We start from the raw sequence: 115,343 nt of genomic DNA on the forward strand, positions 1-115,343 counted from the left end.
GGCCAGCTTGTACGTTATTTCGAGCAAGGAAAATCTGCATAATTGCCTGCATAGTTAGTCATGTCTTAGGACATTATATTAGGGTCTATTTGAAAAAATCAAATAGACCCTAATAGTGGTATCTTTAATGACTGTGTGAATGACCGCTGTGACTAAACGTAGCGGTTTACTTCGCTTCTTCACCAGCTAAGAAGAACCAAGTATCTAGTACTGAGTCAGGGTTCAATGACACTGAGCTGATACCTTGCTCCATTAGCCAGAAAGCTAGATCTGGATGGTCTGATGGGCCTTGACCACAGATACCGACGTATTTGTTTTGCTTACGGCAAGCTTCGATAGCCATAGACAATAGCTTCTTAACAGCAGGATCACGCTCATCAAATAGATGTGAGACGATACCTGAGTCACGGTCAAGACCAAGCGTCAACTGAGTCAAATCGTTAGAACCGATTGAGAAACCATCGAAATGCTCTAGGAACTCTTCTGCCAATAGGGCGTTGGTTGGTAGCTCACACATCATGATGACGCGTAGACCATTTTCGCCACGTTTTAGACCGTTTTTCTCAAGTAACTCGATGACTTCTTTGGCTTCGCCGACAGTACGTACGAATGGAATCATGATCTCAACGTTGGTCAAGCCCATGTCATCACGTACACGTTTTAGTGCTTTACACTCAAGCTCAAAACAGTCACGGAAGTTATCAGACACATAACGGCTAGCACCGCGGAAACCAAGCATTGGGTTCTCTTCTGATGGCTCGTATAACTTACCACCAAGCAGGTTAGCGTATTCGTTTGATTTGAAATCTGACATACGAACGATCACTGGCTGATCCATAAAGGCAACAGCTAGGGTTGAGATACCTTCAACCAATTTATCAACATAGAAGTCAACAGGTGACGCATAGCCTGCGATACGCTCTTGGATTGCTTGTGAAATTTCACGTGGCAAGCTGTTCATGTTTAGCAAGGCTTTTGGATGGACACCAATCATACGGTTGATAATGAACTCTAAACGTGCAAGACCAATACCTTCGTTTGGCATTTGGGTAAATGAGAATGCGCGATCTGGGTTACCAACGTTCATCATCACTTTGAATGCTAGCTCTGGCATAGACTCAACCGAGTTGGTCTGCACTTCAAAATCAATCTGGCTTTCATAAATGAAACCAGTGTCACCTTCAGCACAAGAAGCAGTTACGTCTTGACCATCAACCAATAGCTCAGTTGCGTTGCCACAACCAACGATAGCTGGCACACCTAGCTCACGCGCGATAATAGCAGCATGACAAGTACGACCACCACGGTTGGTGATGATAGCAGAAGCGCGCTTCATAACTGGTTCCCAATCCGGATCAGTCATGTCTGATACGAGCACATCGCCTTCTTCTACTTTGTCCATCTCGTTTAGGTTGCTAACGATACGCACTTTACCTGAACCGATACGTTGACCGATTGAACGACCTTCACACAATACTTTTGCGCCAGTCGTGTCGATGACATAACGTTCCATTACGTTGCTGTCTTGACGGCTCTTAACAGTCTCAGGACGTGCTTGAACGATAAAGATTTCGTTAGTATCGCCGTCTTTTGCCCACTCGATATCCATCGCTTGGCCATAATGCTGTTCGATCGTTACCGCTTGCTTGGCAAGTGAGGTTAGCTCTTCAGTAGATAACGAGAACTGCATGCGATCTTGTTTTTCAACATCAACGGTTTTAACTGATTTAGCCGTGCTGCCTTCATCACCATAAACCATTTTCTTATGCTTGCTACCTAGGTTGCGACGGATAACTGATGGTTTACCGTTGGCTAGCAATTTCTTAGAGATATAGAACTCATCTGGGTTAACCGCACCCTGTACAACCATTTCACCTAGGCCATAGCTTGAGGTGATGAATACCACTTGATCAAAGCCACTTTCGGTATCTAGCGTGAACATAACACCAGCAGCACCAGTCTCTGAACGTACCATACGCTGTACAGCAGCAGATAGTGCAACGCCTTCGTGCTCAAAACCTTTGTGTACACGGTAAGAGATTGCACGGTCGTTGTATAGAGAGGCAAATACTTCTTTAATAGCAATTAGGACGTTATCAATACCGCGAATGTTCAAGAAGGTTTCTTGTTGACCGGCAAATGACGCATCTGGCAAATCTTCAGCAGTGGCAGAAGAACGTACAGCAACAGCGATGTCTTCGCCGCCACTCATAGTTTCAAATGACTGACGTACTTCTTGCTCAAGATCTTTTGGCAGTTCTTGTTCAATAATCCAAGTACGAATCTTTTTACCAGTAGCCGCAAGCTTATTAACATCATTTACGTCTAGTGTCTTTAGCTCACTATTGATTTTGTCAAGCAAGCCGGTCTCAGTCAAAAAGCGGTTGAATGCATTTGAAGTGGTGGCAAAGCCGCCTGGAACACTAACGCCTAAATCAGAAAGATGGCTGATCATTTCGCCAAGCGAAGCGTTCTTACCACCAACCATTTCGATGTCGTCTTTTCCTAGCTGATCAAGATTGATTACAAGTGCTGTAGATTGCGCTGCCATGATAACTCCAGAAAATAAGGTTATTTAGTAAAGATTATAACGGTGAATTATACCGCCATATTAGGACAATTTCGAGGGTTTTCACCAAAAAACTTGTTAAAAATATACAAATTGTGGGGTTTGCTACATAAATTAGGGCCAGTCTAATCAAGTTTCGTATTTACTCAGATGAAAAACATCATCGTTAGTGACGATGTTATGCGCTTACAGAAGCCAATTACTGCATAAAATAGATACATTCCAATAAGCCACATTTAGAGTATTTCTATAATTTATGTTTCAATCTTATGTATCTGTATAAACAAAGCATAATAGAAGAAGCATAAAAAAATACCTCAATGAAAGGTGAATTAACTATGGTGACAAGATGAAAAACAATGTTGGTGCTAAGTATACGCCTGTAACATTGATTTCTATTAAGAGGCTAATATGCGTATAATGTAGCGCATAGATAGTTGATGCACATTGCATGGTAAATGTGCAGTATAGGTACTGAAAAAGGCTCGTTTTAAGAAGGCAGTTATAAAACTTAGTTATACGAGTTATAAAGGCAACTATAAAAAGCCGAGTAAAAGTCATGCTATTAAGAGTCAATAACTGCTAAACATTTGCTAAGTCTGAATTATTACCCAGAGCTATACCAAAAACTAAATGAAGGTCACTATTGTGTTTTCAACCGAGGTGTCAACGATATGTACTCAAGCAATCCATCTGAACAAGTTAAGTCCACTATCCAAAATCGCCACGCGCTAAACTTGGACAGCTCACAAGCCATTAGAACGGCGTTTTTTATCTCAGATGGCACAGCGATTACAGCTGAGACACTTGGACGCGCTATTTTGAGTCAGTTTGCCTCAGTTCCTTTTGAAACAAGAGTATTGCCATACGTCGATAGCTTAGAGCGTGCGGAAGATGCGGTTGAACAAATCAATATGGCGTATCAGCGCGATGGGTCGTTGCCATTGGTTTTCGATACGATCGTTAATCCTGAGATTCGTGAAAAGATCAACTCGGCACATAGCTGTAACTTAGATATGTATGAAGGTCTGATTGGCCGTGTTGCAGAAGAGACTGGCGTAGAGCCAGATGGTCATTCAGGGCATGCACATGATGATGTCGATTCTGAAACTTATAAAGAGCGTATCGATGCAGTGCATTTTGCGTTAGACAATGACGATGGTGCGCGTACTCGTCACTATAATGCAGCCGATATTATTTTGGTGGGTGTGTCGCGCTCTGGTAAGACGCCGACTTCTTTATACTTAGCATTACAATTCGGTATTCGAGCGGCTAACTATCCTTTAACCGAAGATGACTTGTACGACAATCAGTTGCCGAAAGCTTTACGTGAGCACAAAGACAAGCTGTTTGGTTTGCTTATTGATACTGATCGCTTGGTAAAAATCCGTCAAGAGCGCCGTGCAGGCAGCCGTTATTCTAGCTATCAGCAATGCCAGCAAGAGCAGCGCGCGATTCAGGGTATTTATATCACGCACGGTATCCCAAGCTTAGATGTATCAGAGATGTCTGTTGAAGAGATTGCCACGCGTATTTTGCAGATGACAGGTCTCAAACGCCGTATTGGATAATGAATATCAGCTTAAACAGTATCTGTTCAATCGGTATTAATAAGTGCTCAGGCAGCTTTAATAAAAGCGCAAAAAACACTAATAAACATACATCATTTCATCCTAGATAATTATCATATAGAGAATACTATGATTTCAGCCTATCAATCTATAAAGCCATCGTTGTTGCTGGCAGGTTTAATCAGTGCAGCGACTTTATTGAGTGCTTGTCAAACATCACCATTTGCAAAGGATCCAGTACCTGAGCCGCGCTATATTCCAAGTATTGTATTGGGAGAGGCGCAAACACTGACCGTCATGCCAAACCGTGTAGCTTGTGCTTCAGAATTGCCAATGCAGTGCCTGCTTGCTAAATCTAAAGACGGTAGCGTGTTTCAGATTCCTTACGACTGGATCGATGACTTCAAACCAACCCTTGGTACAGAGTACATTATTAGCGCCCGCCCGCAGATTGATGAAGGGCAACAGAGCGCCACTGGTCATTGGACATTGCAAAACATATTGTCACAACGTATGGTGGGCATGCCTTAGTAGGGCGGTATTCATTTATCTACATGATACTAACTCAGCTACATATTGATTCATTTATATCTCAAACATTTACTCGATAAATAAATATAAAGAGGACATCATGGTAAGTAAAAGTGCAAGCGACGAGACCAACGATACTGGTAAAGATATTCATACCGAAGTATCAAATAAATCTAGCGGACACGTGCCAAGCCCTGAACATACCGAAGGTAAGAACAAAAAAGAAAAAATAGAGCAGACCCACGAGCAAGTGACCGATGATGTCATGCATCATCCAGACCTAGTGAATCCGCTCGATGACACACGAATCGATATTAAATCTGGCTTTACCAAAGACTCTCGTCGTCTAAAAAGTGACGATCATGAGTATGAGTATGATGCCGTTGTTTTAGGGGCAGGCCCTGCTGGTGAAGCCGCCGCCATGAAGCTGACTAAATCTGGTAAAAGAGTGGTGGTCGTCGATCCGCGTGATCAAGTAGGGGGTAACTCTACTCACGTTGGTACGATTCCAAGTAAAGCACTGCGCCAATCTGTATTTAACTTGATTAATTTCCGCCGTGATCCAATGTTTACCAAAGCGATGGAGTATAAGCAAGTACCGCTAAATGAAGTACTCGCCAAAGCGCGTCAAGTTATTCGTCGTCAAGTCAGTACCCATACACGTTTTTATGAGCGCAACCGTATCGAAGTCATCCAAGGTTGGGCAAGTTTCATTGACGCTCATACGCTACGTATTGAAGTCGATGAAAATGTTTATGAAACCATCACTTTCAATAAAGCCATCATCACTGTCGGTAGCCGTCCTTACCGTCCTGAGATTCTAGACTTTAACCATCCACGCGTTTTTGACTCTGACAAAATCTTGCAAATGGATTATGTGGTCAAAAAAATCATCATTTATGGTGCAGGGGTGATTGGTTGTGAGTATGCGTCTATCTTTACTGGTCTTGGCTACAAAGTTGATTTGATCAATAACCAAGATCAGTTGCTCAACTACTTAGACAGCGAAATCAGTGATGCCATCGCGCATGACTTTAGACAGTTCGGTGTGCTTATCCGTAGTAACGAAGAGATTGATCATCTTGAGACTCATGATGATTATGTGGTTTTACACTTAAAGAGCGGCAAGCGCATCAAATCTGATGCCATTCTTTGGTCAAATGGTCGCTCAGGTAATACTGAAGGCTTGAACTTAGAAGCCATTGGGCTAAAAGCAAACGGCCGTGGTCAGCTAAAAGTAGATGATACTTACTGTACGGACGTCGACAATATCTATGCTGCTGGTGACGTCATCGGTTGGCCATCGTTAGCTTCTGCCGCCTACGACCAAGGGCGCTGTGCTGCTGCCTTTATGGTCGGTGATAGCGATGCTGAGCCAGTATCTAGTGTGCCTACGGGTATCTATACGATTCCTGAAATCTCTTGTATCGGTAAGACAGAGCAAGAGCTCACAGATGAAAAAGTCCCTTACGAAGTGGGTCAGGCATTCTTTAAACATCTGGCACGTGCCCAAATCATTGGTGAACGTTCGGGCGTATTAAAGATATTGTTCCATCGTGATACGTTAGAAATTCTAGGCATCCATTGCTACGGTAACCACGCTTCAGAGATTATCCATATCGGTCAAGCAGTGATGAAGTGTAAGAGCAATAACACGCTTGAGTACTTTGTAAATACGACTTTCAACTATCCAACGATGGCAGAAGCGTATCGTGTGGCAGCATTGAATGGTTTGAACCGAGTGTTTTAAACCACCGCTATTAATATCGTATAAATAAAAAAGCGCCTGCTAATAGTAGTAGGCGCTTTTTTATGCTCATAGACTTCATTAGTTTTAAGATTTACAAGTAGGCTTTTGGTTGCGGAATACGCTTGCGTAAAAATAGTAATAAAACAAAATAGAGCAACCATAAGCCAGCCAACGCGTAAAATCCTATAGCGACTTGAGAAACACTGGCACCCATTTGGTTAAGCTGCACAGAGGTATTGATTGCAGGCGTGGTCGGTACCAGCCAACGTATTACTTGTAATACTTGAGGCAATTGGTCTGCTGGCCAAGGGTAGCCGCTTAAGAAGAATATTGGTAAGGAGATAAAGATTAAGATCTGCATACTGCGCTCACGCTGCCGGAACCATAATCCGAGCACGCAGCCGAGCGTTGCGACTGTCGGACAAAATAGTGCCAAAAATAGCAGCGTACCAAGCATGTTTTGTCCGCGTGGATAATGATGTAGCTCAAACGCCCACCCATAATAAAAGCAGCCAACGATAAAACTAAGTGAGCTCAAAGCCCCAATACGTCCCAACCAGCCACGTACACTCGTACTGTGACGGCGCTGCTCATACCATGTGCCAATCAGCATTGCTGTCGCCATCAAAAGTGTCTGCTGTAAGATAATAACAGAGACAGCAGGTACGACATAAGCACCATAGCCTTCAGTTTGGTTATACAGTGGCATAATCCGTAGCGGTACGGCTTGAGTATTCTGTGCTGCGGTAGATGCATAAGCGCCTTTCGCAATGCTTTTCTTTACCTTGATGCCTGCGGATACCGTACCTACTGCTTGAGAGAATCCCAATTGGACGTTTTTATTTAAAATAAAATAACCGCCATTACCCAGTACGCTAACGTGTGCTTGCTCTCCGGACTGAACTTGTTCTTCGAGACCAGCTGGAATCACCATATAGCCTGCAATTTGATCTGACCATATGGCTTCTTTGGCCGCCTGCTCATTGATAAATCGTTCAGTATCTAGGTATGGACTAGCACTCGCATAGCGAACAAGAGTACGCGATAAGTTGCTGTTGTCATGATCAATGATACCCACTGGTACATGGTTGACCACTTCAGTTGAGTAGGGCCAAGGATAGAAAAACCCATAGATAATCGGGGCAATAATCAGCATCAAAAGTACGCCTTTATCGCCAAAAACGTCTTTGAACGTTTGAATAAAGCTTGTCCAAAATGTTTGAGATGCTGGAGCGATGGCTGATTGAAGCTCTTTGCGCTTGAGCTTTGATTGTGCGGACATTAGCGGGCTCCCCAGCGTTCAGGATGCGCCAATGCGCGTTTGGTCAATAGGGCTGTCAGTAGCATGGCGATGATAGTGGCAAGCGCCAGACCGTAGACAATAGGCACAGAGATAGCAATAGGCGCTTGCATTTGCAATTGAGCAATGTGTAGCTTGAGGTAATGTGTCAGTGGCAATGCATTTGACCAGTATTGCGCGCTATCACTAATCGCAATATAAGGAAAAGTAACACCGGCAAAGGCGTAAGAAGGCGCTGAAATAAATCCGGTAGTCGATAGACCCATACGTAATGAAAAAGAATTCAAAGTAAAAATAGCACCCAGCCAAAACGACAATACCATTAGGCACAAAAACCCAGCATAGACTGCCATGAGAGACATGATGTTGATATTCTGATTGGACGTTGCCAACCACAGTATCAACGCTGACCACAAGCTATATGCCAGTATTGGCCAAAAGTACTTACCTAATAAGCCAAATACCAAAACTGATAGGCTGACCGAATGGGGCACTTTTGCGCTTGACGATGATGTTTTGTTATTGCTGCTATCTTGTTTGGTTGATAGCGAAGATGTCGTTTTTAAAGTTTTAGATAAGGTTAAATGAGGCTTTCCTGTATCAATAAAACGGTACCAGCGACCGATATTCTTATCACGTAACTCGCGGCCTATCGTGGTTGCGCCAATGACCATTGCCAATATATGTAATAAGGCAGGTATGACAGTAGATGCCAAAAACTGCTGATAGTTGGTCGCAGCATTGAATAAGCTAATACGCTGCACACTGATAGGCGCATAAGCCGTCATCGCTTGTGATGGCGCTACGCCTTGTTTGACCAATCGCTTGATCTCTACACCTGCGGATAATGTACTAGCGACCGCTTGGACACCTGCCTGAATAATACCAGAGTGCGTACCGTACTGTGCATTGACTTGTAGAGTCAACGTAGCAGGCTGGCTCGATAATATATTACGAGAAAAGTCCTCTGGGATAATGACGACAGCGTAAATATCGCGCTGTAAAATCGCAGCCTCTGCATCCGCTTGGGAGTAATACAGCTGTCTGACCGTCAAAGTAGGACTGGCCTCTAAGTAACGGACGGCAGTATTGGCAACAGCGCTATTGTCTTGATCGATGACTCCGATAGGCAAATCGGTAATTTGAGTCTGTGAAAATATCCACCATATTAGCAGCACCGTTGCCAGTGGTATCCATACCACCATGCTAAAGTCCCAATGGTTTTTTGCCAAAAAACGGCGCTCGTAGGCTGCACTGCGTAAAAAAGCCTCACTTAACTTAGTCAAGTGCATGGCTTACTCTTGGTTCTGATTGACAGAAGTAGGGTTGATACGTACGACCACACTCATACCCGAGCGGATACGAGCATCGGGCTTAGATGGTCGTGCCTTCACCTCAAAAGTACGCACATCAAAACCATCATCGTTATTGGTCGGACGCCACGTGGCAAAGTCTGATAAGGTCGATGTCGCATAGACGGTAAACTGTTTCGTATAAGGCTTATCCGCTGATGACAGCGCTGGGATAGTACCCGTAAATGTTTGACCAATAGCAAATTGATTTAAATAAGACTCAGTGACGTTAAGTACCACCCATTGGTCGTTGGTATCCACCAACGTCAGGAGCGGAACTCCTTGACCGATGACTTCTCCAGTACTCACGATGACATTATCGACGATACCAGCGATAGGACTTCTTAGGTTCGCTTCCTCTTTTGCTACTAGCGCTTCATCGAGTTTTGCATCGACCTGTGCAACTTGTGCAGTGGCCGCTGACTTATCTTCAGTACGTGCGCCTTCTAGTGCCAAATCATACTGCAAGCGGGCTGCTTCGGTTTGGTCTTGAGTAGCAAGATATTGCGCATATGCTTCATCGCGCTTTTGTCGCGCCATCAGTCCTTCTTCGTAAAGGCGATTGACACGCTGATAGGTGTTTTCTGCCAAGTCAGACGCGGCTTTATTGGCTTGCCAAGCGGCTTTTGCTTGGGCGATTTCTTGCGGGCGCGCACCATTTTCTGCTTTGTCTAATTGGCTTTGCGCGATTTGCTTACCAGCACGTGCTTGATTAATCTTGGCATTAATCTCAGGCGAATCCATCTCAACCAGTTGCTGACCTGCCGTTACCGTATCACCCTCTGTTACCATAATTTGGGCAATACGCCCTGGTACTTTTGCAGCGATAGACGTTTGCTGCATTTGCATTTGCCCTTGTAGTGTAATAACTTCTGGCTCGCTATGCGCATTACTTTTGTATAGGCCGTACGCGATCGTACCAAGGACAATCAGTATGAATAGTGCAAGTAATCCTTTTTTCATACGCGCAGATTTGTCAGTTTTAGAGACGTTACGATTATAAGCAGGTGTCGGTTGCTCTGGTTCAATATCAGATACGTCTTCTACAGGATCGACTGAATTTTGTGTGTCTTGAGAGGTCACTGACTCGGTTGCATCAGCTGATTTATTTGAGTCGTCTGATTCGCGTGGTAATTCTGTCATGACAATGAGATTCCTAAAGCAACAAAGTTGAAAATAAAGGGTTTATTACTAGTACACTCGAAACGCATAAGGCTTGGCGTTGTCTATAGTTTCAGAATTAAAAATAGCACCAAGAGCGACGATAAATGCTGAGTAATATAGCCATAGCATAATGACCACAGCAGCTGAAAGCGCGCCAAACTCAGCACTATAGTTATTAAAGTTTTGCACATAAATTGAAAACAAGATGGACAATATAATCCATAAAACCGTTGCTAGTGCAGCGCCCGGCATTAGTTTTTTGAGGGCGACGGCATCGCGATTTGGGGCTAGACGATAAAGACCTAAAAAGCTTAAGAATATGATACCTGTCAATATGGGCCACCTGCTCCAAAGCGCAATTGTCTTTGCTATCTGAGGGAAAGGGAAGTAGGCCGCCCCCAAAGGAATAATCGCGATAGAGGAGACTGCGATAATCAATACGACTACTGCTGCAAAGGTCAGACCAACTGCGCGGATCGTGCTTTGTACAAAACTGCGCTCTTGAGTGATATGAAACGCAAGGTTAATAAGAATAATTAAAGACTTAATACCTTTAGAACCCGCGTAAAGTGCGAGCAAGGACGATATAAGCAGGCTGAAAGTCAGAGCAGACGTAGTTGTAGAAACCAACTCGCTTAGACGGGAGTTGAGCACTTCATATACTGTATCAGGTATAAATTGACTCAAAAGCGAGATTTGCTCTTGCATCTCGGTAGGAGAGAATGCAAGACCATAAAGCAGTACAAACACAGCCATCACTGGAAAAATTGATGAGAATCCAAAGAAACCTACGCTTGCACAATGCGCCCAAACATTAGAATTATTGGCAATACGCCACGTTTCTAGTAACGTCTGTAGCCAGTTTTTTAACGATTTAGAGGTCAATTTTTTCATAAAAGCAGCTGTTCGTAATAGGGTTGGTAATAGTCATTTCGATGTTGGCTTTATGGTAATACAAAGCGTTTATCAGCACGACTTAAGGCTTCTCACGTTACATCATTGCTCAGTATATAAAGTGGGCAATTGAATGTCAGCGGCATTGAGATAAGCATTAAAAGCAAGTGGCGTACCACAGCTCTGCATAAGGGCAGCCAGTGACTGTACATAGTCATTAGCAGCTTGTGCTTGCTCGGTACGTGCTTTAAGCGATTGCGTTTGTGCTTGCACCACATCAACGGTGGTATTTACACCTTCTTGTAATCCTAAGCGTCGTAGTCGTAATACTTCTGCTGCCAAATCAACATTACTTTGCAGTGCCTGATAGCGTGATTGGGCATTATTAACATCGTGCCAGTTTTTTTCTACCAGTAGCAATAAATTGTCACTGACTTCAATCTCAGAGAGGTCGGCCTGACGAATTTTGGCATTACTGGATGCTAGTGATGCTGCTTTATCGAGTCCGCCCCATAGTTTCCAACTGGCAGATATACCAGCGACCCAGCTTGGATCTTTCTCTACCTGACCATAACCGTATAATAATACCGTAGGCTTGTAGCCCGTATCTGATAGCGCATGTAACTGCTGAGCCTGTGCCCGCTTGGCTGCAACTTTTTGCAGTCCGGGATGGTTGTTTAGTGCCAAGTCCTGAAAGTAGCTCACATCTGGCAGGGGACGACTAGAGACAAACAAAGGTGTGGTTGGTTTAATACGGTAGTCGGTACGTAGTAGACGCTGTAACGCAATCATAGCTAAGCGCGCGTCATTATTCGCATTGACGGATTCGCTTTTGGCATCGGCAAGCGCCGACTGTGCTTCTAGTCTATCGACACGTGAGATAAAACCTTCTTCAAACAAACGCTCGGCCATATGGTCGGTTTGCTGCAATGTATCGTAAGCGTCTTCTCGTAAGTAAGCAGCGATAATCGCTAGCTGTGCCTTAAAATAACGCTCAATTAACGTATTATAAAGCTCATTTTTATCCAGTACGCTATCAGCCATCGCTTCCTGCGTACGTGCATCCGAGGCGCCAGTCAGTGCGTCCGTACGTCCAGCAGTATAAATAGGCCAAACGACACCAAGACCTGCACCCGACGTAGAGCCTGATCGCTTGAAGTTATAAGAGTCGGGAATACGCTCACCGACCAGCTCACCAAAGTCTGGTAAGTCTGCTGTAGGAGGGATTATGTTATCTACGCCATTGTTTACTTCGTTGACGATACCGCTTCTGAGAGAAGATAAATCTATATCCTCATCTAAATGATAGGCACTGGCAGATACTCGAGCAAATACGAGCGGATTGTCGATAGTTCTGAGCGCGTCAGTTTGGTATTCGCTAGCAGCAATCGCTGCTTGATTGGCAGCAATTTTAGGTGATACTTGTACCAGCAGCTTTTGCGCTTGCTCTAAGCTCAAAAAGCTTGAGACGTCTAGTGCGTAGCTATTATCGACTGCTTTATGTGTAATAGGGTCAACAAGCGTAGACAGTGCCTGCGACTCAGCGTTTCGAGGGTTTGGTACTGTATGAAAAGGCGCGACAGCTGGTTTATCATTATCAGTTGGACTATCAGCATCTATGATTTGTGTCACAGCCACTGGTGTAACATCATCTGATACTTCTATACTGTCAGCGGCAGTGCTCGCGTAAGTCATGACAGGCACACTCATGACTGCAACTGTCATCATAGCAGTCGGTAGCGCTGATAAAATGAATTTCATAAGTCACATAAGCCATTAATTAGAATGTAAGGTATTATAAAATAAGGAACAGCACCGATAAGTTTCATTGCTCAGGATATAAAGTTGCTGAACCATTATAGACTATTTGCTAGCTAGCGAAAAAATGATGCTTAAATAAATCATTCATATTCTAATATGAAAATACGGCTATATTAAAAGCGCTAACAAGCGGTCATTCGTCATAAGAGGTACACTGTAGAGCCACAATGGTGACGGGTCAATGCTCAGTATTTTGCTGTTTCCTATTGTGTGACCAGTAGCGGTATGATAGAGGTTTGATTTAATTTTTAAATATCTGTTTATAAGTAACAACATAGCCAACAAGGCGTTTTAGATTCGCGCGATTTATTTTTAGTTGGATTTTGTTTTTAATTTTATTGTTAAAGCATTTAGACAGTAATTAGCAAATAAAAAATGCTCAATAAGTAGCAATTAACAAGAATCAGTCAATGAATAGTCACTAAATGGCTATTAAGTAGAATAAATAATATTAGTAGAGGGTGTGTCATGGCAGGGTATATTTTAGCGTTGGATCAAGGGACCACGTCAAGTCGAGCGATATTGTACGATGATCATGCGCGTCCTATCAAAATGGTACAACAGCCAACGACGCTGCAAACACCAAGAGCTGGATTCGTTGAACAAGATGCACAGCAGATCTGGCAAACTCAGATTAGCTGTGCACATGATGTTATTAATCGGGCAGGGCTGCTTGCCACTGACGTTACCAGTATCGCGATTACCAATCAGCGTGAGTCAATTGTGATGTGGGATAAGCAAACTGGTAAGCCACTGGCTCCTGCCATCATTTGGCAAGACAGGCGCACCGCAAATTATTGTAAGACGCTCGCTGCTGAAAGTGCTGGCAATAGTATGAATGACCCTGTGCATCAGGGCATTGATAGCGTCAACATGGCACATGAAGTACAGCGTATTACAGGTTTGCGTTTAGATCCGTATTTTAGTGCCAGTAAGATTGCTTGGTTACTCGAAAACAATCCGAAGCTGAGTGTACGAGCCAGCAGAGGTGAGATAGCGGTCGGCACGATTGATAGTTGGCTGATTTATAAGCTTACAGGTGGTGAACATGTCATTGATGTGACCAATGCTTCTCGTACATTGTTATTTGATATCCATAAGCTGGCATGGTCAGAGACACTTTGTGACCGTTTTGCTATACCTATGAATATATTGCCTAAAGTACTATCGTCCGACGGTGACTTTGGCAAAACCAAAAAAGGTCTGTTTGCAAAGCAAATACCGATTCAAGCAGTATTGGGTGATCAGCAAGCAGCGCTCTTTGGACAAGGTTGCCTTGATGCAGGCATGGCCAAAAATACTTACGGTACAGGCTGCTTTATGCTAATGAATATTGGCCAACAGCCAAAGTTGAGTGAGCATAAGCTACTAACCACCATCGCATGGCAACGTAAAACGTCACCAATTCGTCCAGACAATTTATCATTTGACCAAATCGTACAGTCAGGCAAACGCATGCTACAGCCGCCCAAAAAGGAAGTCACTTATGCCCTAGAGGGCAGTGTATTTATGGCAGGGGCTATCGTTCAATGGCTGCGTGATAATTTGGGTATGATTCAGCAGAGTAGTGACGTCGAAGACTTAGCCCGTCAAGTAAACAGTAGCGAAGATGTCGTTCTATTACCTGCTTTTACTGGATTGGGCGCGCCTTACTGGCGTTCGGATATTAGCGCTAGCATCACTGGTATGAGCCGTGGCACTACTAAGGCACATATTGCACGCGCTGCATTGGAGGCCGTTGCTTATCAAACCTATGATGTGCTTATCGCTATGCAAAAGGACAGCCCTCATCCTTTGACTGAGCTGAGAGTAGATGGCGGCGCTGCAAATAATGATTTACTCATGCAGTTCCAAGCAGATTTGTTAGGTGTTCCAGTATTACGTCCTAGAGATACAGAGATTACGGCAAAGGGCGCAGCACTCCTCGCAGGACTGAAAACTGGGCTATATGACGAATCGACCATGAAAGCTTCATGGCAGGTAGATCGCGTGTTTGAACCAAGCATGTCGGCTGATACTCGTGAGCGACATCTTGCTAAATGGCAACAAGCTATCAAAAGGTCTCTAATGCCGTTATAAGATTGATTTACTTAGTAAATTTATTGTGATCGTACATTTACAATTACTCAAAGTATGAGGCTGCCGTACACAAATGTGATAAAGATACAGGCTGTAACGCAAGACAATCGCAATACGGACACAGTTTACAAAATCGGCCTATCTGTCTTTACCTATAAATTTTTATACTTCAATTGGATTTAGTAAGACCGCTAATAATTAGCAAATAAATAATTCAATAAATAATAAATAATTTAAGGATAATACTATGAGTAACCATGATGCTATCGATCGCAGTGAAGTAAAACATATGTCAAAAGAGACAAAAGAAGATTTAAATGCAGACATCATTACCGGTGAACCAGGCTCACATCCAGTAGGTACAGGAATCGGCGGTGTAGGCGGTGCAGCAGCAGGTGCAGCTATCGGCACAATGGCAGGTCCATTAGGTACGCTAATTGGTGGTGCTATTGGTGCTATTGTTGGTGGTGGCGCAGGCCATGCAGCAGCTGAAGCCATTGATCCAACTCATGAAGAAGCGTATTGGCGTGCAGAGTATGCAAACGCTGACTATCATAGAGAGGAATACGATTTCGACCGTGACTTGCATCCAGCATATGCAGTCGGTTATGCGAACCGGGCTCGTTATCCAGTAGATGCTCGTTTTGAAGATCATGAAGCAGATTTAGAGCGTTCATGGCATGAAGTAAAAGGTGAGTCTCGTATGGAATGGAACGAAGCGCGTCAAGCATCACGTGATGCATGGAACCGCGTATCATAAGAGAGTTTAAGTAACTAATAAGACGTTTAGGCAAACGGCTTGGCAATCAATGCATTTAGTAATTAGCTAATGTCAGAGATTGCTATACCATTACTTAAAATAGATTAATTGTATGTCCAGTTCTATTAGTAAATCTACTTATCAACATTTATGCTATTTTAAAACTTCCAAAGTTTAACTTTGGGAGTTTTTTTAGGCATAAAATTTGTAGCGTATACACATACGTGAATATTATGCACTATAATAATGAGAACGATGGGGAATATATGAGTAATAACACTGAAGGTCATAAACAGTTTTATATCGCAACGGCAAACCTGCTGAACCTTGCGAACCCTAATCGAACTTATTATGAAAATGCGCCAGCTTATAATGATAAAACCTACGAACATAAGCTGCGAGGTCTTACAGATTTATTGGCTAAAGCGCATGCTGACATTATCGCAGTACAAGAGGTTTGGGATAGTGATGCATTAGAGGCACTGGCTATTTCACTAGGTTTCAAGCCCGAGCATGCGGTCATTCCACTTGCAAGTAATGATAGCGCGAGTATATATACCAAAGGCATGGGTGCACAGAATACACCTGCTGTCGGTATTATCAGCAGATTTGAGCAGTTAGAAACCAGTTTGCTAGAAGATATAGCACCAAAAGCCATTATTGATGTACCTGATATCGGCCCTTATCAACGCTTCAACCGTCCTCCATTAGTGTTACGTGTTGACGCATACGGGCAGCCCATTACTATTATTACAGCGCATCTAAAAAGCAAACGTGCTTTTTTCTTACGCGATGAAAATGGTGACCTATTAGAAGACATGGACGATCCAAATATTCGAGTTCGCGCCAAGCTTCGTAGTTTATGTATGCGCGCGGCAGAAGCGGCCTCTATCCGTATGTCTATCATAGAGCGATTGCAACATACCCGTGAACCATTGATCCTACTGGGCGATATGAATGATGTTACAGGTAGCGTGACTACTCAGTTGATGACAGAAACTGGGGAGGTTAATTACGATAAAAGTATGCGTGATGTCGCACTTTTTGATGCTGCTCGGATTCAAGCAAGATATGGCTGGATGAAAGATGTTGCCTATACCCATATATATCAAGGTATGCCAGAAGTTATCGACCAGTTATTTGTCTCAGAAGAGTTTTTGCCCGATAGTAAGTTTTCGCTCGGTTATGTCGAACGGGTCGATTATTTTAATGATCATTTGAAGTGGGACTATGCCGATAGAGTCACTGATCATGGTATTATAAGGGCGAAAATAAAACTCAATGATTAACTTTATAAAATTAGACGGTTAGCTCTATTAAATTGCTGATCGTAGTATTGTTTTTTAACCTATTCATTTCCCTTGCTTGATAATGTGCAAGCGTTTATGATGCCTCTGCATTGAATATAGTGGTGACCATATAGGCTTTATATTTTAGCCAACAGTCATCATCCTTTATTTGAGGATAAATACTATTCAATGAAGATTATATTTATAAAATAGGGCGCAACATTAAGAGATTCACAATGAGTGATAACAAAGACGAAAAGATTGAAGATGTGTTGGTAGATTCGGAATTGGCAAAAAAGCTTGTACCTAATAAGTTTAAGTTTACTAGCCAACAAGGTCGTGCACGTCGTCAAAAACTATTGGCTGGTGCCAAAAAATTGAGCGAAACGCATGCTATTAACGATATTACGTTAGCAGCTGTGTGTGAAGAAGCGGGTATACCAAGAGCGTCTGCTTACCATTTTTTCCCTAATATTGAAGCAATATTTTTAGCATTGCGTTTTTTGAATGCGATTGAAATATTAGAGATGGTAGAGACGGTCGATATTGGCAACTATGATAGATGGCAAGGGTATTTAACGGCGCTTATCGATCATTGTATTACGATATTCCATAATGATGAGACAAAAGCCAAGCTTATCTATGATACTAATACACCTGATTTTGAAGGCGACAGCTTTGGTGAAGATATGGATCATCAAATTGTTGATTTGGTCTATAAACGTTTGTCAGAGCGTTATGAGATGCCAAACTTCCATGATATCCAAGATACTTTGTTGATTGCTTATAGCATCGTAAATGCTATCTTTACGTTGTCTTATCGCCGTCATCAGAGTATTACTGAAGAGTATATCCAAGAAGCAAATACAGCATTTATTGCGTATTTACGTTGTTACCTACCAGAAAAGTTACCACGTAAAAACCGATAATTGAGCTTACTTTAGACGTAAAAAAGCCGACAAATGTGTCGGCTTTTTTACGTCTAATTTTTAGCATAAGATTAAAAGTTATAGAAAGTCATATTTTTAATAAAACAGCAGTTATTCTAACGGTTAGATGTCAAATCTTGTCCACGGCAAGTATCATCGCTCGCGTCTAAAGGCGAGTACTGCTTATGATAACTGACTATTGACTTCTCTAGCGCTACATTGGTCTGTGAGTCATTGGCATTGACGTAAGCTTCGCGGGCTTGTTCAAGCCAGCGATCGGCCATACGAAAATGCATACCAGATTCGCGCCAGCCTCGCGCGCATTGATTGGTTGCTGCCCAAATCAAAGCCACTTCACTAAATGCCATCTCACGTGGTGCTGATGCTATGCCATCGCCGTCTTTAAGTGCGCTTAACGTTGCCCATAGATCAGGACGCATTAGAGCAGAGGTAGACGGAATATCTTGATGCAAGCCCAAGTCTTGTACCGTGTCATTATCTAGCGCTTGCAATATAGGCTCTGCCATTTCTAACGCAACTTGACTAGCAGATGAGCGGCTATTCATACTGTCTTGATGGATGGCATAGTTCAACCACGCTTGCGCTTTATATGCGAAATACTGTTGAGCTGCTGTCTTGTCTTTTTGCTGATAGGGTTTTAACTGCGTGACCATACAATTTAATAGGCGCTGTTGTTCGCTTTGATATCTATAAGAGTGTGCCTGAGTCTGACTATCATCGTGGCAATATTCAGCCATGCTAGTTGAGTTAGCCATTCGGACAGTCTCACCCTTAGCTAAAGCTGGCTGCATAAAGGTTAACGAAAATAAAGCTGATAGTGTAACGCATATTGAGCGCTTGAAAGGTGCTGCATTGATGGATGAATCAAACATGGTGTAAACCTTATGTTAAGGTAATAAACGTTGGTATTATTTACCATTACTAGGGCTGACTTAATTGTTTATTGAATGACAAAATAATTTGCCATAAGACAATCATGATACTGTCTTAAAGATGTACTTACGACAGTATCATTAGTATCAAACAATTAAAATGCAGAATTGCTGCTTAGACGTTGGTTCTTACGTGGGTCTTCACGTTTGAATAAATCTTCATCAAATTTAAAGCGCAATCTAAAGTAAGCACCTTGCTGAGTACTGTCATCATAAGCAATATCTTCATCTTCAAAGCCCATGAAATTATAACCAAGTGATAACCAAAGGTTGGTCATTGGGCTATAACCCACTTCTGCACCAAGCATATAAGCTAAGTCATTTGCCTGATCATTCCAGTAAGTACCTGCTTGTAAACCAATATCCCAGCGCTCACTGATGTCATAAAGACCGCGGCCATAAACAGCGTGAGCCGTGTTATCGCTGGTTAAGCTGTCTGCTTCGTATTCTGTATACTTACCAGCATACCGTCCAGACAACGTCAACGGACGCGTAGGATGGTAATTACCATTCCATGACCAAATCATGGTGTCTTTTTGGTAAGCGTCATCGCCAGTATTATTATCATCCAAACGATATTCGAATTTTGCAAGCATATCTAACTGATTGCTATCGTAGTCACGATATGCAGCACCTAGCTGAAAACGATTGATAGTGCGATCGCCATCACTATAGTCAGTGCGTGAGTAGATGTCTTTAGCTAAGAAAGTAACCTCATCGGTATAGCGATAGGCGATACCAGCGCTACCAAGTAGCGTATCACTTGTTTCGCCCCAACGTTTTTCAATACGTCCTGATGCCTTATAGTTCTCTTTGGCAAGATATTCAACACCGATACCTGCCGCTGTTGCAGTGTTACTTTCTTCACCTTCCAGAGATTCAACACGCTCAAATAAAGTATTTAAAGTTAAACCTTCTTGAACATACCACTTGTTTTTTAGACCGATGGCTGCTTCTGCCTCACGTGCACTAATGGCATCGCGCATGCGGTATTCGCTATAAACCTTACCATCTTTCATGTAAGTCGCGTCAAAACCAACAGTGGTACGTTGACGCTCATCTGTATCATCAAGACCATAAGTACCAGATAGGCTGTTGATCAAATCATGACGAGCGTATAGACGACCCAAGTCCCCAAGTGCTGTCTCACCGCCGATAGAAGTTGCATTACGTGAGCTATTTTCGATATCTTGCTCATATTCTGCAAATACCAAGCTATCATTCAACTTAGGTAGACGAGAGGTAATACGAGCACGAACAGTCGTACCTTCAATATCTTCTTCAGCGTTACTAACGCTGCTTAACGCTGACTGATTGATGATGTCATCATTAAACAGAGTGTCGTCTGTAATATCTACAACGTCTGTCGCCGCTTGAGTATTACGTGAGGCAGCAGTCGCGTCTTGTTTGTAATAACGAACCCCAATTTCACCAACGATGTTTTCACTTAAACGATGCTCAACGCTTGCTTGCACGCCTTCGCGGCTAGCGTCAGTAGTATGCTCTTCTGTGCGTATGCCTTCTAATTTAAGAGCAGTTTTCTTATCATTTAGAGTATGAGTAACCTCTACACCAGATTCAGTACGTCCAGCCGTAAGCGGTGATGCACCAGTGACAAAACCTTCATCAGCATCATTATAATAAGCTTTAGCTCGCGTATTTTTCTTATTATCAAAATCAAGCTCAATACGTAGTGCGTTACCTTCAACATCACTATCAGTCAGTTCTGCCGCGTTGATTTGATTACTTGACTGAAAATTTGGGTTTTCAGCTTTGTTCATCGCATATTCTGCGACTAGCTTTAGCTTATCATTGAATTTAACAACACTATTAACACTAGCCAACTCTTCTTTGTTCAGTGGGTCATCGCTATTCACATAGCTACCACCGATGGCGACTTTATCCGTCAGTTGTTGCTTCGCGGCAATACCACCGACGAAGTAATCTTCACCGCCTTCATCAACTTCGACAGTGACACGGATATAGATAGGATTGCCTTCGATGTCTTGACTAGCAATCGGTGCAGTTAAGAATAAGCTGCGGCTGATAGGGTCGATCTCATAATCAGCAAAGCGAGTAAGCGTCTCACGATTGATAATAAGCCCAGGGTTGTTAGCGTCACGAGTAATAACTTCAACCGTTTCAGAGTTTTCTAATACCGCATCGAAGTTCTCAGCCAATGGATATGGGCCTGAAATACCCAAACCGCGAGTCTCATTTACACGTTGGCTAGTACTGGTTTCTGCTAAAAAGGCAGTAACACGAGTGTTGCTATCTTCAAATTGAGCCTTTAGACCAGTTAATGTACGGTTGTATTGACCAAGCTTGATACCTTCGTCGTCATCAATCTGAGTTTTTAAATCACCATACATAGCGAACGAACGGCCTTTATCAAGGCGCACGTAAAGCTTGCTAGTAGACTGCGCATCGAAGCCTTTAGCTGATGAATCGCCATAGACAGGATAGTATTCGCCAGGCTCGATATCACGGAACAAACGCTCGCCTTTTTTATCACTATCATATGCAAGCGTAAGCAGATAGTCGCCGCGTACTTTTCCTTTTAGGAACATCGCGGCACGACCAGAAGCTGTGTAATCATCGTTACCAGCAAAGTCATTTAGCTCTTGTTCAAATGCACCTTGAGCATCGGTAATGCTGCTACCGTCAAAGTCTTTTAGTGAAATAACACCTTCTACAATACCAACAGCAAGTAGTGGACGTAGTTGAGCAGTAAACTGTAACGGAATGATTTGTTTGCTGCTACCAGTGTCAATTACTAGCTCGCCCTTACCTGGTACGCTAGGTGCAATTACGGGTATTAATAGCTCACCACCAGAAACAGTGATTTGAGTGCCTGCTTTATCTTGACTGTCATCCTTTAGATTGATACGACCGATATTAGTATCAAGCGTAAGAGAAGTAGTACCAATATAAGGACGATTATCGCGATCTTTTAGGCTGATGACGACTTGGTATTCACTAATGCCATCAGCTGGAACTAACTGTGCTTGAGTACGGTAGTCGATAGCTTGTAAGCTATCAGGAGTTAATACCTTAATCGTCTGCTCAGAGATGACCTGACCATTTATATCAGTCGCAACACCACGTAAGGTGTTCTTGCCGCGCTGTAAATCAACAGCATAGTAATCGAAAGCCGTTACATTCTGTTTTTCTTGCTCAGCAGTTTTACCGATCTTCTGTTCTGATACAGCTTTGCCGTTGGCATATAGTGTGAACACAGACCCAAGCGGTGCCTGAACCTGTACCATTTGTTTATAAGTGCTAAGCTGCTGACCTTCGTTCAGGTTAATGAAGGCAACATCGTTACTCGCCACTTCTTTCAAGTATTCTTCGAGCTCTTTTTCTACTGGCGGAGCAACAGTGGTCACTGTCATATCAACACGGCTATCTATTGGATTGACCATTTCATTAACGATAGCCGAATCACAGTTATTACCAAGGTCTAAGTCACCATTGATGTTACAACCACTAGCATCTACATTGTCAGTAGTATCGGTATCATAATCAGGATCTAAAGTCAGCTCGGTTTTTACCGCTTGCTCTAACGTGTCATTTTTAGCTTCTACTAATTTGCTACGAGCAATTAGCTCAGCGTTTAAGCGCTCAGTGCTATCTGCCATGCCACCGACGATTGCAAAATCCGCACGATGTAATTCGCCGTACTTCAAATCAACAAAACGACTACCGGCATCACCAGCATTACGATTGCTTTGGGTAACCAGTTCAGTCTCTCTAGGGATAGTAGTACGATCGACCTTTAGTACGTGTGTTTTGGCACTGATACCATAGAAGTTATATTTACCTTCAGGATCAGTCACGATGAAGTTGCCGTTCTCCATATAGATACGTACACCAGCGACACCAAGCTCGCCGTCTTCTTTTTGCTGAATACCGTCGCGGTTGATATCATGATAGACCTTACCAACGATAATACCATCAGTATTCATAACGCCGCGCTCTACATCAATCTTCCACTGCGCTTCTCTTGAGCTTACGCTTTGACCTTGTTCATTTCTAGCAATTGCGGTGGCGCGGTTAATACCATCGCCGCCTAGCGATGACGCACCGATGAGCACACGATAAGTAACTTTTTTACTTTCGCCAACTGCCATGTTTCCTAAGTTCAATACCTGATATTTACCATCAGCTTTAAACTCAGTGGTCTGCGCTTGGTTGATATCAATATCAGTCGTTGGACTAACACGTACACTGTTCTCAACGTAGTCAAAACCACGTGGTAAAGCGTCTTTTAGTTGTACATCGTAAGCAGTCGATTTGCCGTTATTGGTAATATCGATGGTATAGCTGACATAATTACCAAGCTCTGCAGTTTTGACATCGCTTTCTTTAGTGACAACCAAACTGGCACTATTATCAATTATACTTACTTGAGAACTCAGATCCTCGATAACTACAGTAAAATCGCTATTACTTGGTAGCTGATCAGCATCTGTACCAACAGAAGGAGCAATACACGCTTCTAGACTAGCAGTTAAAGTATCGTTAGCTAATGTCTGAATGAACTTATCATTAATAGCATTGGCGTTGTTTTGTGTCGGTGCAGTTAGACGATATTTGCCTGTATTATTACCAGTTTCAATTCCTTTAAGAGAATAGGTATCACCTGTTGCAGGAGACTTAACGGTAATCCATACTTGATCAGGCTTATCAGATTGTACATTACAGTGCGCGTAACTGGCATCAATATAAACGTTGTCGCCGATTTGTGAGGTAGTTTTAGTACCGTCAAATTGAGGCGTGGTAAAGTTGATTTTAGGTTCAACAATAACCAGTCTGTCAATTGCTTCGACAGCTGCTATTGATGGATCTTCTAGTATGATAGCGCCAATCTTTACATCAGCGGTATCGCCATCTTCACCCTCGGCATCTGATAGAGCCTGTACGATAAGCTGAATACTCTCACTCTGACCAAGTTTGATCTGAGCGCTCAGGTTATCGAGCATGATTTGTCGATCTTCTGAATCGACTTCTCCGTTATTATTAAGATCTTGATAGACCTTTAAATTAGAAACAGTTGGTGATATAGCAAGTGTCAGCTCAACAGTCTGACTACTATAGCCAATATTACTAAGAACATTGACCCAATTCACCAATGTATTGGGTGCGACAGTACGCAAGGGTTGCTGAGTTAAATTAATACCATATTCAGGTAAGGTAGAGGCTTTGACTTGAACTTGGTTTGAAATGCCATTTTGTTCAATAGAATCGACGTCATAAGTTGCATTAGCAATGTTATTGATAGTTTGTACGAGAGTGCTAGGCGCAGCAGACGCCATATTTGATTGCATAAGCAACATTGCAGCTGTCAGCGCAGAGATCTTCGCTGTATGCAACGTAGTACGATTAGACGTTGAGTATGTAGTCATATGTCGCTTATCCAATAAAACATAGAAGAGTAGGTTAGTAACGCTCCAGTTTGGCTAACCAAAAACGATTAGGTCAAGCTGGAGCGTTAGACTATAAGTGTCTTGTGACGCTTATAGTCTTTGAAATATTAAATATAAATTAACGATCGTTTTTGATTTTGATTTTAAAAGTCAAGGTGCCAACGCCGCCAGGAACTATAGTAAAGTTAGTGCCAAGAACAGCAGCACTAGTCGTACTAGGCGTGCCTGCAGTAGATGAAGCAGTCGCAGAAGTAGCAGGTGAACCAGCTACTAAATTTGCACCAGCTGAGAAGTTAGACAACAAATCCGAGATGGTTAAAGCGTTAAGATTAAAACCTAACGCTGTTGAAGAAGTGTTAGTTGCCTGAATACGATAGATGACACATTGATCAGGTTTCGCCTCGAGCGCAGTCTGAACAAAGGTACTTGCAGCAACCGTACCTGAACAAGTCTCATCTAATGCTTGAGACTTCACTAAAGTTAAGCCTCTAACGTTAGTCGTATCAGTCACTGAAGTAACAGCAGGTGGATTAATACCAGCAGGCGTTAGCGTTACAACAGAAGTTTCAGTGCTACCAACAGCTGCAGCATCATCAACAGTTGCAGGAGCAGCTACATTGCCAGACGACACATTGTAGTTGATCGCTAATTTGCCACCAGGTGCAATACCATTTGGAAATTGAGCAGTTGGTAGTGTAGTGCTATTAAGAGTATATGTATTACCACCAGCAACGGTAGGTTGCAGTGTTATAGTAACCGGGGCTCCACCACCAGGCGGCGTATAAGTAGCACTAACAGGACCAGTAACCGGTCTGACACCCACATTATTGCCACCATCGGCAATAGTGAAAGTCAATGGGTTAGCATTGGTACCTTCAGCATCTTGACCGCTGTTAGTAATGAGAGTTGAATGAGTCGCTTGACTAGCAGTACCTGAGGCAGGGGGAACTTCTCTAGTCGTTGGATTGCTCACTACAACCGCTCGTCTGGTAAAGTTAGTCACACCAGCAGTATCTATACCAGCGCCGTTACCTTCACCTGCATCATCAGGTATTCTAGTAACGCCTATAGTGCTATCTGTACTATCCAAAATGTTATAGTCAGTATCAAGTACAGGAGCAGCAATTAACGGACTAACCGGACCGATGAACTTATCGTAGACTTCTGCGTTGTTAGTTACTGAACTATTAGCAGCTGTAAACTGAGTTTTATCGACGTTAACCGTGAAAGTAATCGTGCGACTTGCGCCAACGGCTAAGTTCGCTACGGCAACATTAATAGCTTGTCGAGTACCAACAGTAGAGATCGTCGCGGTACCAGCACCAGTTACGGTCACATCTGATGCTGTGCCACTAGGCAAGCTCAAACCTGCAGGAAGGACATCTCGGATGACAAAATCAGTCGCAGCAGTACTATAGTCAGTAGTCGCGTTAGTGACTACGATACTATAAGCAATCTGTGGGTTAGCGACTGTCAAATCGACAGTACTGGTCGCTGTTTTTGTAATTTTGAAGGTAGGCAATCTCACGATAGTTTGGTTTTCGTTCACCAATGTCGCATTTGCTGGAAGATTAGCAGTAAAGAAAGTACTGGTCGCTGTTAATGTGCCTACACCTTTGTCATTACCGTTACGATCGTCTGGTGTAGCTGCTTCGTAGCTTAAGTTAGCTCTAGTACCTGGCTGTAGTCTAATAGTACCACCATTTGCTAGGGTACCTGTCTGTGCCTGACCATTCAAAGCGGTAACTTGAGCAGGAGTCAAAGCAGTACCGTCTGCTTGTACAATAGTAAACGTAACAGGCGCAGTACCCAGAGCATAGTCTGGCGTAGCTGTTACTAGGGCTGAGTCATTACCTGTGGTATTAACGGTATAAGTATCTGTCACGTTACCCGTATTGGTTAAAGCATGAGTAAAAGTAGTCGTACCACCTGGCGTAGCAGATCTATTAACAGCAGTATCGTTACCAATGCTACCATCATCAACAGTCGATACGAGTGCAAAGTTAGCTGTTTCGCTAACACTTACAGTCACCGTGTTAGAAGTAACGTTCGGCTGAGCAATGCCAGCAACGCTATAGTTTGCGGTTGCGACGTTGGTAATCGGTGCTGCTCCTGCACTAATACCACCAGTAGTATTAGGAGTAGCTGCATTAGCGGCAGTAGAGATGCCCATTGCAGCCACAACACCTACGGCTAATACTGAATATTTGAAAGAATTTGGTTTCATGCAGTAGATCTCCGAAAGATTAAATCAGTAAGGATGAAGGGTTATTTGTTAACGACAGTATTAAGGGCAACAGCTGCTGCCTTTTTTGCGGGTAGTAGTTTGATGTTCCAGCGTAGCGTACGGTATTCGGAGTAGGGTACTTTGACCATTTTGCCATCGACCTTGCGCATTAGCGGCATATCAGCGTAGTTTTTACCATCAGTGCTGGCTTGTGCGCTGGCAGGGTTTGCCTCACCAGTAAAGGTCATGTTTGCAGGGACAGGCAATGTCACCATCAGATCATTAATGTCTTTATTAATGGTATTGGTATAAGTTGCTTTGTATTGAATGACAGTACCAGCTGGTGCTGTACGTACTGGTGAATAGACTGTTTTGCCGTCCGCATTCTTAATGACCTGATTAGCAGTCAGTTCCATTTTTAGAGCGTCGTCAGCATGAGCAGTACCTAGCAAACAAGCAGAGGCAAAAGTTGCTAGCATGACATTATGTAATAGGTTAAAACGTTTCATATAAAATCCTTTCTTAGAACATGACTATCAGTAAAAAGCGAACGTCGTATATCATGATGGAGGAGCTAGTAATCTAATATCATTCGTCGTTTTAAAAGGCATCTACCTCCTTTTCTTGTATTTTCACGTAATTAATACAATTAATCATCACAAAAATGACAACTGGCATTTTGGAGTATACAAACGGTAAAAGCCCTGTCTGGTTAGACAGGGCTTGAGTAAATGTTTAATAAACAGGTGTTTAGTTACTAATGATAGTACCATATTTAGTATTAAAACGAATGGCCTGACGGCGAGTGGCTGTAGTAGCACCTAAAGAAAAAGTATTGGTGGTAACTGTACCGTTGTTACCAATAGATACTGAATTTGTTGCAAATGATGGAGTGCCACTATTTTCACCAATAGGTGTTGGATTGACTAAGGTAGAGGTAATCAATGAATTATTAGAGTCATTTTTACTCTGTAGCGTATCCTTAATAACAATATCTGCTAACGAAATATTACCGCGATTTGTAGCTTCAATTCTATAAGCGATACATTGTCCAGGGATAATGTTAGATATTGGTTTTGTACTATACGCACTACTAGCACTACCGTCATAATTAACACCAATTGTGGCAAGGTTATTTAGGCTACAGTCATGGACATACTGACTTTTGATTAATACCAACGCAGCATTTTCTTGAACAACATCACCAAAATCATTGCTAGGGTAATTGTATTTACTGTTAGTAATGTCTATTTGTAGGAAGTTGCTCGTAGTATCTACAGAATATGTATAGTTGCTAGGCTCATTTTGAGTAACGCAAAGCCTTGTATAACTACCTACTTGTGCTGGCGTCAAGCTAAAACTATAGGTTCCATCATTACCAATGTTTACCGTCTGAGGTGAGAACGTACCACTATCACCTGTACATTTGTTTAGAGTAATGGTATGACCCGTAGTAAAGGGAATACCAGATTCAGTTGGTGAATCGTATTTGCCATTGAAATAAAGACTATTATTTAGGTATTTGCTAGATATATCGTCCTTAGACGGACTTAAGACATTACCATTATCGTTAAATACGGTGCCTGAGAACACATAGTTTGCAGTATTAGTAATAGTACAAGTAATATCATCGCCATAAGTGGCATTACTAAGCGTAAATGAACGAGTCTTGCCTGAGGCGCTATAGCTCATTGCTGAGGTAGGCATGACTGTAGTACTACCTGACGTAGCATTACTACAAATATAAGTCGCATTATAGTTCGCTATATCACCTAAGGTTGTGCCATTCATCACACGCTCAGTAATGGTATAACTTGTGCTATCTGCTAATGTAAGCGTTGCACTGGTTCCGTTAGTGATGGTCGAGCCTGTACCAGTAGTAGTAAAGCTATTAGCAGCTAATGATCCACCACTAACTGCTATTTCAAATTGGTCGTTAGTGTTGACACGTGTACTATTCAACGCTTTTTTTACGATGAGCTTAGGCGGTGCCAGACAGAAATAGAAGTCTGAATAACCTACTAAATGATCACCAGTTGACGTTGTCGTGGAGGCACCAGAGTATGGATTACCATGTGTGGTTACAAATGGCGTATTTGCTGATTGGGCTTCCCATTCAATATTAAAATTACATGGACTACTAGGACTACAGTTTGCCCACTGGTTTGCAGTAATCGTTTTATTCGAATTGGATACAGTAAAGTTGTTAGCGAAATTGCTAAAAGAACCACCTGTAGTAACAATTGATACGGACTCAGTGTATCTTCCAGCAGCATTTGCATCTAAGTCTTGAACGACAAAACCGTATTTTGTAACGGGTTTATTAATAGTGGCCGTCAACCTGTGATTCACATCAATTTTTTCGCTGCTATGACGCATGTTAAGAGCATTGGTAGTAACACCAGCAAAACTGCTAACTTCTGGATAGCCAGTCCTAATAAAGTTAATATCAGAAAAAGATAAGACGAGTTTAAGACCACTGTCAAAGCTATAAGTGGTACTAGAGTTGCCTGCTGCTGACCAACTCAAGGTGGCCTTAGGCGCTGTTGTAGTACTCTTAGAGCCTAAGTAATACATAGCATGTCCACTTGGACATACAGGAGCAGCTTCAGCAAAAGCTACATTGCTAATCAAAAACATAGGAATAGCAGCTAGCAATGTCATTATCTGACATATATATCTATTGAATAAATGCTTTTTTGTTGAATTCAAAAGTCGCTGTACTTGTCGCATCTCAATATTCCTATGTACTAAAGCCTAATGTAAACGTTTATTTACCAAAAAAAATTGTGTTATATATATTTTGTATATTAAGTAATATTTTTGTAAAAATCATATTAAATAGATGAATGGCATTTTTGTCATGACCAGTTACCCTATGTTGCAAGATTAACCAGTCATATTCCACAAAGCTATCAATTAATAATATTTACCTAACAACTAATCATTATTTATTTAAAAAATACTTGTTATTTCATCATTTCTCTACAGCCATAAACAACTAGCGCGTAAACGCTTATAATGGAATGTCATAGTAATTAACATTTGAATAGAATAGTCGTAGCATTATGACGGTTTGGCAGGTGCGTTGATTTGATGCATTTGTCGATATGAGTAATACTATTTTTATAATCTAGCAGTATGTCATCGCACAAAACAATGGAATGCTTGGACGTAGCAAGGATGTCATAAGTAAACCAATCTCTCATCATGCATTTTTCAATGAAGCCCTGCCATTAGGTAGGTATGACTGATATAAAAGGATTAACAAGAATGAATTATTATAAGGATGCTGATAGCACCGAAACTCAGGAATGGCTGGCAGCCTTTGAGTCTGTGGTTAAACACGCAGACAAGGACCGTGCTCAGTTCCTCCTAAAAGCCTTATACAATATGGCAGTTCAAGAAGGGTTGCCGTTCAACAGACTAGACACTGCGTACGTCAATAGTATCGCTGTTGAAGATGAGCCGATGTACCCAGGCGACCTAGGCATGGAGCGTAAGATACGCGCTTTGATTCGTTATAATGCACTTGCTATGGTCATGCGCGCCAATAAAAACGACGATGATCTAGGTGGTCACTTAGCGACATTTGCCTCTAGTGCGACACTTTATGAAACGGGTTTTAACCATTTCTTCCGCGCCGCTAGCGATCACTTCGGTGGCGACATGATCTATTATCAAGGTCACTCAGCACCAGGTATCTATGCACGCTCTTATCTAGAAGGTCGTTTGACCGAAGATCAGCTTGATAACTTCCGCCGTGAAGTAGGCGGCAAAGGCCTATCAAGCTATCCGCATCCATATCTAATGCCGGATTACTGGCAGTTCCCAACGGTATCAATGGGACTGGGCCCAATCATGTCTATCTATCACGCCCATGTACATCGCTATATGGAAAATCGTGGATTGCTAGAAAAAGAAGGTCGTAAGATTTGGACATTCTTAGGTGATGGTGAAACGGATGAGCCAGAAAGCTTGGGTGCTATTTCTCTGGCAGGTCGTGAGAAGCTGGACAACCTAATATGGGTAGTCAACTGTAACTTGCAGCGTCTTGATGGTCCAGTCCGTGGTAACGGTAAAATCATTCAGGAGCTAGAGTCAGTATTTCGCGGCGCAGGCTGGCGAGTCATCAAAGTCATTTGGGGTGGCAACTGGGATTCATTACTTGGTAAAGATCATACGGGTGTGCTTAAACAACGTATGGAAGAAGTGGTGGATGGCGAGTATCAGCTATATGAAGCGCGTACGCCTGAATTTACTCGCAAAGAGTTCTTTGGTAAATATCCAGAGCTAGAAGAGATGGCAGATGCGTTGTCTGACGAAGAAATCTCACGTCTAAACCGTGGCGGCCATGATCCAGTTAAAGTTTATGCTGCATTTAGTGAAGCTATGAAAACCAAAGGCCAACCAACGGTTATTTTGGTTAAGACCGTTAAAGGTTATGGCTTGTCTGCCCAAACACAAGCAGTCAACAAATCGCATCAGGTCAAAAAGCTTGATCAAGAAGCGTTGATGTATTTCCGTGATCGTTTTGATTTGCCATTTACTGATGAGCAGTTAGAGACTCTACCATTTTATCGCCCTGAAGAAGGTTCGGCGGAGATGAAGTATCTCAAAGGTCGTCGCGAGTCGTTAGGTGGTCATCTACCAAACCGCCGTAGTGGTCATATTCCACTGAATATCCCTGAACTATCAATGTTTGATCGGGTGTTAAAAGGCAGCAATGGTAAAGAGCAATCGACGACGATGGTATTTGTACGATTGCTATCTGCGATGCTCAAAAACAAAGACATCCAAGATCGCGTCGTACCAATCGTACCTGACGAAGCACGTACTTTCGGTCTAGAAGGTATGTTCCGTCAATTGGGTATTTATTCGGCTGTTGGTCAAAAATATACGCCAGAAGACAGTGAAGCGCTGATGGGCTATAAAGAAGCTATCGATGGTCACATGTTAGAAGAAGGTATCAACGAAGCAGGCGCAATGAGTACTTGGATTGCATTGGCAACCAGTTATTCTGTGAACGCGCTACCGATGATTCCGATGTATATCTATTACTCTATGTTTGGTTTCCAACGTGTGGGAGATTTGGCTTGGGCAGCAGGCGATTGTCAAGCACAGGGCTTCTTATTGGGTGCAACGGCTGGTCGTACAACGCTTAATGGCGAAGGCTTGCAGCATCAAGATGGTCATTCTCAAATCTTGTTCAATGTCGTGCCAAACTGTGTTAGCTATGATCCTTGCTTTGGTTATGAGCTAGCTGTGGTCATGCATGACGGTCTACGCCGTATGTATGGTGAAGGCGAGCGCGTTTACTATTACTTGACGTTGATGAACGAAAACTACGAGCAACCTGCTATGCCAGAAGGTGCCGAAGAAGGTATCAAACGTGGTATGTACTTGCTTGAAGACAATGGTTCAACACAAGTGCAACTACTAGGTTCTGGTGTTATCTTACGCGAAGTACAGAAGGCATCACAAATACTAAAAGACGAGTTCAATATTACGTCCAACGTTTGGAGCGTAACCAGCTTTAATGAGCTGACTCGAGATGGTATGGTTTGTGATGATTACAACCGTCTACATCCAATGGACGAAGAGAAAGTGCCTTGGGTTACTGAGCAATTAGCACCGCACGAAGGTATTGTGGTTGCAGCGACAGATTATATGCGTAACTACTCAGAGCAAATCCGTGCTTGGTTGCCAGACAACCGTCCTTACACGACTCTAGGTACCGATGGTTATGGCCGTTCTGATACGCGCGAAAACCTACGTAGTTTCTTTAACGTTGATGCGGCGCATATCGTTGTGGCAACGCTTAAACGTCTAGCCGATGAAGGCGAAGTTGAGATGCGTTTGGTTAAAGACGCGATTTCAAGCTTAGGTATCGATGTGGATCATCCACCTGCATGGCAGCAGCAGTCTTACTATGATCAGTCTCCAGATGCACCAGCACCAGGTAACGTAAATCCAAATCCTGTACCTGAGTTTATCGCTGAAGACGATGATGAAATCAGTAATGAAGGCCGTGCTGAAGATCAAGCAGATGCAAATGTACTTGATGATAAAGATGTCAAATAATAATAACCATAAGACGAGGAAATAAATCATGGACATTAAAGCCCCCGATTTAGGTGTGGATAGCGCCGAAGTCAGCGAGATTATGGTAGAAGTTGGCGATGTCATCGCAAAAGATGACAACATCGTATTATTAGAATCTGACAAAGCATCGGTTGAAGTACCAAGCTCTGCTGCTGGTAAAGTGACTAAGATTAGCGTTGCTATCGGTGATCAAGTCAGCGAAGGTATGGTGCTGATTGAGCTTGAAAGCGCAGATGATAGCGCAGAAAGCAACGATGACAATACTGCCGAAGATCAAGATGCGAACAGCACAGACGATGTTAAACCAGAATCAAAACCTGAACCTGCTGCAACTGAATCAAAGCAATCAGAGTCTGCTGCCAAGCCAGCCGCTAATGCTGGTAAAGCAACCACTCATGCATTACCTGACTTAGGTGTTGATGAGGCACAAGTTTCTGAAATCATGGTTAGCGTTGGTGATACTGTTAGCGCTGAGCAGTCCATTTTGCTAATCGAATCAGATAAAGCATCGGTTGAAGTACCAGCGCCAGTTGCCGGCAAGATTGAGAAAATCTTGGTTGAAGCAGGTGATATGGTTGCTAATGGTCAGGACTTTATCGTCATCATGGCAAGTGGTGCAGATGATGCTACTGATAGTGAATATGAAGCTCCTAAGCTACAAGAGTCAGCACCAGCTAAAACAGAAGATAAATCAGCTGCTAAAACTACTGGTGAGCCAAAACAAGCTGCCAAAACGACTAATACTAATACAGCTGCTAGCAAAACAGAGGGTAAATTAACTGAAGCACAAGTCAATGAAAAATTGGTTGATGTGTATGCAGGTCCTGCTGTTCGCAAGCTAGCGCGTCAGTTAGGTGTGGATATCACACAAGTGAATGGTTCAGCTCTAAATGATCGCATTCTAAAAGAAGACTTGTTTGCACATGTTAAAAATAGTCTAACCAAGCAAAAAGCGGCACCTGTGAGCAGTAATCCTGTTAGCTCAGGTCTACCGAAGCTGCCTGACATGAGTAATGCTGAGATCTGGGGTGAAACAGAAACACAAGACCTCAGCCGCTTGCAGAAAGTCTCGATACCACAGCTCAACTACAATACTTTGCTACCGCAAGTAACGCAGTTCGATCTGTCTGATATCACTGAGACTGAAAAATTACGTGGTGAGTTAAAAGGTGGCATGAAAGCTGAAGGTGTTGGCTTTACTATCTTGGCATTTGTGGTTAAAGCAACTGCTTACGCGTTGACCCAGCATCCACGATTCAATAGTCATTTGAGCGATGACAACACTCAGGTTATATTGCGTAAAAGTGTCAATATGGGTATTGCTGTGGCAACAGATGATGGTCTTATCGTACCGGTTATCAAAAACGTACAAGATAAAGGTCTAAAGCAAATCGCAATTGAGATTGGCGAGCTTGCTGTAAAAGCTCGTGATAAGAAGCTCAGCACTAAAGATTTGCAAGGGGCTAGCTTTACCATATCGAGCCAAGGTAACTTGGGTGGTACGGCATTTACGCCATTAGTTAACTGGCCACAAGTTGGTATTTTAGGTGTCTCTGAAGCAAGTATGCAGCCACGTTGGAATGCTAAAAAACAAAGCTTTGAGCCACGTTTGATGCTGCCACTGTCTTTGTCTTATGACCACCGTGTGATCAATGGCGCAGATGCTGCTGTATTCACTCGTTATATCGCAACGCTATTAGCAGACCCACGTCGTATCTTGATCTAAAGCTAACTAGCAATACAAAAAGACTGCCCACGGGTGGTCTTTTTTATGGAGATTATTTGTTATTATAGGATCCTAGCCGTTTTTGCAAATAATTGCTTAGTAGCTAGAGTAACTAGTAATAGCCATCATTAATGGGCACAAAAAAGCCAGCCTGGTAGCTGGCTTTTATTACACATAATATTTTGACTAATTTAGAACTGTTTAACGAATGCTACGCCATATACCCAAGGACTAATGTCAATTTCGCCAAGGTTTGTACCATCTAAAGTAGCGTCCGTTTTGATGTCCATATAACGAGCATCGATACGGAAAGCTTCGGTAGGAGCAAAAGGAATATCAAGACCAACATGACCAGCCACACCAACGCTATCATCAAGGTCTAAGTCACCACCAGTAGAAATTCTTTCTTTGAAAAAGGTTGTGTAATTCACACCAACGCCAATGAAAGGCTTGATATTCATTGGCATACTGTCATTATCGAAGTGATACTGTACAGAAAGAGTAGGTGGTAAATGCTGTGTTTTACCTTTCAAAGCTGGTGTACCATCAGCATTATTTAGATCAAAATCATGATGGAATGGAAGCGCCGCTAGCAGTTCAACACCAACGTTGTTAGCGATAAAGTACTCACCACTGATAGTTGGACGAATGTCGTCGTCAACTTCTACAGCTAAAGTGCCGTTAGCTAATTGACCATTATCACTTTTTGGATCAACCATGTGCGCGCCAGCAGCAACAGACCAAGTACCAGCAGGGACTGCAAAAGCAGTTGTCATTGTAAGTGCAGCAGCAGTAGCTAAAACTAGGGATTGTAGTTTCATCATTTCATTCCTTAACGTAATAAAAAATTATCAGCAGTTTGCTAATGAGGGATGGCATTAGCTACTGATACATAATGTCATGATTAAAGTTTAATCTGTAACATTTAATCTCTATTATAATACGAAAATCATTATTGTTGGTAAGGTTTTAAATATAAATTAGCAATGTTTCTGCAATAAATTACATTTACGTGTAATTCAATTGTCTACAGTCTATAATTAAACACAACAAAAGCTGCTTTTTAAGTAAGTGTCATTGACGTAAGTCGGTATCTCTTATTTACGATTCAACAAGAGGTGCAATATATTATGCTTGGCTATTGCAGTAACTCCCCTCTACGCTGTACGAATGCGCGTACGATGAAAATACTGAATCAGGTAGACTCTTGTTGTCCTGAATGTCACTTGTTTTTGATACCTGCGCAGGATATTAGTCAGAAGCTTCGCGCTGACGAACAGTTCTTGAGGTTCTCTATCCTACTAATTGTGTTTATACTGCTTGTATCAGTCTATATTTATTATCTGCATTTTGTATAGCCGATAGTCATGGCTGATAATGGACAGGTCAGTACCAAATGAAGCGTTTCTGATAAAAATCACGGATGATTGCTGCAAATATCTCCTATGTTCTGTGATGAAAGTTTGGTTTTTATTGTTTGACCGTTGTTTTATTCTACTAATATCAAATCGGTATACCACTATATAGGGCTGGCATGTTATTCCAATCTATACGGCGCTTGCGTCATTTTGTTTATGATATTTTACAAAATGAAGAACATGACACGTTATTTAGCCGTTACGTCGATTACTTTCTCATATTTTTGATCATGACTAACGTAGCCGCTGTGATAGCGGAGTCTGTCGATCAATGGTATTACCCTTATCAAGATTACTTCACCTTATTTGAAAACTTTTCTATCGTTGTTTTTTCTGTTGAGTACTTATTGCGTTTGTGGAGTGTCGCTGAAACCAAGCCTGACAATACGACGTGGAAACAGCGTTGGAATTGGATTAGAAGCCCATCAGCGTTGATTGATTTAGTAGCGATCGTGCCAGCATTTTTGAATTTCTTTGTCAATATTGACTTGCGTTTCTTACGCATTTTACGCTTGTTTCGAATCCTAAAACTGACTCGTTATTTTGCTTCCATGCGTATTTTGCTAGTCGTAATCAGCAAGGAGCGAGGCTCATTTCAGGCTGTTATCTTTATTCTTATCATTATGATTGTGACCGCCTCTAGCGGTATTTATCTAGTGGAGAATCACGCACAGCCAGACGAGTTTGAGTCCATACCTAAAGCGATGTGGTGGGCTGTAGTGACACTGACAACAGTAGGCTATGGAGATGTCACGCCAATTACTAATGCGGGAAAAATATTGGGTGCTGTCATTACGATATTGGGCGTTGGTCTCGCAGCCCTACCGGCTGGTATTCTAGCGACGGGATTGGCGAATGAGTTGGCCCAGCGCCGTGAAGAGCTTGAACAGCATTTTCGTGAGCAGCTCATTGATAGCGACTTTGATCTGGTACAGAATCAGATGATGATTGATAAAATTCGTCGAGAGCTAGGTTTAGATAAAGAGCAGGCACAAAATATCGTCCTACAAGTACTTCGAGAGCAAGAGCTTGAACGGCGTGAAAAAGAAGTTGAAACGCGCCAAAAGAACTTCTGTCCGCATTGCGGTGAAGTTTTATAGGCAAGTGTGAAATGATTTATAACAGATATGTTTTTAGCAATTAATTACAGCTAATGATTTGCCCATAAAAAGAGGTCTTGTGTTTACATAGCACAAGACCTCTTTTATATGCGATTACTAGTTGCTCTTATATTCCCTGAGGAATAGGCAATGCACGCGCTAACTCATGAGCCACTTCTTGTGCTGCATCTGCTAGACCTTCTGCAGTAAGTGGTAAGTTTTGCAATGTTAAATGCCAATCATCAACAGATCGACGCAAATGCGCTACCCATAACGTCGTGCAGTCGCGTGGAAGCTGCTTAAGGTTGACTTCAAAACAACGGTTTCCTTCATCGTCACTCAGATGAATTTCGCCTTTTTTCACCCTAGAAAACGAATGGCCATGGTATGAGTTGGCAATTAAACCAATATGAGTAATATGAGCGGGAATTTTTTCGAGCTCCAATCTGATTTGTTCTTGATCAAGCGGGGCAAGATACATGGCTTGTTCACCGCGATCCTTACCATTTAAGCTGTCACCTTGATGCTTGACCGACTCAGCTTTATCTCGTAATTGCTTAAACCAAACGATGTCACTGATGACGCAATTATCATCGTACAACACGCAAGCTAAATCAATATCCATCGCGCTTTGATTTTTCTTAAAGCGCTTAAACATGCCTTTTGGCTCAATTTTGGTAAATTCATAATTGAGCGCAAAGAACAAAGTCCCTGCGTCTAGTCCCAGTCCTCGTAAACTATCTGACAACAGTGGTGATGGGGCAGTGGTCGACATAACTTTCCTTTTTTATTCTTAGTTTTTAACCGTTATCTAGATTTAGTGACTGCTTACTTAAGGCGTGCGGATATTAGCCTATCTTAGATCAGTGATATCATTCACTGGTTGCTGTCGAAGACTTATCTAATACCGCTTGATAGAGCAGCTCAGGCTTAGCATCTAACAACCCACTACCAAATCCGCGTAGCCACCAGACCAGCTGTGAGGTTAAATTAACAGTGGCCTTTACAGTAAGGGTGTTATCCTCATTTAGCGTCACGGTTTGATCGTCATTAAGCTTACTTTCGGTCAGACTCTTACCAGCTTGCCTAGTGAACCTAAGCTCAACAGCAGTATTTTTGCCACGCTCATCCAATTCGCCAAACAGTGGGTGACTAAAGCCCATGCTGCCTTCATCCAAATACGTATCGAGTTGAAAGTTCTCTGGTGTTTTTGCAGCAGTTTCGAGAATCTCAACACTATCAAAACGATGTAAGGCAAAGGTGCGAATGGTGGCTTCTGGATCGTCGGTACGAGTTGCCAGTAGATAAATAATCACGCCGCGCTGGATAATTGCGATTGGATTTAGGATGTATTCGCTGGCTTGTAATTTGTTGCTACGAGTATAGCAAGCATGAATCTGCAGTTGATAAAATAGCGCGTGGTAAATATTGTCTTTACTGTCCAAATCTATATCTGGTGCGATAAGCGGCTGAGTGGCAGGCTCGATACGCACTCTGTCTATCCAAGAGTGGGTCACTTTGCTGTTTTTGAGCTGTCGCCGTGCTAAGTCAAACCAAGGAAATAATTCATCTAAGATAACAGGTGGCAGCAACTGGGTCAGATTGGCCTCGACCATATTAAAAGCAACCGCTTGTGATAAGTTCATATGCGGCAAACTTTGTAATGGAGCGTCTTCTTTCCAGCGCCAACCTTGAGGATTGGCATTGTTTTTTTCGATAGGGAAGCGTTTGGCAAGGGCGTTCAAATCGCGTTGGACAGTACGTAGGCTGATATCGAAGCCTGCCATCATCAGCTGCTCATAAATATGCGTGGTGCCTACCCAGCGATTGCGCTGTAGTTGTGATAGTACCTGCCATTGCCGAGCAGTCGTTGCCGCACCATGTCGATTGTCACTGATATTGGCAGCATTGGCCTCTTTTGAGGTGCCAGTGTCTACAGCTGCAAGCGCACCTGCCTGCTCACTAGGATTGGACTGAGCTTGGATGTTATCAGCATCAGTAGGATGTACAGTCATTAAGAGATACCCTTTATGAAGTTACAAGTCGGTTTCTGGCACGATATTGCTCGATCAGGAACCGTTAATCATCGCAGAAAAGCAGCGTAGCGTCTAGCGACGTTCATGCATGCGTATGTTTATTTGATGGTTGCTATTCGATGATAGCTGCTCGATCTAGCTGTAGATACAACGATAAATCTAGTCGAACAGCAATGTGCGTGCGTATCGGCAGTACCGTTCAAATTTTAATTGCCATCCTCATCGACAGCTGTTGTCTCGCTATCGTTTAGGGTGTCATCAATAGGCTTAGCATCGCTTTGCTTGTTACTTTCCTCGCTACCTTTCTTATCACTTCTCTCACCTTTTCGCTTTTCTTTTATTCTCTTATCTTCTTTCTTTTGACGTTTTTCTTTACGCTTTTTCTTCGCTTTCTTTTTGGACTTTTCATCATCGATGTCGTCCGTGCTTTCTTGGTTTTCATCCCATAGCATCAGACGACTTAATACTTTGCCAAATAAAGTATCTTTACGATAACGGCCTTTTTTATTCATGGTGTCGATGGGCAAACCAGTCATCAGCGTCAGGGCCTCACTTAGAGTATAGACGCCATAAATATGAAATTTGCCTCTATTTACTGCATCGATAATGTCGTCACGTAGCATCAGTTGTTTGACATTAGCCATTGGAATGACGACGCCTTGATCGCCTGTTAGCTCTTGCTCGCGGCAAGCGTCGAAGAAACCTGCGATTTTAGCATTGATGCCACCAACTGCCTGTACTTCGCCTAGCTGGTTCATTGATCCAGTAATCGCGAGAGACTGATTGATAGGGACGTTTGCTAACGCGGATAGCAATGCACAGCCTTCGCTAACGGTAGCACTATCGCCATCGATTTGTGCGTAGCTTTGCTCGAATGCCAGTGAGGCACTAAAGTTAAGCGCATGATGTTGACTAAATAACGCTCGCAAATAGCTGGTCATAATCAGCATGCCTTTGGCGTGTAAACTACCACCCAAGTCTACATCACGCTCAATATCAAGAATTTCACCTGTGCCAATATTGGGCTGAATGACCGCAGTAAGCCGTGCTGGCATGCCAAACTCACTATCAGCATAACTGACCACAGTAAGCGCATTAACTTGTCCGATAGCATTGCCTTGCGTCTGGATCAGCTGTTGGCCGTTTTTCAGCTCATCCCAGTACAGATCGCGCAAATATCCTGAACGCTCATCCATATCATCGATTGCTTGAGTGACATGATCTGCCGTTACCATATCATCGCTATTTAAACGCGCGTGACGGTTTGATTCATGCAATAGTTTAATCAATAAGTCACTGTGTAGGCTCAAACGGTCTTGCTCTTCGGCTTGCAAGCTTAAATGCTCAAGTAGCGTGGCCTGCGCACTACTATCAAACGGGTAAAGGTTGGCGTAGTCAATGATATCAGCCATTTTTGCGACCAGTGCCAATTCATGCTCAGTAGTACGAGGCACATCATCATGAAAGTCAGCTCGGACTTTGAATACCGCATCAAATTCAGGCTCAAGCTCTAGCAGCTCATAATATAAATCTGCTTCACCTAATAAGATAACTTTGATATCTAAATCAATAGGCGCTGGTGAGAGAGACAAGCTACCGGTTAGCGTCAGCATTTGCTCTAGACTAGACAGTTTGATTTTTCGTGATTGTAATGCGCGCTTTAAGCCCTGCCATGCATAAGGATGTTCAAGTACGTGGCTGGCTTCTAACAATAAATAGCCACCATTGGCGCGGTGTAGCGCACCTGCACGAATCATACTCACGTCAGTGGTTACTGTGCCTAATTGGGTGATTTGCTCGACATGCCCCAATAAATTGAGATGGGTTGGCAAATCTTCAAAAACCACAGGTGCGCCACTGTCAGGTGTATGACTGACAATAACATTGACCGCATAACGACTGGGCGTCGTAGCCAACACTGCTGTCACAAACTCCTCATCATCGCCATTGACGATACGCTCTACGTGAGTGACCATGTCATCAAATACAGCTTTGAGATATGCTACGACAAGTGGATGAGTCGCAAACTGCTCATAAATAGGAGTAAATAATGGCTGTAAAGCACGTTGGGCAATACTACGATGTAGCGACTCTATCTCATCATTGGCTTCGTCTTCTAATTGCTCTAAAGCGATGGTCAATTGACTCAGACGCTTTTGCATATGGTTTTTTTGTACAAAGTTATTCAGCTCAGCTTCATACTCATTATTGCCATATGTAGAATCTTGGTTTTCCTTACGCTCATTATTTTCATCGCTCAAAATGTTAACTTTTTCGCTATCATCGAGCTTTTCTGAATTTTTTTGCTTGTTAGGTTTTTCTACCTGTTTGTTATCACCGCTGTTGCTTTCTGTAGGCAGTTGACTAGGATGAACAAATACGGCTTTATTATCAAACGAGCGAAACGTCAATGCTAGGTCATATTGCTTGCCTTCAGCATTAAGCGCGTCATAGGCATGACTTTCTTTTTGATGAGTACTGTTTTTGATGGCTTCAATTTTGCTCTGGTATTGATCGCTACGAAAGCGTTGGCTTAAACGCTTTTTTGCTTGCTGCCATAAGTTATTAACTTGCTGCTGTAATAGCGAGGCTTGACCAGCTGGTAGACGCAGCGCCAATGGTGTGCGTGGATCGGTAAAGTTATGCACATATACCCAATCATCAGGCGTCGGTGCGTCGGCGGCAATACGTGTTAACAGACGACTAATCACAGTACGTTTGCCCAAACCGTTTTCACCAGCGGCAAACACATGGTAGCCACTGGCTTTAATATCCAGCGCTGTATGCAATGCTTTAAGCGCGCGTTGTTGACCGAAGCCCACATCTAAGTCGGGCGCAGTGCGCGTGTCTGTAGGCAATTCATCAGGGTCGCTATAGCGTTTTAATTGCTCAGCGGAAATGCGACAATTTTGCTGAACTTCTATGAAGATAGGGTTTGGGGTATCAGGTGCTGTTTGCTTAGTATTTTTTGAGTCAGTAGTAGGTACTACCATATTGTTAGCGTCTTTTGATACTTGCGATATAGGGGTGTAGGGTTGTTCTGTCATAGGCGTTTGAAAAATCATCTTAAAAAGTATTAAAGGAATATGAGAAGTGATTGGTTTTATCTGTTCAGGCGTATTCTGAGTTTTTTATAGTCAATCATGACATCTTACAAGATATAGTCACCTATTAGCGAAGTCATTAAGCGCAGTTTTGTATCATATTTAGGCAAATACTTGAGCGTAAACAGTAAAAAACGAATGACTTAATCAGCGAATTGGAGGCAATCAAAGCAGAATAATGCCTCATGATCAGCGTAGATAGTATAAGATGTCCCACATTGGCGCAATCTGCAACTATTCAATGGGCAGACTGCATGATAAAATAAACGGTTCACAAGTCAAAACTGGATAACTCGTTGTATGTCAGCTTCCGCTAAAAACTCTTCATCGTCTGCTAGCATGGGTAATATCAATATTGATCCGACTGGTTTCGTAAAGCTTGGTTCGCAATTGCCAAAGCTGGTCAATATCCTGGCGCAAGCGATAAATGAGCTGGGTCTGTCGCTAAGTGAAACGCAGCAGCGCACGTTATTATTGTACTTAGACCAGCTTTTACTATGGAATAAAGCGTATAATCTGACCGCCATTACTGATCCAGAAGAAGCGCTGATCAAGCATGTGATAGATTGTCTGTCTATTATAACGCATTTACCCGCTGGATCGTTGCTAGATATCGGCACGGGAGCAGGGTTGCCAGCAGTTATTATTGCCATTTGTCAGCCTGAGCGCCAGTGTACGGCTCTTGATAGCAATCAGAAGAAAGTCCGCTTTATTAAGCAAATCAGCAGCGAGCTTGGTTTGAGTAATATGCAGCCGATCGCATCGCGGATTGAAGCGCACGAAGCAAGCTACGATGTGGTGACATCACGAGCGTTTGCCAGTTTGATAGATTTTGTAGAAGTAGCGCAGCCAAGATTGGCAAATGGCGGCTTCTTATGTGCTATGAAAGGCAAGGTGCCGAGTGAGGAAGAGCTGCAAGCACTCGATAGTGATTGGCATATCAAAACCATTAAGCTGACGGTGCCAAGTTTGCATGACAATCGTCATTTAATTGAAATGTCTGCTAAAGATAGCTAAGGCATAAACACTTCGCAGTCATGAAACAGGCACTGTTTTTTGTGAAACACAGTTTACGTCTGTATCTAAATGACATAGTATTTAAAAGCATTTAAAATACTCGACCGCAAACTGAGCATTTTAGACCATGAATTGCTTATTTTTAAATACTAAGTGAGTGTCGCTGCACAAGATTGAACAAAAATAATCGTACCAACCGAGTCAAAAGTAATAGACCCTAATAAAATTGAGTGAGTGTATGGAAATCATAGCAATTGCGAATCAAAAAGGCGGTGTGGGTAAAACCACAACGGCAGTAAATTTGACCGCCAGCTTGGCCGCTAAACGCAAGCATGTACTGCTGATTGACTTAGACCCACAAGGTAATGCGACCAGTGGTACAGGTGTTGACAAAAACGAGTTGGATCTTACCATAGCGGACGTTTTGCTAGATGGTGTCGCGTTGTCTGAAGCAATTGTTACTAGTCCTGCAGGGTTCGATGTCATCGGTGCCAATCGCGATTTGGCTGGCATGGACATTACGTTGATGAGTAAGACAGATAGTCATGAGCTGTTCAAAACTGCGATGGCCGAATTGGTTAACGATCAGGTATCTACACAAAAGCAGCCATACGATTATGTGATTATCGATTGTGCGCCTAGTTTGAATCTACTGACGATTAATGCGCTGGTGGCTACAGATAGTGTGATTATCCCTATGCAGTGTGAGTACTATGCACTAGAAGGGTTGGCTGACTTATCACAAACCATTGAACGTTTAACAGAGTTGAACCCTAAGCTATATATTCGCGGTGTGGTTAGAACGCTATTTGATGCGCGTAACACGCTTGCCCGTGATGTCTCTACTGAGCTAGAAGCGCATTTTGGCGATATTATGTACAAAACCCATATTCCAAGAAATATTCGCTTGGCAGAAGCCCCTGCGCACGGCTTACCAGTTATTGCGTATGAGAGATGGTCAAAAGGTGCACGCGCGTATCAAAAGCTTGCCGCTGAAGTGATGAAACAAAGTAGCTAGTTTTTATCTAAAGTTCTTACAAAGAATTTTTAGATAAAAAGCGTCATTGATCAAGACAGTAAATGAATAGCATAAGTATAGAACACTTAACATTGTATTTAGTAAGCCGCATCAGTAATCAATTGGCTTTTATTTTAGCGTTAGAGGATAGGTAATCATGGCGAAGAAAAGAGGGTTGGCTGCTAATCGGGGCTTAGATGCCTTATTAGGGTCAATCAAAAAAGAAAAGCAAATTACCGCCTCTGCCTTGCAAGACGACATGGTGGCGCGTGAAAATGCTGCGCCAGATATTAATGTGCCTGTAGAGACTAATGCGCCTGTAAATACTGTGTCTACGGATATAGCGCCTGATATCACTCCGACGAAAGCCAGTAAAAAATCATCTGCGAAGACTACTGATAACGATGCTGCTAGTGAGAATGGCACTCGCGCGCCACGTTCACCTCGTGCTGCCAGCAAGGCGTCGCTCAACAAATCGCGTGGCAATAGTACAGATACGAGCGCAACCGAAGACCAGATTAGCCTTGTGCAGATTGATGTCACACGCTTGCAAGCAGGTAAGTACCAGCCTCGTCGTGATATGAGTGAGACAGCACTTGCAGAGTTGGCGTCTTCTATTGAGCAGCATGGCGTGATGCAGCCTATCGTTATCCGCCCACTATTGGCAAATGAAGATAAAAGTGAAGCATTTGTCACTCACGAAATTATCGCTGGTGAACGCCGCTGGCGCGCAGCAAAAATGGCAGGAAAGGCGGTTATCCCTGCGATTGAGCGCGCTTTATCTGATGAGTTGGCAATTGCACTAGCACTGATTGAAAACATACAGCGCGAAGACTTATCAGTAATTGAGCAGGCAGCAGCATTGCAGCGCTTTCATACGGAGTTTGGTATGAGTCATGCCATGATCGCTGAAGTCGTTGGCAAGGCGCGTACGACAGTATCGAATTTACTTCGCTTAAATCAGCTACATGATGCAGTAAAAGATCATTTGGCCAACAGTGCGCTAGATATGGGTCATGCTCGTACACTTTTAGCATTGTCCTCTGAACAACAACCTATCATCGCGCAAAAGATTATTGATGGCGGTATGACCGTGCGAGAGGCTGAAAAATTGGTCAAATCAATCTTGCAGCCAGCGCCCAAGATCAACCGTGCTGAACAAGCGCAATCTCGTGATGTAGAGCGTTTGACCCAAAGATTGACAGACATGCTTGGTGCTGAAGTCAAACTAAAACATAAAAAAGGTGGTCAAGGTAGTGTTGAGATATTTTTCCACAATCAAGCTCAATTAGCTGCGTTGATTAAACATATAGAAGCTCAAGCTTAATAATGTTTGCGAGTTAGCCGTATCTATTCAAATGCTAAGTCGCCTCTGAACAACTATTTTTGCAAAAATACGGAAGAGAGTAGATATGTGGGAGTTGGTAAAAGCAGGTGGCTGGCTAATGACACCTATCGTGGTCTGTTCTATATTGGCTTTGGTTATCATCATTGAACGTAGCCATACGTTACAGTTTAACAAAGTCGCTCCTAGCAGGTTGCGCGAACAGCTGATAACTCGTTTACGTGAAAATGGTGATATTGGCCGCACACAATTGATGAATGTAAAAGAAAAGACGGCGCTTGGCGATATCTTGGCAACGGGTTTGCTATATCGCCAGTATGGGCTAGAGTCGATGACGATGCACATGCAAAATCGTGCCAGTGTCCAGGTTCATCAGTTAGAAAAAAACATCAATATGTTAGGAACTATCGGTGCGATAGCGCCGTTGCTTGGTCTATTAGGTACGGTACTAGGGATCATCTCTTCGTTCTTGGCGATTACCGATGGTGCCATGCAAGACCCGACGATGCTAGCTGCTGGCGTATCACAGGCACTAATCACTACCGCTGCTGGTATGATTGTTGCTATCCCTGCGTTGGTTGCTTATCGTTATTTTCAGCGCCGTATCATTGATATTAATGCTCAGTTTGAGACTCAAGCAGGGCTCATGATTCAAGAGCTGTATGATTATCACTTGCTTGCTAGTACGCAGGCATCTACATCTTCGGGCCGTATGGCAATAGAAGATAGTATTGTGCAAGAACGTTCATTCGGTGGGTTGGATTCGGATAAGACTAGCATAGCGGCAGTGTAGTCAATGCGGTTTTAAAGAATAGAAATCTTAAGCCTATAAATGGTAGCTGAATTAAAGAGATTGATATGCGTTTTAGAAAACCAACGGTTGAACCACTTGAAATTAATCTAACACCGATGATTGATTGTTTACTGTTTTTGATTGTGTTTTTATTACTTGCTACCTCATTCAATCACTTTAGTCGTTTAAATATTATTCTTCCGGAAGCGGAAGGTGTTGCACTGACAGAACAAAACAACAGTATCGAAGTAGCTGTGCAAGAGGATGGTAGCTATTTGGTCAACGGTATTACACTTGCTAGTAGCAATGAGGCTGAACTGACCAGTATGTTGCAGCAAGAGGCGGGCAGCAATCGCGATATGCTATTTGTCATTGCAGCGGATGCCAATGCGACCCATCAGTCTGTGGTACGAGTGATGGATATCGCTGGAAAGCTCGGATTTTTGAATTTAAACATCAGTACAGTGGTGCCACTTGGCCAAACGCTGCCGCAATAACATATATAGTCTTATCATCATAAAACTGTGTGATACACAGCCCATTCATACCACGATACCCAAATTGAGGCTTTTATGAGCCAAGCTTATTTACCTGACTCTAAAAAATCTTCTGCTAAAAATGCATCGGCAGTATTGCCCGTTACTCCTAAGAGTAAGACATTATTACGCTTATTAAGGTATTTGAAGCCTTACTGGTGGGCATTGCTATTGACAGCTTTAGGTTTTGCGATTAATGCAGGGACAGAGATTTGGACTGCCAAGCTTCTGCAATATATTACTGATGCTATCAATCAGAATGATCGAAGCAAACAAACGTTATTTCCACTATTGATTGTATTGCTATTTTTTGTGCGCGGGGTGGGTAGCTTTTTGGGTAACTATTACTCTGCATTGGTCTCACGCAACTTAGTCTATGAGCTACGTGTAGAAGTTTTCAATAAATTACTGCGCTTGCCTAGCTCGTTTTATTTGGCCAATCCAGCCGGTACGATTTCATCGAAATTGATATTTGATGTTGAACAGGTCACGGCCGCCAGTACAGACTCAATGAAGACTTTGCTGCGTGATGGTTTGACCGTTGTCGCATTGATCGGTTTTTTGTTCTATAGCAATTGGCGTCTAACGCTTATTTTGTTTATTGTCTTGCCACCAATACTATGGCTGGTACGCATTGCATCAAAGCGCTATCTTAAGCTCTCAAAAGGTATCCAAGAGACGATGGGTAATGTCAGTCACATTACTAATGAAGTCATCGGCGGCTATCAAGTGGTCAAAAATTACGGTGGTCAATCATACGAATCAGCACGTTTTGATAAGACATCGAAGAAAAATCTACGCCAAGGTATGAAGGTGGTTGTTACCAATAGTATTAATACGCCAGCCGTACAGCTGTTGATGGCGGTTGCGATGGCCGTTGTCGTCTGGCTTGCGTTGCGACCTGCAGTAATAGATGATATTTCAGCAGGTGAGTTCATCTCCTACATTGCAGCAGCAGGTTTATTAAGTAAGCCTGTACGTTCGCTGACTGATATTAATCAGAAGCTGCAAAAAGGTCTGGCTGCTGGTGAGTCGATTTTTGCACTACTTGATGAGCCAGAAGAAGAAGACACAGGCACAATCAGTAAAGCGCTATCAGGGCAAATGTCGTTAGACAATATCAGCTTGGTATATCCAGATTCGACGGTGGCTCTACGTGACTTTACCTTGAATATAAAAGCAGGCGAGACAGTTGCATTAGTAGGGCGAAGTGGCGCGGGCAAGTCGTCATTAGTCAATTTATTAACACGTACTCTAGAGACCTCTTCAGGGCAAATCACATTAGACGGTATGCCTATTGAAGACATTAAGTTAGAGAGTTTGCGTGCCCAGATTGCAATGGTGAACCAACAGGTAGTATTGTTTAATACTACTGTATTCAATAATATTGCTTATGGTGGCCTAGCTGATAAGACTCAAGCTGAGGTTGAGCGAGCAGCAAAAGATGCCTTCGCTCATGACTTTATTATGAAAATGCCAAACGGTTATCAGAGTGAAATTGGTGCCGAAGGGTTGCAACTATCTGGTGGTCAGCGTCAGCGCTTGTCTATCGCGCGTGCACTATTAAAAGATGCACCGATTCTAATTTTAGATGAAGCTACTAGCGCGCTTGATAATGAGTCTGAGTATTATATCCAGCAAGCGCTCGATAATGTGATGAAAGACCGTACCACATTGGTCATTGCCCATCGATTGACAACTATCGAATCAGCGGATCGTATTGCTGTGATGGATGGCGGTCAGATTGTTGAGTTAGGAACGCATAATGAGCTAATGCAGCAGCAAGGCCACTATGCGCAAATGTATGCTCGAGATTTCGAGTAGCCAGTTCACAAGTTTTTAGCCAATTTTCATGCAGCCATGAACCAACAAGATAAGCGACATTGATGAATGAGTATTGAGACGACAATCACCCGTGCATGGCAAGGTCAAGCTGTTTGGTTGTGGTTGTTGCTGCCTGTCAGTTGGTTATACGGTTTCATCACCTTCTTGCGTCGTCAAGCTTATAAGGCTGGGCTATTATCAAGCTATCGAGCACCTATTCCCGTGATGGTCATTGGTAATATCAGTGTGGGCGGTAGTGGTAAGACGCCGCTGATTATTGCTCTGGTCAACTACTTACAGAAAAAAGGCATAGAAGTAGGGGTAATCAGTCGCGGGTATGGCGGTGATACGAGTCAAATGCCTGCATTGGTTAGTGCTACCAGCTTACCTCATATAGTCGGGGATGAGCCGTGTTTGATTGCTCATATGACAGGCGCTGCTATGGCAGTGTGCCCCAATCGTCAGCAAGCGATTGCCACTTTATTAAAGGCAAAGCCTGATTTACAATTGATTATTGCAGATGATGGTTTGCAGCATTATGCACTACAGCGTGATATCGAATGGATTGTGGTAGATGCTGCCCGTGGGTTTGGTAACAAGCAGCTATTACCAACGGGTTTTTTGCGTGAGCCGATGTCACGATTAGAGGGTGCAAATGTTATCTATCATGAAAAGCCAAGTACGCATTTAACTCAGACTTTTAGAAGTGGTAATAAGATACAGTCTGCTGACCGTTTAACCATGCATTTGCAACCAGCTGAGTTACAGCGCCTATGGGATCCCACATCGAGCGCAGCACAACTAAATAGTGTGATGCCTACTAATAATAACCGCGTCCATGCTGTTAGTGGTATCGGTTATCCACAGCGATTTTTTGATACCTTGGAATCTATTGGCTTTGAGGTCATAGGGCATCCTTACCCTGATCACTATGATTTTAGTTTGGCTGAGCTTTTACAATATAGTGATTATCCTATCATCGTGACCAGTAAAGATGCAGTGAAAATTAGCGCATTATTGGCGGACTATACAGCGACACAAGCACTCAGTGATGAGTATGTAAAACTTGTCAGTAGACTATGGGTATTGCCAGTGACGGCTGTATTATCTGAGAATAGTTACCATAATCTAGATGCGCAGCTAAAGGCACTAGGGATTCGTATCAACCATGATATGAACACGTCAGCCCCATTATAAATATCAGCTAATATTTTAAATCGCCGTATAATTTTTATAGGAATACGCCATGTCGTTCGCCACCACGCCCGCCAAAACCCATATCGTGATTCCTGCGCGTTTTAAAAGTACGCGCTTACCTGGTAAGCCATTGCTAGCTATTCATGGTAAGCCGATGATACTTTGGGTAGCAGAAAAAGCGCAGACAGCAAGTTTTGCTGATGACATGTGTATAGCGACTGATGATGAGCAAATTGCAAAAGTTTGCACCGATGCAGGTTTTGATGTGGTTATGACCAGTAGTGAGCATGCTTCAGGGACGGATCGCTTGGCAGAGGTAGCAGCTATCAAAGGTTGGGCTGAGCATGATATTGTGGTGAACATGCAAGGCGATGAGCCCCTTGTACCGCCATTGCTTTTGGAGCAAGTACAGGCGCTTTTGGTAGCAGATGAGGATAGCGTGATGGCCACACTCTGTGAGCATATCGATGACTATGATACGTTCCAGCGGCCATCGGTAGTAAAAGTAGTCAGCCAATCTGCTAATAACTTACAGCGTGCGCTCTATTTTAGCCGCGCACCGATTCCTTGTGATCGTGATGTTGTATTGGCTGATAATAACCAGATGCAACCACCAAAGAACGCCTATCGTCATTTGGGTTTATACGCTTATCGTGTCAGTCTATTACAGCAGTTCGTAAACTGGCCACAAACGCCACTTGAGATACTCGAAAGCTTAGAGCAATTACGTGTTTTAGAAAATGGTCAGCATATCGCCATCGCAGAAGCTGCCTGTCAGTTACCAGCAGGTGTCGATACACAAGAAGATTTAGACCGTCTAAACGCGATGAGCTTAAATAACTTTCAAAACTCTCATAATCATAAGTAATAGTCTAAGCAAAGTTGCGTGCGATTCTAAGCTTCATACAACGCTAAAGTATCGTTGTCGTGGCTATACCTAAAGTACCTAATCAATGTGATAGAGCCATAACCATGAATAATTTAACAGGAAATATGGACGCACTAGATAACACAGACCGTATGTATTTTGCGCCACTATTGCCATGGCAAAAAGTACTGTGGTTACAGTTGACCGAGCGCGTACTTAAGCAGCAGTCTTTGCCGCATGCATTGCTCGCTGCTGGTATGCAAGGTATGGGCAAACGCGCCTTTGTATGGCGATTGGTCGCTTGGCTATTATGCCGTGAGCGTGGCACACACCCACTAGGTGCTTGCGAAGTGTGTGAGAGCTGTCAATGGCTCAAGTCGGGAACTCATCCGAGCCTACAAGTATTACCACTCGTTAGTATGCCTATCAGTGCCGAAAGCGATGCGCTTCAAGAAAAATCAAGTAGCACAAAAGATAAAAAAGGCGCTAAAGCTACTAGCAATAGCGCTCTTAAAATCAAAGTAGATGATATTCGTGCTTTGCAGCCTTTTATTTATCAAGGGGGGCAAGGGATGCGTATCTGTGTGTTAGATCACGCTGAAAAAATGACGGTGGCCGCTGCTAATGCGCTGCTTAAAACATTGGAAGAACCACAAGCGCAGGTGCATCTACTTTTGATTAGTGATACGCCTGCTCAGCTATTGCCAACGATTAAGAGTCGTGTGCAACAGTTGGCACTACAGACAATTGAGCCGACTGTTGCTGTCGATTACGTGACGCAGGCGTTAGGTCACACGATTAACCGCGAAGCCGTCGGTACCGCTGCGATTGAGCAGTTGATACAACTGGCCAACGGTGCGCCATTAGCTGCTATCGCCTTAGCGCAAGCACCATGGTATAGCAAGCGCAGCCTATGGCTGACCACATGGCAGGCGCTACGTAGCGGTAAACGTAGTGGTGTGGCGGCGAGTGATTATTGGCAAAGTCAGCTTAATATTAAAGAGTTTATACAGTTATCTGAGCTGATGCTCCTTGATATACGCCGTGTCTGTTTGGGCCTTGTTGAACTACAAAAGGATGTCAATCTATCAACGATATTGGCGACTTATCAGCCTACTGATAGCGGGTTAGAGGCATTTGCCAACAGCGTACAGCAGACCAAAATTGCGCTGCAACAAAATGTGCAAGAAAAATTTGCCTATGATAAGCTAATGCAAGAATTGGCAAGCTTATAGAGCCATGCTTGAGCATTTAATTTGTGTTCTAAAATTTGTGATTATTCTTAACTATATACTATCAATTATTTATATAAACATATTAAACCCAGTTGATAAAGGAAGCTGACTATGGCAATGCCAGGACGTGGCGGGATTTTAACCTGTCATTATGAAAGTATCGAAATGTTATATGCCAGCTATTTATCATTTGTCAGTAATGGCGCTTTGTTTGTACCGTCTGACAGACCTCAGCAATTGGGTGATGAAGTGTTTATTGCTATCACGCTACCCAACTCCAGTGAACGCCTACCAATGAATGGTAAGGTTGTTTGGATTAACTCTAAGAGTCAAGGCAGTCGCCCAGCAGGGTTTGCTGTGCAAATTGGTAGTGATGTCTCTGGCCAAAGAATTAAGAATGAAGTTGAGCGTTTGCTAGCTGGAAAAATCGATAGCTTGCAATCGACTTATACTATGTAGTATCTAGAAATCACACCTGTATCTTTAATAAGTTTGGCTGTGATTTTTAACTTATAAATATAAAAAAAGCAGCCTTATTATTTAGTAAGGCTGCTTTTTTAGATCAAGTTTCTGTAGATTTTTATAGTAGTAGGTGCTAGTGGCTTAATAACGAGGCGGTACATACATATCATCGGGAATAGGTTCGCGGTAGTACTCATCATCGCGTTTGCGATTGGGTAACTCAATTTCGTCACGAGGCACTTCTTTGTAAGGGATTTGGTCGAGCAAATGGGCAATACAGTTCAGCCTAGCACGTTTTTTATTATTGCCTTCGACAACCCACCAAGGTGCTTCAGGAATATGAGTGCGCTCAAACATGGTCTCTTTTGCTTTGGTGTAATCTTCCCAGCGTCGACGCGACTGTAGGTCCATTGGTGAGAGTTTCCACTGCTTAAGCGGATCATATATTCGGCTCATAAATCGTGCATGTTGCTCATCATCAGTGATAGAAAACCAGTATTTTACTAAGCGAATGCCTGAGCGTACGAGCATACGCTCAAATTCTGGTACTGATTGAAAAAATTCCTCATATTGCGCGTCAGTACAAAACCCCATAACACGCTCAACGCCTCCGCGGTTGTACCAACTACGGTCAAACAATACGATTTCGCCTGCTGCAGGCAAGTGGGCCACGTAACGTTGGAAGTACCACTGCGTTTGCTCGCGCTCAGTGGGAGCCGGCAGGGCAGCTACCCTGCACACGCGTGGGTTTAATCGTTGGGTAATGCGTTTAATGGCGCCACCTTTACCAGCAGAATCCCGCCCTTCAAAGATAACGACGATACGCTCACCGCGATCAACTACCCAATCTTGTAGTTTTATCAGTTCTCGCTGTAGTCGTACCAACTCTTGAAAGTAGGTGCGTCGATCCAGTTTTTCTTGCTCGCTCATCTCACGTCCGTTAAAACGAAAGTCACGTGCATAGTCATCTATTTCATTTTCTAGTTCTTCATCATATGTATCGATTAAGTCTTGGTGCATTTTTCGACGTAAATCATCATCAAGAATATCTTTTTCGATGCGTTCAGTAAGAATGGCTTGTTCCTGATTGTACCGATCTACATCCTCATCAGTCGTTAGAGATCGAAAATCAGCGGTTGCAAGCGGTTCTGTCAACACCAGTTTTTCAGAGCCAAAAATGACTTGCCTCATTTTTCTTAATAAAATTTTTGTCTTACCCATAAATATTACCTTTGTTTTGCGTATCGGCTTTTTTAAGAGGCTACTATCTAGGTCGTTTCTATCATAGCAAAGTACAGACAATAAAAAATGCCCTTTAAATAAATTAAAGGGCATTTTTTTATTGATAGATATGTACTGATTAAAACAATAAATCAGCGTATCTTTTTCACTTAAAAGTGACTAAGCTTATTTTTCTAGGATACAAGTCACACCTTGGCCACCTGCTGCGCAGATAGAGATAAGTGCACGCCCCGAACCTTTTTGATCCAATAATTTAGCAGCAGTGGCTAGAATACGACCACCAGTTGCCGCAAATGGATGACCTGCGGCTAATGATGAACCATTTACGTTTAGCTTGCTACGATCAATAGAACCTAGTGGGGCATCTAAGCCTAAGCGCTCTTCACAGAATTTCTCATCTTCCCAAGCAGCTAAGGTTGATAGTACTTGTGAAGCAAAGGCTTCATGAATCTCGTAAAAATCAAAGTCTTGTAGAGTCAGACCAGCGCGCTCAAGCATACGTGGTACCGCATAAGCTGGTGCCATTAGTAAGCCTTCTGTAGTACCAGATTTACCAATGAAATCTACCGCTGCGGTTTCTTGATGGACGATATAAGCAAGTGGTTTTAGACCGTGCTCTTTTGCCCACTCATCAGTACCCAATAGTACACAAGAAGCACCATCAGTAAGCGGCGTAGAGTTGGCAGCTGTCATCGTTGGATTGGCATTTTTTCTACCAAATACTGGCTTTAACTTACCCAGTTTTTCTAATGTAGTATCTGGACGTAAGTTGTTATCGCGAGTTAGGCCTTTGTATGGCGTGATCAAGTCGTCAAAGAAACCTTCGTCATAAGCGCGTGCTAGGTTTTGATGGCTGTTAAATGCAAGCTCATCCTGCGCTTCACGGCTGATATTCCACTCAAGCGTGGTAATCGCTTGATGATCGCCCATTGATAGGCCAGTGCGTGGCTCACCGTTTTGCGGTGAATCGATTAAATCTTTTGGATTTAGACCCATTAACGCTTTTAGACGTTGTTTATTGTCTTTTGCTGCACCAAGTTTGATCAGTACTTTACGTAAGCCATCACCGACAGCGATAGGAGCGTCAGAAGTAGTATCTACACCACCAGTGATTGCCGAATCGATCAGACCAAGTGCAATCTTGTTAGCAGAAGCAAATGTCGCTTGTAAGCCAGTACCGCAAGCTTGTGAGATATCATAAGTTGGCGTATGTGGGTTTAGCGCGGTATTTAATGTGGCTTCACGAGTAAGGTTGATATCACGGCTAAGTTTCATAACTGCGCCAGATACCACTTCACCTACTGTTTCGCCTTGCAGGTTATAACGCTCAACTAAACCGTCCAATGCAGCTGTTAGCATATCTGTGTTGCTAACATCAGCGTATGATCCATTTGAGCGCGCGAATGGAATACGGTTACCACCTAAAATAGCAACACGGTTTAGGTGTGAAGCTGGTTTGCTCGCGCTGGCTTTTTTAGCTGGAGCAGGTTTTTTAGCAGCAGTGGTTTCCACTTTTTCATCGACCGCTTTTTTGCTAGCAGTTTCTTTAGCGCTAGTATCTTTAGTCGAGGTGCTTTTTGCTGCGTTTTCTTTTTTTGCTGTATCTGATTTTGTATCCGTTGCTTTAACAACTGTACTTTCAACAACAGGGCTATCTGGATGATTGTTTTTATTACTCATAATATTATCCTTAAAAAGTATGGGTAGAAGTAAAAAGTGATAGGTAATAATAAAAAATAGTTAAGTTATTTTATACAAGCAAATATTATCATTTATTACGCAGTACAGCTGTTTATCATAAGGCGTTTTTATTCACTTAATGTATCTCTTTAGCAAACTATGTGACGCTTGTATGAGGTCGGTAGTAGATTCATGACCATGACGCATCGCTCTAATAGACTGGCTAGTAAGAAATATTAGCATTGCATAACAGTACGTTTGATAATATATTGTTATCAATAATTAAGTATGCCATAACCTATAGGTCGGATTTTAACATGTTATAGTGGCGCTTAACGCTGCTAAAAACGACTGGCTTGTATACTGACTTGTTTACAGATTGTTGTAGACATTATCTGTTTTTGGACTTGTTTATAAGGGAAGTGTATAGTTAGGCTAGTTTTGAGGCGATTTACTAAATTTAAATAATTACGATGTCAATGTCTCTATATAATAGATTCATTGCATTTTTTATTATTATACGAATCATTAATTATAAGGATTATATTATGTCAGACCGTTATGGTGATTTTGTTCAATCTTCTATTGGCAAAAAAGTAGCAAAAAACTTAGGTTTGCCGATGCCAACGACGCTTGATCGTTTCGAAAGCGGCGAGCGTTTGGTGCGTGGTAGTGTATTGGTTGGCCGTGCTACTGGTGATGACAAGAGTGTCAGTGAGTCTGTGACCCGTATCCTGTCAGACGTTCATGCCGAAGTATATGTAAACAGCAGCGATGACATCAAAGACGCACTTGCTGATGCAGGCGTAGAGGCAAAAGCCAACACGGGCAGCGATGATCAATTCAAAGTACTGCTTTTTGATGCCAGTAATATCAGCAATGCTGAACAGCTAAAAGAGCTTTATGAGTTTTTCCATACAGTTGCACGCCGCGTAGAAAAATCAGGCCGTGTGGTTGTGGTTGGTCGTACGCCAGAGAACATCACTGATATTGAAACAGCAATGGCTCAACGCTCGCTTGAAGGTTTTGTGAAGTCAGTGGGCAAAGAGTTCAAGCGCGGTATTACAGCGCAGCTGATTTATGTTGAAGAAGGCGCAGAGCAAAACCTAGATTCAACCTTACGCTTTTTTACTTCAGCTCGTTCAGCTTATGTATCAGGACAAGTAGTACGTGTCAGTAAAGGCAGCTCAGTCGATGTTGACTGGAACCAGCCTTTGGGCGGCAAGACGATGCTAGTGACTGGCGCAAGTCGCGGTATTGGTGAAGCTATCGCTCGTGTGTTGGCTCGTGAAGGGGCTCATGTTATCTGTCTAGATGTACCACAGCAGCAAGCTGACTTACAAAAAGTTGCTAGCGAAATCAGTGGTTCTGCTTTGACGGTAGATATCACTAGTGAAGATGCTGGTGCAGAAATCGCTGACGCTGCTCAAAAACGTGGTGGTCTAGATTCAATCATCCATAATGCTGGCGTGACTCGTGATAAGACGTTGGCTAAGATGGATGAGAAAAAATGGAACATGGTCATTGATATCAACTTAGGCAGTATCGCTAGATTGAACCGCTACTTGTTGGACAATGACGTACTGAAAGAAAACGCACGTATCGTATGTGTGTCTTCAATTTCAGGTATCGCGGGCAACATGGGTCAGACCAACTATGCCACTTCTAAAGCTGGGGTAATTGGTTTGGTTAACGCAACTGCCAAGCAATTAGAAGACAATGCTAAAGGCATGACGATCAATGCAGTCGCTCCTGGTTTCATCGAAACCCAAATGACAGAAGCCATTCCATTTGCTATTCGTGAAGCTGGTCGCCGCATGAACTCAATGAGCCAAGGCGGCCTGCCAGTAGATGTGGCTGAGACTATCGCATGGTTCGCTTCACCTGCGTCTGGCGGTCTAAATGGCAATACGGTTCGCGTCTGTGGTCAAAGCTTACTTGGTGCGTAATGTTGATTAATTGACAGGTATATGTGAGAAATAAGGTACAGATAAAGACAGTAGTTGTATCATATAAGCTATTATTCTCGTTTGTATCACATATGCTTACGAAATAATCTCTGATAAAGTGTAATAAAGCTGCCCAAGGGTGGCTTTTTTATGATAAAAACACAAGAACCAATAGCCAAACTATTTTTTGCTATTAAAAATACTCATGAGGTTGATTAAATTTAATGCTTATTAGATGATTTAATAGTAGGCTTTAGTCAATGATTGCAGATTGTCTTTATATACGTTAAAGAACTTGTTCAAGCCACACTTAGGATGTACTTATGTCAGACAAACATTATGATGCGTTGCCAAAAGCGCACACCACTTATGCCAACATTGTTAAAAGCTTATTGCCTATCGGTAATGGTGGCAAGGTCAGTAGAGACCAGTTGCCACAATCTACTTACTATGTAGATGACTTGCATATCGATCAAGAAAACCTAGATGACTATCGCAAAATTTGCGGTTTTGCTGATGATGGTAAAGTGCCAGCGACTTACTTCTCGGTATTGTCACAGACGCTGCAGATGAACATGATGGTCAAAGAGCCATTCCCATTTGCCATGTTAGGTCTTGTTCACGTTGATAATAGCGTCACCCAGTATCGCCCGATTGGAGAGCGTGAAACGGTAGCAATGTCGGTCACTTTTGATAACCTACGCGATCATGCCCAAGGTCAGCAGTTTGACTTTGTCACTATCGTAAAATCAGAAGATGAAGTTATCTGGGAAGGTACGTCGACTTATTTATCACGTAGCAAGAAACCTAGCAGTAAAGATAAGAAGAGCGCGCCGCGTCCGGTCATGGTCAAGCCTGAAGTAAACGAAGAAGGTGTTCATAGCATTTTTGAAGTACCAGAAGATATCGGTCGTCGTTATGCTTTTGTCTCAGGTGACTTTAACTTGATTCATTTGCATCCACTATCAGCACGCGCGTTTGGTTTTCCTAAAGCGATTGCACATGGTATGTGGTCAAAGGCTAAGTGTCTTGCTCTAATGGGTGACTTGCCTGATGCTTACACAACTGACGTTTCATTTAAGCTGCCTATCTTTCTGCCAGCTGAAGTAGAGCTGATTGCTGAGCCAGTAGCCCAGCTCAAAAACGTAGATGATACTTGTGAGTTTGGATTGTATAGCTCTAAAAACAATAAACCGCATTTGGCGGGTGTTGTAACCCTAAAGAGCGACAGCAAGTAGAGTAAGTATCATAAAGCTTCTATTTTAACAGCCATATTTAACGTACATATTTATTATTATGACTTCACAAAACCTGCCTTCAGAAGAAAACGCGATAGACGTAGATCAAACAGATAGCTCGATAGCGACTAATACGGTTGCCGCTAATGATAGCGGCGCTAACATTCATGTTAGTGCCGATAATGGCGTTGATTTGGCCGATATCTTTGAGCCTTATTTTCGTCCAGATGCAAACACTATCGTGTGCGGTGCATTAGATGACGAAAAAGTTGCGGCTTTAGCGAAAGCGGGCGTCGAGCTGGTCATCAACTTGCAGCCTGATGACGAGTTAAGCTTTGATGAGGCATCAGCAGTTGAGCAAGCAGGTATGCACTACGAACAGCTGCCTATCAACGGTGCTAAAGAGCTAAAGCAGCTTAAGATATTGGCATTTGATAATGTATTGCGCCAGCACCATGGCAAAAAAATCGCTATGCACTGTGGGTCGGGTAATAGAGTAGGAGCTGCAATAGCGCTGCGGGCAGGATGGTTGCGTGGACGTAAGATGGATACGGCTATGGAACGTGGTCGCAGTCATGGTTTGACCAAGCTTGAACAAGAAGTTCATAACCGTTTGCTAGTGCCGCGTTAACTAGATTTGTGGCATTGAATATTAGTGCTGTCTTAGACGTGAGTAAACTCTAAAAGTATCATCGAAATAAATAATAAAAAAGGCGACCAATAGGTGGCCTTTTTTATTGGCTCACAATTCATTTATACTGGTTCAAATATTTTATATAGTCAAAGAACTACTTGTGCAATCTGTAATCGGCTACCTTGTATTCGTTTTAGCCCTCTTTGACTATAGCTTACATATAGCTATCATTTTAAAAATAGAATAATTCATATCACTGGAGTAAGGTAATAATAATGGATCATAATACAGAAAATTCTAATACACCCATAAACGCTGACTTTCAAAAAAAATTACAGCAATTACTGACAGACTTACAGCTTGATGATGCACCTGCTGGCGGGGCTGTGGCCGTGTATCAGGCAGGTCATTGTATAGCACAAGCTAGTACAGGTATGGCGCGTCCTGATATGCCGTGGCAGCCCGATACGTTAGCGATTAATTTTTCTACCGGTAAAGGGGTATTGGCAACGTTGGTTCATGTGCTGGTTTCACAGCAGCTGCTTGAATATGACAAACCTATTGCCCATTATTGGCCAGAGTTTGCTGCAAACGGCAAAGACCAAATTACGTTGCGACAAGTCATGTCACATCAAGCCGATTTGTTTTCGATTCAAAGTATCGATGTCGATAGTGAGACAGTACTCAATTGGGATACGATGCTGCGCCACATTGCAGCGATGCCCATTACCTCACCCGAAGATGCGACCAAATATGACAGCGCTTATAGTGCATTGGTCTATGGCTGGGTATTGGGCGGCTTAGTAGAGGCGGTTACTCATTTGTCGCTAGCCGAAGCACTGCGCCAGTATCTAACGGAGCCTCTGGGTATTGCCGACAGCTGCTATTTTGGTGTGCCAGATAGTAAAGTAGATCAGGTGGCAAAATTGGCCAAAGATTTTGAAGAATCAGAGGATACGAGTGCTCAATTAAAATCGAGACGTCAAAAACCAACCTTAAAAGTAGACTCTCAAGAAACTTTACGTACTTATGCAAGCTTACCTAGTTATCATTACTGGCAACAGAAAATGCTAAATGACAAACGTGCAGCTGAGACGCAAAGTAGCCTATATGACAGCCTAGATAGCTCTGATATTGATAACGTACAACATGTATTAAATACTGCACGTATTAATAGCTTATATTTCAATACCACTCAGCTTAATCTAAAAAACTATAAGGCAGCGCTGATACCTGCTGGCAAACATGCCCTTGATTATCATAACCGTCAAACATTACAGGCGGTCATTCCAGCGGCAAATGGTGTCGCTTCCGCTAAAGCACTGGCAACGATTTACGCAATGCTCGCTAATGGCGGTATATGGCAAGGAAAGACGCTGATTGATAGTGCTACTTTTGAGCAGTTATCTACTCCGCAGGTTGAGGGTTTAGATGCGGTTATGCCAGCAGCTATGAAATGGCGATTGGGCTACCATAGATTATTTAGTTTGTATGCTAACAACGATGATACGGATAAGAGAATGAGTCCTGCATTATCAGGATTTGGGCATATGGGGTATAACGGATCGGTTGCTTGGTGCGAACCTGAGCGCCAACTGTCATTTGCTTTTATTCATAATTTTGATACCACTATGCTCAATGACGTTCGTCAGTTTGCACTGACAGAAGCCGTCTTGAGCTGGGTAGAAGAGATGTTTTAATAATGCTATTTTTAATCGCGAATTGATTCCGTTTCAAATATAAGCAGCATTAATTTTAATGCTGCTTGTTTGGTTTCATTTTAAGCAGTCTTGATGCGCTGAGACCATGGATAAAAATAGAAGTCAAAATAACAATCGAACAGACAATCCACAATTTAAGCGCATCTTCATCCGCGAAGAATCCTTGATTGAGCGCATAGGACAGATAATATAGAGTACCAATACCGCGAATACCCAAAGCCGATATCGCGTATTTCTCGGTATGGGGTAGGTTCAATCCTGATAAGGCAATAAATCCACCGATTGGACGTATGAGTAGTAAGAAGGTAAAGCTGACGATATAGACGCGCCATGTCAACTCGACGCCTGCCTGTAACCCTTGACCGAGGAACATGCCGAAGATAACCAGCACTAATGACATTAGTAAGCCTTCTGATTGCTCAGCGAAATCATGCAGTTTTTGGTGATAAGTATGCTCACACTCCGAGCGACGAAACGCAAATGCGGCCACGAATACAGCGATAAAGCCATAACTATGTACATACTCGGCAAGACCATAGGCTAGTAGTGTCAACGCAATAACCACATAGCCTTGCGAGATGGTAGTCTCGCGAGTATGTTTAGAAAACACGATTTTGGCCAATAATTTACCAACCAATACACCTACCACTACACCTGCGCCAATCTTCCACAAGACGTCATGAGTAAACCACGACCATAGCATCTCGTAAGTAAAGGCTTTGCCTTCACTGAACGCTTCTGCAATCTTAATCGCTAGATACACAAACGGAAAAGCCAGACCATCGTTCAACCCGGCCTCTGACGTTAAGGTAAAGCGCGGTGTGTCTTCTCTTCCTGTATTGGGAGGACCCACCTGAATGCTCGAAGCTAACACGGGATCAGTAGGTGCTAACACTGCACCTAATAAAATAGCTGCACCAAGGCTTAAACCAAACGCGTAATACCCCAAGACTGCCATCGCAAAAATACCAATAGGCATGGTAATAAGTAGCAGTCTTACAGTTGGTCGCCACAATCGCCAAGACAACTCTGTATCGATTTTAATGCCAGCACCAACCAATGAGACCAATACAACAATCTCAGTCAGTTTTTCGATGAGTAACCCGTTATCAAGTGGGTCTAAAAAGGACAAAGACGTCCACCAGTAGCCCATCATCAGACCGAAGCTGACTTGGAGCATCGGTAATGAGATAGAGGTGCGCTTAAAAATAACAGGAAACAATGCCCCGAGTAAAAAGGCAATCCCGCAGATTAATAAGAATAAGTTATATTTTTCAATCATGAGGTTTACGCACGTCGTTATGTTTTAAGGGTCGATTTTAAGAGGGTAATTTTAGATATTGATGACAATTCACAGCAATGGTTGATAGTCAGTCATTGATACTCTTTATCATGACGTCAAAATAAAATAATTACCGCAAAAAATAGTTATCAAAACGACAGCTACGTTGTTTTTTGGTGAAAAAAAAGCCTGCATTGCGCAGGCTTAATATATTTTTATCAGTATGTTTGTATCATGAATAGCTTATAGACTAGCGTTCGACTTGACTCACATCACGTACGGCACCAGTATCAGCACTGGTAGTCATAGCCGCATAAGCACGTAATGCTGGCGAGACATGACGGTCACGGTTGACAGGTTTCCATGCATCACGACCACGCGCTTCCATAGCTTCTCGGCGAGCGGCTAAGTCTGCATCGCTCACTTGCATGTTGATGGTACGATTGGGGATATCGATATGAATGCTATCGCCTTCTTCGACCAAACCAATCGCCCCACCTTCAGCAGCTTCTGGGCTAGCATGACCAATTGATAGGCCTGATGTACCACCAGAGAAGCGACCATCAGTCAGTAGGGCGCATTCTTTACCCAATCCTTTTGACTTCAGATAAGTCGTTGGGTATAGCATCTCTTGCATACCAGGGCCGCCTTTAGGGCCTTCGTAGCGAATGATGACGACATCGCCTGCAACGATTTGATCAGCCAATACCGCAGCAACCGCATCATCTTGTGATTCAAATAGACGCGCGCGACCAGTAAAGGTCAAGATGCTTTCGTCGACGCCTGCGGTTTTGACCACACAGCCGCGCTCAGCGATATTGCCATATAGTACGGCTAAGCCGCCATCTGTAGAGTAGGCATGTTTGGCACTACGGATACAGCCTGACTCACGGTTGACGTCGAGGTTTGACCACTCTTTTGATTGTGAAAACGCCTCTGTAGTACGTACGCCACCAGGTGCTGCAAGGAAGCGTGCGCGAGCTTCATGATTATCAGGGTTCATGATGTCCCATTTGTCGATTGCTTCTTTCATCGTTGCGCTATGAATAGTCGGCACGTCAGTCTTTAATAACTCAGCGCGATCAAGCTCAGCGAGTAATGCAAAGACACCGCCAGCACGATGCACATCTTCCATATGGTATTTCTGTGAGGCAGGGGCTACTTTTGCCAGACAAGGTACACCGCGACTTAAACGGTCAATATCAGCCATCTTAAAATCGATCTCTGCTTCATTGGCCGCAGCAAGTAGATGCAAGATAGTATTGGTTGAACCACCCATAGCGATGTCTAAGCTCATGGCATTTTCAAAAGCAGCCTTGGTAGCGATAGAGCGTGGCAGCACAGAGTCATCATCTTGCTCATAACGACGCTTAGCAAGCGACACAATGGTACGACCCGCTTCTAAAAATAGCTCGCGACGCAATGAATGAGTAGCTAGTAGTGAGCCATTACCTGGTAAGGCTAAGCCTAAAGCTTCGGTCAAGCAGTTCATCGAGTTGGCTGTAAACATACCAGAGCATGAGCCACAAGTAGGGCAGGCTGAGGCTTCGATAGCAGCGACGTCTTCATCACTGATGCTATCATCAGCAGCGTCCATCATCGCATCGACAAGGTCAAGTTTGCGAACAGCACTGCTGTCACTACTATCGGTATTGTGGCTCTTACCAACGGTACTGGCTAAGATTTTACCCGCTTCCATTGGGCCACCTGAGATAAAAACCACTGGTATGTTAAGGCGCATGGCGGCCATCAACATACCCGGAGTGATTTTGTCACAGTTAGAAATACAAACTAGCGCATCTGCACAATGGGCATTGACCATATATTCGACAGAATCAGCGATCAAATCACGGCTTGGTAGCGAGTACAACATACCGCTATGGCCCATCGCAATACCATCATCGACCGCAATGGTATTGAACTCTTTTGCAACGCCGCCTGCTTGCTCAATCTCACGGGCGACCAGTTGTCCAAGGTCTTTTAGATGCACATGGCCGGGTACAAACTGGGTAAAAGAGTTAGCAATCGCAATGATTGGCTTGCCAAAGTCGCCGTCAGTCATGCCGGTTGCACGCCATAATGCGCGCGCGCCTGCCATATTACGACCGCCGGTAGAGGTTTTTGAGCGATAATCCATGTGATATTCCTTACAAATAGGCGGGGTTGTTAAAATGTGCACCCTTAGTTTTAATAGGGATAGTGTGCTTTTTATAGAGAGTGAGTACTAGTGAATAATACTAATTCGTTACCATACCATTAGATATGAATAACTAAAAACAATATGCTAATAACAGTGAATTAATAATAACGAATTAATAATCACAAGCGATGAGCAAAAAAACAGTTATTCAAAATATTTATTCGATACGTTCTAATATGGCTTTGTCAAACCAAGGAAGATCGGCTTTGTCTGCTTCTAATTTCACAATAGCTGCAAGCGCATGAGCAGCCAGTAGCTGTTGATAATCACTACTAGCTTCAATCGTCAACAGTGACTCGGCAGGTAGTGCTTGAGTGTTAGGGTTTTGCTCGTCAACGCTAATTAATGTCTGCTTATTGTTTTTATAAAGGACGTCTACACGACCAAAAAACTGCCAGTCTTTAAAAGCGGCAATAATAGCGTCGGCAGCATCCTTGGTATATACCTGCTGCGTCTCTTTACCCGTATTGGTCCAGTGTAGCCGTACAGCCAACTGCAATGCCTCACTAAATACGACCAACGAGCCAATAATTTTTACATGCCAAGGACTGGTCAGCAGCTCCTCGTCAATGCCAATTAATTTGGCAGCTTGATGAGCCGACATGGGTGTATTGAATTGAAGCAGTAGCTCAGGAGTAAGCGGGTGCGTCTGTTTGATCGCATCATCTAAACTGTCATAGTGATACAAAAAAGGCAGTGGCAAATCTTGCGTGACAGTCTTCTTTATAATTTTACAATTGTGCATCTGCCAGCTGATGGCTTTATCAGTTAGTGCTTCCGCTAATATGATAGCGCTTGGATCGATGGTTTGAGTACTATTGTCAGGCTCAGTACTAAGTTGCTCTAAGCCAGTACTATCAGGCACAGAGACATTTGATCCAGACATTTGGGCATTGTCATTGAGTGTTGAAGACGGGTCGCCGTTATCTAGGCTATCTGATCTATTGGTTGGCAAAGTAGGCAAATCCATAAACATAGCGTTGTTAAAATAGAGGGCTAATATAACATTTAAAAGGTATGACTCGCCAATAAATTAGTGGGATGAGATGGTAGTTTATACGTATAAAATAATATCTTTAGTTGAATGACTTATTATAAATTAATCGTATTTTGTCTATTAAAATAATCTAAAATATAGTCGATAATTTAGATGGAAATGTAAGCAAAGGAATTAATGAAAAAGTTCTCCGATAACGAATCTATCCAAGAATGGATAACATCAAATCGTCTCTATGAAGAGTATCTGTTCTTTTATTTACTCATATGCCTATTTTGGTTTTTCGTTGGTTTGTTTTCTATTGGTATACGTATACCAGTATTCAACGATATGCAGAATTTAGCATTTAATACGGTATGGTTTTTAATCCTATGTGTCGCATTAAGCATCCCCAAATTTTGGTATTTTTTGATAAAAGGGCGTCATGGTCAACTGTTTCAAGCCACTGCCAAAGTGTATGAAACGCTAGACAGCATAGAAGATATTGAACAAAGAGAGCAGGTGCATAAGCAGATTACTAGCAATGGCAAGTTGCCACCTAACCGATTAGAAACGCTATCACTGGCATTTTTATTTGCATTCGTACTCTTCGATATATTGTATACCCGCTGCTGGATAAGAGATCTGAGCCTAGTATGGCAGCCTGACTGGGTCAATATGTGCATTGGCTGGGTACATAATAATCTATCGATGCCTCCAATTAGTGAAGACAGACAGATTTTTAATTTATGGTTCAATGGCGGTCATAGTGACACGGTATTACAGGAGCTTTTTGGTGATGAGTGGGCGTTTTTGGCTTCTCCATTTGGTGATGCGGCAATGTTTTACCACTTTATTCGAGTGGTCATGTTTGTTCCTATCTTAGCGGCATTGTCGATTGTATTGTGGAAGCCATTAAGATGGCTGGGTATGCAGCAAATCGATCCTAGAAATATTCATAGTGCTATGTCTTTTTTACGTAGTTGTGCATGGTCGCTTATTTTTGGATTTTTTATGGCGATTGGTACATTGGGTTTTGTAACTAAAACTACTTGGTTTACGTTAGGTTTGATAGATCAAGAAGCATGGTTTGGTAATTTATATATCAACGGTTTATATATATTTATCGCTTTTAGTATCCGATTTTTTTATGGCTGGTTTGTTTTTTGGAAAAATAATTTTTTTAAGTGTGTAAAAAAGTTCAGTTATTAGAGGTTCGTTCGCTTTGAACTCACATTGCTGACTTGTACTAAAGTTATATTTCGTCCACTATATGACAGATGCTTTTATCTATTTTGGATAGCTATTGAGCTATTGAGCTATTAATTAACTAATAATAAAACTCTTAAAGGAAAAAATAATGACTGAAGTAAATCAAAAGACTGCTTATGACGACAATAATATTTTTGCCAAAATGTTAGATGGTGATATTCCATATCACAAAGTATATGAAGATGATAAAACGCTGGCCTTTATGGATATCATGCCACAAGCAGAAGGCCATGTATTGGTCATACCAAAACAGAAAGCCGTTGATTTGGCGGATCTTGAGCCTGAATATGCTGCTGCGGTGCTAATGACGTCTAAGAAAGTCATGCAAGCTCAGCGCCAAGTATTTGAGCGTGAAGGCGTTATCCAAATGCAGTTGAATGGCTCACAAGCAGGTCAAACGGTCTTTCATTATCATGTGCATCTCATTCCATCAAGTATCCATGAATTGGGTCGTCATGCAGTGACCCAAGCAGATAATAGTGATTTGGCAGCTATTGCGCAGAAGTTGGCGGCAGTGATTGATGCATAGTTAGAAAACAGAGTGCTTCTGTTTAGGTACAATAAATATTGGTATTTACGAATTAGCGAGTATTCAAAGATTATAAATCACTAAAAAATATATATACAATCAAAAGGCAGCTAGCAAGCTGCCTTTTTTATTTTCTTGGTAATAGTCATGTAACATTCGTTAAAGTCATGTTACGAGTTGAACGCTTGTCTAGGGTTTTGGAAAAGAGTGTGATAATTATTATAACCATTCACACACATTTTCTAATCTTTGCCTTAATTAAAACTTTTCTATAAAAAGGCATCGTCAACTTTTGAGGATATTATTTTTCATGAGTAAATTACCTCGTTCGACTATTTTATTACCAGTCTTTGTACCTGCAGCAATTATTATGCTGCTATTGGTCATTGGTACGGCTATTAATCCTGAAGCAGCGGGTGCTCTGTTTAGTGATGTGCTTAGTTTTACGACTGAGACATTCGGCTGGTTTTATATGCTGGCAGTGGCACTGTTTTTGATGTTTATTATTGTACTGGCGTTTTCGTCTTATGGCAGTATCAAGCTGGGCCCTGATCATGCTGAGGCAGAGTACGGATTCCTTGAATGGTTTGCCATGCTGTTTTCGGCAGGTTACGGGATTGCGCTACTGTTTTATGGGGTAGCGGAACCAGTGATGCACTTTTCTAGTCCGCCAATGTCGGATCCGCAGACTATCGCCGCGGCAAAAGAGGCGATGCAAATTGCGTATTTTCATTGGGGTTTTCATATTTGGGCAATTTATGGTGTCGTTGGTTTATCACTAGCGTATTTTGCGTTTCGTCATGGTCTACCACTATCGATACGCTCGACGTTGTACCCGATTATTGGTGACAGGATTCATGGCCCTATCGGTCATACGGTTGATGTGTTTGCGATATTAGGTACGATGTTTGGTATTGCGACCAGTCTTGGCTTGTCGGTGTCGCAAATCAATGCGGGACTAAATTATTTACTGCCAGATATCATTCCAGTGAATACGACCGTACAGGTGATTGCCATTGCCTTAGTGACCGCCGCGGCATTGGTATCGGTGTTGGCAGGTATGGATAAGGGTGTAAAACGCTTATCTATTTTAAATATGTTATTGGCAACTGCGTTGATGCTGTTCGTATTTGTTGTCGGTCCGACCATTTTTATCTTGAATGCCTTTATGGAAAATACGGGTAGTTATTTAGGTAACATCGTTGAACGTACCTTTAGCTTGCAGGCATACGAGAATAGCAATTGGATCGGCAGCTGGACTTTATTTATTTTTGCATGGACGATTGCATGGGCACCTTTTGTAGGTCTGTTTATCGCCAAGATTAGCCGTGGTCGTACTATTCGTGAGTTCGTTTTGGGTGTGATGCTAGTACCGACTTTCTTTACGTTCTTCTGGTTTTCGGTGTTTGGTGATACCGCGCTACACATGATTATGGTCGATGGTTATACCTCATTAATCAGTGAAGTACAAAACAACCAAGCGATTGCTTTATTTAAACTGTTAGAGAATCTACCGTTTACTGAATTTGTGTCGTCGTTGACCATTTTATTGATTATTACCTTTTTTGTGACGTCATCGGATTCTGGCTCATTGGTAATCGACTCGCTAGCGGCAGGTGGTCGCAGTGATACACCATGGTGGCAGCGTAGCTTTTGGGTAGTGACTGAAGGTGCTGTCGCAGCAGTATTGCTACTTGCAGGTGGTTTAGAAGCCCTACAAACAGCAGCTATCGTTAGTGCGTTACCATTTGCGGTTATTATTCTTATTTCAATGTTTGGTATGTGGCGTGCGCTGCGTATCGAAGGACATCGTAATCAAAGCCTTGGTAATGACAACAGACTGCCGCCGCATTTACTCAAACCGTCTGCATGGCGCGAGCGTATTGATTATATGACCGACAAGCCAACGCGTGAAAAGGTTCTTAGCTATATCAAAGAAGTGGTTATGCCTTCGATGATGGAGGTGTCGTCTAAATTTGCAGAAACTGGCTGGACGACTGAGGTCAACTATGACGCGGTGAATAACCGTGCGGTGCTTGAGTTGCAACGTGGTGACGATGTCGAGTTTTGGTATGAGGTGCGCTTATCTGAGCATGATGCGCCTGACTATTATACTGAAGACAGCGCAGATACCTTGCCACAAGAGCACTATCATCGCGCTGAAGTGTATCTACGCCGTGGTGGTCAGACCTATGACTTATACGGCTACAAATCTGAATCAGTGATTAATGACATCATCGATCAGTTTGAGAAGTATTTGCATTTCCTTAATGTATCGCCTGATAGTCTACCGTGGCGCATGCAAGAGCATGATGATGACATCACGCTAGAGCAGGGCAGTGTGCTTGATAAATAATGCATGGGATGTATTAAAAACGAGTAATGCTTATGCAAGTTATTCACGTGAATAGCTTGCAATAAACGCAGGAATCCTTAGAATAACGGCTTGTTTTCCTTACAAATCAAGCCGTTTTTTATGTCTATTGATTCTTCCGTTTTACCTTCTTCCTCGACTTTGTCTGACCATCCATTGTTGCAGTCATTAAATATCGGTGGCCTGACGATTGAAAACCGTTTGATGGTCGCACCGATGGCAGGCGTAACGGACAATCCTTTCCGCCGATTGTGCAAATCATTTGGCGCAGGTCATGCGGTCAGTGAAATGATCATCGCTGATACGGCCCTTTATGCACGCAAAAAATCCTTGTACCGTGCCAATTTTGACAATGAGATTGCGCCTATCTCGGCACAGATAGCAGGTGCTGAGCCGGACAAACTGGCTGAAGCGGCTCGTTATCAAATTGATAATGGCGCACAGATTATCGATATTAATATGGGCTGTCCGGCCAAAAAGGTCTGTCGTAAGCTGGCAGGCTCTGCATTGTTGCAAGATGAGGATTTGGTCGCGCGTTTGCTAGATGCAACGGTCAATGCCGTGGATGCACCTGTCACGCTAAAAACACGTCTAGGGTTTGAGAATGGTCGTGAAAATATCTTACGAGTCGCTAAGCGTGCTGAGCAGGCAGGCATTGCAGCAATTGCTATTCATGGACGTACGCGTGAAGACATGTATACAGGCAATGCACGCTATGAGCTAATACACGAAGTCAAAGAAAGTATCAGTATTCCTGTCATTGCCAATGGCGATATCGACAGCGCACAAAAAGCCCAACACGTCTATGAGATGACAGGCTGTGATGCGGTGATGATTGGGCGTGCTGCACAAGGGCAGCCGTGGATATTTCGCGATATTGAGCACTTTTTGCGTACTGGCGAGCGCCTAGAGGCACCGAGCGTTAGTGAGATAAAAGAGATCGTACTGGCCCATTTGCAAGAGCTCTATGATTTCTATGGGGAGTACTCAGGCTGCCGTATCGCTCGCAAACATATTGCATGGTATACGACAGGTATTCCAAATTCTAACGCCTTTAGACAGGCGATGTATGGTGAAGAAAGTACGGTTGGGCAATTTAAAGTGGTCGAGACTTTTTTGCAGGCGCACGAGTAGTAATCGCTTAAATATTGTTTTATAAATCAGTGCTAGTTATTTCTATGCATCGTTTCTTGATGGCATTTTTGTCCAACAGCTATGCTTTATCAATTGGCACAGTATGATTGTCAGTATCAGACTGTTTGTCAGGCACAGGTTTTCTATTTTGCCAAGGGAATCGACCTTCTAGTTCAACTTGTAGCGATAAGCTTAAAAAGGTTCGAATCAGTACGATGAAACCTAGCACCAGTACGCTGCGTAGCGATGGCTCGGTGACGACAGTAGCCACGATATCAGCGGCAATCAGTACTTCTAACCCCAACAATATAGATTTGCCTACGGTCTGTCTGATCTCGACGTAGGTATCATTGTTGAAGTGCCTCGACGCTCGAAAAGCTTTATACAAGGCAAGAAATAGCCCAAAAAACATAATGAGGACGCCAATGACTTCGATCATTTTGGCAATTAAGTCGATATAGTGAGTTAGTGTGTCTATCAAAGTAGATACTCCTCATAATTAATCAGAAAAAAAGCTTAACACTTAACACTTAGTACTTAGCATTTAGTAATTAACAATAAGCTAAAAATGTATCTATAAATATCTATGTCGACGACGAAATTTGTAAAAGTCCCGTTAGCTAACGCCCACTATGGTTTTGTTCACTCCATACGACATTTTTTTGCTATGCTATAACCGAATACCAATAACTATAGAATAAACGAAAAGGACTTTTTATGGCCAATCTCTCGAAAAAAGCAATTACCAAAGCCGTCAAAGGCAAGAATATTATCATCACAGGCGCTTCAAGTGGTATCGGTGAGCGCACGGCTTTTTTGCTCAGTGAATGTGGTGCGCATGTTATTTTGCTGGCCCGTACTGAAGATAAGCTAAAAATGGTCAAGGAAAACATCGAAACACTTGGTGGCACGGCCAGTTACTATCCATGTGATCTTACTAATATGGATGAGATTGAAAAAACCAGTGAAAAGATTTTGGCTGACTTTAAACATGTTGATGTACTAGTCAACAATGCAGGACGTTCGATTCGCCGTTCAGTGCATGAGTCGGTCAACCGCTTTCATGACTTTGAACGTACCATGGAGATTAATTATTTTGGCGCGGTCAAAATCATTCTTGGTTTCTTGCCAACGATGATTGGTCGCCAAACCGGTCAAATCGTGAATATATCCTCAATTGGGGTATTGGCTAATAGCCCTCGCTTTTCAGCGTATGTCGCGTCAAAGGCGGCCTTAGATGCATTTAGTCGCTGTTTGGCTGCTGAAGTCAAAGGCGATAATATCAAAGTGACTAATATTTTTATGCCACTTGTGCGTACCCCAATGATTGCGCCAACCAAGCTATATCGTTATATGCCAGCACTGATGCCTGATGAAGCAGCGATGATGGTCGCAAAAGCCATCGTTCATAAGCCAAATAGCATTGCTAGTAATATGGGCAAATTTGCCTCGGCGACTTATTCACTAGTACCAGCCTTTAACGTTGGCGTTCAGTCCATTGGTTATCGAATTTTCCCAAGTTCGACCGCTGCGCAAACGACGGATAGCAAGCCTAACCTTGCTCAGCGTGCCTTTGCCAAAATTCTTCCTGGTGAGCACCACTAGAAACGATTTGTTATCAGGCTCGAATTTGAATAAGAAGGATACTACGGTATCCTTTTTTTATGCCTCAAATACTCTTAAGCAGTATAAAAGCCTTCTTCTCCGTTTATATGTGAAAGACTTAGTTATACGTTAAATAAACCTTTAAAACTTCCGCTGTTAAATTTCCTTTATATCTCTAATTTTCAGGAAGATGAATAAAATTCATCTTATGTTTAAATTGTATCGTTTTTATTCATGTTTAGATTTCGGTATGATTCACCTCATACACAGATTTGGTTTTATCTCAGATAAATAAGGTAGCGGATCACCATGAGTAAAGAATTCAATTGTTCAATTAAGCACATTCGTTTTGACGAAAACTATCAGCCTGCAGATAGCACGCGTTTGACGACTAACTTTGCAAATTTGGCACGCGGCGAGCACCGCCAAGAGAACTTACGCAAAACGTTAACCATGATCAATAACCGCTTTAATGCATTGGCGCATTGGGATAATCTGACAGCAGATCGTTATTCTGTTGAAGTTGATATCATCTCTGTCGATCTAGATATTAAAGGCAATGGTCAGACGTTTCCTATTATCGAAACGCTAAAAACAACGATTGTGGATCACAAAGAAAACAAGCGTATCGACGGTATGGTTGGCAACAGTTTCTCCTCTTACGTGCGTGATTATGATTTTAGTATTGTGTTACCAGAGCATCGCGACAAAAACCTAGCATCCATAACGCCAGATAATTTTGGTGAGTTGCACGGCAAGCTGTTTCAATATTTATTGAATTCAGAGGCTTACAACGCTCATTTTCACAAAAAACCAGTGATTTGCCTGAGCGTGTCAACCAGCAAGACTTACTACCGTACTGTCAATCAGCATCCTGTATTGGGCATTGAGTACAAGCAAGATGAATACTCGTTGACCGACGACTATTTTTATAAAATGGGCTTAACGGTACGTTATTTTAAGCCTGAAGGTAGCGCCGCGCCATTAGCCTTTTATTTTGCAGGGGACTTGCTCAGTGATTACACCGATCTTGAGCTGATTAGTGCAATCAGTACTATGGAGACCTTTCAGAAGATTTACCGTCCTGAGATTTACAACGCCAACTCAAGCGCTGGACAAGTGTATCAACCTAGCCTGAATTACCAAGACTATTCATTGACGCAAGTAGTCTATGACCGCGCTGAACGTAGTCAGATGGCAGTAACCCAAGGCAGATTTACTGAGACGCATTTTATTAAGCCGTATCAAACAATCCTTGAGGAATGGGCTGCAAGCTATGATGTAACAGGCGATACTGCTGAAAAAGAAGCTGCTGAAAAAGAAACGGCTAGGAAGCAAGCCGCTTAACTGAGCATTACTCATCAACATAATAAAAAATAAATTAACTAGAAGATAAATCGTATGAAACTACTATTACCGACGTCTACCGCTGGCAGCTTACCAAAACCGTCTTGGCTAGCAGAACCCGAGAAAATTTGGTCACCTTGGGCTTTAGAGGGCGAGCAGTTGCTTGAAGCCAAGCGAGATGCGCTACGTGTATCATTGCAAGAACAACAGCATGCAGGGATTGATATTGTGAGTGATGGCGAGCAGACCCGTCAGCATTTTGTGACTACGTTCATCGAGCACCTTGATGGTGTTGACTTTGAGAAGCGTGAGACGGTCAAAATTCGTAATCGCTATGATGCGAGCGTGCCATCAGTCGTTGCTGCGGTGAGCCGTCCGAAGTCCGTGTTTGTTGATGATGCCAAGTTTTTACGCCAGCAAACTGATCAGCCAATCAAATGGGCGTTGCCAGGGCCGATGACGATGATTGATACGTTATATGACGGTCATTATAAAAGCCGTGAAAAATTGGCTTGGGAATTTGCTAAAATCCTGAACCAAGAGGCAAAAGAATTAGAAGCGGCTGGCGTCGATATTATCCAGTTTGATGAGCCTGCATTTAACGTGTTCTTTGATGATGTGAACGACTGGGGTATTGCAACTTTAGAGCGTGCCATTGAAGGCCTAAAATGTGAGACAGCTGTCCATATTTGCTACGGCTATGGCATCAAAGCCAATACCGATTGGAAAAAGACACTAGGCTCAGAGTGGCGCGAATACGAAAAAGCGTTCCCTAAATTGCAACAGTCGAAAATCGATATCATTTCACTGGAGTGTCAAAACTCACGTGTACCTATGGATCTGATTGAGCTGATTCGCGGTAAAAAAGTGATGGTCGGTGCCATTGATGTGGCAACCAACACTATCGAGACAGCAGAAGAAGTGGCAGATACGCTACGCAAAGCGCTACAATTTGTCGATGCCGATAAGCTGTATCCTGCCACTAACTGCGGCATGGCACCTTTATCTCGCCAAGTCGCACGTGGTAAGCTCGCGGCATTAAGCGCTGGTGCTCAAATCGTTCGTCAAGAACTGACTGCTTAGAGTTTAGCCGTTTAGGAAATTCTATTTAGAGAATTTCCCTTGCAAAACTAAAATTGAAGCACAATTTTTTAACGTTATTTTTTAACGTTTCTCGGGATTGAAGCAATGATTAAAGATAGGATTGACGCGACCGACTTTAGAGATGCCATGTCTTTGCTAACGACTGCGGTCAATGTGGTGACTACAGCAGGCGCGACGGGCATACATGGGTTTACAGCGTCGGCAGTATGTAGTGTCACAGACACACCGCCGACCTTGCTTGTCTGTATGAATCAAACGTCTCGGTCACATGGCTACTTTCTCGAAAATAAGATTCTAACTGTCAATGTATTAGGCGCGCAACATGAGCAGCTGTCCAATGCTTTTGCCTCTAAGCTGTGTTCAGAAGAACGGTTTGCATATGGTTCTTGGACACAATTACAAACAGGCGCTCCTGTATTGGAGGATGCCTTGGTCAGCTTTGATTGTGAGATTGAACAAATTCAAGAAGTCGGCACGCATAGCGTCTTTATGTGCCGCGTTGTCGCTATCAATCAGGCTGAGCCACAAGGCGGAACTGATGAAGGGTTGGTTTATTTTAATCGTGCCTATTCTAGAGTGGGGCAAGTGGAGCTTATTTAATCCGATATCTACAATCCAACACCTAAGCCTATGGGCTATTGCTCGTTCAATATTGAGCAGTCGTTTAACTATAATTATCATCTCATTAAATCTAAATAAGAAGTAACTATCCTGTGGAATTAATAACTTTTTTAATAATAGGGGCGCTAGCAGGATTTGCTGCAGGGCTATTTGGAGTAGGCGGTGGCACTATTATCGTACCACTGCTATTTATTGTCTTTACGCAAATGGGTTACAGTCCTGACAGTATTATGCACTTGGCCTTGGGTACTTCACTAGCGACTATCATCGTTACATCCATAAGCTCGCTCATGGCGCACAATAAGAAAGGCGCAGTCATGTGGCCTGTCTTTAAAAATCTGACGCCAGGTTTAGTAATAGGCTGTTTTTTAGGGGCAGGGATAGCAGGACAGATATCTGGGTTGTATCTTCAGTTGATTGTTGGTGTGTTTTTGCTTTGGGTCGCTTATAAAATGTTTATGGGTGGCAAAAAGAAAGCAGATAGCGATGCTGGTAATGTTCATATAGCTTTGCCTTCAAAGCCTAAGCAATTAGCAGCAGGGGCGGGTATCGGTATTGCTTCTGCTATTTTTGGCATTGGCGGTGGTAGCTTAACCGTACCTTACCTCACGCGTTACGGTGTGGTTATGCAAAAAGCCGTTGGAACCTCAGCCGCATGTGGATTGCCTATCGCCATTGCAGGTGCGCTAGGGTTTATGTTCTTTGGTATGCAAGCTCAAGTCGACGTGCCCAATACGATTGGCTTTGTTCACATCTATGCTTTTTTGGGCATTAGCATGATGAGCTTTTTTACCGCCAAGCTAGGCGCAAAAGTCGCTCACGCATTATCGCCGCAGTTGCTGAAAAAATGCTTTGCAGTACTGTTGACCGTCGTAGGCTGTTACTTTTTATATAAAGGATTGTTCTAAGTGACTTGAGATTAATGGACGCTTGAAAGGATTCAAGGGTAGGTTTTCAATTAGCATACCGACTAGCTACATTCTTAAATTGTAGCTAGTCGGTATGCAGTTTTATAGAAGGTATGTTGATTCAGTCCTTTATTTAGCTAAATCACTTAACCAAATACTCGCCATAATATCCAAAATATTCCTATCATCAAGACAGCAATCACGAGCAATCGTTTTAGCCAATAAGGTAGTAGAGGTTTCTTGTAGCCTAAGTCATTCAACTGACTATCGACACCATCTTGCAGCCCCTTAAACCCTTGACTCTGTTTGGTGGTTTTAACACGGTTTTTTACCAATGGTCCAGGCTCGTCTTCCTCTTGCTCTCTATCAAAGCTGATGGCTTGATTTGGAATGCCTTGTTTACTAGCGATGGTGTTGAGCTTCTGTTGTTGCTTTACTTTCAGCTGGGTCTCATAAGCATCAATTCTACTTTTGGCTTCATCCATACTGATGTTTTCGTCTGCTGCCAAAGTTTTAATAGCCATTACTAGGTTGTTTTTTTCGACCATCATAATGACGTCTCTTGGCAACTTGGTATTGACCGGTTTTGCGCTAGGGTCGGGGTTAAACATGACTGTCCTTATTAGGGCGTATAAGTGCGAATGAGTTATATGCTCATTATAACCATGTTAGACAAGCAAGATTCAAGCAAAAAAATACCGCGGCCACCATGGTGACTGCGGTATTTTCTTATTTATCGTTATTGGCATTTTTGCCAATATTTGATAATTATAGATCTTTCCAGCGTTGGATAGACTCTTTGATAACTTCTTTCGCTTCGGCGACATCACCCCAAGATTCAACAACCGTCGTACCAGCTTTTTTCAGGTCTTTGTAATGACTGAAATGGAACTCTAATTGGTTGATCAACTGTTTTGGTAGGTCTTCTAAGCTGTTGTAAGCATTGCCTGTGTCACGGTCATCAGCAGGGACAACAACGATTTTATCATCTACTTCGCCATCATCAACAAACTTCATCACGCCGATAACTTTTGCTTTTAAGAAAATACCAGTCGGTAGTGGCTGTTCAGTCAATAGCAATACGTCAAGCTCATCACCGTCTTCGTCAAGTGTTTGTGGGATGAAGCCATAGTTACAAGGTTTGGCAAAAATCTGTGGGTCAATACGGTCAAGCTCAAATACTGCTAATTCGCGATTCCACTCAATTTTATGGCTGCTACCAGCTGGGATCTCTACTACTACATTGATGATGCCGCCGTCTACGTCGCCTGCGTCCAAAATTTTGTTAAAATCTGCCATAAAATGCTCCAATTTGCTTTTGTTTTAGATGTTTGAATAAGGGGTTGAGCTAGGGATACAGCAAGGATAATTGCTGCGTCCAATTTGTACTGCATGCGATTATAGCAAGTTTGTACTGAATTTTCTCTTAATGCTTAAGTCTAAGCGTGCAAGATATTATGCAAAAAAAGATTATGCAAAAATAGGTTCAAAATTTACTTAGGTGCGATAGCTCGTAACTCAATCAGACCAGCATGGCGCTTGGCGATGTTATCAATAAGTTTTTGAGTGACTGTCTCATAGCTGAATGAATCGCTCATTTGCTGTTCAGTCTGCGCATCTGGCTCAGTTTGCTCTGAATCTGTCTGCATGGCTACAAAGTCAGACAATCGCAACATTTGCATGCCAGCATAGCCACAAGGATTGATGGCGTTAAATGAAGATAGGTCACAATTTAAATTAATCGCAATACCATGGTAGCTAAAGCCATGCTTAATCTTAAAGCCTAGCGAGGCCATTTTGCCCAGCATAATCTTATTATCAAGAGAGTTGTCATCTGTAGAGGTGCTGTCATCTGTTGCAGCAGTATCTGCATATAAGTAGACACCTGGGGCATCGCGGCGTGCATGAGCACTGATATTATCACTATTAGATGGTGAGCTACTCAAACAGTCATTGATGACGTCTTCTATCGCTTGCTCAGCATGGGAAACGAGATTGCGTACACTCCATTTGAGACTGTCTAAGTCAAACAACCAATAGATAACCAGCTGCCCATGACCGTGCCATGTCACCTGACCACCGCGATCGGTCTTGATGATAGGCGTGTCAGTACGCTGTAATATATGCTCTTCTTTGCCTGCCTGTCCCAGCGTGTAGACGTCGTTATGATCGACAATCCACAATTCATCAGGCGTACGCAGCCCTTGTTGTTTTTTTAGATCGATACGTTCGAGGGTGCGTGCCAGCATCGCATCGAGAGTAGGGACATAATCGGCGGCTGAGAGAGATTTGCTGACAAGCGTGTCATTAAGGGGTTGTGTGTCATTTTGCATGAGAGTATCTGTCTTATTATTATCAAGTTTAAAATAAATAATGCTCATCGGTAGTGTAGCAGTTTTGGCGACTATCGCCCAAAGATATATACTGGCGCAATGTCTGTAAATGGCGTAAATGCTAATAGAAAACAGCTAGCAATTGATGATGAAATAATAGGTATAGAACAGTGGTAAGTCGCTTATAAAGGTACTGCTAGTACAGACGCAGTAGTCAACCAAAGATGCTGTTCATTGCTCAGTCGATGCGCTACATTAAAGTGTGATGAATGGAATCTGATGAAATTTATAGTCAGAGTAGGTTATCAAAGAGTGCACCTGACTAGAAAGATAGAGCCTCTAACCCAATATAGTATAGTGACTACAAACCTTATGACTATTACTATGATTATGACAAGGAAGACAAATGACAGATAGCAACCAAAGCGCCCATGAGCAGGCAGTGACCGAGACCGGTTTTGCGCTGCAGCGTGTGCCTGAAGCCCTAAGTACGGCGACGACTATCGATGAGATGAAAGCGCAATTTTCGCGCTTGCAAATGTTAAGCCGTACCCAGCCAATCAATGATTGGGGCACTCGTACGATGCAGCTAGACAATCTAGAAGTGATGCTTAGTGACAACCAAGAGAGTTTTGCAAAGGCGATTAGTGCAGACTTTGGCTATCGTAGCCAGTCAGAGACTCAGTTCGCTGAGTTGTTTCCTAGCTTTACCGGTATCAGCCACGCCAAGAAACACGGCAAAAAATGGATGAAAGCCCATCGTGCGCCTATTTCAGCGCTATATATGCCAGCCCATAATGAAATTCAGCCTCAGCCATTGGGTGTGGTCGGTATCATGGTACCTTGGAACTATCCATTATTTTTAGCAATTGGCCCGATGATTGATGCACTCACCGCGGGCAACCGCATCATGGTCAAGATGAGTGAAGCTGCGCCGCAATTTGCAAAGACGTTTGCTGACGCCATTGCTCGTTATTTTTCGCCAGATATGATTTGTGTGGTGCTCGGTGAAGTTGAGATTGCCGCCGCCTTTAGTGAGCTACCATTTGACCATCTGCTATATACCGGATCGACTGCGGTGGGCAAAAAGGTAATGGCTGCCGCTGCGCCCAATTTAACACCAGTGACGCTTGAGCTTGGTGGTAAATCACCTGTAATCGTACTAGATGATGCCAATCTAGAGTCTGTTGTCAATCGAGTGATGATGGGTAAGACACTAAATGCTGGGCAGACGTGTATTGCTCCAGATTATGTCTTGATTCATCGTCAATACCATGACCAGTTTATCCAACTCGCAAAAGAGTGGATGACCAAGCATTATCCTGATATCGAAGAAAACCCAGATTATTCTCGCATTATTAATGGTGAGCAGTTCAAACGGGTAAAAGGCTATCTAGATGCGCTAACAGGCGGCGAGTTACATGCGTTAACTGCCGTTGAATCTAATATAGAGACCCGTTTAATGCCGCCAGTCATCGTCAGCGAGCCTGAGCCTGACAGCGACCTCATGCAAAATGAGATTTTTGCCCCGATTTTGCCGCTGATGCATTATGAGACGCTTGATGATGCCATTTACTTTGTGAACTCGCGTCCACGGCCATTGGCACTATATGTGTTTAGTGACAATTACAGCAGTATCGAAAACGTGCGTAACAATACGGTCTCGGGTGGCTTATGTATCAACGAAGTTTTGATACATGTGGCTCAGCACGACTTGCCGTTTGGTGGCGTGGGTGACTCTGGTACTGGTGCGTACCATGGTAAGGCTGGCTTTGAACGTCTCAGCCATATGAAGCCGATTTTTGTCCAAACTAAGCTCAATGGCTTGAATTTATTATTGCCGCCTTATGGTGGACTGTTTAAAAAGGCGATGGCGCTGTTTTTGAAATAACAATTCTTGAGTTAGACATTTTATAGTAGCTATAGAAATTAATAGTGACCTTTTTAATCGATACCATAACCAATAGCACCTATCCAGATAGGTGCTATTTTTTTATCTAAAATACCAATTTACAAATATAGATTTCTAAAATTAAGAGCGACTTTTCATAAGAGCTTTATCAAAATTATCGTAAATTTATCTAATGCGTTAATCGACAAATAAGCGTTTGTCATCACTTCTATAAATCGCTACACTTTGTAGTAAGTCTAAACAACAGTAGATAGTAGCTGAATGGTCTAGAGCCAGCATTGGTAAACTTGATATAGACCTTTCAGCTGTTTTTTAGTTCTATTGTTTTGATAGTGATTTCATGCCGATACAACATAATAATAGGAAAGAGTATGCGCCAATGGATTGCATTAAGCTTACTGTGGATGAGCGCGATACTATTGCCTGTATCGGCGTCTGCAGCCTGCAACTCGCCGATTAAATTTGGGGCGCTAACCTGGGAGAGTGGGCAATTTACCTCCGGCGTACTCAAATATATCGTAGAAGACGGATACGGCTGCACAGTAGAAGAAGTACCAGGAGCAGGGCCTGCACTTGATACAGCGCTCTCACAGAATGACATTCAGGTCATCGGGGAGCAGTGGGTTGGCCGTTCGCCAATCATGGAAAAAGCCATTGAGCAAAATAAAGTGGCCATCATCGGCGATACGCTAAAAGGTGGTGCAACTCAAGGCTGGTATGTCCCGCGATACGTCTTGGAAGAGAATCCAGGACTTCGCAGCTATCAAGATCTGCCTAAATATACGGAGCTATTTAAAGACCCTGAAGATCCTGGTAGATCACGTTTTATGAACTGTCCCTCTGGTTGGACGTGTGAGATTTTTAACACACGTTTGCTAAAAACCACCGGTCTAGACAGCCTTTTCAACAACGCACACCCTGGTACAGGTGCTGCTCTTGATGCCGAAATTGCCTCCGCTTTTGAACAGCATAAGCCACTGTTGTTTTACTACTGGCAACCCACTGGGCTAATGGCAAAATATGACCTTGCGCCATTAGAGTTCCCAGCTTATGAGGATGCTTGTTGGCAAAATCTGCTGCTCGCTGATGGTAAGATGTATTGCGTGTCAGGATTCCCAGTATCGCCGTTAGGTATTGCCGTTTCTACCCCGTTTGTCGAATCCAATCCCGAACTAGCAGCTGTCTTTGAAAAGATGCAATTTACCTCTGATGAGCTCAACGGTGCTATCTTGGAGATGAGCGAAAGTAAACGCACTGGCGATGAGCAAGCCATGGTGTTTTTGCGTGACAACCCAGAGGTTTGGCAAGCATGGTTATCCGATGAGGCCGCTACCAACCTCGCTACCAAGTTAGGCCTTAGCTCAACGGGTGCTGTCTCTACAACTGCATCTAATATCAATGCGTCAGCGCTCGCCTCAAGCTTTCCTTCATGGTCGCTTGAGACCCCACTCAATAATGCCTTAGCAAATGTGGTCCAAAACTATGGTGATGTATTTCGTACTATTAGCACAATGGCGCTTACTTACCTGCTATTACCTATTGAACGATTATTAACGGTTGTCCCGCCTTGGCTTATTATTGCATTTGTGACTGTGCTTGGCTGGTTTGGTGTCCGCAAGATTTGGTTCGCGCTGGCATGTGGTGCAGGGTTGTTTTTGATTGGTGCTTTTGGCTTATGGGGCGCATTAATTGACACTCTAGCGCTGCTTATCGTATCGGTACTGGTCACGGTGGTGATTGGTATTCCTATTGGTATCGCTATGTCAGGTAGCAAACTGCTACGCAAGACTGTGACGCCAGTGTTAGATATCATGCAGACCATGCCGAGTTTTGTATATCTCATACCAGTGCTGATGTTGTTTGGTATTGGTAAAGTGCCTGCGTTATTCGCGACTGTGATTTATGCGCTGCCACCCTTGATTCGTCTGACGACGTTAGGGATTACACAAGTCAATCATGAAATGGTCGAAGCAGGACGATCCTTTGGTAGTACGCATTTACAGCTACTTCTTTGGATTAAATTGCCACAAGCGTTGCCCAGTATTATGGCAGGTATCAATCAGGCCGTAATGATGTCACTTGCCATGGTGGTATTGGCCTCAATGATTGGTGCTCCTGGTCTTGGTGAAGATGTGTTGCAGTCTATCCAAACGCTCAATATCGGTCAGGGCCTACAAGCAGGTACGGCCATCGTTATCGTTGCCATTATCATTGATCGTATTACGCAAGCATTTGGTCAAGGTAAGCGTACCCGTCAAAAAAACATCGAAGCAGGCAGACGTCCGATTGGGTAGAAGGTTGTGTAATGGTGGCATATGACTGAAACCATGGTAATCGACCGAAGCCCTGATAATAAAAACCACGTGAATAGTGAGAGCACCGATGAATCATATTCAACTAAAAAATATCAGTAAGATTTATAATGCCAGTAGCACGCAAGCACAGTCTGCATTGGCATTGCTGGCTGAGGGTATGGATAGCATCAAAGTAAAAGAGCAAACGGGCTATTCAGTTGGTCTGTATGATATCAATCTAGATATTAAGGCAGGCGAGTTGCATTGCATCATGGGTCTATCAGGCTCTGGCAAGTCAACGCTGATACGCCATATTAACCGCTTGATAGATCCAACCAGTGGTGAGATATGGGTAGATACTGCTCTGAATAGAGACCATGCGACCCACAAGATGGCTGATAGGCAATCAGCGACAGATAATGTAAATACGGTAGTAGAAGAAAGTTCTGCTACGGCTATTAACATTTTAGCGCTCAACGATAAGCAGTTGCAGCATTATCGTCAGCAGACCGTCAGTATGGTCTTTCAGCACTTTGGCCTCGTGCCACACATGACAGTTATGCAAAACGTCGCTTATGGTCTACGCGTGCGAAAAATGAGTACCAAAGATCGCCACGAAATTGCACGGTATTGGCTAAATGAGGTTGGGCTACCTAGTCTGGAGCATAGCTATCCTGACGAGCTGTCGGGAGGCATGCAGCAGCGTGTGGGTCTGGCGCGTGCTTTGGCCACTGACAATCCAATTTTGCTAATGGATGAAGCGTTCTCTGCACTTGATCCGCTCATTCGCGCTCAGTTGCAAGACCAACTACTCGAATTACAAGATCGATTGAACAAGACCATTGTATTTATTACCCATGACATCGATGAAGCTGTCAAAGTAGGTCAGCGTATCAGTATGCTAAATGGCGGTCGACTCATACAAACGGGGACGCCAAGCGAGTTGCGGCATAATCCTGCTGATGATTATGTGGAGCAGTTTATGAGTGCAAAAGCGTAAGCCGTGTTAACTATCCATGAATAGGTTGTCTGGATAGACTTATACGTTATTTTTATAAATGGTTTAAATAATCGTAATTATTTTGCTGGCATTTCGACGTCATTTTTCTGCAATCAAAAGTGAACTCTGAAATAAATACCAAATTTCGTTATACTGAACGGCTTATCGATGGCTCATAATGAATGAGCGTGTATTGTTTATCGTCCACATATGATGTCGCTTTGTCTATCAAATGACGTTTGTTTCTTATTTTGCACTTTTAAGGCCATAGCATGACCGTTTCTTATGCACCTATTATTACTTCATTGCTTGATAATGATTTGTACAAATTTACGATGTTACAAGCCATGCTGCATCAGTTCCCGCAAACCCATGGTGTTTATCGCTTTCGCTGCCGTAATAACAAAGATGCAGCCTATCCGTTGGCTGATATCCAAAAAGATCTAGAGCAGCAACTAGACAGCTTATGCGAATTGCGATTTTTGCCAGATGAGCTCGAGTACTTGCGTAGCTTACGCTTTATTCGCTCAGATTTCGTTGACTATCTAGAATTGTTTAAGCTAAAGCGTCGTTTTATTACGGTAAGTACAGACGATAAAGGTCGCCTGTTTATCGATATCGAAGGGCCGATGATTCAAGCGATGTTCTTTGAAGTATTTGTACTGGCTATTGTCAATGAGCTGTATTTTAATGCGCTATCTAATGACAGCGTGATTGAAGAAGGACAACGTCGCCTCGATGCAAAAGTAGCGCTATTACATCAATATGCCGAAAAGCAAACCCAGTACGGTCAGTATACACCGCCATTTATCGTCGCTGATTTTGGCACGCGTAGACGCTTTAGTCGACGCTGGCAAGCACATGTCGTAGAGACACTACATAAAGCCGAGCCAAAGATAGTTGGTGGTACATCAAACGTATATTTGGCCAAGCAATTAGGAATGACGCCAATAGGCACCATGGCGCACGAGTTTATGCAGGCGTTTCAAGCATTAGATGTGCGTCTGCGAGATTCACAAAAGGCCGCGCTTGAAGCGTGGGTGCATGAGTATCGTGGCGACTTAGGTATTGCATTGACAGACGTAGTCGGCATGGATGCGTTCTTACGTGATTTCGATTTGTATTTTGCTAAACTATTCGACGGTCTGCGTCATGATAGCGGCGACCCTTACATCTGGGGCGATAAGGCGATTGCCCATTATGAGAAGCTAAAGATAGACCCAAAGACAAAGATTTTGACTTTTAGCGATGGGTTAGATTTAGAGAAGGCGTGGGAGCTGCATCAATACTTTAAAGGTCGCATTAGAACCAGTTTCGGCATCGGCACCAATCTGACCAATGATATGGGCATTACGCCGATTAATATCGTGCTTAAGTTGGTAGAGTGCAATGGTCAGCCAGTCGCCAAGCTGTCTGATAGCCCAGGCAAGACCATGATTAATAACGACACGTATCTTGCCTACCTGCGCCAAGTCTTTGAAGTTGACGAACCAGAATAAACCGAATATCAAACTGTTGCATTGCCAAATGTGCCAAATAAGATTGATGCGCTTGGTTTGACCAATCAGCTGCTATCTAGTGGCTGATTTTTATTTAACTATCAACACTGCTAGTAGATTTTTCTTCGGCAAAGGCGGCATCCAATGCTTGCTGTACAGCATTGATACGAGTCTCGCAAACGCGATAAGCGGCAATAGACTCTTCAACCGTTGTCATTAGATTATCAATATCAGGCTCATCTTGTTGCTGTAGTTCAGCCGCATTGGTTTTTAAAATATCATAAGCCGCCTTAAAGGTTTTTGGGGCGGCTTTTTTGCGTCGACGAGTAGGGGTAGTCATAAAATTTCCTAATTTTTAAAGATAAGTAGATGAGTAATCTGTAGATATTATTATGTGGTTAAGTTAGAGCGCCTGAGGTTTCCGTTGCTTCTTTATCCATAGTGACATCGATAATCTGCGCTTTTGCGTTGCCATCTTTTAAAATGATATTGACGGTTTGCTCAGGATAGAGTTGGGTACTACTAGTGAGTATTTGCTTGTTTTTAGCATCCGTGAGCATGGTGTAGCCCTGCTTGAGTACGCGAGACGGTCGATGTAATAGCACAATATCACGTAGATGTTCGCTATCACGCTGTGCTTGCACAATTTGCTGCTGTGCGTTTTGCATGATTGACTCTTGATGACTTTTGCTATTGGTAGCGGCTTTTGCGAGCTGTTGATGCGCCAAGGTTTGCGTTTGTGTGTATCGCTCAGCTGTCAGTCTGATAGCTTGCTTTACTTGACGCTGGGCACTTTGCTGAATACTGCGCCATGCATAATCACTGTCTTTTCGTAGAGCGGTTAGTTGGCCAATCGTTTGCGACTGTATTTGGCTTAATTGGCGTGCGGTTTGTTGCTCGGCAGTATTCAATTGACGCTGTGCCGCTTGCTTGATTTGAGCTTGATATTGTAGCGTCTGAGTGACGAGCTGGGCCAAGTGGCTATGGATAGCAGCAATCACCTTTGAGGGTGTATCAAAGCTAGTATGTGCCACTTCATCTAAGATGACCTTGTCACGCTCATGACCGATGCCCACCCAGACAGGAATAGGCTGCTCAGCAACCAAAGCTGCCAGCTCATAATCATTGAGATAAGCTAAGTCGCCAACCGCACCGCCGCCGCGAATAATAACCAACAAGTCTGGTAGACGCTGATAAATTTCATAAAACTGCTGCTGGGCGCTAACGATGGCTTGACGGATTTCAGCGGGCGCATGATTGCCTTGAAAAGTCGCATTATGATAGTGGAAGTGACACGCACCTGTACTAGCTAAGCGATTGGCATCTGCTTGAAAATCGCCTAAACCAGCCGCCTTTTCAGGGGCGATGACCAGCACATGCTCAATATCAAAAGGAGCAGGTAACTGCTGATTGAGATGTAAGAGCCCTTCGCCTGTTAAGCGGTCAACCATTTCTGCATATTGCCGTGCCAAGTCGCCTAGTGTATAACTGGGGTCGATATCTTCAATCGTGATTGAAAAGCCGTACTGGGCATGGAACCCTGCCGATACTTTAAGGAGTACGGTCAAATCACGCTCAAGCGGCATACCAGTCGCGCGTTCAAACTTAGCTAATACACGCGCAGCTTTAAAACGCCATAGATTGCCACGGCAGCTAGCGACCACTTTGCCATCGTCATCTTTTTCTGCCAGTTCAAAGTAGTAATGACCACCTTTACTCGACAGATTACGAATTTCAGCTTTTACCCAGACACGGTGATCAAAAGTTTGTTTGATGACCATCTCAACCGCTGATAAATAATCACTTAGGCGTAGAACCGTATCCTCTAGATGGTCTTCCTGCTCAGCGAGTTCCGCCTCTAGAGTGGCCAAATCTTTGGCAGGTGCTAATACTTTGGCTTGTTTAATATTTGAAAGATTGGGTTTACGCATAATATTAGACCAAAGATAATGAAAATATAAAGACTGACGAGGATGTGCTGAATACGATAGAGGATAGTTTAACTTAAAAAGGAGAGTACAAAAAGCGAAGCCAACAAGCTTTGATTGATATATTATCTATATCGCAGTTTGTTGGCTGTTTAATCAGAGGGCGATTGTATGTCACTTAATGTTAGCGATTAGATCGTAAACCTGTTTGCGTCTAAAAGAGATTGTCGTGTAGAGAAAAGTAGATAGATATTTTTAGCTAGATATAGTCGGTTCGAGATAATTCAGATACAAGGAAGGCAAGTGAAAGTGCTACAAATAATAGACTGAGTGAGCCTGACACTGTATCTGATTTATATGGTATTGACGATATTTATTGGCAACGGAAGTTAATGGTGTATTCGTAATCATCGCTGCGTGACAAATCTGGTGTACCCGTGCCAAATATCGAGCCAACAACAGCACCTACTTGACCAACCATACGGCCAGTACGCTCGTTTAAGATGCCATTATATTTTACATTATCATCAACGATAATCACTTGCTTGCTTCGACAGGTTTTTTGAGCACTATCGATCGCATTTTGTTGTGCCTTGACTTTGGTGTCAGCGATACCTGTTGTCTCATAGATAGAATTGGCACGCTGAATCACGGGTGAAGAAGGTGTACTTTGACAGGCGCTCAAAGCAAGTGCAGCCACTAACGTTGCCGTCAAACTGGCAGTTTTATTACAAGTATTCATAAATAATTCCTGATTTATATAAACAGAACGTCTTAGCTATAGGCAAAGCTTTATGAATGTAGCTTATCTAGATATTACCTGTCTAGACAGTTATTGTGTGCTGTATTACGGGTATATTGCCGATGAACCTTGCACTGAATATAAATCAATTTGCAACCTCAAGAACAGCAATATTGCAAAACTACAGACAACCGTTATTGACCAAAAATAAAACAAGTCGCATCCGTACACAGCAAATCACTTGAAATATAAATTGTATCTAGGATAATTGAGCCATTCATTTTTTATTAATAAGTAATACTATGCAATTAATTCCTGCTCCTGCTGGCGTGCTCGAGGTTGACGCACTGTGGCAAAATGACAATCCTAATGATCCAAATACAGACACGGTGGCGCTGCTGTGCCATCCTAATCCGTTGTTTGATGGTACGATGAATAACAAAGTGGTCACCACTATGTATCGCTTTGCCCGTGACAACGGTATGCATGTGGTGCGCTTTAACTTTCGCGGCGTTGGTCAATCGACAGGCGAGCATGATTACGCGGAAGGTGAAGTGGTCGATGCAATGACCGTGCTACAATGGATTGCTGAACAAACCAATGCTCGAAAGCTATGGCTAGGTGGTTTTTCTTTTGGTGGCTATGTCACAGCACGCGTGGCTGAACAAGTGCTTGAGGCCGCACATATATGGGGGCTGGGTGACTTTGAAGTGACGAAAATTGCCCTTATCGCACCATCAGTCGAAAAAAATGACAGTACTGATATTAGTCTGCCTGCGGATAGAACTTTTGAGATTTATGGTAATGCGGATGAGGTGATTGAACCTGATAATATGCAGGAATTTGCAGACCGATTAGGCATTGAAGTCAGCGTGGTCGATGGCGCGGGTCATTTCTTCCATGGTCGCTTATCAGAGCTCAAAGGTTTATTAGACAAGCATAGCTTTGGGCAGAATAGCTAATTTATTTGTTACCTAGCTCAGCTTCATAGTTTTCGTTTTGATATGGTTTAGCATGGCTTGCTTGCTAGCACCAGCGTTATGCTAAATTATCTTATTATTTTGATATTTATTTAATCCAACGATGAGTCGTATTATGAGTTTATCTCCATTGCAACGTTACGAGAAAGCCGTCAGTACAGATGAGTTTACTCGGGATGAGCAGCAATTTCAGGCCATGAGCTATCTTGATGAGATATACCATCAGCTCATCAATAGTGCACCGCAAAAAAAAGGTTTTTTTGGCTTTTTAAAATCCAAACCTGCCGCACCAACGGGTCTTTATATGTGGGGCGGTGTTGGCCGCGGTAAAACGTGGATGATGGATATGTTTTATGACTCGTTGACCATCGAGCGCAAGATGCGTCTGCATTTCCATCATTTTATGCAGCGTGTCCATAGAGAGCTTAACAAACTACAAGGTGAGAGCGATCCACTCGAAAAAGTCGCTGATATTATTTATAAAGAAGCGGTTATCATCTGTTTTGATGAGTTTTTTGTTTCTAATGTCTCTGATGCCATGATATTAGGCGATTTGTTCACTATGCTGTTCAATCGCGGTATAACTTTGGTTGCTACCTCAAACATTGAGCCAGCTGGATTGTATAAAGATGGCTTACATCGTGACCGTTTTATGCCTGCCATTGCGGAAGTTGAGCGTCATACGACGGTAATGAATATCGACTCGGGAATTGATTATCGTCTGCGCGTATTGCAACAAGCTGAGCTATACGAAGCGCCACTTACTAAGGCGAACTATCATTGGTTAGCCAACCGTTTTGCGAGCTTGTCGAATAATCAGAAAATCAGTAAAGAGCCCATTACTATCAATGGACGAGAAGTAAAAATCAACGCTTGTACCGAAGATATCCTATTCTGTGACTTCCGTCATCTCTGTATGGCGCCGCGATCAGCCGCTGATTTTATTGAGCTTGCCAAACGATTTAGTACTGTTTTAGTTGACTCCGTGCCAGCGCTAGATGACGACTTGCGTGATCCAACGCGCCGTTTCATTTATCTCGTCGATGAATTTTATGATCGCCGTGTAAAACTATTGGTACGGGCAGAGCAGCCGATTCTAGACTTGTACCAAGGAGAAAAATTGGCGTTTGAGATTGAACGTACTCGCTCACGTCTGCTTGAGATGCAGTCAGAGGACTATCTACGCATGGACCACCGAGTCGAAGATGTTGCGTAGTTTATCGCTGAGTTGAGACTGCCTATGTGTAGCTCTCAACTGCTCTATAGCGGTTAAAAAATAAGAAAGTGATATTATAAATAATAAGTAGTGATAGATAATAATAAATAAGGATAAAACAATGACTACAACTGACAATGAAAGCCAAGAAACTGAAGACAACAAACTGTCTATTAAGAATGTAGCAGCGAATGATATCTCATCTACCAGTGATGAGCTGATAGGTTGGATCAATTCAAGACGCAGCATGGGCAATCTAGATGAGCCAGCCCCGACGCGTGCGCAGATTGAATCTGCCATTGAGTGTGCGGCAACTGCGCCAGATCATAAAAAGTTGCGTCCGTGGCGCTTCATCGTGACGCAAGGTGAGGCGCGCCATGAATTAGGCCGTGCCTTGCTCGAAGCTGCCCAAGCAAAAGCGCTACAAGATGGCGAAGAGTTGTCTGAAAAAACCATCACTAAAACTAAAAATATGCCGCTGCGAGCGCCGCTAATCATAACGGCTGTAACTCAAATGCAAGAACACAAAAAAGTACCGCCTTTTGAGCAAATGCTCAGTGCGGGTGCTGCTGTACAAAATCTAATCTTGGCATTAAAGGCCCAAGGATTTAGTACCGTTTGGCGCACTGGGCTGTTATGTAATGAGCCTGCAGTAAAAGCGTATTTTGGCGTAGGCGCAGATGATTATGTGACAGCTTTTGTTTATACTGGCACAAGTCCCAAGGATGAGTCCAAACGCAAACCTATTGATATCGAACCGCTAGTTCGCTTCGAGTCGTAATGTAGCTTAGTGCTGTCTATTTATAAGATTATAATTTCACAAAGTTGTAATTCAAAGATAATAAGGCCAGTCGCTGAGCACGATAGATTCTATTGATAATACGTCAGTCAACACGGATAAAAGAACATGACAAGCCCTAACAATAGTAATAAAAACAACACCAGTGCTAATAATGAAACGGACAAAGAGTCGTCTGAAAAGCAGAATGGTATGCTTGCAGGTATTTTTGAGCGAGCAACCAAGTCAGGTCTCGGCCGTAAAAAGTCAAATCCTAGTCCTGTTGAATCAGCTGTGGCAAAGGATATGGCCGACATTCATAGCAATCCAACCAAGCTGCGTTTGGCGTTTTTGGGTGGTGGTAGCTTTGGTACGGCAATGGCAAATTTAGCCGCACGTAATGGCTGTGATACCACGCTGTGGGTACGTAATAAGCGTACGGTAAAAGCAATGGCCAAAACACAGACCAATAAAAAGTATCTACCGGGCTATAAGCTTGATGATCGATTGAAATACAGCCATGATTTGGCGGCAAGCGTCAAAGATAAAGACATTATTTTTATCGCTGTGCCAGGTTTAGCCTTTCGCGAAACGCTAAAAAACATCGCACCTTTTATCAGTGGTCAGTCCATTGTATCGTTGACTAAAGGCATGGAAAAAGACACCTTTGCGATGATGAGTGATATCATCAAAGAAGTGTTACCAGAAGTGAATTTTGGCGTCATGTCAGGGCCTAACCTCGCCATAGAAATCATGAAAAATATGCCGTCTGCTACGGTTATCGCAAGTGAGTCAGAGCCATTACGTCATGCTGTGCAAGCAGCATTACATAGTGCCTTCTTTAGAGTATTTGCTAGTGATGATATACGCGGCGTCGAGCTTGGCGGTGCGCTAAAAAACATCTACGCAATTGCCATGGGGATGGCGGCAGCTTATGAAGTAGGTGAGAATACTAAAGCGATGATTCTTACTCGTGCTTTGGCAGAAATGAGTCGTTTTGGCGTTGAGGAAGGTGCCAATCCGCTCACTTTCTTGGGCTTGTCAGGGGTAGGCGACTTATACGCCACTTGTAGCTCAGAGCTAAGTCGTAACTATCGTATCGGTAATATGCTTGGACGCGGTATGAGTATAGATGCCGCGGTCAAAAAGCTTGGCCAGACCGCTGAAGGGGTAAATACCATTCAGCAAGTACATGAAAAGGCGACCAAGGCGGGTATCTATATGCCAATTACTCATGCGCTCTATGCGGTGATTTATGAAGACAAGGCCGCTCTAGGCGTTGCGCTACATCTAATGGAAGCAGGATTCCGTAGCGATGTTGAGTTTGTCATGGCGCATGATCATAGCAATGCTGCGCTTACGGCTCATATGAAAACCTCTGGTAGCAATAGCAAAAGCAAAGATGGCGATGCTGATAAGTAAGACACACCATTAAAAATCAGTATTAAGAAAGTCGAACTCAGCGCTCCAAGGAAGGTTATGAAAATTATATTAGTACGTCATGGTCAAGCAGAAGATGAGACACGTCCAGATAGCGCGCGTCAGCTGACGGACTTTGGTCAGCAGCAAGCAGCGCAAACGGCAGAGTATGTGACCACTCACTATAGCCCAGATCGTTTTGTGGTCAGCCCTTATACGAGAGCGCAGCAGACTTTATCTGCGTTCCAGTCACAAGCGCCGCAAGTACTATCATCTGTGCAGGACAATATCACGCCCTCGGATGATGCGCGCCAAGCTCTGATAGATATTGCCAATATTGAAGCTGAGTGTTTGGTTGTTGTTTGTCATATGTCTATCGTCGCTTATATCGCGGGATTGCTGACAGGCGACTATCCAGAATCGTTCTCTTTAGCAGAAGCCAGAGTGTTTGATATGGAATTTGTGATGACTGGCATGGCAACGGAAGTTGATCGTTTTGTTCCTGACCAGCCGTACTAGACTAGATATTCTAATATTTTGCTTAGGAACGCTTTGCTAGAGCATAGTTGATTGAATATAACGGATTTAAAATGGTATTGGTACAAAGTTCAGCCCTTTATTAATCATATAAAATCATCCAGCTGTTTCAAAAACCGCATCAATCCTTAACGATATTTTGATAACTGCAGCAATAATTGAGGACACGTTTAGTGTTACATGTTTGGTTACGAGCGAAGCATAGCCCGCTAGCTGTCTGGCACGAAGATGTACAGCAATGGCAAATGGTTGATGGTTGGCAACAGCTGCAAACAATCTATGGTAACTATAAGTCCAATAGCCAAAAGACGCTTTGTCTATACTTCCCCTCAAGTCACGCGTTGCAAGTAGACACGGCGCTCAATGCTACTCAGCTTAAACAGCTGGGTAATAGCGGCAAGCAGTACTTATTTGAAGAAACTTCATTAACACCTATTGAGCAATTAAACATCCGCCAATTGAGCCATGCTGATACGACGCAATTGTATGCACTGGCACAAAACGATATTGAGGCATGGCAGCAAAGTGCGCAGCTAGCCGGTATGAATATAGTAGCGTTACTGCCAGATTTTTTATTGTTGCCACCGCCAGAAGAGGGCGCAGGTCAGCAAGTGGCTCTCTATCAAGATTCACAGACTATGCTGCTGCGCCAATCATTGCGTCAGGGCATGGCCGTCAGCTATTTACCGCTAATGTTTGAGCGTTTCCCGCATTTGAGTGAAGTAATGGTACTGCCGTCTATTGAGGCAGCTATTGACGCATCGCTTGACTTACTAGATTCATCATCGTCCATGGATTTAGTAGCGCAAACTAAAGCGTTGATCGCTGATCATCAGCTGCTACTGACGACCCTGCCTACAGTACCTAAGCCAATTGACAGTCCCGAACGTCACGCGCTTAATTTCTTTATGAAATCTACTGACTCACAATTATCGCCATATTTGCGAGTGGCGATGATGGTTGCGCTATCAGCGTTAGTGCTGCAAATGGCAACCGATGGTGTACAGTGGTATAAGTATAATCAAGCAACCGCAGCAACCAAGACTGCAATTGCGGCACAATATCAGTCTTGGTTTGCCGATGAGCCACTGAGTACGCGCACCAAATTGCAAGTACAGCTGCAACCAAAACTGCGTAGCGATAGCCAAGCGCCTGCATCGCATATGGCGGCACTGTCACGCATATCACCGCTGATTAAACAGTCTTCATTGCATGCACAGTCACTGGTAATGCAGCCATCAGCGCTCAGCTTTACCTTGATTGCTCCAGATCGCGGTAGTCTTGATAAATTCACAAGCACACTGGTAGCACAAGGCTTAAATGCCAAACTTGCGCAAGTGAATAGTAATGAGCAAGGTCAGTTTAGTGGTCAAGTCACTGTCAATGTGATAGAAAATAATATTGCAGAAAACAGCGACATGGCAAACAATGCGGCAGCGTCGTAACTCATCAAGGTATTGGTAATAAAGGTCAAAACATGAAACGATTACAACGCCGTATCAAACGTAATGCAGCGGTCTCTGCAACCAGTACTAAGGCTCATGTATTGTCAGAGCGTATGAATAATTATCAAAATGTACTCACGACGCGCTGGCAAGCATTACCTCCCCGTGATCAGCTAGCATTAGCTATATTGTCCGTATTTCTACTGTTGTTTATTGGCGGCTATGGTGGCTATAGCGTTCATCAAGCAGCGAGCGATAGTAAGAGTGACTATCAGGAACAAGTGGCGGATTATTTTTGGTTGCGTGCTCAAGCAGGTAATATTGATAGTAGTGCATTGAATTCTGGTAACAACGCTACTGGAGAGGTTGATATGCCGCCTGCTAGTCGTATCAATGCGCTGCTCAATAACTCAGGTATAGCAGGTGCTCAGGTGGTTGCGACTGGTGATGAAGTGCAACTGAGCTTTACGCATCCTAGTCAAGCGGTTGTCAGCACTGCACTGGGTAAGCTTGAACAGCAAGGTTGGCAGTTTATACAGCTATCTATGCAGCAAGACCTGACCAATAAATCTATACAGGTACAAGCAACGGTCACTTCTTAAAATGCATCATTTTGTGATAAATATTTTAGATGCTTATGTCAGAAATTTTAGATACTTATATCACTGTATGCTTAGTACTCGACACTCAATCCTCGACAGCAAAATAATGCTTTATCGTTGGTATCATTGAAAAGCCATTTATCTGGCTCCATTAAATAGTTAACCATATGACTATCGAACAAAAATATTACCAGTAAGGAAAACCTCACATAATGCGGGACAGTATGAGCAACGATAAGCGCCGTTCGTTAATTACTTATAACCACATCACTTATTTCTTATATGTGATCAGCTACTTTACTGCGGGTTTACTGTGGATTGTGCCGATTGTCATGAATTATGCCAAGCGCCATGATGCTAATGGGTCATGGTTAGCCACGCATTTCGATTGGCAAATCAAGACCTTTTGGTACAGTATCGTTTGGTTCGTCATTGGCATTATTTTGATTACCTTCGCACTAGGCGGCTTTGGCGTTAGCTTATTGGCGGATAGTGGCAATATCGCTATTGGCTCAATATTATTAGCTGGTCTTGGTTTGCTCATTATGACTTTTACCTTTATCTGGCATTTATATCGCATTATACGTGGTTGGATTGCGTTAACTGATGGACGTCCAGTACCGTAGACGTTTAATAGTACCTTTGTGCTATGTCTTTAGCTTAGAAAGCGGCAGCTTATCGTTATTTAGCAGAGACTCATCAGCATTGGTTACTGCTTAAATGTAGAAATTTAGCGACTGAAACTTTGCTCTTATTTCTGTTAAGCTGATATAATCGCTGCGCCCGATTTCATTCGCATTTTTTATTCACTATTTCTTCCAAGCAGGGTCTGCCATCACTATGTCTTATGCCTTACTTCGTCCTTTTTTGTTTAATATGGATCCCGAACACGCCCATGAGATGACGCTATCTTTATTGGATAAAGCGCATAAAGCGCGTGTTTTAGGCTTGGCGTATGGTCAGTCAATGCAACCAACAGACTGTATGGGTTTGCAGTTCTCTAACCCAGTTGGTCTGGCCGCAGGCTTGGACAAAAACGGCGATTATATTGATGCGCTGGCTGAGTTAGGGTTTGGTTTTATAGAAGTAGGAACCGTCACGCCAAGACCGCAAGTAGGCAATGACAAGCCAAGACTATTTAGAATCAAGCAAGCAGATGCGATTATCAATCGTATGGGCTTTAACAATGAAGGCGTTGATTATCTGATCGACAATGTCAAACGCTGTAAATATAAAGGCAATATTGGTATTAATATTGGTAAAAATGCCGATACGCCAGTAGAGCAAGCCGCTGATGATTATGTGTATTGCTTAGAGCGTGTGTATCCGCATGCCTCATACATTACGGTCAACATCTCCTCGCCAAACACTAAAAACTTACGTGATTTGCAAAGTGGTGAAGCACTGACTCAGTTAATGGATACGATTAAAAATCGTCATAGTCAGCTGGCTACTGAATATGGTTTTTATGTCCCATTAGTGCTTAAAGTTGCTCCAGATTTAGAGCCATTACAAGTTGACTATATCTCGCAGCAATTAATAGACTTTGAAATTGATGGTTTGATTGCGACCAATACAACACTAAGCCGTGTAGGTGTCGAAGACTTGCGTGATGGCGACCAAATGGGCGGCTTATCTGGTCGTCCTGTGAGTCATATTAGTACTCAGATTTTGCAACAGTTCTCTGATCAGTTAGATGGTAAAGTCGCTTTGATAGGCGTGGGTGGTATCGATAGTGGTGCCAAAGCCGTCAAAAAAATCGAAGCAGGCGCAGACATGGTACAGCTCTATACGGGGCTTATTTATCGTGGTCCTGGGCTAGTGCAGTCTTGCATTCAGGCAATCGGTGGCTATTACGATGCCATGGAAAGTTAATCCACTAAATAAGGTAATAAGGCGTAAAGCATGAGTGGTTTAGATATTGTGATTGCTATCGTTGTCTTGATTGGCTTATGGCGCGGCTTTCAAGTAGGACTGATTAAAACAGCAATAGGCTTGGTAGGTTGGTTTATCGCCCTTATCGCTGCTACTAGGCTGGCAGGAGTAGTGTCGCCCCAATTAACGGGTATCGTGCAAAACCCTGTGTTACAGATGGCAATGGCCTTTTTATTGGTAGTGATTGCCATATTGGCAATCATGCATCTGATAGCGTTTGTATTCTCAGGCGTGCTCAAAACCTTACGTTTGGGCGTCTTGGACAAAATGGCAGGCGGCGTACTGGGTGCTGCCAAAAACGTACTAATGGTCTTGGTTGTACTCAGCGTCAGTGCGCCATTGCTAGTACAGATGCCGCAGTGGCAAACCTCCGTACTAGCGCCTGAGCTGATGCCATATGCACCGATGGGCAAGGCTCTAGTATCGGATGTATTGGGCATGGCTTGGGATCAGGTCAATCAGTCGTAATTGTTTAATTGCCTATTATTTTATCTGACTGTCTATTATTTTACTTCTTTTTATACTTCTAAATTTTTGCACGTGTCACTGATAATCAAACATAGGTTATCGAAAAATCTCGTTAAGTTTCTTACAATATCATCAGGTTAGCGGCGTGCGACAGTGAATGATTTTAGCAATATACTGTCGTTAATTTTGCCGTTATTGTCGTACTAATGTATGAGTCAAAATAGGATATAGCTATTATGTGTGGAGTCATTGGAGTTGCAGCTCACGAACCAGTCAATCAGATTCTTTATGACGGTTTGACGATGCTACAGCATCGCGGGCAAGATGCAGCAGGTATTGTCACTTTGCAAGATGGGCGACTCTATCTACGTAAAGAAAATGGCATGGTACGTGACGTATTTATGAATCGTCATATGATGAAACTGGTTGGTAAGTTCGGTATCGGTCACGTTCGTTACCCGACAGCTGGTACTTCTAGCAGCGCCGAAGCACAACCATTTTATGTCAACTCACCATATGGTATTACCCTTGCGCATAACGGTAACTTGACCAATGCTGAGAATTTGGCCAAATCTTTGTATATCGAAGATCGTCGCCACCTTAATACTGACTCAGATTCTGAAGTACTGTTAAACGTACTAGCACATGAGATGCAGAATTTAGGCAAAACACACCCAACTGCTGATGATATCTTTGAAGCAGTAAAAGCTGTCTATAAACGCTGTGAAGGCGCTTATGGCGTTGTCGCTTTGATCACTGGTCATGGCTTACTTGCATTCCGCGATCCAAACGGTATCCGTCCACTTATCTTTGGTAAGCGTATGGCACCGAATGGCGGCACTGAGTATATGGTTGCTTCTGAATCAGTTGCATTGACAGGTTCTGGCTTTACTATCGTTCGTGATGTAAAACCAGGCGAAGCGATTTTTATCGATTTAAACCATAAGCTGCATACGCATCAATGCGTCGAGCAAAAAGAATACACGCCTTGTATCTTTGAATATGTGTACTTTGCTCGTCCAGATTCGATTATGGACAATATCTCAGTTTATAAATCACGCCTACGCATGGGTGAAAAACTGGCAGATAAAATCCTTGCTGAATGGGGTGAGGATCATGATATCGACGTGGTCATTCCAATTCCGGATACGTCACGTACTTCAGCGATGGAGCTGGCGTTAAAAATGAACGTTAAGTACCGTGAAGGGTTCATGAAAAACCGTTACATCGGTCGTACGTTTATTATGCCAGGTCAGCAGCAGCGTAAAAAATCAGTTCGCCAAAAGCTGAGCGCTGTGCCACTAGAGTTCAAAGGCAAAAATGTACTGTTGGTTGATGATTCTATCGTTCGTGGTACGACCTGTCATGAAATCATTCAAATGGCACGAGATGCTGGTGCTAACAAGGTGTTTTTTGCCAGCGCTGCGCCACCAGTGAAATTTCCAAACGTATACGGCATTGATATGCCCGTACGTAGCGAGCTTATTGCCTCAGGCAATAGCGTTGAAGAAGTACGTGATATCATCGGCGCTGATCGTTTGATTTTCCAAGATTTGGATGATTTGATCGATGCAGTAAAAGATACCAAACATAGCCGAGTGGAAGGTTTTGATTGTGCGGTATTTAACGGCTGTTACATCACTGGTCAGATCAATGAAGCGTATCTTGATCACCTGCAAGAGCAGCGTAACGATACTGCCAAGACTGGTAAAAAAGGCGTACAAATAGTGGCTGATACCCCAGTTGATATGATGGGCGTAGAAGAGCTTTAAGCTAAGTTAAAGCCATTGTTTTCAGATAACAAAAAGCTAGATTCTGAATGAATCTAGCTTTTTTATGTTTAAAATATAGCCAATGGTACTGACGTTTATATAAATGGTCGAAACAGTTTTAGCCTAGAAAACTGCTAAATAACCAAAATAGACCATTGATTGCTGCTATACCGACAACCATACTGACCAAAAGCTGACGGCTGATATGATAGATAAACAATACCAAAATAAGTGCGCCGACTTGTGCCATTAATAGATGCAACTCGGTATCGCTTAAAGCAACAGTCGTCGATAGGTCTTGATAAGAGAGGCTAGTTAAAATTAACAGTACCATCACTGATAATGGCAAACTCTCATTTAATCGGTGTAGCCAAGGTGTATCGAGTAGCTTTCTAGGTATCAGTGCGGGTAGCGCACGAGTGATAAAGGTCACAGCTGCCATGGCAAGCGTAGCAAAAATAAGATAACTACTGGTCATAAGAGTCTCCCGTCTTTTGACGCTCTATCCAAAACCCACGTACCAAAATCATAAACATACAGATAGTGATGGCTACTAGTAGCAACCAGTCACTGGTAAATAGCGAAGCAATGATTAAGCCAAGCATGGCAATACCAATCGGGAAGTAGCGTTTGATACTTTGAAATTGCTCATAAGCCAGAATTGCAAACAGGCAAACCAACGCAAAATCTAAATTTGGCACCAAATCACTGAGCGTACTACCAATCATTACGCCAACCGTACTCGCCAGTACCCACCAGCTTTGGTTAAATAGGCTGATAGGAAGTATCAGCGCTCGTCGTGACTCATTTGGTAAGCTTGTCATGATCGAAAAAGTCTCGTCGGTCAACGCAAACAAACAATACGTCTTGGCCAGCTTATTTTTTGGTAAATACTGTAATAACGGCATACCATAGAATACATGACGTAGATTAATCGCCGCAATATTGGTGGCGATATTGCCAATCGGTAGGCCCGCGCTCAGCATTGGTAAACAAGCATACTGAGCTGCACCAGCATAGAGAACGATACTGAGCATAATCGTTGCCCATATCGGGATACCTGCTACCTGTGCGAGTACACCAAAGGCAATACCGGCAGGCAGATATCCCATAGCAACTGGCAAGCTTTTCTTAAAGCCCTCAGCCCATTGATAGCGGTTTGCATGTTGATGGCTTAATTCATTTGAATGAGTATTCACATGACATCCTAAATTTTTCTTATGATATTTTTATAAATCTATTGATATAAAAATTATTGATTCAAACGGTATTGCTGCAAAATTAAAAAGTGCAAAACGAGCTTAATAAAAACGTTCTATCGAAAATTGATAGAGCAAACATAGTATAAAATTAACTAAGCTTCAGGTTGTAGTTTTTCATAGCTGTCAGTCTGATTGGCACGGTACAAAAACCCACCTAGAATGACTAGTCTCAATAATAATAGACACCACACGCTAAGCCAAATACCTGTCATATCCCATTGTTGATAGAGCAGCCAACTCAACGGAAAGAAAATAGCAGCCAGTATCAGCGCCGCATTACGGATCACGCTACCAGCCGTCAAACCGAAAAATATCCCATCCAGCCAATAGGCACCAACACCGACAAGAGGCAATAATACGGCATATAAATGGTAGTCATAGGCGAGGGCAAACACCGACTCAATATTGGTCATAAATCCTAAATACGTAGGCATCGAAAGCCACCAAATGGCGCTCAACATGATAGCAAGACCATAACTAACCACGCCTGTACGCTTTATGATAATACGAAAACGTGGCCAATCACGTCGCCCTGCAGCTTGTCCACTTAACGTTTCAGCAGAAACAGCGACGCCATCTAAAGCGAAGGCAGATATGCTTAATACTTGCAATAAAATAGCGTTAGCAGCCAGTATGACATCTCCGCTTTGCGCAGACAGTCGAGTAATCCAAGCAAAGCTTAGCGTTAAGATAAGAGTGCGTACAAAGATATCTTTGTTTAAAGAAAATAGCCTAAGCATCTTTTCTTTCGTAAAATACTGTCGATCCGCTTTGAATAATACAGACCACGATATTTTTAGATGTTGGCGGCTCAACCACAGTGCCATCAGTATTCCAAACCAAAATGCAATAGTCGTTCCCAGTGCGACACCAGCTAATCCCATCTGCATTGCAAATACAAAAAACAAGGTCAGTACGATATTAAGTACGGCAATAAAGCCCTGTTGATAAAGCATATAACGGGTCTTACCTTGTCCTGCAAACCAACCAATAAATGCAAAATTCATCAGCTCTGCGATCACGCCCCAAAAGCGTACGTCTAAGTAGGTTTTCGCTGCGCGTCCACTCTCAGGATTGGCTGATAGTGCTTGTAAGCCAAAATCAATCAGCCAGGGCTTTGCCAGTAGCAATATTGCTCCGATAACAAACGCCAATAGTAACGCGCGCTGTAAGATAGACAGCAAAGGCGTGGGCACTGATAGAGCTGATGCATTGCTAGTATTATTCGCCAGTTGTCCCAATGCCTGTGCAGCAAGTCCAGATGATGCATATTGCAAAAAGTTAAAGCTAACAAGCAATAGCGACAGCAGCTGTATGGCCAAACCCATGCCAGCAAGTTTCGCTGTGTCATTCATATTGCCAACAATGGCCGTATCAATAACGCTCTGCAATGGCATGGCCAAATTGGCTAGCAGTACAGGCAATGCAATCGCGACAATACGCTTATAGCTTGTGTCAATAGGTGGCATCGCGTGAGAAGTTGCGGAATTAGCTGACATGGGTGACTCGTTTATACGTGAACGATAAAGAGGTATATTCGTTAAATAATAATAAAATTGTAAGGCAGTACATTTAATGTAAGAGACAAAATAGCTATAAAGACAAAAGCACCTAGACTCATTATTCATAAGTCAGGTGCTCTTATTTAAACGTTGTATCTGTGCAATCAGTAATTATATAGAATGTGATAACACGCTATTTCAGCGTATCAAACCATCTAATATACCTTACTAAACGTTGTCTTGCTCAAACATTTTTGGATCATTGAAAGTAACGATTTCTTCTTCAAACTCTGGTTTTACTTTTACGATAAAATCATCACGCGACAGACCCATGCGCAGCGGAATCGAACTGGCAATATAAGTTGATGAGTAAGTACCCGCAAGCAAACCGATGAATAGAGCTACTGAGAACCAGTATAACCCATCACCGCCCAAGAAGAGCATGGCTAGTACGACCAATAAAACGGTTGAGATGGTCATAATCGTACGGCGTAGCGTCTCGGTCAATGACAAATCAATCGTCTGTTCTGGCGTAATTCCGCGAACACGGCGGAAGTTTTCACGAATACGGTCATAGACAACGATGGTATCGTTCAATGAATAACCAATCAATGCCAATACCGCAGCCAATACCGTCAGGTCAAAGGGGAAGCCGAATAGTGCAAATACACCGATGGTTACGACGGCATCATGGAACAGTGACAGTACAGCACCTAGAGACAATTTGAACTGGAATCGTAGGGCAACATAGCCGAGCATACAAACCAGTGCCAACACCAATGCCATGACTGAGTTTAGATAAACCTCATTACCAACTTGGCTACCAATGATATTTACGTTGCTAATCGTAGCGGTATTGCTAGGTAGTGCCAATGCTTGCGTCAGATTTGCGCTTAGTCCATCGACGTTATCAGACTGAGGAGGTAGACGTACCAATAGCTCTTCACGCGTACCTAGATACTGTACAACCGCATCATCAAAGCCATTGTCTGCTAGTGCTTGTACAACAGCAACTTGCTCAACAGGCTGCTCATAACGAACATCAGCAGAGACACCACCAGTAAAATCAAGACCTAAGTTCAGACCATTTACCGCGATAGCAATGATACTACCGATCACCATAAATAAAGATAGTAGTGCCATCGGCTTTTCTATCTTCATAAATGGAATGATACGTTGGTTGCCAACTGCCTTGATGCCACCTTCAGCGACAGCTGCTGCATCATCAGCGGCGTCACCTGATATTACGTCAGAATCAACAGCGGTAGACAGTGCTTGACTGTCTTCGGCATTTTGACCTTTACCACCGCGACGACTAGAGCTTTTACCTGACTTTGCGGTAGTAGGGTTATTGGTTTTAGTATTGCTACCTTTACCATCACGACGCGGTTTGTTACGGCGACGCGTACTTGCATTGGTCGTGTCACCGTTTGAGCCATTTCGATCAGGATTATTCTGCTGTTCTAAAGGGTTGTTATTATCGATCGCCATAATATTCTCCTAACCGATGCTCAGACTTTTGATGGATTTACGCTTACCATAAGCAATTTGTACCAGTGCACGTGTCACCAAAATAGCGGTGAATAGCGAGCTGACAATACCAATAGCTAGCGTAATCGCAAAGCCTTTAATCGGACCAGTACCAATCGCAAATAGGATAAACGCGACCAATAAGGTTGTAATGTTGGCATCAAAAATACTGCTAAATGCGCGATCGAAACCTGCCACAATGGCTGATTTTGGCCGCACACCATTGGCAATCTCTTCTCGTATTCGCTCAAAGATCAGCACGTTGGCATCAACTGCCATACCAATGGTCAAAACGATACCTGCGATACCCGGTAGGGTAAGTGATGAACCCAAAATTGACATAATCGCAATGATAATAATAACGTTAACGGCTAGCGCAACGTTGGCAATCACACCGAACAGACGATAGAAGATAATCATAAACGCGAAGACTAATAGATAGCCGACTTGCGTAGAGAACAATCCTTTATCAATGTTTTCTTGACCGAGTGATGGACCAATAGTGCGCTCTTCTACGAAATACATCGGTGCAGCAAGTGCGCCCGAGCGTAGCAATAGCGCAAGCTCAGCTGCTTCAGCACTACTATCTAAACCAGTAATACGGAATGATGAACCCAATACCGCTTGAATGTTGGCGCGGTTGATGACTTTGGTTTCAGCATAAGGTGTACGTACTTCAGTCGTCTCACCAGTCGCTGGATCTTCTTCGTAAGTGATTCTTTGTTTGTTTTCTATGAACAATACAGCCATCTGTTGGCCAACAGCTGTACGTGTGGCGTTCTGCATAAGCTTACCGCCAGCACTGTCCAAGGTAATACTTACTTCAGGTAGACCACTTTCATCCAAGCCAGTTTGCGCGTTGGTTACTTTGTCCCCGGTGACGATCGCTTGACGATCTAACAATACAGGAGGACCATCAAGTGTTTCGAATGGGAATGCCTCTGTGCCCGCTGGAGGTATACCGCCAGTATAAGTGTCAGCATCTTCTGCTACCATACGGAACTCAAGGTTTGCAGTACGGCCAAGTACACGTTTTGCTTCAGCAGTATCTTGTACACCAGGTAGCTCAACGACGATACGGCTAGCACCTTGCGACTGTACCAAAGCTTCGGTAACACCCAGCTCAGCAATACGATTACGTAGAGTCGTTAAGTTCTGATTGACCGCGTAGCTATTGATTTCGTCAAGTGTCGCATCGTTATACGATAAGACCAATGCAGGACCTTGATCATCAATAGAAGACTGCAAGTTAAACGTATTGCTCATTGAGCCTTGTAATACATTTTGGGCACGGTTACGAGTGTCAGTATCAGCAAAATGCAATACCACGCCGCGATCTTCGGTTTTGATACCTTTGATTGCTACTCGCTCAGCACGTAGCTCACGTCGCATATCACGACTGGCGCTGGTCAAACGCTGTTCAAGCGCTTTGTCCATATCGACTTCGAGTACAAAGCGTACACCACCACGCAAATCGAGACCAAGCTTCATCGGTCTTGCACCGATATCGCGTAGCCACTGCGGGGTAGTTTGTGCTAGGTTAAGGGCAACGACATAGTCTTCGCCCAAGTTTTGACGTAGCACTTCTTGCGCTTTTAGCTGATCGACTGGGTTATTGAGGCGTACCAGCGCGCTGTTGCCCTCAAACGTACCATCGTGGTTATCTAGACCTGCCTCTTCGAGTAAGCTTTGAGACTCGGTTAAGATGCCTTCGGATAGCTGAGTTCCTGCTGCTGCGCTCGTAATCTGCACAGCAGGCTCGTCAGGGTAAAGGTTGGGGGCAGCATATAGACCGGCAACGAGTAGCACGACGGCAATTAGTAAGTATTTCCAAGCGGGATATTGCATAATCACTTCTTTAAGTTGATAAACGACTGGCGACGTAGGCCACAAGTTAGCAGATGGGAAGTTAGCGATAGCAACGGTCGAGTGCTATGTTCAGCAGCCGTCATCATGCACCATTGCGATCATCCGCGATGATAGTAACGCATAAAACAGTAAAGCAAATAATACAGATGTCTGTTTATCTGGTCACCAAAAATCATATGGCTAGATTGGATAAAGATAGGACATCTAAACAGTAAGCTTAATTTATATAGCAATTTTACCTTACTGTGTTAATAGCGAAAAATGACCGTAAATCATATACGGTCATTTTTTAGTCATTACATTCGTTAATGTGACGACTATTGAATGTTCACTAATAAATTTTCACTAATAAAAGCTAGTGAACATTCTCATTAGACGCTTTCGATCGTGCCAGCAGGCAATACTGAAATAACAGAAGCACGTTGTACTTTGACGTCAGTATTGTTGTTTAGGCTCACGACGGCGTAATCGCCTTCGATTGCTTTGATACGACCCATTAAACCACCAGCAAAAATAATTTCACTACCAACGGTTAATGCGTTAACCATGGCACGGTGCTCTTTGGTACGCTTAGACTGCGGGCGAATGACCAAGAAGTAAAAAATCGCAAAAAACGCAACAGGCAGTAAAATCTGACCGAATAGACCTGCAGCACCTGCAGTCTCTGGTGCAGCATGGGCAGCTTGAATAAATAAGCTCATAATATCTCTCAGTAAGTCATAGACAATAATAAAATTAGACGCATAGTAACAAAAAATCCCAGACTTGGTAACTGTTAATCATAGGCTGAGCGTGTTTTTCTTAGCGTAAGGCATACTATCAGCCAACGGATAGGACAACAATGTTTTTACTATATTCAGATAACCTATATAAAGCCTCAGACTAAATAACTGTCATGAATTGGCTAGTAAAGATGTCGTCATACAACCGTTAATAGTAGGGTAATAAAATTCATCAAAAAACAAAAACTTAAAAATGGCGACTTATTGTGAAATGGTATCATCAATGCTACTATCAAATGGCAATGATTGCCTGCATTTAGTATGCTACGTATTGAACCATAATAAGGCTTTTTAAGGCATAGTATGGCTTTGAAATAGCGATTAAATCAGCTAAATCAGCTTTGAGTAACTATTTATACGATAGACAGAGGTCTTTTATTACTTCATTAATAGCAATCTGAAAATCGATATAAATTGCTCATGACATTATCTTCCTTTTACTCTTTTTAGGTTACCTAACTTGTTCACCACTTTTATGTTTGTACCTCGTTTATGTCGTCCGCGTGCTAATCGTAAAGACGCATCTGCAGAGCCTCCCTCGAGAATGACTACTAGTTCTCGATTTGGTTATACTTCTTTTTCGGCACTATCTGCATTGGTAATTCTTCTGATACCGCAGGCAGTGTGGGCAGCTGGTGCTGTATCAACGTCCAGCGAGCCCGCAGCACCAACTGCGCTTAGCGTTTCTTTATTGATATTTTTTGTCTTACTCGCTATTGGTGTCTCTTTCGTCTGTTCATTAGCAGAGTCTGTTTTGCTGAGCATGACGCCATCGTTTATTGCAGATGTGCAAGAAACCAGTCCAAAAAAAGCAGAAATGCTTAAAAGCCTCAAAGTGGACAATATCGACCAGTCGCTAGCCGCTATTTTAACGTTAAATACGGTTGCCCATACACTTGGCTCTATCGGTGCGGGTGCACAGGCTACGATCGTCTTTGGTAGTGCGTGGTTTGGTCTGTTTTCTGCCCTCATGACGCTTGCTATATTATTCTTGTCTGAAATTATCCCAAAAACACTAGGTACAGTTTACTGGCGTCAGCTAAGTGGTTTGGTTGCTTATTTCGTTCGTGGCATCATCCTGCTGCTATACCCGTTAATTTGGTTCTCAGAGCGTCTGACGAAACTATTGGTACGCGGTAAAGAACCACAAACATTTAGCCGCCGTGAGTTTGCTGCTCTTGCTAGTATCGGTGAAGAATCAGGACAAATTGACCCACTAGAGTCGCGTATCATTCGTAACTTGCTCGCATTTGGCGCTATTAAAGTAGAAGATATCATGACCCCGCGCTCAGTGATGCTTGCATTCGAAGAAAATAAAACCGTTGCTGAGCTATTGGTTGACCGTCCAAAGCTGACGTTTTCTCGCTTGCCAATCTATGATGGTGATTTGGATAACATTACAGGCTTTGTCCTAAAAACGGACATGCTACTGGCTAAAGTTAATCATGCTATGCACAAGCCGTTGACGCAATTTCAACGAGACATCACTTTTGTCTTCTCTAAAATGAAGCTGTTTGACTTGTTAGAGTTGATGCTAAAAAACCGTATTCATATTGCGATTACAGTCGGCGAATATGGTGAAGTTAAAGGCTTGGTCACGTTAGAAGATGTGTTTGAGACATTGTTAGGTCTTGAGATTGTTGATGAGATAGACCGCGTCGAAGACATGCAGGCCTTGGCTCGTCAGATGATGGATAGACGGGTAGAGCGTTTAGGCATGAAGCTCAGCGATGATGAGCAGTATGAAGACAGTAATAACGAACCTAAGTCTTAACGAAATCTTAACTATGCCCTAATGAAGCCAAACTCTAACGTTGATAACTTAACCATAGTATTGATGGTTCTAAAGATTGATGGTTTAACAATGGTCAGCTCATTATGGGCTGACTATCAAACTAGAGCCGTAAAGCATCACAAAGCACATAGTTATTATGGCTAGAATCTGCAGCACAAATGCTTATGAATATTTGATTTGATAGCCTGTGTTTTTATTCGCAATAATTACACAGGGTGTCACATGGCTGTGAGAATTCGATGATAGGCTCGGCATATGATATGAGTATATAGATATATCTATACAGATACATGGCCGAAATAAATGATAAAAGAGCGTTAATCGTCACTATATGACACTAACGAAAAAAATATCGCTAAGGATTATCATGAAAAAATTATTGGGAAATAGGCTATTAGCTCTATTGGTGAAAAGCGCCAGCATCACTGCAATCGTAGCAGTAGCCAGCACCATCAGTATCAATGCACAAGCGGCAACTATGACCGAAGATTTGGTACAAAACTATGCCGCCGCAATGAAAGCGTCAGCGAATAGCCAGAGCATCAATCAGGTATCGCGCCTTGTGTCAGATGACGCGCTTATTTCTTTATCTAGAAAGGGAAAGTCTACCAGTCTAGACAAAGATGCCTATTTAAAGCTGCTTCAAAACAGCTGGAATGATACGTCCAATTATCGCTATGATATTTCGGTAGATAATGTGGTGATTACTGGTTCACAAGCCAAAGCCAATGTGACGACCAATGAAAGCTGGGTAAAAAATGGTCAGCAAGTATCATTTGTTACCACATCTCGTGTGACCTTGACCTTATCTACTGGTAATGCAGTGCTCTTGCGTGCAGTGTCTCAGGTGGCTATTAATTAAGTCATCATCGAGCAAGTAAGACTCAAAAATACAATAGGTAGCATAAACAATAGCTGATTGAGCTAGCTGCGATTTCGACCTATAAAAAGTCTTAGCTGGCTAATAATAGTCATTACTTAGTTTTATAGGCTACTTGAGCGTCTATGATTATCTTTTATATTAGGCTAGTCTTTGCTTTACATTGCATACTATACTATCCATCAACTTTATCTTATTAATTTCTGTCGTTAGGAAACCTCCAATATCATGTCTACTGTGCTATCACACTCTCGCTCATTTATTGCGTTGCCATTGACGCTTGCGGTATCCACTTTACTGATTAGTGCGTGTAGCAACACATCAGCGGTAAAAAACAAAGGTGCGACCAATAGCTCATCTGTCATCACCAAAAGTCCTGCCAATCAAGGGGCTAATACAGGTAGTGCAGACTACTCAACTGCGTTTTTAGATGCAGAGAGTTTGGATGAGTTGGCTGACTTGTTAGAAGCCACTGACATGACCATGGTAGAAGGTAACCAGCTTGCTATTCAGCAATATGGTGATTTGTGGAATCGTCTACGCGCAGGCTACCGCATGAATGGTGGTAAGCCAATCTATAATCAGCGCATTGAAGGTCAAAAAAGCTGGTTTACCAGTAGACAGGATTATCTCAATCGCCTAACTGCACGTGCCAGTCGTTATATCTATCATACGGTACGAGAGGCAGAGCGTCGCAATATTCCAACAGAGCTTGCCTTGTTACCAGTTATCGAAAGCTCTTACGATCCAAGTGGTACGAGTAGTGCGGCAGCTGCGGGCTTATGGCAGTTTATTCCAAGTACAGGCCGTATCTATGGCTTGAACCAAAGCAGCACTTATGATGGTCGTCGCGATGTGATCGAATCGACACGTGCTGCCTATGACTTTTTGACAGCACTGCACAACCAGTTTGGTAGTTGGGAGCTAGCATTGGCTGCTTATAACGCTGGACCTGGCCGTGTACAAAAAGCAATTGATGCCAACGCAGCGCGCGGACTGCCAACAGATTACTGGTCACTTCAATTACCGACTGAAACGATGAACTATGTGCCGCGTTTCTTAGCTGTAGCCGAAATCGTCGCTAAGCCTGAGCAGTATGGTGTGTATCTACCAGCTATCGCTAACCGTCAGCATTTCCGTAGTGTACCAGTTAACTATGGTGTGAGCTTGGCAGAAGTATCGCAGTTAACTGGAGTCAGCTATGATGAGCTAGAGCGTCTAAACACTGCACTGACATCAGGCCGCGTTGATTCTTCAGGTCCACAGCGTGTCATCATTCCTAACGACGTCAGCCTCAATGCTGATGCCAAATTAAGTGGGCTCAGAGGTAACGGTACAGGCAATGTACTCGCCTCAAACAACGCAGGTAGCTCAAGTACGACAGCGACCACACCAAGCTATAATAACAAACCATATACTGCCTCATCATTACCGTCTACTGGTAGTGCATTGGCTGATTATGCCGCTAGCGCAAGTGTACCTCAGCAGACTACCAGCTACATCTCACCATCTGCGACGCCAACTAGCAGCTCGGTATACAGTGGCAACTCTTCAGCTCGTACTGAGCCACCACTGACCACAGCAGAGACTAACAAAATCAATGCTGAGCTTAAGAGCAGTAACAGTCTACCGACTACCTCAGCTCAGATTACTCAGAACAATACGATTGTCCAAGAGCCACCGCTTAGCAAAGAAGAGCGTGATTTCATCGCCAATCAAATCCGGAGAAATACCTCTGAGACCAATGTTATCAATGCTGATGGCAACATTAATCTATCAGCCGTACAAACACAGCAGTCTATCTTAGAAGCGAGTGGTGCAGAGAAGAAACTTAGCTTTGCTAAAACCTCGGTAAGTAAGCCAAAACCTCAAGGCACTCGTACCACTTATACGGTCAAACGTGGCGATACGCTCTCGAACATTGCGAGTCGAGCAGGGGTTAGTTGGCGTGATATCGCAGAATGGAACCAGATAGATGCCAGTGCCAATTTGCTCTCTGGCAGTACGTTATATCTATATAATGCCAAGACTATCGAGCCACTGAGTACTGCTAATAACGCCGCCGCTAGTCAGCCTGACAGTTACGTCGTACAAGGCGGTGATACGCTTATCGGTACGGCTAATCGTTTTGGCTTATCGGTCACTCAGCTAGCCAGCTATAACAACCTGAGCAGCCGTGCTGATCTGCTCAGAGGTCAGAAACTATGGCTCATACCGGGTAAAGTGACTACACCTGCGACGACACCTGCAGCGCCTTCTACCAAGCCGAGTAAATCAAGCACTGCGACCAAAAACTATAAAGTAAAAGCAGGGGACGGATTAATTGCATTGGCACGTCAATTCAATGTGTCGACAGATACTTTAGCCAGTCTCAACGGTATCAACAGCACAAGTTCGCTATATGTTGGTCAGACGCTTAAAGTGCCAGCTAGTGTTGATTTTGATGCTGCAAGCACGATAAATACTAGCAGTAGTAATAGCTCAAGTTCGGTCGCGACCACCAATTACAAAGTAAAATCAGGTGATACGCTGATTGGTATTGCGAACAGCATCGGAGTGAGTGCAACGGAGCTGGCTGCAGTAAATAGCAATTTTGATGCAAAGGCTCGCTTGCAACGTGGTCAAACGATTAAAGTTCCTGCTACTAAAGAGTTGGTTGACCGTCAGCTGAATGACAAAGCGGTCAGCTACAAAGTAAAATCAGGTGATACGCTAACGGGTGTCGCTAAACGTTACAATATTGGCTTAAGTGATTTGGCATCAGCGAATAACTTGAATACCAACTCGAATCTGATATTGGGCCGTACTATTACCATCCCTGCTAGCGGCAGTGTGGCAAGTGCATCTAGTAGCAGCCAAAGCAGCAGCTCTGCTAGTAGCAGCAGTAGTAGCTCAGCAAGCAGTGGTACGAAATTAGGTAATACTGAAAGCTACAAAGTTAAATCTGGCGATGGCCTAATTGCTCTAGCACGTCAGTTTGGCATATCGGTAGAGGATTTGGCAGCGACCAATGATCTAGCGACCAATGCACAACTACAACGCGGCCAAACGCTTAAAGTACCAAAAGCGACAGTAAGCTACACGGTTGGCTCGGGTGATAGCTTGATTGGTTTAGCACGCAAATATGGTGTCTCAACACAAGAGCTGGCTGATATGAACAATATCGCCGCTGATACGATGTTGCAGCGTGGTCAGCGTCTGACAGTTCCAAATCGTTAATGAATAAGATATTAATGGATACCGTTTACATAAGGCGTCATTAATATTAATTAGTAATCGTATCGCACAAAAAAGCTGCTCTTTATAAGAGCAGCTTTTTTTATTTAACAAGAATAAATAACTGTGAAAGTTTAGCTTGCAAATTGCCTAGTAATATTTACAGACTAGACAGTCTGAGTTTTAATAGTCTCAAGATAGCTTCTGATATTACTGACATAGTGCATGGCTTGACCATAGCGGCTATTCGACGCTCTATTGTCTGCTAAATAAGCATAGACATTCGCCCAGCTCTTATCATCGATACCTTGAGCTCGTAGTTCACGTTGGATTCTTTTTACCGCATTGGGACCCATGTTATAACCTGCAAGGGCAAACCAGATACGGTCAGTTTTTGGCACATCAGAGAAGTCCGCTTTCACTTGCTCTAGATAGCGCGCACCGCCACCAATGCTTTGGTAAGGATCGACACGGTCTGAGACGCCCATCGCTTTTGCAGTGTTATTGGTCAGCATCATTAACCCGCGTACACCAGTCGGCGACACAGCATTGGCATCAAGATGCGACTCTTGATAACCCATCGCGACCAATAGTTCCCAATCATGATTATAATTGCGTGCTTGCTCTTCAAACGAAGACTGATAGTCCGGTAATTTTTCCGTTAAGGTTCTCTGGAAATGATCCTGACTATAGGCATCCTTGAGCAAGTTTTGATTGTAGAACGCGGCAAGTTTTTGTGTGTTTTGTAGCTTGATGCTATCGCACAAGAAGTAACTGGCCTTTCTAGATAATGGGTCATTGGATGAGCTAAACGTCCAACTTACCTTAGGATGTAGACCATTCTTAGTCAGACTAGAGTCATAACCACAGCTGACATTGATAGACGATAGGTTCAACTGGCTTTTTAGCTTGGTGCTAGCCGTAGTCAATGCCATGTCAGCGTTGCCAGTTCTTAGTGCTTTTAGTGCCGCTTCTTCACTGGCGTAGGCTTTTAGATTGATATCGACACCGAGCTCGTCGGCATAAGTGCGCACCAAATCAAACCCAAAACCATGTTGGAAGCCATCGGTAGCAAAGTAAGTGCTATCGCCTGGTACCGCAGCAATGGTCAAGGTGTTTTCCAGCATGACATTGTCATAGGCTGGTACCGATGTATTCATGGTCGTTAAACTCTCAGCGGGCAACGAGAGTAGAGCGATGCTAGAGATTTGTGCCAGCTTCTTGGTTCTGGCAAAACGATTAGACGCAATAGGGGTAACGGATGAAACGATGTTACTTTTGGTGTTTAGTAGGCGTTTAGATGGACGCAGTAAATAAGAAATACGGCGTTTGGCCCCTTGCGCAGATACTTTTACACGATAAGTAATACGCTGCATGGATGTCTCCTGATTTTAGCCATCCTTCTTACCGCAAAAACACGTATAAATATATGTGCATAATATTGACATATATCGATATCGTATCTTAAATAGAGTGGCATTTTTAATAGAACAAATGCCACTCTATCTTGTTTGACTATAGCGCCACTAGCGTACTCTCTCTAAGAGTTAGTGGGATAGTTTGTCGTCAGCCAGCTATCGATATGTCATAAAAGCGTTCTAAACAGTGTTCATAAGTACTGGTTTAAAATACTGAACGCACAACGACGCGAAGGATATAAATCAGATGATTCCTTCATCGATAACTAAATATGGCTAGTGGCCAAACAACTATATATCAAACATAGGTAAGGTCATGATTAAGTTATTGAGACAAAGACATAGCTTGAAACATTGATGTAAGGTTTTGCCAATGAGGCAAATACATTCAACTGTTTTAACTATGCTAACTTTGATGGCTGGCTATACTTTGAATCACTAATATTAAGTTACTAGTAATAGGATAGCTGGCTACTAAAGTTGTTTGTCCAGCAATGAGGGTAAGTAAAATAACCAGAATTGATAGTTTATAGCTGTCTATCAAACTGACTATGTCATACCGTCATCGCGACACCAAAAATAAAAAAATACCATGCTGCTAACATACATAGTGCAAACATAGTATTTCGATGGGTAGCGGTTTAAAATCTTATCGCTGATATAGCATGATAAAGTTTTAAACAACTACCAACATTATTTTAGTGCCATAACCGGAAGCTGTAATAATGGGAAGTTTCATGACAAAACGTTCTTTCTTACGGGTAGTAATATGCGGTTACTAATTGCATTATTCAAGTGGAGTTAAGAAAAAAGCGATAAAACTTAACAATTGAGATATAAACGGTTAATTTTCCAGATATTTGGTACATAATAATCAAAAATAGAATAACAAAGTTTAAATAGTAGTCAAACTAGACTTTATGCTTATGGTGTGACTATAGCATTAGCAAGTCTAGTTTGGCTTTTAAATTATCATTTCCTTTATAAGTTTTTCTCTATCAATGACAACCGTTTAAAATGGCTTTTTAAGTGGCTAGTTTATGCTGGGTTTTTGATATCGATAAAGGTAACTGGCAGACCAAATTTTTGAGCGACTATCTCTCCTAATGCTTGAATACCGCCACATTCTGTCGCATGATGACCACAAGCAAAATAGTCAATCCCAAGCTCACGCGCGCTATGTGTGGTACGCTCAGATATCTCACCAGAGATAAATGCATCACAGCCCATGCTAGCCGCTTGCTCAATCATATCCTGCGCACCGCCCGTACATATACCCACACGTTCGATCAGCCTACCATTTTTCTGAGTAGGAGAGTCTGCATGATACTCAGCTGAAATATGTAATGGCGCGCGGCCTAAAGCTTGAGTAATGGTGGCAATGAGATCGTCAGTACTTTGCGGTGTGCAAGTAGCGATATTGCCCACAGGATGGGACTCGGTAGGATAGAGCGCACCAGTAATCGTCATGCCGAGTACGTCAGCAAGTTTTGCGTTGTTGCCAGAGATTGGGTGTGAGTCAAGCGGTAGATGATAGCCAATCATAGAGATACCGTGTTGCATCAGCTTGCGCACGCGTCGACCTTTCATCCCAGTAAGCGGTGCAGGTTCGCCTTTCCAGAAGTATCCATGATGCACCATAATTGCATCGGCATTGTCAGCGATCGCAGCATCAATTAGGGCTTCACAAGCCGTGACACCAGTGACGATACGCTGAATTGGTCGTCCGCCATCTACTTGTAGACCGTTTGGTGCGTAGTCTTTAAACGCACTAGTAGATAAGTAGTCGTCACAGAACTGTGTCAATGCCTGAGCGCTAATGCTTTGAGTATTGGATTCAGCTGTCGTATGATTTGCAGTCATTATGTTTTCCTGTCATCAATAAAATGTATGTCGTAAGGTGCTGTAGATTAACTAAGCAAAAATTATGTATTATCTGTCATGTTTGAGAGTGTTTGGTTTTGGACTTCTCGCTTTATGTTCAATTCTCGAAATGTTGAAGTGTCGAGCA

88 protein-coding genes (1 of these 88 only partly in view) are annotated in these 115,343 nt (G+C 43.0%); 51 read left to right on the forward strand and 37 right to left on the reverse strand.

Annotated elements, in window-relative coordinates; translation table 11 throughout:
• Positions 1 to 52 carry the beginning of an RDD family protein gene (locus CXF69_RS02890; protein ID WP_101205442.1) on the reverse strand. The gene continues 914 nt to the left of window position 1, outside the view, so the window shows 52 of its 966 coding nt (coding positions 1–52); the start codon lies at positions 50 to 52; its stop codon lies off the left edge, out of view.
• A gap of 114 nt (positions 53 to 166) precedes the next feature.
• A complete protein-coding gene (gene ppsA / locus CXF69_RS02895; RefSeq protein ID WP_101205441.1) occupies positions 167 to 2,551 on the reverse strand; it encodes a phosphoenolpyruvate synthase in 2,385 nt (794 codons plus the stop codon).
• A gap of 692 nt (positions 2,552 to 3,243) precedes the next feature.
• Between ppsA and CXF69_RS02900 the strand changes: the two genes are divergently transcribed.
• The 3 genes from CXF69_RS02900 (at position 3,244) to sthA (ending at position 6,421) form a co-directional block, all read left to right on the forward strand.
• The gene (locus CXF69_RS02900; RefSeq protein ID WP_101205440.1) at positions 3,244 to 4,140 is read left to right on the forward strand and encodes a posphoenolpyruvate synthetase regulatory kinase/phosphorylase PpsR; all 897 of its coding nucleotides are present in this window, start codon (positions 3,244 to 3,246) and stop codon (positions 4,138 to 4,140) included.
• Between the two features lie 129 nt (positions 4,141 to 4,269).
• A complete protein-coding gene (locus CXF69_RS02905) occupies positions 4,270 to 4,671 on the forward strand; it encodes a DUF4377 domain-containing protein (protein WP_101205439.1) in 402 nt (133 codons plus the stop codon).
• 100 nt (positions 4,672 to 4,771) lie between these two features.
• Positions 4,772 to 6,421: a Si-specific NAD(P)(+) transhydrogenase gene (gene sthA / locus CXF69_RS02910; RefSeq protein WP_057759390.1), complete on the forward strand. Its 1,650-nt coding sequence runs from the start codon at positions 4,772 to 4,774 to the stop codon at positions 6,419 to 6,421.
• Positions 6,422 to 6,512: 91 nt separating this feature from the next.
• Here the strand turns inward: sthA and CXF69_RS02915 are convergent, their stop codons facing one another.
• The 5 genes from CXF69_RS02915 to CXF69_RS02935 all read right to left on the reverse strand — a co-directional run bounded on the left by CXF69_RS02915 (position 6,513) and on the right by CXF69_RS02935 (position 12,892).
• Positions 6,513 to 7,703 carry an ABC transporter permease gene (locus tag CXF69_RS02915; protein ID WP_102078423.1) on the reverse strand — a complete coding sequence of 397 codons (1,191 nt, stop codon included), beginning with the start codon at positions 7,701 to 7,703 and terminating at the stop codon, positions 6,513 to 6,515.
• Entirely contained in the window at positions 7,703 to 9,013 is a 1,311-nt protein-coding gene (locus CXF69_RS02920) for an ABC transporter permease (RefSeq protein ID WP_102078424.1), read from the reverse strand. The genes CXF69_RS02915 and CXF69_RS02920 overlap by 1 nt, the downstream gene beginning before the upstream one ends.
• A gap of 3 nt (positions 9,014 to 9,016) precedes the next feature.
• Complete coding sequence (locus CXF69_RS02925; RefSeq protein ID WP_101205436.1) at positions 9,017 to 10,216, reverse strand: HlyD family secretion protein; 1,200 nt, start codon at positions 10,214 to 10,216, stop codon at positions 9,017 to 9,019.
• 48 nt (positions 10,217 to 10,264) lie between these two features.
• Positions 10,265 to 11,131 (reverse strand): YihY/virulence factor BrkB family protein, encoded by an 867-nt coding sequence (locus CXF69_RS02930; RefSeq protein ID WP_101205435.1) that lies wholly within the window; start codon positions 11,129 to 11,131, stop codon positions 10,265 to 10,267.
• Between the two features lie 102 nt (positions 11,132 to 11,233).
• Entirely contained in the window at positions 11,234 to 12,892 is a 1,659-nt protein-coding gene (locus CXF69_RS02935; RefSeq protein ID WP_101205434.1) for a TolC family protein, read from the reverse strand.
• A 528-nt stretch (positions 12,893 to 13,420) separates the two neighbouring features.
• On the opposite strand from CXF69_RS02935, the gene glpK reads away from it, so the two are divergent.
• From glpK to CXF69_RS02955, 4 genes are all read left to right on the forward strand, one after another.
• Positions 13,421 to 15,031, forward strand: coding sequence for a glycerol kinase GlpK (glpK, locus tag CXF69_RS02940; protein ID WP_101205433.1), 1,611 nt, complete (start codon positions 13,421 to 13,423; stop codon positions 15,029 to 15,031).
• A 247-nt stretch (positions 15,032 to 15,278) separates the two neighbouring features.
• On the forward strand, positions 15,279 to 15,791 hold the full coding sequence (locus CXF69_RS02945; protein ID WP_057759401.1) for a hypothetical protein: 513 nt from the start codon (positions 15,279 to 15,281) through the stop codon (positions 15,789 to 15,791).
• A 266-nt stretch (positions 15,792 to 16,057) separates the two neighbouring features.
• Complete coding sequence (locus tag CXF69_RS02950) at positions 16,058 to 17,080, forward strand: endonuclease/exonuclease/phosphatase family protein (protein WP_102078797.1); 1,023 nt, start codon at positions 16,058 to 16,060, stop codon at positions 17,078 to 17,080.
• A 236-nt stretch (positions 17,081 to 17,316) separates the two neighbouring features.
• On the forward strand, positions 17,317 to 18,009 hold the full coding sequence (locus CXF69_RS02955; RefSeq protein WP_101205430.1) for a TetR/AcrR family transcriptional regulator: 693 nt from the start codon (positions 17,317 to 17,319) through the stop codon (positions 18,007 to 18,009).
• Positions 18,010 to 18,125: 116 nt separating this feature from the next.
• On the opposite strand, the gene CXF69_RS02960 is transcribed toward CXF69_RS02955, so the two are convergent.
• The 5 genes from CXF69_RS02960 to CXF69_RS02980 form a co-directional block, all read right to left on the reverse strand.
• On the reverse strand, positions 18,126 to 18,902 hold the full coding sequence (locus CXF69_RS02960; RefSeq protein WP_102078796.1) for a hypothetical protein: 777 nt from the start codon (positions 18,900 to 18,902) through the stop codon (positions 18,126 to 18,128).
• A 155-nt stretch (positions 18,903 to 19,057) separates the two neighbouring features.
• Positions 19,058 to 24,370 carry a DUF11 domain-containing protein gene (locus CXF69_RS02965; RefSeq protein WP_102078795.1) on the reverse strand — a complete coding sequence of 1,771 codons (5,313 nt, stop codon included), beginning with the start codon at positions 24,368 to 24,370 and terminating at the stop codon, positions 19,058 to 19,060.
• A 139-nt stretch (positions 24,371 to 24,509) separates the two neighbouring features.
• Entirely contained in the window at positions 24,510 to 26,618 is a 2,109-nt protein-coding gene (locus tag CXF69_RS02970) for a beta strand repeat-containing protein (protein WP_102078794.1), read from the reverse strand.
• 41 nt (positions 26,619 to 26,659) lie between these two features.
• Positions 26,660 to 27,127, reverse strand: coding sequence for a hypothetical protein (locus tag CXF69_RS02975; protein WP_102078793.1), 468 nt, complete (start codon positions 27,125 to 27,127; stop codon positions 26,660 to 26,662).
• 241 nt (positions 27,128 to 27,368) lie between these two features.
• Complete coding sequence (locus tag CXF69_RS02980) at positions 27,369 to 29,282, reverse strand: hypothetical protein (protein ID WP_180952665.1); 1,914 nt, start codon at positions 29,280 to 29,282, stop codon at positions 27,369 to 27,371.
• Between the two features lie 609 nt (positions 29,283 to 29,891).
• Between CXF69_RS02980 and aceE the strand changes: the two genes are divergently transcribed.
• Both aceE and CXF69_RS02990 read left to right on the forward strand, forming a co-directional pair.
• Positions 29,892 to 32,702: a pyruvate dehydrogenase (acetyl-transferring), homodimeric type gene (aceE, locus tag CXF69_RS02985; RefSeq protein WP_102078560.1), complete on the forward strand. Its 2,811-nt coding sequence runs from the start codon at positions 29,892 to 29,894 to the stop codon at positions 32,700 to 32,702.
• Between the two features lie 28 nt (positions 32,703 to 32,730).
• The gene (locus CXF69_RS02990) at positions 32,731 to 34,449 is read left to right on the forward strand and encodes a 2-oxo acid dehydrogenase subunit E2 (protein WP_102078561.1); all 1,719 of its coding nucleotides are present in this window, start codon (positions 32,731 to 32,733) and stop codon (positions 34,447 to 34,449) included.
• A 191-nt stretch (positions 34,450 to 34,640) separates the two neighbouring features.
• Here CXF69_RS02990 and CXF69_RS02995 read toward each other — a convergent pair whose 3' ends face one another.
• Entirely contained in the window at positions 34,641 to 35,270 is a 630-nt protein-coding gene (locus CXF69_RS02995) for an OmpW/AlkL family protein (protein ID WP_102078562.1), read from the reverse strand.
• A gap of 713 nt (positions 35,271 to 35,983) precedes the next feature.
• Between CXF69_RS02995 and CXF69_RS03000 the strand changes: the two genes are divergently transcribed.
• Complete coding sequence (locus tag CXF69_RS03000; RefSeq protein ID WP_102078563.1) at positions 35,984 to 36,967, forward strand: ion transporter; 984 nt, start codon at positions 35,984 to 35,986, stop codon at positions 36,965 to 36,967.
• A gap of 127 nt (positions 36,968 to 37,094) precedes the next feature.
• Here the strand turns inward: CXF69_RS03000 and CXF69_RS03005 are convergent, their stop codons facing one another.
• From CXF69_RS03005 to CXF69_RS03015, 3 genes are all read right to left on the reverse strand, one after another.
• Positions 37,095 to 37,742, reverse strand: coding sequence for a TerD family protein (locus CXF69_RS03005; RefSeq protein ID WP_057759423.1), 648 nt, complete (start codon positions 37,740 to 37,742; stop codon positions 37,095 to 37,097).
• 97 nt (positions 37,743 to 37,839) lie between these two features.
• On the reverse strand, positions 37,840 to 38,982 hold the full coding sequence (locus CXF69_RS03010; protein ID WP_102078564.1) for a helix-turn-helix transcriptional regulator: 1,143 nt from the start codon (positions 38,980 to 38,982) through the stop codon (positions 37,840 to 37,842).
• Between the two features lie 227 nt (positions 38,983 to 39,209).
• Positions 39,210 to 42,050, reverse strand: a complete 2,841-nt coding sequence (locus tag CXF69_RS03015) for an ATP-binding protein (RefSeq protein WP_102078565.1) — start codon at positions 42,048 to 42,050, stop codon at positions 39,210 to 39,212.
• 357 nt (positions 42,051 to 42,407) lie between these two features.
• On the opposite strand from CXF69_RS03015, the gene rsmG reads away from it, so the two are divergent.
• The 10 genes from rsmG (at position 42,408) to CXF69_RS03065 (ending at position 52,399) form a co-directional block, all read left to right on the forward strand.
• Positions 42,408 to 43,124 carry a 16S rRNA (guanine(527)-N(7))-methyltransferase RsmG gene (rsmG, locus tag CXF69_RS03020; RefSeq protein WP_102078566.1) on the forward strand — a complete coding sequence of 239 codons (717 nt, stop codon included), beginning with the start codon at positions 42,408 to 42,410 and terminating at the stop codon, positions 43,122 to 43,124.
• A gap of 238 nt (positions 43,125 to 43,362) precedes the next feature.
• The gene (locus tag CXF69_RS03025; RefSeq protein WP_102078567.1) at positions 43,363 to 44,142 is read left to right on the forward strand and encodes a ParA family protein; all 780 of its coding nucleotides are present in this window, start codon (positions 43,363 to 43,365) and stop codon (positions 44,140 to 44,142) included.
• Between the two features lie 157 nt (positions 44,143 to 44,299).
• Positions 44,300 to 45,469: a ParB/RepB/Spo0J family partition protein gene (locus tag CXF69_RS03030; RefSeq protein WP_102078568.1), complete on the forward strand. Its 1,170-nt coding sequence runs from the start codon at positions 44,300 to 44,302 to the stop codon at positions 45,467 to 45,469.
• A gap of 85 nt (positions 45,470 to 45,554) precedes the next feature.
• A complete protein-coding gene (locus CXF69_RS03035) occupies positions 45,555 to 46,280 on the forward strand; it encodes a MotA/TolQ/ExbB proton channel family protein (RefSeq protein ID WP_102078569.1) in 726 nt (241 codons plus the stop codon).
• 65 nt (positions 46,281 to 46,345) lie between these two features.
• Entirely contained in the window at positions 46,346 to 46,777 is a 432-nt protein-coding gene (locus CXF69_RS03040) for an ExbD/TolR family protein (protein ID WP_057759437.1), read from the forward strand.
• 75 nt (positions 46,778 to 46,852) lie between these two features.
• Positions 46,853 to 48,640 carry a lipid A export permease/ATP-binding protein MsbA gene (gene msbA, locus CXF69_RS03045; protein WP_102078570.1) on the forward strand — a complete coding sequence of 596 codons (1,788 nt, stop codon included), beginning with the start codon at positions 46,853 to 46,855 and terminating at the stop codon, positions 48,638 to 48,640.
• Positions 48,641 to 48,706: 66 nt separating this feature from the next.
• Positions 48,707 to 49,837, forward strand: coding sequence for a tetraacyldisaccharide 4'-kinase (lpxK, locus tag CXF69_RS03050; protein WP_102078571.1), 1,131 nt, complete (start codon positions 48,707 to 48,709; stop codon positions 49,835 to 49,837).
• A 49-nt stretch (positions 49,838 to 49,886) separates the two neighbouring features.
• Entirely contained in the window at positions 49,887 to 50,705 is an 819-nt protein-coding gene (gene kdsB / locus CXF69_RS03055) for a 3-deoxy-manno-octulosonate cytidylyltransferase (RefSeq protein WP_102078572.1), read from the forward strand.
• Positions 50,706 to 50,809: 104 nt separating this feature from the next.
• Entirely contained in the window at positions 50,810 to 51,940 is a 1,131-nt protein-coding gene (locus tag CXF69_RS03060; RefSeq protein ID WP_102078573.1) for a DNA polymerase III subunit delta', read from the forward strand.
• A gap of 111 nt (positions 51,941 to 52,051) precedes the next feature.
• On the forward strand, positions 52,052 to 52,399 hold the full coding sequence (locus tag CXF69_RS03065; protein WP_102078574.1) for a PilZ domain-containing protein: 348 nt from the start codon (positions 52,052 to 52,054) through the stop codon (positions 52,397 to 52,399).
• 144 nt (positions 52,400 to 52,543) lie between these two features.
• Here the strand turns inward: CXF69_RS03065 and ppk2 are convergent, their stop codons facing one another.
• A complete protein-coding gene (gene ppk2, locus CXF69_RS03070; RefSeq protein ID WP_228706735.1) occupies positions 52,544 to 53,623 on the reverse strand; it encodes a polyphosphate kinase 2 in 1,080 nt (359 codons plus the stop codon).
• Between the two features lie 186 nt (positions 53,624 to 53,809).
• Positions 53,810 to 55,324, reverse strand: coding sequence for an acetyl-CoA C-acetyltransferase (locus CXF69_RS03075; RefSeq protein WP_102083156.1), 1,515 nt, complete (start codon positions 55,322 to 55,324; stop codon positions 53,810 to 53,812).
• A gap of 548 nt (positions 55,325 to 55,872) precedes the next feature.
• Between CXF69_RS03075 and CXF69_RS03080 the strand changes: the two genes are divergently transcribed.
• The 4 genes from CXF69_RS03080 (at position 55,873) to CXF69_RS03095 (ending at position 60,845) form a co-directional block, all read left to right on the forward strand.
• The gene (locus CXF69_RS03080) at positions 55,873 to 57,273 is read left to right on the forward strand and encodes a 3-oxoacyl-ACP reductase (protein WP_102077977.1); all 1,401 of its coding nucleotides are present in this window, start codon (positions 55,873 to 55,875) and stop codon (positions 57,271 to 57,273) included.
• A gap of 323 nt (positions 57,274 to 57,596) precedes the next feature.
• On the forward strand, positions 57,597 to 58,511 hold the full coding sequence (locus CXF69_RS03085) for a MaoC family dehydratase (RefSeq protein ID WP_102077976.1): 915 nt from the start codon (positions 57,597 to 57,599) through the stop codon (positions 58,509 to 58,511).
• Positions 58,512 to 58,569: 58 nt separating this feature from the next.
• A complete protein-coding gene (locus tag CXF69_RS03090; RefSeq protein WP_102077975.1) occupies positions 58,570 to 59,142 on the forward strand; it encodes a protein tyrosine phosphatase family protein in 573 nt (190 codons plus the stop codon).
• Between the two features lie 278 nt (positions 59,143 to 59,420).
• On the forward strand, positions 59,421 to 60,845 hold the full coding sequence (locus tag CXF69_RS03095) for a serine hydrolase domain-containing protein (RefSeq protein WP_102077974.1): 1,425 nt from the start codon (positions 59,421 to 59,423) through the stop codon (positions 60,843 to 60,845).
• 55 nt (positions 60,846 to 60,900) lie between these two features.
• Here CXF69_RS03095 and CXF69_RS03100 read toward each other — a convergent pair whose 3' ends face one another.
• The 3 genes from CXF69_RS03100 to CXF69_RS03110 all read right to left on the reverse strand — a co-directional run bounded on the left by CXF69_RS03100 (position 60,901) and on the right by CXF69_RS03110 (position 65,318).
• A complete protein-coding gene (locus tag CXF69_RS03100) occupies positions 60,901 to 62,148 on the reverse strand; it encodes a cation:proton antiporter (protein ID WP_102077973.1) in 1,248 nt (415 codons plus the stop codon).
• Positions 62,149 to 62,398: 250 nt separating this feature from the next.
• Entirely contained in the window at positions 62,399 to 64,285 is a 1,887-nt protein-coding gene (ilvD, locus tag CXF69_RS03105) for a dihydroxy-acid dehydratase (RefSeq protein WP_057759459.1), read from the reverse strand.
• A gap of 220 nt (positions 64,286 to 64,505) precedes the next feature.
• Positions 64,506 to 65,318 carry a hypothetical protein gene (locus CXF69_RS03110; protein WP_102077972.1) on the reverse strand — a complete coding sequence of 271 codons (813 nt, stop codon included), beginning with the start codon at positions 65,316 to 65,318 and terminating at the stop codon, positions 64,506 to 64,508.
• A gap of 204 nt (positions 65,319 to 65,522) precedes the next feature.
• On the opposite strand from CXF69_RS03110, the gene CXF69_RS03115 reads away from it, so the two are divergent.
• The 4 genes from CXF69_RS03115 (at position 65,523) to dusB (ending at position 70,633) form a co-directional block, all read left to right on the forward strand.
• Positions 65,523 to 66,536: a hypothetical protein gene (locus CXF69_RS03115; RefSeq protein ID WP_102077971.1), complete on the forward strand. Its 1,014-nt coding sequence runs from the start codon at positions 65,523 to 65,525 to the stop codon at positions 66,534 to 66,536.
• Between the two features lie 148 nt (positions 66,537 to 66,684).
• Positions 66,685 to 67,125 (forward strand): HIT family protein, encoded by a 441-nt coding sequence (locus tag CXF69_RS03120; protein WP_102077970.1) that lies wholly within the window; start codon positions 66,685 to 66,687, stop codon positions 67,123 to 67,125.
• Positions 67,126 to 67,435: 310 nt separating this feature from the next.
• The gene (locus tag CXF69_RS03125) at positions 67,436 to 69,481 is read left to right on the forward strand and encodes a BCCT family transporter (RefSeq protein ID WP_102077969.1); all 2,046 of its coding nucleotides are present in this window, start codon (positions 67,436 to 67,438) and stop codon (positions 69,479 to 69,481) included.
• Positions 69,482 to 69,601: 120 nt separating this feature from the next.
• Positions 69,602 to 70,633, forward strand: a complete 1,032-nt coding sequence (gene dusB, locus CXF69_RS03130) for a tRNA dihydrouridine synthase DusB (protein ID WP_102077968.1) — start codon at positions 69,602 to 69,604, stop codon at positions 70,631 to 70,633.
• Between the two features lie 79 nt (positions 70,634 to 70,712).
• On the opposite strand, the gene CXF69_RS03135 is transcribed toward dusB, so the two are convergent.
• Positions 70,713 to 71,114, reverse strand: coding sequence for a DUF1622 domain-containing protein (locus CXF69_RS03135; protein WP_219621247.1), 402 nt, complete (start codon positions 71,112 to 71,114; stop codon positions 70,713 to 70,715).
• 236 nt (positions 71,115 to 71,350) lie between these two features.
• On the opposite strand from CXF69_RS03135, the gene CXF69_RS03140 reads away from it, so the two are divergent.
• The 5 genes from CXF69_RS03140 (at position 71,351) to CXF69_RS03160 (ending at position 76,218) form a co-directional block, all read left to right on the forward strand.
• Positions 71,351 to 72,238, forward strand: coding sequence for an SDR family NAD(P)-dependent oxidoreductase (locus CXF69_RS03140; protein ID WP_102077967.1), 888 nt, complete (start codon positions 71,351 to 71,353; stop codon positions 72,236 to 72,238).
• A 309-nt stretch (positions 72,239 to 72,547) separates the two neighbouring features.
• Positions 72,548 to 73,585 carry a DUF1852 domain-containing protein gene (locus CXF69_RS03145; protein ID WP_102077966.1) on the forward strand — a complete coding sequence of 346 codons (1,038 nt, stop codon included), beginning with the start codon at positions 72,548 to 72,550 and terminating at the stop codon, positions 73,583 to 73,585.
• A 54-nt stretch (positions 73,586 to 73,639) separates the two neighbouring features.
• On the forward strand, positions 73,640 to 74,668 hold the full coding sequence (locus CXF69_RS03150) for a methionine synthase (protein ID WP_102077965.1): 1,029 nt from the start codon (positions 73,640 to 73,642) through the stop codon (positions 74,666 to 74,668).
• A gap of 105 nt (positions 74,669 to 74,773) precedes the next feature.
• Positions 74,774 to 75,289, forward strand: coding sequence for a flavin reductase (locus CXF69_RS03155; protein WP_102077964.1), 516 nt, complete (start codon positions 74,774 to 74,776; stop codon positions 75,287 to 75,289).
• 113 nt (positions 75,290 to 75,402) lie between these two features.
• The gene (locus CXF69_RS03160; protein WP_102077963.1) at positions 75,403 to 76,218 is read left to right on the forward strand and encodes a sulfite exporter TauE/SafE family protein; all 816 of its coding nucleotides are present in this window, start codon (positions 75,403 to 75,405) and stop codon (positions 76,216 to 76,218) included.
• Between the two features lie 146 nt (positions 76,219 to 76,364).
• Here the strand turns inward: CXF69_RS03160 and CXF69_RS03165 are convergent, their stop codons facing one another.
• From CXF69_RS03165 to lipB, 3 genes are all read right to left on the reverse strand, one after another.
• Positions 76,365 to 76,829: a hypothetical protein gene (locus tag CXF69_RS03165; protein WP_101205393.1), complete on the reverse strand. Its 465-nt coding sequence runs from the start codon at positions 76,827 to 76,829 to the stop codon at positions 76,365 to 76,367.
• Positions 76,830 to 76,986: 157 nt separating this feature from the next.
• On the reverse strand, positions 76,987 to 77,517 hold the full coding sequence (locus CXF69_RS03170; protein ID WP_057759479.1) for an inorganic diphosphatase: 531 nt from the start codon (positions 77,515 to 77,517) through the stop codon (positions 76,987 to 76,989).
• 194 nt (positions 77,518 to 77,711) lie between these two features.
• Positions 77,712 to 78,551 (reverse strand): lipoyl(octanoyl) transferase LipB, encoded by an 840-nt coding sequence (gene lipB / locus CXF69_RS03175; RefSeq protein WP_102077980.1) that lies wholly within the window; start codon positions 78,549 to 78,551, stop codon positions 77,712 to 77,714.
• Between the two features lie 406 nt (positions 78,552 to 78,957).
• Here lipB and CXF69_RS03180 point away from each other — a divergent pair, with 406 nt between their 5' ends.
• The 4 genes from CXF69_RS03180 to pncB all read left to right on the forward strand — a co-directional run bounded on the left by CXF69_RS03180 (position 78,958) and on the right by pncB (position 85,256).
• Positions 78,958 to 80,442 carry a coniferyl aldehyde dehydrogenase gene (locus CXF69_RS03180; RefSeq protein WP_102077962.1) on the forward strand — a complete coding sequence of 495 codons (1,485 nt, stop codon included), beginning with the start codon at positions 78,958 to 78,960 and terminating at the stop codon, positions 80,440 to 80,442.
• A 392-nt stretch (positions 80,443 to 80,834) separates the two neighbouring features.
• Entirely contained in the window at positions 80,835 to 82,757 is a 1,923-nt protein-coding gene (locus tag CXF69_RS03185; RefSeq protein WP_102077961.1) for a glycine betaine ABC transporter substrate-binding protein, read from the forward strand.
• 88 nt (positions 82,758 to 82,845) lie between these two features.
• Positions 82,846 to 83,757, forward strand: coding sequence for an ATP-binding cassette domain-containing protein (locus CXF69_RS03190; RefSeq protein WP_102077960.1), 912 nt, complete (start codon positions 82,846 to 82,848; stop codon positions 83,755 to 83,757).
• Between the two features lie 272 nt (positions 83,758 to 84,029).
• Positions 84,030 to 85,256 (forward strand): nicotinate phosphoribosyltransferase, encoded by a 1,227-nt coding sequence (gene pncB / locus CXF69_RS03195; protein ID WP_102077959.1) that lies wholly within the window; start codon positions 84,030 to 84,032, stop codon positions 85,254 to 85,256.
• A 94-nt stretch (positions 85,257 to 85,350) separates the two neighbouring features.
• On the opposite strand, the gene xseB is transcribed toward pncB, so the two are convergent.
• The 3 genes from xseB to CXF69_RS03210 form a co-directional block, all read right to left on the reverse strand.
• Positions 85,351 to 85,596, reverse strand: a complete 246-nt coding sequence (xseB, locus tag CXF69_RS03200) for an exodeoxyribonuclease VII small subunit (protein ID WP_101205385.1) — start codon at positions 85,594 to 85,596, stop codon at positions 85,351 to 85,353.
• 58 nt (positions 85,597 to 85,654) lie between these two features.
• A complete protein-coding gene (gene xseA / locus CXF69_RS03205; protein ID WP_102077958.1) occupies positions 85,655 to 87,187 on the reverse strand; it encodes an exodeoxyribonuclease VII large subunit in 1,533 nt (510 codons plus the stop codon).
• A 370-nt stretch (positions 87,188 to 87,557) separates the two neighbouring features.
• On the reverse strand, positions 87,558 to 87,926 hold the full coding sequence (locus CXF69_RS03210) for a hypothetical protein (RefSeq protein WP_102077957.1): 369 nt from the start codon (positions 87,924 to 87,926) through the stop codon (positions 87,558 to 87,560).
• A gap of 302 nt (positions 87,927 to 88,228) precedes the next feature.
• On the opposite strand from CXF69_RS03210, the gene CXF69_RS03215 reads away from it, so the two are divergent.
• From CXF69_RS03215 to purF, 11 genes are all read left to right on the forward strand, one after another.
• Positions 88,229 to 88,888 carry an alpha/beta hydrolase gene (locus CXF69_RS03215; protein WP_102077956.1) on the forward strand — a complete coding sequence of 220 codons (660 nt, stop codon included), beginning with the start codon at positions 88,229 to 88,231 and terminating at the stop codon, positions 88,886 to 88,888.
• Positions 88,889 to 89,021: 133 nt separating this feature from the next.
• Positions 89,022 to 90,122: a cell division protein ZapE gene (gene zapE / locus CXF69_RS03220; protein ID WP_102077955.1), complete on the forward strand. Its 1,101-nt coding sequence runs from the start codon at positions 89,022 to 89,024 to the stop codon at positions 90,120 to 90,122.
• 121 nt (positions 90,123 to 90,243) lie between these two features.
• Positions 90,244 to 90,903 carry a nitroreductase family protein gene (locus CXF69_RS03225; protein WP_102077954.1) on the forward strand — a complete coding sequence of 220 codons (660 nt, stop codon included), beginning with the start codon at positions 90,244 to 90,246 and terminating at the stop codon, positions 90,901 to 90,903.
• A gap of 126 nt (positions 90,904 to 91,029) precedes the next feature.
• A complete protein-coding gene (locus tag CXF69_RS03230; RefSeq protein ID WP_102077953.1) occupies positions 91,030 to 92,322 on the forward strand; it encodes an NAD(P)H-dependent glycerol-3-phosphate dehydrogenase in 1,293 nt (430 codons plus the stop codon).
• 57 nt (positions 92,323 to 92,379) lie between these two features.
• Positions 92,380 to 92,838, forward strand: coding sequence for a SixA phosphatase family protein (locus CXF69_RS03235; RefSeq protein WP_102077952.1), 459 nt, complete (start codon positions 92,380 to 92,382; stop codon positions 92,836 to 92,838).
• 191 nt (positions 92,839 to 93,029) lie between these two features.
• On the forward strand, positions 93,030 to 94,301 hold the full coding sequence (gspL, locus tag CXF69_RS03240; protein WP_102077951.1) for a type II secretion system protein GspL: 1,272 nt from the start codon (positions 93,030 to 93,032) through the stop codon (positions 94,299 to 94,301).
• A gap of 32 nt (positions 94,302 to 94,333) precedes the next feature.
• Positions 94,334 to 94,903, forward strand: coding sequence for a type II secretion system protein GspM (gene gspM, locus CXF69_RS03245; RefSeq protein WP_102077950.1), 570 nt, complete (start codon positions 94,334 to 94,336; stop codon positions 94,901 to 94,903).
• A gap of 224 nt (positions 94,904 to 95,127) precedes the next feature.
• Positions 95,128 to 95,529 carry a DUF4870 family protein gene (locus CXF69_RS03250; RefSeq protein WP_228706736.1) on the forward strand — a complete coding sequence of 134 codons (402 nt, stop codon included), beginning with the start codon at positions 95,128 to 95,130 and terminating at the stop codon, positions 95,527 to 95,529.
• Positions 95,530 to 95,743: 214 nt separating this feature from the next.
• Positions 95,744 to 96,778, forward strand: a complete 1,035-nt coding sequence (locus tag CXF69_RS03255; RefSeq protein WP_057759514.1) for a quinone-dependent dihydroorotate dehydrogenase — start codon at positions 95,744 to 95,746, stop codon at positions 96,776 to 96,778.
• Between the two features lie 30 nt (positions 96,779 to 96,808).
• Positions 96,809 to 97,306, forward strand: a complete 498-nt coding sequence (locus tag CXF69_RS03260; protein ID WP_102077948.1) for a CvpA family protein — start codon at positions 96,809 to 96,811, stop codon at positions 97,304 to 97,306.
• Between the two features lie 236 nt (positions 97,307 to 97,542).
• Positions 97,543 to 99,078 carry an amidophosphoribosyltransferase gene (gene purF, locus CXF69_RS03265; RefSeq protein WP_102077947.1) on the forward strand — a complete coding sequence of 512 codons (1,536 nt, stop codon included), beginning with the start codon at positions 97,543 to 97,545 and terminating at the stop codon, positions 99,076 to 99,078.
• A 118-nt stretch (positions 99,079 to 99,196) separates the two neighbouring features.
• Here purF and CXF69_RS03270 read toward each other — a convergent pair whose 3' ends face one another.
• The 7 genes from CXF69_RS03270 to CXF69_RS14620 all read right to left on the reverse strand — a co-directional run bounded on the left by CXF69_RS03270 (position 99,197) and on the right by CXF69_RS14620 (position 106,788).
• Positions 99,197 to 99,556 carry an AzlD domain-containing protein gene (locus CXF69_RS03270; RefSeq protein WP_102077946.1) on the reverse strand — a complete coding sequence of 120 codons (360 nt, stop codon included), beginning with the start codon at positions 99,554 to 99,556 and terminating at the stop codon, positions 99,197 to 99,199.
• Positions 99,546 to 100,277, reverse strand: coding sequence for an AzlC family ABC transporter permease (locus tag CXF69_RS03275; RefSeq protein WP_227543681.1), 732 nt, complete (start codon positions 100,275 to 100,277; stop codon positions 99,546 to 99,548). Before CXF69_RS03275 ends, CXF69_RS03270 begins: the two co-directional genes overlap by 11 nt.
• Positions 100,278 to 100,432: 155 nt before the next feature.
• Entirely contained in the window at positions 100,433 to 101,839 is a 1,407-nt protein-coding gene (locus tag CXF69_RS03280; RefSeq protein ID WP_180952611.1) for an MATE family efflux transporter, read from the reverse strand.
• A gap of 231 nt (positions 101,840 to 102,070) precedes the next feature.
• Entirely contained in the window at positions 102,071 to 103,333 is a 1,263-nt protein-coding gene (secF, locus tag CXF69_RS03285) for a protein translocase subunit SecF (RefSeq protein ID WP_102077945.1), read from the reverse strand.
• A 9-nt stretch (positions 103,334 to 103,342) separates the two neighbouring features.
• Positions 103,343 to 105,220, reverse strand: coding sequence for a protein translocase subunit SecD (secD, locus tag CXF69_RS03290; RefSeq protein ID WP_101205370.1), 1,878 nt, complete (start codon positions 105,218 to 105,220; stop codon positions 103,343 to 103,345).
• Between the two features lie 392 nt (positions 105,221 to 105,612).
• On the reverse strand, positions 105,613 to 105,942 hold the full coding sequence (yajC, locus tag CXF69_RS03295; RefSeq protein WP_057759529.1) for a preprotein translocase subunit YajC: 330 nt from the start codon (positions 105,940 to 105,942) through the stop codon (positions 105,613 to 105,615).
• A 648-nt stretch (positions 105,943 to 106,590) separates the two neighbouring features.
• The gene (locus CXF69_RS14620; protein ID WP_416374996.1) at positions 106,591 to 106,788 is read right to left on the reverse strand and encodes a hypothetical protein; all 198 of its coding nucleotides are present in this window, start codon (positions 106,786 to 106,788) and stop codon (positions 106,591 to 106,593) included.
• On the opposite strand from CXF69_RS14620, the gene CXF69_RS03300 reads away from it, so the two are divergent.
• The 3 genes from CXF69_RS03300 to CXF69_RS03310 all read left to right on the forward strand — a co-directional run bounded on the left by CXF69_RS03300 (position 106,715) and on the right by CXF69_RS03310 (position 111,917).
• Positions 106,715 to 107,797 (forward strand): CNNM domain-containing protein, encoded by a 1,083-nt coding sequence (locus tag CXF69_RS03300; RefSeq protein WP_416374995.1) that lies wholly within the window; start codon positions 106,715 to 106,717, stop codon positions 107,795 to 107,797. The genes CXF69_RS14620 and CXF69_RS03300 overlap by 74 nt on opposite strands.
• 388 nt (positions 107,798 to 108,185) lie before the next feature.
• Positions 108,186 to 108,680: a hypothetical protein gene (locus CXF69_RS03305; RefSeq protein ID WP_101205368.1), complete on the forward strand. Its 495-nt coding sequence runs from the start codon at positions 108,186 to 108,188 to the stop codon at positions 108,678 to 108,680.
• A 246-nt stretch (positions 108,681 to 108,926) separates the two neighbouring features.
• Complete coding sequence (locus tag CXF69_RS03310; protein WP_102077943.1) at positions 108,927 to 111,917, forward strand: LysM peptidoglycan-binding domain-containing protein; 2,991 nt, start codon at positions 108,927 to 108,929, stop codon at positions 111,915 to 111,917.
• Positions 111,918 to 112,081: 164 nt separating this feature from the next.
• Here CXF69_RS03310 and CXF69_RS03315 read toward each other — a convergent pair whose 3' ends face one another.
• Both CXF69_RS03315 and CXF69_RS03320 read right to left on the reverse strand, forming a co-directional pair.
• Positions 112,082 to 113,290: a transglycosylase SLT domain-containing protein gene (locus CXF69_RS03315; RefSeq protein ID WP_102077942.1), complete on the reverse strand. Its 1,209-nt coding sequence runs from the start codon at positions 113,288 to 113,290 to the stop codon at positions 112,082 to 112,084.
• A gap of 1,080 nt (positions 113,291 to 114,370) precedes the next feature.
• Complete coding sequence (locus CXF69_RS03320) at positions 114,371 to 115,195, reverse strand: Nif3-like dinuclear metal center hexameric protein (RefSeq protein WP_101205365.1); 825 nt, start codon at positions 115,193 to 115,195, stop codon at positions 114,371 to 114,373.
• Positions 115,196 to 115,343: the final 148 nt, after the last annotated feature.

It is taken from the genome of Psychrobacter sp. Choline-02u-9 (genome assembly GCF_002836505.1).
Taxonomy (GTDB): domain Bacteria; phylum Pseudomonadota; class Gammaproteobacteria; order Pseudomonadales; family Moraxellaceae; genus Psychrobacter.

Coding starts and splice junctions, on each gene's coding strand:
- ppsA (WP_101205441.1), bottom strand. CDS start 2,551: ATGGCAGCGCAATCTACAGCACTTGTAATCAATCTTGATCAGCTAGGA.
- CXF69_RS02900 (WP_101205440.1), top strand. CDS start 3,244: ATGTACTCAAGCAATCCATCTGAACAAGTTAAGTCCACTATCCAAAAT.
- CXF69_RS02905 (WP_101205439.1), top strand. CDS start 4,270: ATGATTTCAGCCTATCAATCTATAAAGCCATCGTTGTTGCTGGCAGGT.
- sthA (WP_057759390.1), top strand. CDS start 4,772: ATGGTAAGTAAAAGTGCAAGCGACGAGACCAACGATACTGGTAAAGAT.
- CXF69_RS02915 (WP_102078423.1), bottom strand. CDS start 7,703: ATGTCCGCACAATCAAAGCTCAAGCGCAAAGAGCTTCAATCAGCCATC.
- CXF69_RS02920 (WP_102078424.1), bottom strand. CDS start 9,013: ATGCACTTGACTAAGTTAAGTGAGGCTTTTTTACGCAGTGCAGCCTAC.
- CXF69_RS02925 (WP_101205436.1), bottom strand. CDS start 10,216: ATGACAGAATTACCACGCGAATCAGACGACTCAAATAAATCAGCTGAT.
- CXF69_RS02930 (WP_101205435.1), bottom strand. CDS start 11,131: ATGAAAAAATTGACCTCTAAATCGTTAAAAAACTGGCTACAGACGTTA.
- CXF69_RS02935 (WP_101205434.1), bottom strand. CDS start 12,892: ATGAAATTCATTTTATCAGCGCTACCGACTGCTATGATGACAGTTGCA.
- glpK (WP_101205433.1), top strand. CDS start 13,421: ATGGCAGGGTATATTTTAGCGTTGGATCAAGGGACCACGTCAAGTCGA.
- CXF69_RS02945 (WP_057759401.1), top strand. CDS start 15,279: ATGAGTAACCATGATGCTATCGATCGCAGTGAAGTAAAACATATGTCA.
- CXF69_RS02950 (WP_102078797.1), top strand. CDS start 16,058: ATGAGTAATAACACTGAAGGTCATAAACAGTTTTATATCGCAACGGCA.
- CXF69_RS02955 (WP_101205430.1), top strand. CDS start 17,317: ATGAGTGATAACAAAGACGAAAAGATTGAAGATGTGTTGGTAGATTCG.
- CXF69_RS02960 (WP_102078796.1), bottom strand. CDS start 18,902: ATGTTTGATTCATCCATCAATGCAGCACCTTTCAAGCGCTCAATATGC.
- CXF69_RS02965 (WP_102078795.1), bottom strand. CDS start 24,370: ATGACTACATACTCAACGTCTAATCGTACTACGTTGCATACAGCGAAG.
- CXF69_RS02970 (WP_102078794.1), bottom strand. CDS start 26,618: ATGAAACCAAATTCTTTCAAATATTCAGTATTAGCCGTAGGTGTTGTG.
- CXF69_RS02975 (WP_102078793.1), bottom strand. CDS start 27,127: ATGAAACGTTTTAACCTATTACATAATGTCATGCTAGCAACTTTTGCC.
- CXF69_RS02980 (WP_180952665.1), bottom strand. CDS start 29,282: ATGACATTGCTAGCTGCTATTCCTATGTTTTTGATTAGCAATGTAGCT.
- aceE (WP_102078560.1), top strand. CDS start 29,892: ATGAATTATTATAAGGATGCTGATAGCACCGAAACTCAGGAATGGCTG.
- CXF69_RS02990 (WP_102078561.1), top strand. CDS start 32,731: ATGGACATTAAAGCCCCCGATTTAGGTGTGGATAGCGCCGAAGTCAGC.
- CXF69_RS02995 (WP_102078562.1), bottom strand. CDS start 35,270: ATGAAACTACAATCCCTAGTTTTAGCTACTGCTGCTGCACTTACAATG.
- CXF69_RS03000 (WP_102078563.1), top strand. CDS start 35,984: ATGTTATTCCAATCTATACGGCGCTTGCGTCATTTTGTTTATGATATT.
- CXF69_RS03005 (WP_057759423.1), bottom strand. CDS start 37,742: ATGTCGACCACTGCCCCATCACCACTGTTGTCAGATAGTTTACGAGGA.
- CXF69_RS03010 (WP_102078564.1), bottom strand. CDS start 38,982: ATGACTGTACATCCTACTGATGCTGATAACATCCAAGCTCAGTCCAAT.
- CXF69_RS03015 (WP_102078565.1), bottom strand. CDS start 42,050: ATGACAGAACAACCCTACACCCCTATATCGCAAGTATCAAAAGACGCT.
- rsmG (WP_102078566.1), top strand. CDS start 42,408: ATGTCAGCTTCCGCTAAAAACTCTTCATCGTCTGCTAGCATGGGTAAT.
- CXF69_RS03025 (WP_102078567.1), top strand. CDS start 43,363: ATGGAAATCATAGCAATTGCGAATCAAAAAGGCGGTGTGGGTAAAACC.
- CXF69_RS03030 (WP_102078568.1), top strand. CDS start 44,300: ATGGCGAAGAAAAGAGGGTTGGCTGCTAATCGGGGCTTAGATGCCTTA.
- CXF69_RS03035 (WP_102078569.1), top strand. CDS start 45,555: ATGTGGGAGTTGGTAAAAGCAGGTGGCTGGCTAATGACACCTATCGTG.
- CXF69_RS03040 (WP_057759437.1), top strand. CDS start 46,346: ATGCGTTTTAGAAAACCAACGGTTGAACCACTTGAAATTAATCTAACA.
- msbA (WP_102078570.1), top strand. CDS start 46,853: ATGAGCCAAGCTTATTTACCTGACTCTAAAAAATCTTCTGCTAAAAAT.
- lpxK (WP_102078571.1), top strand. CDS start 48,707: ATGAGTATTGAGACGACAATCACCCGTGCATGGCAAGGTCAAGCTGTT.
- kdsB (WP_102078572.1), top strand. CDS start 49,887: ATGTCGTTCGCCACCACGCCCGCCAAAACCCATATCGTGATTCCTGCG.
- CXF69_RS03060 (WP_102078573.1), top strand. CDS start 50,810: ATGAATAATTTAACAGGAAATATGGACGCACTAGATAACACAGACCGT.
- CXF69_RS03065 (WP_102078574.1), top strand. CDS start 52,052: ATGGCAATGCCAGGACGTGGCGGGATTTTAACCTGTCATTATGAAAGT.
- ppk2 (WP_228706735.1), bottom strand. CDS start 53,623: ATGGGTAAGACAAAAATTTTATTAAGAAAAATGAGGCAAGTCATTTTT.
- CXF69_RS03075 (WP_102083156.1), bottom strand. CDS start 55,324: ATGAGTAATAAAAACAATCATCCAGATAGCCCTGTTGTTGAAAGTACA.
- CXF69_RS03080 (WP_102077977.1), top strand. CDS start 55,873: ATGTCAGACCGTTATGGTGATTTTGTTCAATCTTCTATTGGCAAAAAA.
- CXF69_RS03085 (WP_102077976.1), top strand. CDS start 57,597: ATGTCAGACAAACATTATGATGCGTTGCCAAAAGCGCACACCACTTAT.
- CXF69_RS03090 (WP_102077975.1), top strand. CDS start 58,570: ATGACTTCACAAAACCTGCCTTCAGAAGAAAACGCGATAGACGTAGAT.
- CXF69_RS03095 (WP_102077974.1), top strand. CDS start 59,421: ATGGATCATAATACAGAAAATTCTAATACACCCATAAACGCTGACTTT.
- CXF69_RS03100 (WP_102077973.1), bottom strand. CDS start 62,148: ATGATTGAAAAATATAACTTATTCTTATTAATCTGCGGGATTGCCTTT.
- ilvD (WP_057759459.1), bottom strand. CDS start 64,285: ATGGATTATCGCTCAAAAACCTCTACCGGCGGTCGTAATATGGCAGGC.
- CXF69_RS03110 (WP_102077972.1), bottom strand. CDS start 65,318: ATGGATTTGCCTACTTTGCCAACCAATAGATCAGATAGCCTAGATAAC.
- CXF69_RS03115 (WP_102077971.1), top strand. CDS start 65,523: ATGAAAAAGTTCTCCGATAACGAATCTATCCAAGAATGGATAACATCA.
- CXF69_RS03120 (WP_102077970.1), top strand. CDS start 66,685: ATGACTGAAGTAAATCAAAAGACTGCTTATGACGACAATAATATTTTT.
- CXF69_RS03125 (WP_102077969.1), top strand. CDS start 67,436: ATGAGTAAATTACCTCGTTCGACTATTTTATTACCAGTCTTTGTACCT.
- dusB (WP_102077968.1), top strand. CDS start 69,602: ATGTCTATTGATTCTTCCGTTTTACCTTCTTCCTCGACTTTGTCTGAC.
- CXF69_RS03140 (WP_102077967.1), top strand. CDS start 71,351: ATGGCCAATCTCTCGAAAAAAGCAATTACCAAAGCCGTCAAAGGCAAG.
- CXF69_RS03145 (WP_102077966.1), top strand. CDS start 72,548: ATGAGTAAAGAATTCAATTGTTCAATTAAGCACATTCGTTTTGACGAA.
- CXF69_RS03150 (WP_102077965.1), top strand. CDS start 73,640: ATGAAACTACTATTACCGACGTCTACCGCTGGCAGCTTACCAAAACCG.
- CXF69_RS03155 (WP_102077964.1), top strand. CDS start 74,774: ATGATTAAAGATAGGATTGACGCGACCGACTTTAGAGATGCCATGTCT.
- CXF69_RS03165 (WP_101205393.1), bottom strand. CDS start 76,829: ATGTTTAACCCCGACCCTAGCGCAAAACCGGTCAATACCAAGTTGCCA.
- CXF69_RS03170 (WP_057759479.1), bottom strand. CDS start 77,517: ATGGCAGATTTTAACAAAATTTTGGACGCAGGCGACGTAGACGGCGGC.
- lipB (WP_102077980.1), bottom strand. CDS start 78,551: ATGCAAAATGACACACAACCCCTTAATGACACGCTTGTCAGCAAATCT.
- CXF69_RS03180 (WP_102077962.1), top strand. CDS start 78,958: ATGACAGATAGCAACCAAAGCGCCCATGAGCAGGCAGTGACCGAGACC.
- CXF69_RS03185 (WP_102077961.1), top strand. CDS start 80,835: ATGCGCCAATGGATTGCATTAAGCTTACTGTGGATGAGCGCGATACTA.
- CXF69_RS03190 (WP_102077960.1), top strand. CDS start 82,846: ATGAATCATATTCAACTAAAAAATATCAGTAAGATTTATAATGCCAGT.
- pncB (WP_102077959.1), top strand. CDS start 84,030: ATGACCGTTTCTTATGCACCTATTATTACTTCATTGCTTGATAATGAT.
- xseB (WP_101205385.1), bottom strand. CDS start 85,596: ATGACTACCCCTACTCGTCGACGCAAAAAAGCCGCCCCAAAAACCTTT.
- xseA (WP_102077958.1), bottom strand. CDS start 87,187: ATGCGTAAACCCAATCTTTCAAATATTAAACAAGCCAAAGTATTAGCA.
- CXF69_RS03210 (WP_102077957.1), bottom strand. CDS start 87,926: ATGAATACTTGTAATAAAACTGCCAGTTTGACGGCAACGTTAGTGGCT.
- CXF69_RS03215 (WP_102077956.1), top strand. CDS start 88,229: ATGCAATTAATTCCTGCTCCTGCTGGCGTGCTCGAGGTTGACGCACTG.
- zapE (WP_102077955.1), top strand. CDS start 89,022: ATGAGTTTATCTCCATTGCAACGTTACGAGAAAGCCGTCAGTACAGAT.
- CXF69_RS03225 (WP_102077954.1), top strand. CDS start 90,244: ATGACTACAACTGACAATGAAAGCCAAGAAACTGAAGACAACAAACTG.
- CXF69_RS03230 (WP_102077953.1), top strand. CDS start 91,030: ATGACAAGCCCTAACAATAGTAATAAAAACAACACCAGTGCTAATAAT.
- CXF69_RS03235 (WP_102077952.1), top strand. CDS start 92,380: ATGAAAATTATATTAGTACGTCATGGTCAAGCAGAAGATGAGACACGT.
- gspM (WP_102077950.1), top strand. CDS start 94,334: ATGAAACGATTACAACGCCGTATCAAACGTAATGCAGCGGTCTCTGCA.
- CXF69_RS03250 (WP_228706736.1), top strand. CDS start 95,128: ATGAGCAACGATAAGCGCCGTTCGTTAATTACTTATAACCACATCACT.
- CXF69_RS03255 (WP_057759514.1), top strand. CDS start 95,744: ATGTCTTATGCCTTACTTCGTCCTTTTTTGTTTAATATGGATCCCGAA.
- CXF69_RS03260 (WP_102077948.1), top strand. CDS start 96,809: ATGAGTGGTTTAGATATTGTGATTGCTATCGTTGTCTTGATTGGCTTA.
- purF (WP_102077947.1), top strand. CDS start 97,543: ATGTGTGGAGTCATTGGAGTTGCAGCTCACGAACCAGTCAATCAGATT.
- CXF69_RS03270 (WP_102077946.1), bottom strand. CDS start 99,556: ATGACCAGTAGTTATCTTATTTTTGCTACGCTTGCCATGGCAGCTGTG.
- CXF69_RS03280 (WP_180952611.1), bottom strand. CDS start 101,839: ATGTCAGCTAATTCCGCAACTTCTCACGCGATGCCACCTATTGACACA.
- secF (WP_102077945.1), bottom strand. CDS start 103,333: ATGGCGATCGATAATAACAACCCTTTAGAACAGCAGAATAATCCTGAT.
- secD (WP_101205370.1), bottom strand. CDS start 105,220: ATGCAATATCCCGCTTGGAAATACTTACTAATTGCCGTCGTGCTACTC.
- yajC (WP_057759529.1), bottom strand. CDS start 105,942: ATGAGCTTATTTATTCAAGCTGCCCATGCTGCACCAGAGACTGCAGGT.
- CXF69_RS14620 (WP_416374996.1), bottom strand. CDS start 106,788: ATGCTCAGCAAAACAGACTCTGCTAATGAACAGACGAAAGAGACACCA.
- CXF69_RS03305 (WP_101205368.1), top strand. CDS start 108,186: ATGAAAAAATTATTGGGAAATAGGCTATTAGCTCTATTGGTGAAAAGC.
- CXF69_RS03310 (WP_102077943.1), top strand. CDS start 108,927: ATGTCTACTGTGCTATCACACTCTCGCTCATTTATTGCGTTGCCATTG.
- CXF69_RS03315 (WP_102077942.1), bottom strand. CDS start 113,290: ATGCAGCGTATTACTTATCGTGTAAAAGTATCTGCGCAAGGGGCCAAA.
- CXF69_RS03320 (WP_101205365.1), bottom strand. CDS start 115,195: ATGACTGCAAATCATACGACAGCTGAATCCAATACTCAAAGCATTAGC.